The organism is Rhizobium sp. BK181 (genome assembly GCF_014193305.1).
Taxonomy (GTDB): domain Bacteria; phylum Pseudomonadota; class Alphaproteobacteria; order Rhizobiales; family Rhizobiaceae; genus Rhizobium.
The window spans coordinates 57144-172486 of sequence record NZ_JACHZA010000008.1 but is presented as its reverse complement, the minus strand read 5'-3'; the positions used below and the strand labels follow the sequence as shown (position 1 = coordinate 172486).

At 60.2% G+C, this 115343-nt stretch carries 92 protein-coding genes, 7 pseudogenes and 1 riboswitch (2 of these 100 cut by a window edge); of the genes and pseudogenes, 37 read left to right on the top strand and 62 right to left on the bottom strand.

The window, feature by feature from the left end:
- A protein-coding gene (locus FHT77_RS19325; protein WP_183756524.1) for a glycosyltransferase family 4 protein crosses the window boundary here: on the bottom strand, nt 1-432 show its start. It extends 816 nt beyond the left edge of the window; 432 of the gene's 1248 nt are visible here — the first part of the coding sequence; its start codon is at nt 430-432; its stop codon lies off the left edge, out of view.
- A gap of 287 nt (nt 433-719) precedes the next feature.
- On the opposite strand from FHT77_RS19325, the gene FHT77_RS19320 reads away from it, so the two are divergent.
- Genes FHT77_RS19320 through FHT77_RS19295 form a run of 6 tightly spaced genes read left to right on the top strand, consistent with a single transcriptional unit; the run spans nt 720 to nt 6215 of the window.
- Complete coding sequence (locus FHT77_RS19320; RefSeq protein WP_183756523.1) at nt 720-1226, top strand: acyltransferase; 507 nt, start codon at nt 720-722, stop codon at nt 1224-1226.
- Nucleotides 1223-2260 (top strand): Gfo/Idh/MocA family protein, encoded by a 1038-nt coding sequence (locus FHT77_RS19315; RefSeq protein WP_016557437.1) that lies wholly within the window; start codon nt 1223-1225, stop codon nt 2258-2260. Before FHT77_RS19320 ends, FHT77_RS19315 begins: the two co-directional genes overlap by 4 nt.
- Nucleotides 2257-3363, top strand: a complete 1107-nt coding sequence (locus FHT77_RS19310) for a DegT/DnrJ/EryC1/StrS aminotransferase family protein (protein WP_183756522.1) — start codon at nt 2257-2259, stop codon at nt 3361-3363. Before FHT77_RS19315 ends, FHT77_RS19310 begins: the two co-directional genes overlap by 4 nt.
- A complete protein-coding gene (locus tag FHT77_RS19305) occupies nt 3353-4063 on the top strand; it encodes a DapH/DapD/GlmU-related protein (RefSeq protein WP_183756521.1) in 711 nt (236 codons plus the stop codon). Before FHT77_RS19310 ends, FHT77_RS19305 begins: the two co-directional genes overlap by 11 nt.
- A gap of 2 nt (nt 4064-4065) precedes the next feature.
- On the top strand, nt 4066-5040 hold the full coding sequence (locus FHT77_RS19300; RefSeq protein ID WP_183756520.1) for an NAD-dependent epimerase/dehydratase family protein: 975 nt from the start codon (nt 4066-4068) through the stop codon (nt 5038-5040).
- Nucleotides 5037-6215 (top strand): DegT/DnrJ/EryC1/StrS family aminotransferase, encoded by a 1179-nt coding sequence (locus tag FHT77_RS19295; protein WP_183756519.1) that lies wholly within the window; start codon nt 5037-5039, stop codon nt 6213-6215. The genes FHT77_RS19300 and FHT77_RS19295 overlap by 4 nt, the downstream gene beginning before the upstream one ends.
- Before the next feature lie 646 nt (nt 6216-6861).
- Here the strand turns inward: FHT77_RS19295 and FHT77_RS19290 are convergent.
- Both FHT77_RS19290 and FHT77_RS19285 read right to left on the bottom strand, forming a co-directional pair.
- Nucleotides 6862-8367 (bottom strand): O-antigen translocase, encoded by a 1506-nt coding sequence (locus FHT77_RS19290; protein ID WP_183756518.1) that lies wholly within the window; start codon nt 8365-8367, stop codon nt 6862-6864.
- Nucleotides 8368-8424: 57 nt separating this feature from the next.
- The gene (locus tag FHT77_RS19285; RefSeq protein WP_183756517.1) at nt 8425-9741 is read right to left on the bottom strand and encodes a polysaccharide biosynthesis/export family protein; all 1317 of its coding nucleotides are present in this window, start codon (nt 9739-9741) and stop codon (nt 8425-8427) included.
- 351 nt (nt 9742-10092) lie between these two features.
- Between FHT77_RS19285 and FHT77_RS19280 the strand changes: the two genes are divergently transcribed.
- The 3 genes from FHT77_RS19280 (at nt 10093) to FHT77_RS19270 (ending at nt 26277) form a co-directional block, all read left to right on the top strand.
- Complete coding sequence (locus FHT77_RS19280; RefSeq protein ID WP_183756516.1) at nt 10093-11541, top strand: Wzz/FepE/Etk N-terminal domain-containing protein; 1449 nt, start codon at nt 10093-10095, stop codon at nt 11539-11541.
- Nucleotides 11542-11673: 132 nt separating this feature from the next.
- Nucleotides 11674-12420 carry a CpsD/CapB family tyrosine-protein kinase gene (locus tag FHT77_RS19275; protein ID WP_183756515.1) on the top strand — a complete coding sequence of 249 codons (747 nt, stop codon included), beginning with the start codon at nt 11674-11676 and terminating at the stop codon, nt 12418-12420.
- A gap of 849 nt (nt 12421-13269) precedes the next feature.
- Nucleotides 13270-26277: a peroxidase family protein gene (locus FHT77_RS19270; protein WP_183756514.1), complete on the top strand. Its 13008-nt coding sequence runs from the start codon at nt 13270-13272 to the stop codon at nt 26275-26277.
- 181 nt (nt 26278-26458) lie between these two features.
- Here the strand turns inward: FHT77_RS19270 and FHT77_RS19265 are convergent, their stop codons facing one another.
- The 6 genes from FHT77_RS19265 to FHT77_RS19240 all read right to left on the bottom strand — a co-directional run bounded on the left by FHT77_RS19265 (nt 26459) and on the right by FHT77_RS19240 (nt 37939).
- On the bottom strand, nt 26459-27340 hold the full coding sequence (locus tag FHT77_RS19265) for a PaaX family transcriptional regulator C-terminal domain-containing protein (protein WP_259186347.1): 882 nt from the start codon (nt 27338-27340) through the stop codon (nt 26459-26461).
- 133 nt (nt 27341-27473) lie between these two features.
- Nucleotides 27474-28880 (bottom strand): HlyD family type I secretion periplasmic adaptor subunit, encoded by a 1407-nt coding sequence (locus FHT77_RS19260; RefSeq protein WP_183756512.1) that lies wholly within the window; start codon nt 28878-28880, stop codon nt 27474-27476.
- Nucleotides 28877-31021, bottom strand: coding sequence for a peptidase domain-containing ABC transporter (locus FHT77_RS19255; protein ID WP_183756511.1), 2145 nt, complete (start codon nt 31019-31021; stop codon nt 28877-28879). The genes FHT77_RS19260 and FHT77_RS19255 overlap by 4 nt, the downstream gene beginning before the upstream one ends.
- A gap of 31 nt (nt 31022-31052) precedes the next feature.
- Nucleotides 31053-31355: a hypothetical protein gene (locus FHT77_RS19250; protein ID WP_183756510.1), complete on the bottom strand. Its 303-nt coding sequence runs from the start codon at nt 31353-31355 to the stop codon at nt 31053-31055.
- A gap of 26 nt (nt 31356-31381) precedes the next feature.
- A complete protein-coding gene (locus FHT77_RS19245; protein WP_183756509.1) occupies nt 31382-32605 on the bottom strand; it encodes a GTP-binding protein in 1224 nt (407 codons plus the stop codon).
- A gap of 21 nt (nt 32606-32626) precedes the next feature.
- Nucleotides 32627-37939, bottom strand: a complete 5313-nt coding sequence (locus FHT77_RS19240; RefSeq protein WP_183756508.1) for a DUF4082 domain-containing protein — start codon at nt 37937-37939, stop codon at nt 32627-32629.
- Nucleotides 37940-38388: 449 nt separating this feature from the next.
- Here FHT77_RS19240 and FHT77_RS19235 point away from each other — a divergent pair, with 449 nt between their 5' ends.
- Nucleotides 38389-38874, top strand: a complete 486-nt coding sequence (locus FHT77_RS19235) for a hypothetical protein (protein ID WP_210280963.1) — start codon at nt 38389-38391, stop codon at nt 38872-38874.
- A gap of 285 nt (nt 38875-39159) precedes the next feature.
- Nucleotides 39160-40175 (top strand): annotated as a pseudogene (locus FHT77_RS19230) (substrate-binding domain-containing protein).
- A 13-nt stretch (nt 40176-40188) separates the two neighbouring features.
- Here FHT77_RS19230 and FHT77_RS19225 read toward each other — a convergent pair.
- Both FHT77_RS19225 and gspD read right to left on the bottom strand, forming a co-directional pair.
- Nucleotides 40189-40773 carry an A24 family peptidase gene (locus FHT77_RS19225; RefSeq protein WP_259130829.1) on the bottom strand — a complete coding sequence of 195 codons (585 nt, stop codon included), beginning with the start codon at nt 40771-40773 and terminating at the stop codon, nt 40189-40191.
- Entirely contained in the window at nt 40773-42806 is a 2034-nt protein-coding gene (gene gspD, locus FHT77_RS19220; protein WP_183756506.1) for a type II secretion system secretin GspD, read from the bottom strand. Before gspD ends, FHT77_RS19225 begins: the two co-directional genes overlap by 1 nt.
- A gap of 301 nt (nt 42807-43107) precedes the next feature.
- On the opposite strand from gspD, the gene FHT77_RS19215 reads away from it, so the two are divergent.
- Nucleotides 43108-44802 carry a GspE/PulE family protein gene (locus FHT77_RS19215; RefSeq protein ID WP_183756505.1) on the top strand — a complete coding sequence of 565 codons (1695 nt, stop codon included), beginning with the start codon at nt 43108-43110 and terminating at the stop codon, nt 44800-44802.
- Nucleotides 44803-44822: 20 nt separating this feature from the next.
- Here FHT77_RS19215 and FHT77_RS19210 read toward each other — a convergent pair whose 3' ends face one another.
- Genes FHT77_RS19210 through FHT77_RS19170 form a run of 9 tightly spaced genes read right to left on the bottom strand, consistent with a single transcriptional unit; the run spans nt 44823 to nt 50928 of the window.
- Nucleotides 44823-45275, bottom strand: coding sequence for a hypothetical protein (locus tag FHT77_RS19210; protein WP_259186819.1), 453 nt, complete (start codon nt 45273-45275; stop codon nt 44823-44825).
- Nucleotides 45272-45832, bottom strand: coding sequence for a type II secretion system protein GspM (gspM, locus tag FHT77_RS19205; protein WP_183756504.1), 561 nt, complete (start codon nt 45830-45832; stop codon nt 45272-45274). Before gspM ends, FHT77_RS19210 begins: the two co-directional genes overlap by 4 nt.
- Nucleotides 45829-46878, bottom strand: a complete 1050-nt coding sequence (locus FHT77_RS19200; RefSeq protein ID WP_183756503.1) for a PilN domain-containing protein — start codon at nt 46876-46878, stop codon at nt 45829-45831. Before FHT77_RS19200 ends, gspM begins: the two co-directional genes overlap by 4 nt.
- Before the next feature lie 16 nt (nt 46879-46894).
- Entirely contained in the window at nt 46895-47767 is an 873-nt protein-coding gene (locus tag FHT77_RS19195; protein ID WP_183756502.1) for a general secretion pathway protein GspK, read from the bottom strand.
- Entirely contained in the window at nt 47757-48401 is a 645-nt protein-coding gene (locus FHT77_RS19190; protein ID WP_183756501.1) for a hypothetical protein, read from the bottom strand. The genes FHT77_RS19195 and FHT77_RS19190 overlap by 11 nt, the downstream gene beginning before the upstream one ends.
- Complete coding sequence (locus tag FHT77_RS19185) at nt 48398-48808, bottom strand: prepilin-type N-terminal cleavage/methylation domain-containing protein (RefSeq protein WP_183756500.1); 411 nt, start codon at nt 48806-48808, stop codon at nt 48398-48400. The genes FHT77_RS19190 and FHT77_RS19185 overlap by 4 nt, the downstream gene beginning before the upstream one ends.
- Nucleotides 48809-48816: 8 nt before the next feature.
- Nucleotides 48817-49275: a prepilin-type N-terminal cleavage/methylation domain-containing protein gene (locus tag FHT77_RS19180; RefSeq protein WP_183756499.1), complete on the bottom strand. Its 459-nt coding sequence runs from the start codon at nt 49273-49275 to the stop codon at nt 48817-48819.
- Entirely contained in the window at nt 49250-49714 is a 465-nt protein-coding gene (gspG, locus tag FHT77_RS19175; protein ID WP_183756572.1) for a type II secretion system major pseudopilin GspG, read from the bottom strand. The genes FHT77_RS19180 and gspG overlap by 26 nt, the downstream gene beginning before the upstream one ends.
- Nucleotides 49715-49719: 5 nt before the next feature.
- Complete coding sequence (locus FHT77_RS19170; protein ID WP_183756498.1) at nt 49720-50928, bottom strand: type II secretion system F family protein; 1209 nt, start codon at nt 50926-50928, stop codon at nt 49720-49722.
- A gap of 354 nt (nt 50929-51282) precedes the next feature.
- On the opposite strand from FHT77_RS19170, the gene FHT77_RS19165 reads away from it, so the two are divergent.
- Both FHT77_RS19165 and FHT77_RS19160 read left to right on the top strand, forming a co-directional pair.
- A complete protein-coding gene (locus tag FHT77_RS19165) occupies nt 51283-53523 on the top strand; it encodes a multicopper oxidase family protein (RefSeq protein WP_246712759.1) in 2241 nt (746 codons plus the stop codon).
- A 60-nt stretch (nt 53524-53583) separates the two neighbouring features.
- Nucleotides 53584-54603: an SCO family protein gene (locus tag FHT77_RS19160; RefSeq protein ID WP_183756496.1), complete on the top strand. Its 1020-nt coding sequence runs from the start codon at nt 53584-53586 to the stop codon at nt 54601-54603.
- Between the two features lie 22 nt (nt 54604-54625).
- Here the strand turns inward: FHT77_RS19160 and FHT77_RS19155 are convergent, their stop codons facing one another.
- Nucleotides 54626-54769 (bottom strand): hypothetical protein, encoded by a 144-nt coding sequence (locus FHT77_RS19155; protein WP_183756495.1) that lies wholly within the window; start codon nt 54767-54769, stop codon nt 54626-54628.
- 491 nt (nt 54770-55260) lie between these two features.
- Complete coding sequence (locus FHT77_RS19150; protein WP_183756494.1) at nt 55261-55722, bottom strand: hypothetical protein; 462 nt, start codon at nt 55720-55722, stop codon at nt 55261-55263.
- A 403-nt stretch (nt 55723-56125) separates the two neighbouring features.
- Here FHT77_RS19150 and FHT77_RS19145 point away from each other — a divergent pair, with 403 nt between their 5' ends.
- Together FHT77_RS19145 and FHT77_RS19140 are read left to right on the top strand one after the other, a co-directional pair.
- Nucleotides 56126-56392: a DUF982 domain-containing protein gene (locus FHT77_RS19145; RefSeq protein ID WP_183756493.1), complete on the top strand. Its 267-nt coding sequence runs from the start codon at nt 56126-56128 to the stop codon at nt 56390-56392.
- Nucleotides 56393-56553: 161 nt separating this feature from the next.
- Nucleotides 56554-57051 (top strand): hypothetical protein, encoded by a 498-nt coding sequence (locus FHT77_RS19140; RefSeq protein WP_183756492.1) that lies wholly within the window; start codon nt 56554-56556, stop codon nt 57049-57051.
- Between the two features lie 157 nt (nt 57052-57208).
- On the opposite strand, the gene FHT77_RS19135 is transcribed toward FHT77_RS19140, so the two are convergent.
- The 8 genes from FHT77_RS19135 to FHT77_RS19100 form a co-directional block, all read right to left on the bottom strand.
- Entirely contained in the window at nt 57209-57736 is a 528-nt protein-coding gene (locus FHT77_RS19135) for a hypothetical protein (RefSeq protein ID WP_183756491.1), read from the bottom strand.
- Nucleotides 57737-57827: 91 nt separating this feature from the next.
- Nucleotides 57828-59219 (bottom strand): dihydrolipoyl dehydrogenase, encoded by a 1392-nt coding sequence (gene lpdA, locus FHT77_RS19130; RefSeq protein WP_183756490.1) that lies wholly within the window; start codon nt 59217-59219, stop codon nt 57828-57830.
- 4 nt (nt 59220-59223) lie between these two features.
- Nucleotides 59224-60564, bottom strand: a complete 1341-nt coding sequence (locus FHT77_RS19125; RefSeq protein ID WP_183756489.1) for a dihydrolipoamide acetyltransferase family protein — start codon at nt 60562-60564, stop codon at nt 59224-59226.
- Nucleotides 60565-60567: 3 nt separating this feature from the next.
- Nucleotides 60568-61581, bottom strand: coding sequence for an alpha-ketoacid dehydrogenase subunit beta (locus FHT77_RS19120; RefSeq protein ID WP_183756488.1), 1014 nt, complete (start codon nt 61579-61581; stop codon nt 60568-60570).
- A gap of 1 nt (nt 61582) precedes the next feature.
- The gene (locus tag FHT77_RS19115; RefSeq protein ID WP_183756487.1) at nt 61583-62815 is read right to left on the bottom strand and encodes a 3-methyl-2-oxobutanoate dehydrogenase (2-methylpropanoyl-transferring) subunit alpha; all 1233 of its coding nucleotides are present in this window, start codon (nt 62813-62815) and stop codon (nt 61583-61585) included.
- 66 nt (nt 62816-62881) lie between these two features.
- On the bottom strand, nt 62882-64009 hold the full coding sequence (locus FHT77_RS19110) for an acyl-CoA dehydrogenase family protein (RefSeq protein WP_183756486.1): 1128 nt from the start codon (nt 64007-64009) through the stop codon (nt 62882-62884).
- Nucleotides 64010-64030: 21 nt separating this feature from the next.
- Nucleotides 64031-65218, bottom strand: a complete 1188-nt coding sequence (locus tag FHT77_RS19105; protein WP_183756485.1) for an acetyl-CoA C-acyltransferase — start codon at nt 65216-65218, stop codon at nt 64031-64033.
- Nucleotides 65219-65257: 39 nt separating this feature from the next.
- A complete protein-coding gene (locus FHT77_RS19100; protein ID WP_183756484.1) occupies nt 65258-66025 on the bottom strand; it encodes a 3-hydroxyacyl-CoA dehydrogenase in 768 nt (255 codons plus the stop codon).
- 110 nt (nt 66026-66135) lie between these two features.
- On the opposite strand from FHT77_RS19100, the gene FHT77_RS19095 reads away from it, so the two are divergent.
- Nucleotides 66136-66375 (top strand): hypothetical protein, encoded by a 240-nt coding sequence (locus tag FHT77_RS19095; RefSeq protein WP_183756483.1) that lies wholly within the window; start codon nt 66136-66138, stop codon nt 66373-66375.
- Between the two features lie 157 nt (nt 66376-66532).
- The gene (locus tag FHT77_RS19090; protein ID WP_183756482.1) at nt 66533-66718 is read left to right on the top strand and encodes a hypothetical protein; all 186 of its coding nucleotides are present in this window, start codon (nt 66533-66535) and stop codon (nt 66716-66718) included.
- A 510-nt stretch (nt 66719-67228) separates the two neighbouring features.
- Here FHT77_RS19090 and FHT77_RS19085 read toward each other — a convergent pair.
- From FHT77_RS19085 to FHT77_RS19065, 5 genes are all read right to left on the bottom strand, one after another.
- The gene (locus FHT77_RS19085) at nt 67229-67753 is read right to left on the bottom strand and encodes a GNAT family N-acetyltransferase (RefSeq protein ID WP_183756481.1); all 525 of its coding nucleotides are present in this window, start codon (nt 67751-67753) and stop codon (nt 67229-67231) included.
- A 19-nt stretch (nt 67754-67772) separates the two neighbouring features.
- Nucleotides 67773-68654, bottom strand: a complete 882-nt coding sequence (locus FHT77_RS19080; RefSeq protein ID WP_210280962.1) for a carbohydrate ABC transporter permease — start codon at nt 68652-68654, stop codon at nt 67773-67775.
- Nucleotides 68654-69544 carry a carbohydrate ABC transporter permease gene (locus FHT77_RS19075; RefSeq protein WP_183756480.1) on the bottom strand — a complete coding sequence of 297 codons (891 nt, stop codon included), beginning with the start codon at nt 69542-69544 and terminating at the stop codon, nt 68654-68656. The genes FHT77_RS19080 and FHT77_RS19075 overlap by 1 nt, the downstream gene beginning before the upstream one ends.
- Complete coding sequence (locus tag FHT77_RS19070; RefSeq protein WP_183756479.1) at nt 69541-70647, bottom strand: ABC transporter ATP-binding protein; 1107 nt, start codon at nt 70645-70647, stop codon at nt 69541-69543. The genes FHT77_RS19075 and FHT77_RS19070 overlap by 4 nt, the downstream gene beginning before the upstream one ends.
- Nucleotides 70648-70755: 108 nt before the next feature.
- Nucleotides 70756-72012, bottom strand: a complete 1257-nt coding sequence (locus FHT77_RS19065; RefSeq protein WP_183756478.1) for an ABC transporter substrate-binding protein — start codon at nt 72010-72012, stop codon at nt 70756-70758.
- A gap of 158 nt (nt 72013-72170) precedes the next feature.
- On the opposite strand from FHT77_RS19065, the gene FHT77_RS19060 reads away from it, so the two are divergent.
- A complete protein-coding gene (locus tag FHT77_RS19060) occupies nt 72171-72968 on the top strand; it encodes a GntR family transcriptional regulator (protein ID WP_259186255.1) in 798 nt (265 codons plus the stop codon).
- Between the two features lie 147 nt (nt 72969-73115).
- Here the strand turns inward: FHT77_RS19060 and FHT77_RS19055 are convergent, their stop codons facing one another.
- Nucleotides 73116-73745: an HAD-IA family hydrolase gene (locus FHT77_RS19055; RefSeq protein WP_183756569.1), complete on the bottom strand. Its 630-nt coding sequence runs from the start codon at nt 73743-73745 to the stop codon at nt 73116-73118.
- Between the two features lie 139 nt (nt 73746-73884).
- Complete coding sequence (locus FHT77_RS19050) at nt 73885-74445, bottom strand: threonine transporter RhtB (protein WP_183756477.1); 561 nt, start codon at nt 74443-74445, stop codon at nt 73885-73887.
- Nucleotides 74446-74665: 220 nt separating this feature from the next.
- Between FHT77_RS19050 and FHT77_RS19045 the strand changes: the two are divergent.
- A pseudogene (locus FHT77_RS19045) lies at nt 74666-75698 on the top strand (IS110 family transposase).
- Between the two features lie 303 nt (nt 75699-76001).
- On the opposite strand, the pseudogene FHT77_RS19040 reads toward FHT77_RS19045, so the two are convergent.
- Nucleotides 76002-76356 (bottom strand): annotated as a pseudogene (locus tag FHT77_RS19040) (alpha-amylase family glycosyl hydrolase); the annotation flags it as partial.
- Nucleotides 76357-76526: 170 nt separating this feature from the next.
- Nucleotides 76527-77075, bottom strand: coding sequence for a transcriptional regulator (locus tag FHT77_RS19035; RefSeq protein WP_183756568.1), 549 nt, complete (start codon nt 77073-77075; stop codon nt 76527-76529).
- A 251-nt stretch (nt 77076-77326) separates the two neighbouring features.
- Here FHT77_RS19035 and FHT77_RS19030 point away from each other — a divergent pair.
- A pseudogene (locus tag FHT77_RS19030) lies at nt 77327-77656 on the top strand (sugar ABC transporter ATP-binding protein); the annotation flags it as partial.
- Between the two features lie 68 nt (nt 77657-77724).
- Here the strand turns inward: FHT77_RS19030 and FHT77_RS19025 are convergent.
- The 13 genes and pseudogenes from FHT77_RS19025 to dhaL all read right to left on the bottom strand — a co-directional run.
- Nucleotides 77725-78198: an HNH endonuclease gene (locus FHT77_RS19025; protein WP_310503295.1), complete on the bottom strand. Its 474-nt coding sequence runs from the start codon at nt 78196-78198 to the stop codon at nt 77725-77727.
- Nucleotides 78199-78405: 207 nt separating this feature from the next.
- Entirely contained in the window at nt 78406-78717 is a 312-nt protein-coding gene (locus FHT77_RS19020; protein ID WP_183756476.1) for an ArsR/SmtB family transcription factor, read from the bottom strand.
- A gap of 785 nt (nt 78718-79502) precedes the next feature.
- A complete protein-coding gene (locus tag FHT77_RS19015) occupies nt 79503-80414 on the bottom strand; it encodes an ABC transporter permease (protein ID WP_183756475.1) in 912 nt (303 codons plus the stop codon).
- Entirely contained in the window at nt 80411-81514 is a 1104-nt protein-coding gene (locus FHT77_RS19010) for an ABC transporter permease (RefSeq protein ID WP_183756474.1), read from the bottom strand. Before FHT77_RS19010 ends, FHT77_RS19015 begins: the two co-directional genes overlap by 4 nt.
- Nucleotides 81511-83031 carry an ABC transporter ATP-binding protein gene (locus FHT77_RS19005; protein ID WP_183756473.1) on the bottom strand — a complete coding sequence of 507 codons (1521 nt, stop codon included), beginning with the start codon at nt 83029-83031 and terminating at the stop codon, nt 81511-81513. Before FHT77_RS19005 ends, FHT77_RS19010 begins: the two co-directional genes overlap by 4 nt.
- Before the next feature lie 3 nt (nt 83032-83034).
- Nucleotides 83035-84132, bottom strand: coding sequence for a BMP family ABC transporter substrate-binding protein (locus FHT77_RS19000; protein WP_183756472.1), 1098 nt, complete (start codon nt 84130-84132; stop codon nt 83035-83037).
- A gap of 23 nt (nt 84133-84155) precedes the next feature.
- A complete protein-coding gene (locus tag FHT77_RS18995; protein ID WP_183756471.1) occupies nt 84156-85535 on the bottom strand; it encodes an amidohydrolase in 1380 nt (459 codons plus the stop codon).
- Between the two features lies 1 nt (nt 85536).
- Nucleotides 85537-86196, bottom strand: coding sequence for a glutathione S-transferase family protein (locus FHT77_RS18990; RefSeq protein ID WP_183756470.1), 660 nt, complete (start codon nt 86194-86196; stop codon nt 85537-85539).
- Nucleotides 86193-87038 (bottom strand): aromatic ring-hydroxylating oxygenase subunit alpha, encoded by an 846-nt coding sequence (locus FHT77_RS18985; protein WP_183756469.1) that lies wholly within the window; start codon nt 87036-87038, stop codon nt 86193-86195. The genes FHT77_RS18990 and FHT77_RS18985 overlap by 4 nt, the downstream gene beginning before the upstream one ends.
- Nucleotides 87038-87685, bottom strand: a complete 648-nt coding sequence (locus FHT77_RS18980) for a Rieske 2Fe-2S domain-containing protein (RefSeq protein WP_183756468.1) — start codon at nt 87683-87685, stop codon at nt 87038-87040. The genes FHT77_RS18985 and FHT77_RS18980 overlap by 1 nt, the downstream gene beginning before the upstream one ends.
- 160 nt (nt 87686-87845) lie before the next feature.
- Nucleotides 87846-88115, bottom strand: a complete 270-nt coding sequence (locus FHT77_RS18975) for an acylphosphatase (RefSeq protein WP_183756467.1) — start codon at nt 88113-88115, stop codon at nt 87846-87848.
- Between the two features lie 134 nt (nt 88116-88249).
- Entirely contained in the window at nt 88250-88726 is a 477-nt protein-coding gene (locus FHT77_RS18970; protein WP_183756466.1) for a 6,7-dimethyl-8-ribityllumazine synthase, read from the bottom strand.
- Between the two features lie 115 nt (nt 88727-88841).
- A riboswitch (FMN riboswitch) is annotated at nt 88842-88988 on the bottom strand.
- A 141-nt stretch (nt 88989-89129) separates the two neighbouring features.
- Nucleotides 89130-89643 (bottom strand): annotated as a pseudogene (dhaL, locus tag FHT77_RS18965) (dihydroxyacetone kinase subunit DhaL); the annotation flags it as partial.
- A 2-nt stretch (nt 89644-89645) separates the two neighbouring features.
- Between dhaL and FHT77_RS18960 the strand changes: the two are divergent.
- On the top strand, nt 89646-89807 hold the full coding sequence (locus tag FHT77_RS18960; protein WP_183756465.1) for a hypothetical protein: 162 nt from the start codon (nt 89646-89648) through the stop codon (nt 89805-89807).
- Nucleotides 89808-90221: 414 nt separating this feature from the next.
- Here the strand turns inward: FHT77_RS18960 and FHT77_RS18955 are convergent, their stop codons facing one another.
- Both FHT77_RS18955 and FHT77_RS18950 read right to left on the bottom strand, forming a co-directional pair.
- A complete protein-coding gene (locus FHT77_RS18955; RefSeq protein WP_183756464.1) occupies nt 90222-91118 on the bottom strand; it encodes a DUF1236 domain-containing protein in 897 nt (298 codons plus the stop codon).
- A 102-nt stretch (nt 91119-91220) separates the two neighbouring features.
- Nucleotides 91221-91616 carry a DUF1236 domain-containing protein gene (locus FHT77_RS18950; RefSeq protein ID WP_183756463.1) on the bottom strand — a complete coding sequence of 132 codons (396 nt, stop codon included), beginning with the start codon at nt 91614-91616 and terminating at the stop codon, nt 91221-91223.
- A 729-nt stretch (nt 91617-92345) separates the two neighbouring features.
- On the opposite strand from FHT77_RS18950, the gene FHT77_RS18945 reads away from it, so the two are divergent.
- On the top strand, nt 92346-94346 hold the full coding sequence (locus tag FHT77_RS18945; protein ID WP_183756462.1) for an ABC transporter ATP-binding protein/permease: 2001 nt from the start codon (nt 92346-92348) through the stop codon (nt 94344-94346).
- 101 nt (nt 94347-94447) lie between these two features.
- Here the strand turns inward: FHT77_RS18945 and FHT77_RS18940 are convergent.
- Nucleotides 94448-94609: pseudogene (locus FHT77_RS18940) on the bottom strand (DAK2 domain-containing protein); the annotation flags it as partial.
- Here FHT77_RS18940 and FHT77_RS18935 point away from each other — a divergent pair.
- A pseudogene (locus FHT77_RS18935) lies at nt 94602-94993 on the top strand (GntR family transcriptional regulator); the annotation flags it as partial. The pseudogenes FHT77_RS18940 and FHT77_RS18935 overlap by 8 nt on opposite strands.
- Nucleotides 94994-95118: 125 nt before the next feature.
- Here the strand turns inward: FHT77_RS18935 and FHT77_RS18930 are convergent.
- Complete coding sequence (locus FHT77_RS18930; RefSeq protein ID WP_183756461.1) at nt 95119-95328, bottom strand: hypothetical protein; 210 nt, start codon at nt 95326-95328, stop codon at nt 95119-95121.
- A 325-nt stretch (nt 95329-95653) separates the two neighbouring features.
- Here FHT77_RS18930 and FHT77_RS18925 point away from each other — a divergent pair, with 325 nt between their 5' ends.
- A complete protein-coding gene (locus tag FHT77_RS18925) occupies nt 95654-96862 on the top strand; it encodes an amidohydrolase family protein (RefSeq protein ID WP_183756460.1) in 1209 nt (402 codons plus the stop codon).
- Between the two features lie 115 nt (nt 96863-96977).
- Here the strand turns inward: FHT77_RS18925 and FHT77_RS18920 are convergent, their stop codons facing one another.
- Entirely contained in the window at nt 96978-97934 is a 957-nt protein-coding gene (locus FHT77_RS18920; protein ID WP_183756459.1) for a S1C family serine protease, read from the bottom strand.
- A gap of 255 nt (nt 97935-98189) precedes the next feature.
- Between FHT77_RS18920 and FHT77_RS18915 the strand changes: the two genes are divergently transcribed.
- Nucleotides 98190-98966, top strand: a complete 777-nt coding sequence (locus FHT77_RS18915; protein WP_183756458.1) for a DUF1194 domain-containing protein — start codon at nt 98190-98192, stop codon at nt 98964-98966.
- Between the two features lie 22 nt (nt 98967-98988).
- On the opposite strand, the gene FHT77_RS18910 is transcribed toward FHT77_RS18915, so the two are convergent.
- Complete coding sequence (locus FHT77_RS18910) at nt 98989-100410, bottom strand: PLP-dependent aminotransferase family protein (protein WP_183756457.1); 1422 nt, start codon at nt 100408-100410, stop codon at nt 98989-98991.
- Between the two features lie 86 nt (nt 100411-100496).
- On the opposite strand from FHT77_RS18910, the gene FHT77_RS18905 reads away from it, so the two are divergent.
- Nucleotides 100497-101360 carry a DMT family transporter gene (locus FHT77_RS18905; RefSeq protein ID WP_183756456.1) on the top strand — a complete coding sequence of 288 codons (864 nt, stop codon included), beginning with the start codon at nt 100497-100499 and terminating at the stop codon, nt 101358-101360.
- A gap of 36 nt (nt 101361-101396) precedes the next feature.
- Here FHT77_RS18905 and FHT77_RS18900 read toward each other — a convergent pair whose 3' ends face one another.
- Nucleotides 101397-101633, bottom strand: a complete 237-nt coding sequence (locus FHT77_RS18900) for a hypothetical protein (protein WP_183756455.1) — start codon at nt 101631-101633, stop codon at nt 101397-101399.
- Between the two features lie 82 nt (nt 101634-101715).
- Between FHT77_RS18900 and FHT77_RS18895 the strand changes: the two genes are divergently transcribed.
- On the top strand, nt 101716-102264 hold the full coding sequence (locus tag FHT77_RS18895) for an RT0821/Lpp0805 family surface protein (RefSeq protein ID WP_246712760.1): 549 nt from the start codon (nt 101716-101718) through the stop codon (nt 102262-102264).
- Nucleotides 102265-103000: 736 nt separating this feature from the next.
- Here FHT77_RS18895 and FHT77_RS18890 read toward each other — a convergent pair.
- Nucleotides 103001-103294, bottom strand: coding sequence for a helix-turn-helix transcriptional regulator (locus FHT77_RS18890; protein ID WP_183756566.1), 294 nt, complete (start codon nt 103292-103294; stop codon nt 103001-103003).
- A 78-nt stretch (nt 103295-103372) separates the two neighbouring features.
- Between FHT77_RS18890 and FHT77_RS18885 the strand changes: the two genes are divergently transcribed.
- The 7 genes from FHT77_RS18885 (at nt 103373) to FHT77_RS18855 (ending at nt 110160) form a co-directional block, all read left to right on the top strand.
- Nucleotides 103373-106294, top strand: coding sequence for a monovalent cation/H+ antiporter subunit A (locus FHT77_RS18885; RefSeq protein ID WP_183756565.1), 2922 nt, complete (start codon nt 103373-103375; stop codon nt 106292-106294).
- Nucleotides 106294-106632 (top strand): Na+/H+ antiporter subunit C, encoded by a 339-nt coding sequence (locus tag FHT77_RS18880; RefSeq protein WP_183756454.1) that lies wholly within the window; start codon nt 106294-106296, stop codon nt 106630-106632. The genes FHT77_RS18885 and FHT77_RS18880 overlap by 1 nt, the downstream gene beginning before the upstream one ends.
- Nucleotides 106629-108263: a monovalent cation/H+ antiporter subunit D gene (locus tag FHT77_RS18875; RefSeq protein WP_183756453.1), complete on the top strand. Its 1635-nt coding sequence runs from the start codon at nt 106629-106631 to the stop codon at nt 108261-108263. The genes FHT77_RS18880 and FHT77_RS18875 overlap by 4 nt, the downstream gene beginning before the upstream one ends.
- Nucleotides 108263-108736, top strand: a complete 474-nt coding sequence (locus FHT77_RS18870; RefSeq protein ID WP_183756452.1) for a Na+/H+ antiporter subunit E — start codon at nt 108263-108265, stop codon at nt 108734-108736. Before FHT77_RS18875 ends, FHT77_RS18870 begins: the two co-directional genes overlap by 1 nt.
- Complete coding sequence (locus FHT77_RS18865; RefSeq protein ID WP_183756451.1) at nt 108733-109014, top strand: K+/H+ antiporter subunit F; 282 nt, start codon at nt 108733-108735, stop codon at nt 109012-109014. The genes FHT77_RS18870 and FHT77_RS18865 overlap by 4 nt, the downstream gene beginning before the upstream one ends.
- Entirely contained in the window at nt 109011-109376 is a 366-nt protein-coding gene (mnhG, locus tag FHT77_RS18860; protein WP_183756450.1) for a monovalent cation/H(+) antiporter subunit G, read from the top strand. The genes FHT77_RS18865 and mnhG overlap by 4 nt, the downstream gene beginning before the upstream one ends.
- Before the next feature lie 346 nt (nt 109377-109722).
- A complete protein-coding gene (locus FHT77_RS18855; protein WP_183756449.1) occupies nt 109723-110160 on the top strand; it encodes a hypothetical protein in 438 nt (145 codons plus the stop codon).
- Between the two features lie 77 nt (nt 110161-110237).
- Here the strand turns inward: FHT77_RS18855 and FHT77_RS18850 are convergent, their stop codons facing one another.
- Entirely contained in the window at nt 110238-110876 is a 639-nt protein-coding gene (locus FHT77_RS18850; RefSeq protein ID WP_183756448.1) for a hypothetical protein, read from the bottom strand.
- 231 nt (nt 110877-111107) lie between these two features.
- Nucleotides 111108-112646, bottom strand: a complete 1539-nt coding sequence (locus tag FHT77_RS18845; protein ID WP_183756447.1) for a cation:proton antiporter — start codon at nt 112644-112646, stop codon at nt 111108-111110.
- A gap of 107 nt (nt 112647-112753) precedes the next feature.
- Between FHT77_RS18845 and FHT77_RS18840 the strand changes: the two genes are divergently transcribed.
- Nucleotides 112754-113977 carry an NAD(P)/FAD-dependent oxidoreductase gene (locus tag FHT77_RS18840; protein ID WP_183756446.1) on the top strand — a complete coding sequence of 408 codons (1224 nt, stop codon included), beginning with the start codon at nt 112754-112756 and terminating at the stop codon, nt 113975-113977.
- 130 nt (nt 113978-114107) lie between these two features.
- Nucleotides 114108-115343 carry the 5' portion of a DUF3422 family protein gene (locus tag FHT77_RS18835; protein WP_183756445.1) on the top strand. It continues 42 nt past the right edge of the window, so 1236 of the gene's 1278 nt are visible here — the first part of the coding sequence; its start codon is at nt 114108-114110; the stop codon falls past the right edge of the window.

Below are 115343 nucleotides of genomic sequence, written 5' to 3'. Positions count from 1 at the left end.
CACATCAGCGCGATGTCCTCTACGCGCCTCTTCGCCAAGTTCCGCAGTACCCATGATTAGCGGAACAGACGGGGGCACATATGGCATGACCTGCATGCTTAAGACGGTGCACAAAAGCGGGACATTTAGTGCCAGCGACGCGCCAAAATAGCCGTCGAGACAGGTTGACCATTCGTAGGTATGAATAAGGTCTACGCGTTCTCGACGCGCTATCGTAGCTAGTTCAACAATGCGAGTTGGAGCTGGCCGATATCGCAGGCCGTGAGCCGGTAAAAACCGTAGTCCTTTCTCGCGAATGTAATCCACAAGTGGGCCAGGCACGCCGTAGACCAGTACTTCGTGGCCCCGCTCTGCCACACCAGCTGCCAGGTCAATTGCGTTGATCTGACTGCCCCCAATGGAAAGATCATGCGGATACACGATTAGACGCAAGTTTGACTCCACTTCCGCACTTCAGAAAACACGATATTTAAGAATGGAAACATATTATACTCAGATATATTTCATCTATGCAATTACGTCTTGCACTGTAGTAGTTATAGGAATGATCCGCCGGCTAAGTGCTACGACTTTTTGGTAGCATAATTACCGATTTTTGTTCCATTTACTGACAAGCGACAAAGTTGTTCTCTGAAAAAAGAGAGGGCACGGTTCCGGCGCGATCGCAGTCACCTCCTCCCTCCACGTACTGAGTAGGAAGCAAGGGGAAGCGTCACGACATGATTGCACCAAGCGTTACGTTGGGTGACGGCGTCGTTATTCATCATCCAGATCTCGTCAATTTGTACGGCTGCACGATCGGGCGCGGTTCACGCATCGGAACCTTCGTCGAGATCCAGAAGAATGCAACAATCGCGGAGAACTGCAAAATCTCCAGCCACTCTTTCATTTGCGAAGGCGTGACCATCGAGGACGGAGTCTTCGTTGGTCACGGCGTGATGTTCACCAACGATCTGCATCCACGCGCAGTGAACGTGGATGGCTCTCTTCAGTCCGATGCGGATTGGTCGGTCGTGCCGACGGTTGTGAAGCGTTACGCCTCAATCGGTAGCAACGCGACTATCGTTGCCGGCATAACCATTGGTGAAGGCGCGCAGATTGGCGCTGGCGCCGTCGTTACCAAGGATGTGCCTGCCTACGCAATTGTTGCTGGAGTGCCAGCGAGAATCATCGGTCGCGCAAAAGATGCGCCAGTCGAAGTCATTTCATCCGGGAGAGCAAGATGATTGGGGTTGCCGTCGTCGGTTACGGGTATTGGGGACCGAACCTGGTTCGAAATCTTGCAGAGACACCCGGCGCAAAGCTTATCTGGGTGTGCGATCTCAAGAAGGATCGCCTCGCCGGCGTCCAGCTGCGCTACCCAACGGTCCAGATTACAGACGATTTTGACGAGGTGTTGCGCGATCCCCGCGTGGACGCGGTCGCGATCGCGACGCCGGTATCGGCTCACTACATGCTGGCTATGAAAGCCCTGATGGCAGGCAAGCATGTCTTTGTTGAAAAGCCGATGGCTTCGACTTCCGAGGAAGCTCGGCGGATGGTTGAAGAGGCCGCGCGAAGACGGCTTATTCTCGCAGTGGACCACACGTTTATTCATACGGGTGCAGTTCGCAAGATGCGTGAAATCATCGAGAATGGTCTCGGAGACATTTATTACTATGACTCGGTGCGCGTGAACCTCGGCCTTTTCCAGCATGATGTCAGCGTCATCTGGGATCTCGCCGTCCACGACCTGTCTATCATGGATTACGTCCTGCCTGAAAAACCGGTGGCGGTCTCAGCGACGGGCATGGGACATGTTGCGGGCGAGCCTGAGAACATTGCCTACCTGACGCTCTTCTTCGAGAGCAAGCTAATCGCGCATATCCATGTCAACTGGTTGGCGCCGGTCAAAGTGCGTCGCACGCTGATCGGGGGCAGTAGCAAGATGATCGTCTATGACGACCTTGAGCCGAGCGAGAAGATCAAGGTCTACGACAAGGGCATTACTCTCAACGGTAACCCGCAGACTGACGGTGAAAAGGTCTATGACATGCGCGTCGGATATCGGACCGGCGACATGTATGCGCCCCAACTCGATATGACAGAGGCGCTCGGCCGCGAGCTCAAGCAGTTTGTGGACTGCGTTGTCACCAACAGCCAACCAATCGCGGATGGCCACGCAGGACTTCGGGTTGTCCGCATCCTCGAAGCCGCCACACAGTCGCTCGCTCAACGTGGGCGCGTTATCGAGCTCGAACAGGCGAGGCTAATTGCATGATTCCGCTTCTCGATCTACAGGCCCAGTACGCATCGATCAAGGATGAGGTTGAACCCGCCGTGCTGCGCGTTCTCGCATCGGGTCACTACGTTCTCGGCGTGGAAGTCGCTCGTTTCGAAGAGGAATTCGCGACCTATTGCGATGCCAGTCATGCCATCGCTGTGAACACCGGTACAAGCGCATTGCATCTCGCGCTGCTCGCCGCTGACGTTGGTCCAGGAGACGAAGTCATCACCGTCGCCTTCACATTCGTCGCGACGGCGTCCGCAGTCTGCTATACCGGCGCTCGTCCGGTCTTTGTGGACGTCGATCCAGTCACACTCACCATGGACCCGGCCAAGCTGGAAGCCGCTATTACCTCGCGAACGAAAGCTATCATGCCTGTCCATCTTTATGGACAGATGGCCGACATGGACGCAATCAAGGAGATTGCTGACAGATACGGAATTCCGGTCATTGAGGACGCGTGCCAGGCTCACGGTGCCGAATACAAGGGACGGCGCGCCGGAAGCATCGGTGCCTCGGGCTGCTTCAGTTTTTACCCAGGCAAGAACCTTGGGGCCTGTGGCGAAGGGGGCATCGTCGTCACCAACAACGACGCGCATGCCAGGAAAATCAGAATGCTGAGGGACTGGGGCCAGGAACAGCGATATCATCACACCCTCAAGGGCTTCAATTATCGCATGGATGAAATACAGGGAGCGATACTTCGCATTAAGCTCCGGCATCTCGAGGCATGGACAGAAGCACGCCGCGTGCGCGCCGAGCATTACTCCGCTCTTCTGGCTCAATCGCGGTCGGTGCGGACCCCAGTTGCGGCAATCGACCGTCGTCACGTGTACCACGTTTACGCCGTACGCACCGGTAATCGCGAGCAGCTTCAACAAACACTCCGGTCAGAGGGCATCCATTCGGGCCTTCACTATCCAATCCCGGTGCACCTGCAGAAAGCTCATCTGGACCTTGGGTATCAGCCGGGAGATCTTCCTGTATCGGAAGCTGCAGCCCGCGAAGTCCTTTCGCTGCCAATCTATCCGGAGCTGACATTGAAGCAGGTCGAACGAATTGCTGCCGTCGTGGAGCAGGATGCCTATGTCAGTTGATTCCATCACCGGTGCGCGCCTTGTCCTTGCCGTTCACGGCCGTCAGAAAACGGCATTAGATCCCGACTATGTCGTCCAATTGGCCGAGGAACTGAAGCAGTCCTATGGTAGGGCAGGGCTTGTGGAACTCTACGCGCGCTTTGCGACTGGTGACGGTTTTGTCGACAGTTTCATGCGCAGGGCAATCTGGAAGAGCCTTGCGCGCGAATGCGGCAGCGGTTTGCAAGTCGGAAGTGGTGCCGGTTTCAAGCATCCCGAAACCTTCGAAATTGGCGACGGCGTGTTTGTTGGCGCACAGGCCTACATCCAGGGACGCTTTGACGGCACTTGCCGGATTGGCAACAACGTCTGGATCGGGCCCCAAGCCTACTTCGATGCGCGTGATCTCGTCCTTGAAGATCACGTCGGATGGGGACCCGGCGCGAAGGTACTCGGCTCAAGCCATACGGCGATACCGGTCGACATGCCGATCATTCGGACCGATCTCGAGATAAAGCCGGTCCGTGTCGGCGCATGGGCAGACATTGGCACGAATGCGACCATTCTTCCCGGCGTGACCATCGGCAAGGGTGCGATTGTTGGCGCGGGCGCGGTCGTTGTCGATGATGTCGCTCCCTTTTCTGTGGTGGCCGGCGTTCCCGCGAAATTTCTCCGCTGGCGAGCGGAACAGGATTCGAGCGAAACAAATTCGGAGTGTTGAGTATGAAAGACAAGAGAATATTGATCACCGGCGGCGCGGGTCTTATCGGCTCGCACATTGCAGATCTCGTCGCTCGCGAGGAGCCGCGGGAAATCCTGATCCTGGACAATTTCGTTCGCGGCCGGCGTGAAAATCTCGCTGATGCCATCGCGATGGCTCCTGTAACCATAGTCGAGGGTGACATCCGGGACCGGGCGCTTCTCAAAGAGGTCAGCCAGGGCATCGACGTTGTCTTTCACCAGGCAGCTATCCGAATTACACAGTGCGCGGAGGAGCCCCGACTAGCATTCGATGTCCTTGCAGGCGGGACATTTGATGTGCTCGAAGCGGCGGTGCAGGCAGGAGTTTCGAAAGTGGTCGCGGCCTCATCCGCCTCCGTGCTCGGGTTGGCGGACATCTTCCCCACCACCGAGACACATCACCCCTATAATAACAGGACGATCTACGGGGCTGCGAAGGCTTTCAACGAAGGGCTGCTGCGCAGCTTTACGGACATGTATGGCCTGCGTTACGTCGCGCTTCGCTACTTCAACGTCTACGGTCCGCGCATGGACGTCTACGGCGCCTATACCGAAGTCCTGATCCGTTGGATGGAACGCATTGCTGGCGGTTTGCCGCCGATCATCCTTGGCGATGGTACACAGACAATGGATTTCGTGCATGTGCATGACATCGCACGGGCCAACCTCCTTGCCGCAAAGTCCGACGTAAGCGATGAGGTGTTCAACGTGGCGAGTGGCACCGAGACGAGCCTTCGAGAGCTTGCGGCTCTGCTGACCAAGGTCATGGGCTCGTCCCTGGAGCCGCAGTTCGGGCCGGCGCGCAAGGTCAACGCCGTGCCGCGGCGTCTGGCTTCCACCGAGAAGGCGGAGACGATGCTCGGCTTCCGATCTGAGGTGACCATGGAAGAGGGCCTGCGGGATCTCGTTGAATGGTGGCGCCAGGAGAAAACCCTGACTGCAGGAGAAGCTGCATGAGCCAGATCCCGGTTGCCAAGCCTGTCCTGGACGAGCAGGAGGTTGAAGCTGTCCGCCGTGTCATTTTGTCGGGGTGGGTAACGCAAGGCCCAGAAGTGGCAGCGTTCGAGCAGGAGTTCGCAGACTATGTTGGCGCGCAACACGCATGCGCGGTTTCCAATTGTACGACGGCACTCCATCTTGCCCTAAGGGCTGTCGGCGTTGAGGCCGGTGACGAAGTCATCACCGTCAGCCACACATTCATCGCCACCGCAAATGCAATCCGCTACTGTGGCGCTATGCCTGTCTTTGTCGATATCGAAAAGGACGGCTATAATATCGATCCGGATCTTATCGAGGCTGCCATAACGCCTCGTACAAGAGCCATCATCTGCGTCCACCAGCTTGGAATGCCCTGCGACCTACATCGCATCGTTGCCATTGCATCGAGGCATGGAATCCCTGTGATCGAGGACGCCGCTTGCGCAACAGGCAGTGAGATTCTCTGGAAGGGACGCTGGGAAAAGATTGGGAAGCCGCACGGCGACATTGCCTGTTTTTCCTTCCATCCCCGAAAGGTCGTGACCACGGGCGATGGCGGCATGCTGACGACCGCCAACCCGGAGTACGACCGGAAATTTCGTCTCTGGCGTCAGCATGGGATGAGTGTCACGGACGCGGTACGGCATGGGTCCAGACAGGTTATTTTCGAATCCTACCCTGAGTTGGGGTACAACTACCGGATGACCGATATGCAGGCCGCGGTCGGTCGCGAACAACTCAAACGCCTTCCGGGCATCGTCGCACGACGGCGCGAAATTGCGCGCCAGTATACCGAACAACTTCGCTCAACAGCCAATGTCATGCCGCCAGTTGAACCAGCCTGGGCGCGGAGCAACTGGCAGAGCTTCTGCGTCAGTCTGTCTGGATATCTCGATCAGCGGGATATCATGCAGGAACTGCTTGATCGCGGCGTATCGACCAGGCGCGGGATCATGAATATCCATCTGGAAGAAGCCTATGCCGAGCCTGGGCTGTCTCGCGTTGCCGCGAGCCTGAAAGAGAGCACCGCAGCGCAGGAACATTGCATCATACTTCCCCTGTACGCGCAGATGACGGACATCGAGTTGACGTCTGTCGTCGATGCTATCAAGGCGTCGCTTTATTCGTTCCAGATGGTTGAACGGGCGGGTTGATCCGCCGGCCATCCCTTAGAAGAGAACGGGCAGGCATTGGTCGCAGCTGAGAGCACGCGTCCACGAAACCGGTGCGTAGCGGCTTGTGACGTCCCTTGCGCACTCTGCGCGCCAATTCCTGCAGTGTCATGCGCGGCAGGCGACGAGCGCTAAGACCTTCGTCGAAAGCGAACCACGACATCATCGACCAATATTGCAGGCACCTCGCCGCGAGCTTGGAGACGTGGTGGGATCGGCGCTGCGACAAGCTTCTTGTCGTTGACTTCCACCGGGGATTTACGTCACAGCGACGGTAGACAACCCAGAAATTCCCTCAATCCCTGCCAAGGGACATCTGGGGAAGCAGCGTCGTGGCTCGTTCGCCGAGGGGCTGCGTGGATCGGATTTCGTCGAAGGTTCTTCCCTTGGCCTCTCTTGCCAACTGGTCACCCCATTGCTGTCTAAGTAGCGCACCACTTCACCAACGAAAATTGTGTATACCAGCCTTGGGAACCCTGCCGAGGCATGAAACGCACTTGTCCGTCGCCTGAATGCAGCTTCTGCTCCTCCCAACGTGTTAGCCTCACACGTGGCCGGTTTGTGCCGCATGGCACGGTCAACAGGTACCAATCGCCTGTCGCCGACGGAACAAGAGGAGTGTGGTGCATTAGCCGCCGCGAGGAACGAGGAGGGGACGGATCATTCTCGGAAAGACGTGTTCTGGCAGCAGGCTGGCGAGTGTCCTCAGGGAAAAGAAACCCACAACCGTCGTGATGGCCAGTCCTACGGCCGTCGCTTCCCAGAGCGGCAGAAGCTGAAAAGCCCCGAAAACCGTTGTCGCGATAGGAAGATAGGCAAGTATTAGTCTACGATTGGCGAGTGACCAGCGAAACTCGGTATACCGTCGCGCGACGTAATACACCAGACCGGTGTGCCAGACATAAAGGCAGAAGAATGCGAGGCCGGCGCCCGCAGGTCCCAGTACCGGCACGCACAGCCATGCGATGCCGACGTGGACAACGGTGGCAGCAACTTCCGACCAGAAAAATATCCCTTTGGCACCTTTCGCCAGGATGATGAATCCAATCGGCCAAGCGACAATTCGAAGCATCATTCCGAGGCAGATCCAACGGAGAATGTCGACCGCATCCCGAAATTCGGAGGAATAGAACAATGCCATCACCGCCGGGGCAAGGGTCAGTGTTGCGATGAGACCTGGGCCAGCCAACATGATGCTGATTTCAGTTTGCTCGTTGACGAGGCGGTTACACTCAACGTTATCACTGGAGACCGCCGTCAGCCGGGGGTAGAAGTCCGTTCCCATGGCCTGCAAGATGAAGCCTGCGTAGAGGCCGCCCAGAGACCATGCCGCTTGATACAGGCCGGCTGCGTGCAATCCGTCCTCTGACGCCACGATTAACCGGATCGCGTATGCGCTGCCCATCGTCAGGAAACCGCTTGCCATGAAGACGATGCCCAGCTTGAACAACGCCGCTGTTTCCTGGTACGCCCGACGCGCCGTAAGAGAAATGCTCGGGATATCGATCCGGCGGCTGAACCACCAGGAAGCGACAAAACTTGCGCAGGCCGCTGCCGCCAGCGAAATCGCAATGCCTGGCTTTCCGAGAAAATAGACAAATGGCACTCCGATCACCAGGCTGAACAGACCTCCAAGAACGCTCATCCAGGCGAGACCGGGGATATCACGTGTCCCCTGCATGAGTGCCGTGCGGCCACCGGCTGCTACCTGGAAGAAGATGGCGAGCGAGAGGATCATCACGCCGGCGGTGTGTTGTCGGTCCCCAAAGGTCAATTGTGCCACGAGTCCGGAAAATGGCAGCAGCAACACCGCTCCTAGGAGCCCGAGAAGCAGCGAGACGCGTCTTAAAACGGTTACGACCTCTGCTACTCGGAGAGTGTCTTGCTTATTGATAGCGGCGATCTGGCGAACGCCGCTTGCATTGATCCCCATTCCAGCAACGGTCTGGGACATGTCCACGATCGAGTTGTAGAGTGCCATCACGCCGATGCCTTCAGGCCCAAGGAGCAGCGCCATCGCTTTGTTACGAAGGATCGAGAACACCACATTTATAACGGATGATCCGCCAATGAGGACGGTTGATCTGATGATCTGGATGTAACTTCTGTTACCGTCGCCAACAGGGAGGGTCATAAACATTCGTCCAGATTTGATCGAGTTCGCCAGGATTTCGTTGTTACCGCAGATGGATTATTGACCCGGGGTCGGCGCAGTGACCTCACCTTCGTCTGACGAATTTGACGCTAATGGTTGCAACTCCGCGCGCAAGGTCACCTTTAGCACGTCGCCGGGCGCCATCGTTGACGTCTCAGATGCGTCTATCTCAGCGCTCTTTTCACTCTTGGCAGGTCGGACAATCGTGAACTGAAGCCTCGGTGGTTCGCTTGATTGAATGGCGCTGCTTGACGACAAGGCCTCCGTCAACAATTTCTGCGTGGTCTCTTTCTTCAATCGGAGCTGACTTATCGTTGCCTGCTCCGACTGCAAATCGGACGCGATTTGCGTTTGTCTCTTGTCGTAGAGTCCTTCCAGATCCCGCGTCGTCTGGCTTATGCTTTGGCGCGCACGCATGATTGCAACGGTCAGATCGAGGCGATCGTTCTGATAACCTCTCATGACACGCTCGACGTCTGCTTGACGGGTTGCGACAATGGCACCTTTCTCGATGAGGGCGATCGTGCTTTCAAGTTGTTGTTGTATCGACGCAATATTGAGATCCGTGCTTTTGGTCTTTTCCTCGAGAACTTTTATCTCCTCTGACAGGAGGTCGCGCAGGGCACCAAGAGATTTGGACTGTCTGGAAAGTTCGTTGGCTCTGGCGGAAAAAATCGTTTGCTCCTGCGTGTAGATGGCATCCGGATAGGCCGTTGCGTCAGAGTTCTCCTTTGGAGCTTGAAAAGACTTCTCCCCGGCCAATTCGGCCTTGAGGCGGGCGATCTTCACTGTACTTCGGACGATCGAATTATCGATCTCCTTCAGGTCTCCAACCATTTTTGTAACATCGGTGGAGCTCTGTAAGTTGCTGGCAGCGCGACGCTGGCCCCCGCCCATTGCCAAGGCCTGAAGGACGGTGATCCCGCCGTGGAAATCATACTCGCCAGGCTTCTCGACATCGCCAACGACATAGATGGGTGGGTACTTCAAGACTTCGACGGTGGCGGCGGGTTCATCTACCAGTCCGATCTTTTCCTTTAGCCGCTTTGCTATGAAAGATGCCAGGCTCACCTCGTCCAGCTGGTCAACCGAAATCGGACCGAGGAGTGGAACAGAAATGGTCCCTTCCTCCGACACGGTATACTCGCCACCGACGGTTGCCCATTGCTCGTAACTGCCCTTGGTCGGCATCCACTGCACGAGCGTTAGACGGATTTTCGTATTTGGAAAAAGAGGGCTCGCAACAGCTGAGCAGACCCCGGTCAGAAAAGAAGCGGCCACGGCGAACGTGATGGCCCGCGAGATCCCGCTGAGAAACTTGCTGCTGCGTACCCGACGTTGCTGTTCTTGCATCAGCTAGGTTCCGGATTGTCTACAATACTCAAGATACTCGCCGGACATCAAACGGGTCGATGTAAAGCAACATGATCTGGCGTTATATTAGTTTTCCCAGCATTCAATGTGCAAGTGCGCACGTATAACCAATAATGCTTACAGTTTAACCCCGTTCGGGGAGGAACCAAGACGAAAGGTTGTTCGCAAGGTTTGACGCAATCGACTTGGTTTTCATATGGCATCACCCAAATGGACTAGCGGGCACCAGGCAACGTCTCCACTATAGATGAACTATCGTCGCCCCGAAAACTGAATGAAGATGTCGGTCAAACTACGCCGCTCTGGTTCTCAAGTTCGGATGAATTCGCAATGGGTGACATTGATGTTGGTTTCTATCTTTCCATTCTGCGACGGAGGCTGCCCTATATCCTCGTATGCGTGACTGCGACCACGCTGATCGCTCTGTCAATCGCTACCCTCATGCCACGCAGCTACATGTCGGCTGCGAAGATCCTTGTCGAGGCACCGCAGATTCCAGTGGCTCTGGTCCAATCGACCGTTCCCATAAGTTCACTTGGCCAATTGCAGATCATCAAGCAGCAACTGACAACACGTGACAATCTCGTAAAACTGGCGGCCAAACTGAATATCTATGCCGGTGAAAAGGAACAGCCTCCGGTCGATTCTCTTGTTAAGAATCTTCGCTCGAGGATCATTTTTGAGCAAGGCGAGGTCAGCAGCGCCGATGGAGCATCTGTCTTCACGATCGGCTTCGAGGCCGGCAGCGCGACCCTGGCGGCAAATGTCGCAAATGAACTCGCAACGTCCATCCTGACCAGCAATCAGAAGCAAAGAAACGACAGTGCCGGCAACACGCTGCAGTTTTTCGATGAGGAAGTGAAGAGGCTCGACGGTGAACTCAATCACATCGAGGCGGATCTCCTGAAATTCAAGAATGACAACAGGGACACGCTGCCTGAAAGCCTCACATTTCGCCGTACCGAGCAGAGTGGATTGCAGGAGCGGTTGATATCTCTTGATAGGGAGCAATCGGACTTGCGCACCAGGCGCAGTCTTCTGGTCGAAACCTACATGGTGACCGGGAAGTACCCGACCGGGGAACCGCTGACTGCCGAACAACAGATGTTGCTCGATCTTAACAAGGCGCTCTCCGATCAGCTGACGGTATTTGCAGAGACAAGCCCCAACATCATTTCATTGAGAGCTCGTATCGCCGCCTTGCGAGCGAAGGTCGTTCCAGAGAAGCAAGGGAACGGGGATTCAAAGGCTCAATCTGGGTTGGACCTTCAGCTGTCCGACGTCGACAGGCGCATAGACGCCATCGATAAGGAAAAAGTGCAAATTACAGCAAGGATAGCGGCCCTCAATCAATCCATCGTTGCTACGCCGGCAACTGATATCCGATTGAATGCCCTGGAACGCACACTCGCGAACACGCAAACCCTGTACAACACGGCGATCGCCAAGCGGGCGGAGGCATCGCTCGGCAAGCAGATCGAGACACGGTCGGATGGTGGACGCTTCTCGCTTCTAGAGGAAGCCACGGCACCGCTGGAACCGATGCGATCGAAGCGTCGCTTTATCGTATTTGCTGGTTTTGCTGCGGGGCTCGCATTGAGTTTTGCAATCATTGCGCTGCTTGAATTTTTGAACAAGACGATCCGCCGGCCAAGTGAACTCGTCCAGATGCTTGAGGCACAGCCGTTAGCGGTGATCCCATTCATCCCCACACCTTACGAAAATCGAACGCCGCCCTTGAAACGAAAGCTCAACAGCGTCACGCGAATGTTCCGCTGACAGAGAATGAGGCACGGATGACGTGCGTTAATGTCAAATTAAAAACCGAGTAACGTCATGGTTCGACGTAGGGATCGAGGACAGGTAATGGAATCTGTTGGCAGATCGTCGCGTAGTAGAGGAATTTCCGAGATGGACGATCGCAGTCTTGTCATGTCCGAGCCGCTCGGAATTGTAAGGGGGGCATGGGAAGGGCTTTCTCCGCTGGTCGTTGACCATGAGGCAGCCGCCAATAATCGCATCATCACCTTGAATCGATCGTCTTCGGCCCACGCCGCTTTCGACATGATGCGCACGAAGCTGTTGCGTATCCTCAAACAAAACAACTGGACCTCGGTTGCGATAACATCTCCCACGCCGGCCTGTGGCAAGACCTGCATTGGGCTGAATCTTGCCTTCAGCCTCGCCAATCAAAAGGATTGCCGGACGGTCCTGATTGACCTTGACCTCAGGCGCCCGCAGATCGGCAAAACGCTCTCGATCAGAAGTTCAGGCTCTATCGAGAGCTTCTTGAAGGGCGATGCGGGTTTGCGAGAGACATTCTTCCGTTACGGAGACAACCTGGCAATCGGACCAAACCGGCATCCAGTGCAATTTTCGGCCGAGCTCCTTCAAAGCGCCGCGGCCGCAAAGTCCCTCGAAGAGATGCGTCAGGAAATGAAACCAGACGTCATCCTGTATGATTTGCCCCCGATGCTCTCTACCGACGATGTGCTCGCCTTTCTTCCGAACGTGGACGGGGTCATTCTTGTTGCCGCATCCGAACAGAGCACGGTCAGTGAAGTCGATATCTGCGAGCAGAGCCTGCGTGAAAAGACAAACGTGCTCGGTGTTGTGTTAAACAAGAGTGCCTATAGCCAGGAACAATACGGCTACTAGACCGGTGCGGAATCCATAGAGGCGAAGTCGACGACGAAGAAGTTAAACACCTTCGGTCAAAAAAGGCGTGCAGTGTAGGGGGATCCATCCTCGCTGCTGCGAGCGTGTCGAGCCTTGCAGCGACCCTCGGGCCAGTTCGCGGTCTTCGGCACCGTCCGCCAGGCCATAGCGCGACTGCGCGGGAAGCCGTGGCCTTGTTTTCGAGGACGTTGAGACGCGGTCCCGTGTCGTTGCCGCATTGATTCTGCCTCATTGGCCACGACGTCGGCGTTTCGATCACCATTTTGCTAACTGTACCTTCCGACGGCACTCCCATTCGAATGTAGCTCGTCAATGTCATTGGCAGTCCCCGCTCGCCTTGGTTGAGGGAAGGCAATCACTGGCGCGGGGTTGCCAAAGCGTAGGCCCGAAAGCTGCAACAAGAGGGGCCCGAATTGCGGTCACGACAGCCGCCTCCCTCTCCCAAACCCTGTTCGCTAGGCCAGTGTGTGTCGTTGATCTGAACCGGACGGTCTCCGACCTCAGTGCCAAATCGCTTCCCTCTCAATAGGAGTGCGGCTTCTGGCGGATAGTCACTATCGCCGAAAAAGCGGCCTTGGTCTCAGACCAAAGTCTCGACAAAGAGCGACCATAGTGCCGTCGATGGCTGGACGGTTGTCCAGATGATTATGCGACCTAGTCCCCTCGTGCACTGACCCCTGGAACTGCATAATCATCGAAGGGTGGTCCTTGAGGACCGACCAACTGTCTCGGCCATAGCTTCGGCGACGTAAGCAGCCCGCAGCGCACTTCGTTTGTGCGAAGGGCGAAGCTTTGTCCAGGGCGAAGGGCAACTTTGGGGAGGGTGTTATGGTACAATTCATTCGTTCAGATCTGGATTTCATCCTGCAGCAAATCATTATTGCGGAGCGCAATGCTAACGGCGAGAGCCTCACCGACATCCTGCCAAACGCCGAGGTGCCCCTGGGCCTCCGGACCGTCGACGGATCTTTCAACAATCTGGTTCATCCCGAATTCGGCGCCGCAGATCTGGCTTTCCCGCGCCTTACCGACCCATCCTTTCAGGCCGCGGAGAGCGGCACGAGCTATGCGACACCGGGAACGACGGTTGTGGATTCCGAGCCGCGCACGATCAGCAACCTGATCGTCGATCAGACGGACAACAACCCGGCAGCTCAGGCCGCAGCCGCCCAGACGCCCGGATCAAGCGTCGTCATGAGCCCCGGGCTGGACGGTCTGTTCGGTACAGCTGACGACACTCCAGTCAACTTCATCCCGAACGTCACCGCTGATGCAGGCCTGTCGGCGCCGTTCAACGCCTGGATGACCTTCTTCGGCCAGTTCTTCGACCATGGACTCGATCTGGTGACCAAGAGCCAGAGCCAGACCGAAGTTGTCTTCATCCCGTTGAAACCGGATGATCCTCTTTTCAGCACGGCGCCTGGCGCTCTTAATTTCATGGTCCTGCAACGAGCTGCGGGCGGACTGGACGCGACCAACACGACTTCACCCTTCGTCGATCAGAGCCAGACCTACGCCTCGAACCCCTCGCACCAGGTATTCCTGCGCGCCTATGAGCTGAATGCCAATGGCGATCCCGTGGCGACTGGCGAACTTATTACCAACCGCAATCTCGGGGCGGACGGCCTGTTCGGGACCGGCGACGATGTCGAGATCGGTGGCATGGCAACCTGGGCCGTGGTGAAGGCACAGGCTCGCGACATCCTCGGCATCAATCTCACCGATGCTGATGTCGGCAATGTGCCGGTTCTGGCTGTCGATGCCTATGGGAATTTCATCAAGGGGCCGAACGGGATGCCGCTGGTCATGATGACCGACGGTTCCTTCACCGAGGGCAACCTGGCCGCGCCGATCAGCCTCGCCGGCGCGGCCCGCACCGGCCATGCCTTCCTGAACGACATCGCGCACAATGCCGATCCCACCGGCAAGACCCCGGATGCGGACAACATCGTCAACACCGGCCCGCTTGCTGCCGGCCAATACGACAATGAGCTTCTCGACGCGCACTACATCGCCGGCGACGGCCGTGTGAACGAGAACATTGGCCTTACCGCCGTGCACGCTGTGTTCCACTCCGAGCATAACCGGCTGGTCGAGCAGACCAAGGACACGGTGCTGACATCCGGCGATCTTGCGTTTCTCAAGCAATGGCTGATTCCCGATACAGGGCCAGACACCTTCCCGACTACATCGGAAGAGATCGCCGCCCTGCAGTGGAATGGCGAACGCCTATTCCAGGCTGCGAGATTCGGCACGGAGATGCAGTATCAACATCTTGTGTTCGAGGAGTTCGCTCGCACAGTCCAGCCTCAGGTCGATGAATTTCTAGCGCCGAACGGCTACGATACCACGATCAACCCGGCGATTCTTGCCGAGTTCGCACATACGGTCTACCGCTTTGGCCATTCTATGCTGACCGAGACGGTCGATCGCCTGGATCCAAACTTCAATACCGTCGGTGGCGACCCGCAACTCGGCCTGATCGCGGCGTTCCTCAATCCGCTTGCCTATGCCAATAGTGGCCTGACGCCCGAACAGGCGACCGGCGCGATCGTTCGCGGTGTAACCCGCCAGGTTGGCAACGAGATCGACGAATTCGTCACCGAGGCATTGCGCAACAACCTGCTTGGCCTGCCGCTCGACCTGCCGGCGCTGAATATCGCGCGCGGCCGTGACACCGGCATTCCCTCGTTCAACAACGCGCGGGCCGAATTCTTCGCCATGACCGGCGACAGCCAGCTCAAGCCTTATATCAGCTGGGCCGACTTTGCCGATCATCTCAAGCACGCGGAGTCGCTGATCAACTTCATCGCGGCCTATGGCACGCATCCGTTGATCACCAGCGCGACGACATTGGTCGACAAGCGCGCGATTGCGACCGCGATCGTCCTTGGCGGAGCCGGAGCTCCGGGCGACCGCTTAGATTTCCTCAACGCCACCGGCGCCTATGCCGGTGGCTCGCTTGGCGGCCTCAACGACGTCGATTTCTGGATCGGCGGCCTTGCGGAAGAAAAAATGCCGTTTGGCGGCATGCTCGGCTCGACCTTCAACTTCGTCTTCGAGACCCAGCTTGAATCGCTGCAGAACGGGGACCGCTTCTACTATCTGTCGCGCACGGCTGGCATGCATTTCGGCACTGAGCTGGAAAACAACTCCTTTGCCAAGCTGGTGATGCTGAATAGCGACGCGACGCATCTGCCGAACGCGATCTTCACAACACCTGCCTTCACGCTCGAAGTCGACCAAACACGGCAGCACACCGGGCTCGGTGCCGATGGCCGCGCGGATCCGACCGGCGGTCTCGAGATCAATGGCATCGAAGTTGTTCCTCTTGTTATTCGCGACAATCCGGCGACGGGTGGAGTGGACACGAACTATCTCCACTACACGGGCGAGGACCATGTCGTTCTCGGTGGTACGGCTGGCGATGACATCATCATCTCGAGCGAAGGCGACGACACTCTTTATGGCGATGGCGGCAATGACAGGCTCGAGGGGGGCGCGGGTAACGACACAATTCTCGGCGGCGACGGCGACGACATCCTGTCCGACTCGTTTGGCGACAATCGCATTGAAGGCGGCGCCGGCAACGACGTCATTGTCGTCGGCAGCATGTCGGTTCTTGGCAACCTGATCCTCGGCGGTGACGGCCAGGACTTCATCATCACCACGGAAGACATCTCGACGACGTTCGGCGGCACCGGCGACGACTTCATCCTCGGTGCCAAGACCAATCTGCCGCCGACCGGCAATGAAGGCGACGACTGGATCGAAATGGGTACTCAGGACGGAGCGCCCGGCGACAACTTCTCGCCTGTGCTGGCCGACGACGTGATCGGCAACGACATCTTCATCGGTGGCGGCGGCTTCGACGAAATGATCGGCGAAGGCGGCGACGATATCTTCACCGGCAGCGACGCCCAGGACAAGATGGACGGGATGTCGGGCTTCGACTGGGTCACCTATCTGAATGACCGCTTCGGCGTGACCGTTGACCTGACGCTGGCTGCGTTGGCGCAACCACACGGCGCACCGGCGACCAACATCGGCGCTTTCCAGCCCATCGGCGCTTCGCCTGCTTCGATCCTCGACCGTTTCGCGGAGGTGGAAGGCCTGTCAGGTTCGAGGTATGCCGACGTACTGCGCGGCGACGACGTTGACGCCGTCACGATCGTCAACCATGGAGGCGCCACCGGAGGCGCACTGACCAACGTTGCACTCATCGACCAACTCGACGCGCTGCTCGGGGGTGCCGGGCTGTCGACGACGGGATTTGCGACCGGCAACATCATCCTCGGTGGTGACGGCAGCGACATCATCGAGGGCCGCGGCGGCGACGATCTGATCGATGGCGACAAGTGGCTGAACGTGCGTATCGGCGTCTATGCGGCCGATGACATAAATCACACCGGCACGCCGATTGCCTCATTCGACAACATGGTCCAGTTGATGCCGTTCATGCTGGCGGGCACCTACAATCCGGGCCAATTGCATGCGATCCGCGAGATCATGGATGGCAGCTCGACCGGCGGAAACGCCTTCGACACGGCCGTCTTCTCGGGCAACAGGGCCGACTATACCGTCACCATCGACGACAGGGGAACGGCAGACTTCAGCGACGACATCGTAACGGTCGCCGACAGTGTGGTTGCCCGCGATGGCACGGATACGCTGACCCATATCGAGCGGCTGCAATTCGCGGATGAGGCCCAGGTCGTCGTACCCGGCCTCAACGCGGAACCGGTTGGATTGCTTGAGATTCGCGATGCTACAACGCATGCCGCAGACGGCACACCGACAGCCGGCCAGTTGCTTGAGGTGTCGATTGCCGGCGTGACCGATGGAGACAATCCCGATTCTGGGGCAATCACCGAGTCCGTCTCCTACTACTGGCAAGTCGATCGCAATGGCGATGGCGTCTTTGAAGACATCATCCTCCTGCCAGCGGGCGACCTTGCTTTCCTGAGCGCGGATGGCGTCAACTTCCGCGTGACGCCAGACCTTGTTGGCTTGCCTATCCGTGTCAAGGCCTACTACCAGGACGCCCATGGTGTGACGGAAACGGTCTTCTCGGCACCGACTGCAGCGATCGCCGCTGCACCTGTCGTCCCGCCGACCGTCGCAGCTCCGCTCAACGAAGTCACCGCCGGCGGCGCCGGCATTCATATGGCGGTCTCCGACCTGCAGTTCATTCTTGATCAGATCAAGATTGCCGAAGCCCACGCGCACGGTGCGAGCCTCCTGTCACTGATCCCGAACGTTCGCTCGCCGCTTGGGCTGCGTGCTGTCGACGGCTCAAACAACAACCTCGTGCACCTCAACGGTATCGACCAGAGCGAATTCGGGGCGGCCGACAACACGTTCCCGCGGGTGGTACCACCGAACTTCCTGGACGAGCAGGATGAAAGTCCATTCAGCCTGGGACCAGGCGGGCCGCCGCCCGTCACCAACACCAACTACAATTCATCGATCAGTGTCGTCGATTCGGATCCGCGCACGATCAGCAATCTCGTCGTTGACCAGACCGCCAACAACCCGGCGGCCTACGCTGCCGCGTTCGATCCGGGCCTCAACGGCCAACTTGACTTCGGCGCACCGGGTAATGACGACGTCCTGAAAGACGGCGTCTCGATCGTCAAAAGCCCGGGAATCGACGGTCTCTTCGGCACGGCTGATGACAAAGACGTATTCAAGATCGACGCGGTCGCGCCTGACGTAGGCCTCTCGGCACCTTTCAATTCCTGGTTCACGTTCTTTGGTCAGTTCTTCGACCACGGACTTGACCTCGTCACCAAGGGGGGGAACGGCACCATCTACATTCCCCTGCAGCCGGACGATCCGCTTTATGTCCCCGGCGGCAATTCGAACTTCATGGTGGTGACGCGGGCGACGCAAGCAGGCCCAGACGGCATCCTGCTCGACAACCCGGCGACCGCCGTTGACGAATCCGCCGACAATACCCACGCTGGCACCAACACTACGACGCCATTTGTCGACCAGAACCAGACCTATTCCTCGCATCCATCGCACCAGGTATTCCTGCGTGCCTACAGTCTGGACGGTACCGGGGCGCACGCCACCGGCAAGCTGATCACCAACTGGGATCTCGGCGCGGATGGTCACTTCGGCGGCGGTGATGATCGCGAGATCGGCGGCATGGCGACCTGGAAGGTTGTCAAGGCACAGGCGAACGACATCCTTGGCATCAATCTCACCGATGCAGACTTCGACAACGTGCCTCTGCTGGCCACCGACGCCTACGGCAATTTCATTCGCGGGCCGAATGGCTTCCCGCAGGTCGTGATGAAGGGGGCTGACGGCATCGGCGGGACGAGTGACGACGTCCTTGTCGAGGGTAATCCTCTTGCGCCGATCTCGCTTGCCAATGCCGTGCGCACCGGCCACGCCTTCCTCAACGATATCGCGCATAACGCCGTGCCGGTGTTCAATGCCGGTGTTCTCGCGCCCGATGCCGATACGGATACCGGAAATGCCGTTCCCGTCGGACCGGGAGGCAACAACCTTGCTTACGACAACGAACTGCTCGACGCCCATTACATCGCCGGCGACGGACGCGTGAACGAGAACATCGGCCTCACCGCCGTGCACTCGATCTTCCACCACGAACACAACCGGCTGGTCGACCAGACCAAGGAAACGGTCCTCGCGGCCAACAACCTCGACTTCCTCAAGGAATGGCTGGTTGAAGGTACCGGACCAGCTGCCTTCCCGACGACACCTACAGAGATAGCGGCCCTGCAGTGGGACGGCGAACGCCTGTTCCAGGCAGCCAAATTCGGCACCGAGATGCAGTACCAGCATCTGGTGTTCGAGGAGTTCGCGCGCACCATTCAGCCGAATGTCGACCTGTTCTTCGCCCCGACGCAGGTCTATGACGCCGACCTCGACCCGTCGATCGTGGCCGAGTTCGCCCATACCGTCTATCGTTTCGGCCATTCGATGCTGACCGAGACGGTCGACCGCTACGATGAGAATTTCAACGTTGTGGGCGATGGAAACCCGACCGAAGCCGGCAATCAGCAGACCGGCCTGATCGCAGCCTTCCTGAACCCGCTGGCTTTCGCCGCGAGCGGGACCACTCCGGAGGATGCAACCAGCGCTATCGTACGCGGCGTCACCCGCCAGGTCGGCAACGAGATCGACGAGTTCGTGACCGAAGCGCTTCGCAACAATCTGCTTGGTTTGCCCCTCGACTTGCCGGCGATCAACATCGCGCGTGGCCGCGATGTCGGCATTCCCTCGCTGAATGCCGTTCGCCGCGACATCTACCGGCAGACCGGAAACTCCGACCTTAAGCCGTACACGAGCTGGGCCGACCTGGTGCAGCACCTGAAGCACGCGGAATCGGTGATCAATTTCATTGCCGCCTACGGCACGCACGACTCGATCACCACTGCCACGACAACGGCGGCCAAGCGCGCGGCAGCTACACTCCTCGTGCTCGGCGGAGCTGGCGAACCTGCCGACCGGCTCGACTTCCTCAACTCCACCGGTACCTGGGCGAGCCTCGCTAACGGCGTGACCACCACAGGTCTCGACGCCATCGATCTGTGGATCGGCGGCCTTGCCGAGGAGAAGAACCCGTTCGGGGGCATGCTCGGTTCGACCTTCAACTTCATCTTCGAGAACCAGCTCGAAAAGCTGCAGGACGGCGACCGCTTCTATTATCTGGAACGCACCGCGGGCCTGGCCTTCAACGCCGAGCTGGAGGGGAATTCGTTCGCCAAGCTCATCATGGCTAACACAAGCGCGACGCACCTGTCGGCACTTGTCTTTTCGACGCCGACCTGGACACTCGAGGTCGATCCGACCAAACAGTTCACCGGGCTTGGCGCGGACGGTCGCGCTGACCCGACAGAAGGAGGCACGGATCTCAATCCGCTGGTCGTTCGCGACAATCCCGACACTGCCGGGCCTGACAGCAACTACATCAAGTATACCGGCGAAGACCACATCGTGCTTGGCGGCACCAACCCTGGCAGCCTCGCCAATCCGAGTGGCAACGACATACTGATCTCGGGTGCCGGCGACGACACCGTTTATGGCGACGGAGGTAACGACCGCATTGAAGGCGGCTACGGCAACGACCAGCTTCGCGGCGGTGACGGGAACGACATCATCACCGACATCGGCGGCGACGACAACATCCAGGGTGGCGACGGCGACGACGTGATCCAGGGCGGCAACGGCGTCAACCTGATCATCGGCGGCTTCGGCAGCGACTTCATCATCACCGGAGAGGACGCCTCGGAAGCAATTGGCGGCCAGGGCAACGACTTCATCCTGGGCAGCAAGGCCAACGAACAGGATATGGGCAATGAGGGTGATGACTGGATCGAGAAAGGAACGTCGGACGGAGCGCCTGGCGACAATTTCGACCCGCTTGGCAACGACCCGATCATCGGCAACGACGTCTTCATCGGCGACGGTGAAAACGACAAGTTCAATGCCGAAGGCGGCGACGACATCATGGTCGGCAAGACCGGCTTCGGTGACCGCTACATCGGCGGCTCCGGCTACGACTGGGCCGACTTCAAGGACAACGAACGCGGCGTCTACATCGACATCTCGGATCGCTTCTTCGACTCGCCCCAGATGCCGGGTTCGCAAACGCCGCTGATCCGTTTCGATATAGTCGAAGGCATCTCCGGCTCGCATTTTGGCGACGTGCTGCACGGCAACGACGTCGACGCTGCAGCCCTGCCCACAGAAGGCGCAACGGGCAGCGTGCTGACCAACATCGCGCTGATCAACGGTTTGCAGGAGCTGCTCGATACAGCCTACGCGGCCGATCTCGCGCCCGGGGCACACAAGACTTTCTACGACGGCGGCAATATCATCCTTGGCGGTGACGGAAGTGACATCATCGAGGGTCGCGGCGGCGACGACGTCATCGACGGCGACAAGTGGCTGAACGTCCGCATCGCCGTCTACGCGGCAGGCGACACCAACCACACCGGCCCGGAAATTGCCTCCTTCGACAGCATGGCCGATCTGGAATTCCAGGCGAGGATGCTGGATGGCACGTGGAGCCCTGGCCAGTTGAACATCGTGCGTGAGATCAAGACCGGCACGGCCGCCTTTGACACGGCGGTTTTCTCGGGCAGGCAGGCGAACTACACGATCACGACGGTCGGTGGTCTGACGACGGTGACGGACAATGTCGGCACCGACGGCACCGACCGGTTGACGAACATCGAGCGGCTGCAGTTCTCCGATGGCTCGGTCTTGCTCCCGAATGCGGCTCCCGGCGTTACGAATGCTGCGCCTTCCGGCGTGATGTCGATCCTCGACGGTGTAACACCTGTCGAGACGGCTGCTGCCGGTACGGTATTGACGGTGTCGTTTGCTGGAATCACGGATGCCGACAATGTGAGCGCCACCAATCCGACCGGGACAATCACCGGACCAGTCGACTATTTCTGGCAGGTCGAGACGGTTCCCGGATCCGGCGTCTACGAGGACATCCTTACCTTCGGTGCCGGCGAGGTGGAGCGTGCCCATGGCACGAGCTTCACGGTGACTGACGGGGAGGCAGGGCTTAACCTGCGTGTGCGTGCCCTCTACCAGGACGGCCATGGGACGTTGGAGCAGATCTATTCGGCGCTGCCGCCAATACCTGGTGTTGGCGTGACCCTGGTCGGCACGCGTGCTGCTGACACACTCACAGGCACAGCGTTTGCAGACACGATCACCGGCGACCGAGGCGATGATATCATCCTTGGCCTTGGCGGCAGTGATACGATCGACGCAGGCCGCGGGGCCGATACTGTCGACGGAGGCGACGGCGACGATACCATCCTCGGCGATCGCGACAACGACATTCTCAATGGCGGTGCTGGGGACGACACGATCGACGGCGGCCGTGGTGACGACATCATCAATGGCGGTCCGGGCAATGACACGATCCTTGGGGATCGCGGAAATGACCTGATCATCGTTGGCTCCACCGACGGACGTGACATTATCGACGGCGGTCGCGACACCGATACCGTCCAGATCGTGGGCGACGCGACTACCGAGAACTTCAAGGTCTATGCCAGCGCCGATGCAATCGCGGCCGGCATCACGATTGCGGCAGCGACCCAGATCGTGATCACGCGCAATGATGTGGTCGTCGCGGAACTTGCGAATATCGAGGAGATCCAGATCACCGGCGGTGGTGGTGGCGATACGTTCCAGGTCATCGGCAATTTCGCTCCGACCACATTGCTTACCAGCACCATCACAATCGACGGCTCGGCCGGTGACGATACAGTGGACATCAGTTCGCTGACGTCAGCACACCGGATCGTGTTCACCTCGAACGGCGGCCATGACACCATCGTCGGCACTCTGCGTCCGCAGGACGTGATTAAGCTTGCACCAGGTTCGACCCTGGCTGATTACACATCGACGACGGCCAATGGCATGACCACGATGTCGAACGGCACGCACTCGGTCACCTTTGCCAGCGCCGGCACGCCGACCTTTGAGGCCGGCTCCGGTTCCGGCTCCGGCAGCGGCGGCGACACCGGTGGAAACGGTGGCGGCGGCAATGGTGGAGGCGGCGGCAACGACAATCCCGGAGGCAGTGGCGCCTTCCATCTGACGGCCAGCGATCTCACGGCCCTGAAGAACCTGGTGAACGGCCTTCCGGGCGGCGAAGACAATGACGCGGTCGGCATTCGTGACCTCGAAGGCACCGGCAACAATCGCGCGCATGCCGACTATGGATCTGCCGATCAGCCCTTCATCCGTCTCACGGGTGCGCATTTCGGGGATTACAACGACACCATCCACAACCGGGATATCAACCCGCTTTTCAACGGGCTGGATCCGCGTGCGATCAGCAATGCGCTCGGCACCCAGGAACCAAACCTGCCGACCAGTGCCGAACACGCCAACAGCCTGTTCATGGCGTTTGGCCAGTATTTCGACCATGGACTCGACTTCCTGCCGAAGGGTGGCAACGGCACGATCCAGATCGGTGCAGCAGGTGCCGGACATACGCCTGGTACCGACAATCCGGCGGATCTGACCCGCGGAACGGTCTCCGGCTTCGATGCCAACGGCATTCCGGAGAACCTCAACAAGACCTCGCCCTTTGCCGACCAGAACCAGGCTTACGGCTCCGATGAGCTCGTCGGTCAGTTCCTCAGGGAAGGCGACGGTCATGGTGGGTTCAGCGGTCGGCTCTTGGCCGGTGCACCCGATCCATCCAACCCGGACTTCAACCTGCTGCCCAACCTGCGTGAACTGATCATGCATCACTGGGCCAACAACACGGTCTTTACGGCAGCTTCGTTGCCGGGTGGCCATATTGCCTTCCGCGACTACTTCGCCGGTCTGGTGGATGCTACCGGACACATCGATGAGACGATGCTGCCGCAGATGACGAAGAACTTCATGGGCAGCGGTTTTGCACTGCTGCTCGACACAAACCCCTTCATCAGCCTGCTCGATCACTATGTGGCCGGCGATGGACGGGCCAACGAGAACGTTGCCCTGACGGCGATCCATACCATCTGGGCACGCAACCATAACTTCCATGTGGCCGGGTTGCTGGAGGCTGGTTTCGCCGGTACGGCCGAGGAACTCTTCCAGGCCGCCAAGGTGATCAACGAGGCCGAATACCAGCGTGTCGTCTATACCGAGTTTGCCGACAAGCTGCTCGGTGGGATGAAGGGTGACGGCGAGCATGGCTTCAACGAGTACAACCCCGACGTCGATGCCCGCGTGTCGCACGAATTCGCGACGGCGGCCTATCGCTTCGGCCACTCGCTGATCGGCCAGAACCTGACCGTTATGGATGCGCAAGGCCATCCGACCCAGGTTGCACTGTTCGACGCCTTCCTCAATCCGACGAATGACGTCAGCGCGTTCACTGCCCCGTTGCCTCCCGGCTACGTGCCACAACCGGGTTATGAACAGCTCGGAATCAACGGCATCCTTGCCGGTGGCGTCGTGCAGCCGGCAGAAGAAGTCGATGTCAACCTCGTTGATGCTGTGCGCAACGATCTTGTCCGCAGCAGCGCTGACGTGTTCGCCTTCGACGTTGCCCGCGAATGGGATGTGGGCCTCGGCTCGATGAACCAGATCCGCGCGGATCTCCTGGCATCGACCGATCCCTATGTGCACGAGGCTGTCGGCTTCGCCGGCGACCTCAACCCTTATACGTCCTGGGAGGACTTCCAGACCCGCAACGGCCTGTCGGACACTGTCATCAACCAGTTCCGCCAAGCCTATCCGGACCTCGTACTGCAGGCGGGCGACATTGCGAAATTCAAGCAGATCAATCCCAATATTGACGTCGCGATGCAGCCGGATGGCACTGGCGTCGTCAAGGGCATAGACCGTGTCGACTTATTCGTCGGCGGCCTTGCCGAGAAGCACATCAACGGCGGTGTCGTCGGGCAGACATTCTGGGTCATCCTGCACGAACAACTGGACCGCATTCAGGAAGGCGATCGCCTCTACTACCTCGACCGCGTGGAAAACCTCGACTTCTACGACATCGTTGAAGAACAGGGCTTTGCCGCGATCATTGCACGCAACACCGGGCTGACTGGCCTGCCCGAAGACATCTTCGGAACCAACCAGCAGGATAATCAGGGTGGTGGCGATGATGGTCAAACCGGTGGGGGCGATGATGGCCAGACTGGTGGTGGCGATGATGGCCAGACCGGTGGTGGCGATGATGGCCAGACCGGCGGTGGCGACGATGGCCAGACCGGTGGTGGCGATGATGGCCAGACCGGCGGTGGCGACGATGGCCAGACCGGCGGGGGCGATGATGGCCAGACCGGTGGTGGCGATGATGGCCAGACCGGTGGTGGCGACGGTGGCGGCAACGGTGGCGGTGACGATGATGGCCAAAACCAGGGCGGCGGCGATGACGATGGCTCCGGTGACGGCGGCACGGATCCGCTTCCTGTTGCGGCTCGGACATTGATCGGGACTGTTGCTGGGGATGTTCTGATTGGGGCGGCTGGTGCCGATACGATCCTTGCCGGTGGTGGTGGGGATATCGTTGCCGGCGATGCGGGCAATGACATCCTGCGCGGCGAGGACGGCGACGATGTGGTGACGGCCGGCGACGGCAACGACAGTGTCACTGGTGGAGCCGGCGATGACGAGCTGCATGGCGGGGCCGGCGACGACATGCTGTTCGGCAATGCCGGCAAGGACATGATCCATGGCGAAGCGGGCAACGACTTCATCGAGGGCGGGGCCGGCGAGGATCAGGTCTGGGCTGGTGACGGCGACGACACGGTGATCGCCTCGGCCGGTGACGGCGACGACCAGTACTGGGGCGGCTATGGCAACGACACGCTGGACTATGCGGTGGCGACGGCGAACCTGACGGTCGACCTTGGCAACGGCTTCATGCAGCGTGGCCAGGTGTCGGGCGGCAGCACCGGGACGGATGTGGTCTACGGCTTCGAGAACGTCATCACCGGTTCCGGCCACGACACGATCACGGCCACGGCTGCGGTCAACGTCATGGACGGCGGGCTCGGCAACGACACCTTCCGCTTCCTGTCGGCAGGGGCTGCCGACGGCGACGTGATCCACGGCTTCCAGCCCGGCGACAAGATCGACTTTGCGGCGATCGACGCCAACAGCGGGATGGATGGGGTGCAGCACTTCTCGCTGGCCTCTGGTGGTGCGCTGACGGCGGCCGGCCAGGTGGTGGTGACGCACGAGGTGCTGAACGGCGACGAGTTCACGGTGATCCACGGCAATGTCGACAGCAACACCGATGCCGACTTCGTGCTGATGCTGAAGGGCAACTACAACCTGACGGCCAGCGACTTCAACGGCGTCTCTTGAGGGGTCGAGCGCGCCTCCCCGACCGGGCTTCCCGGTCGGGGTTTTATTCAGGCTTATATCTTCCGACATCCGGGTTTGTCGCGCGGTTCCCGAATGATGCGAGCCGCGCGTCCGCATTTCGCTTCACCCGCGCCGCCAGGGGACGACCGTGGCGGCGCAAGTGCTCACAAAACCTCATGGCTTACCGCTCACTGCCTTCCAGCATGTCGAGCCGATGGTCCGTCCCTTCGGTCCACGCCGGCAGCGAACCGGATGCCGTGACGAACCTTTCGGCGACATAAGCGTCGGCCTTGGTGGAAAGGTGTCGGTAAAGCTTCGCGAACAACCGCCTTGCCGCGCCCCCTGGCCAGTTGTCCGGGAGTGCCGAGACCGGCAATCTCGGGTCATGCAGGTGAACGGTGCGGAAGCGATGGACGAGGAGCAGGCGCATTGTCAGCGCTGTGGCTGGCGGCACGTTGAGAGTGGAAAGGCCGTCAAACTGCGCCAGGAACACCTTATAGGCTTCTTCGTGCGCCGACAGATCCCAATACTGGGACGCGAAATCCCTCAGCGCCTTCGGGTCGTCCGGCGAATTCGCCCGGAATACGAGGCCTGCAACTGCTGTTGCCATCACATGCGCGGGGCCGACGGCCAAGCGGTTGTTGATGCGCGCGTGACCGGATCGCTTTAGCATCTGCATTGCATCTTCGACTGCTTCCCCAGTGACGTGGACGAATTGCCATCCGTCGTCCTCGGGTGCGCCGAACAGTACGCGTGCCGCAGCGGCGAATTCGCTTCCTGCCGATTCTGACAAGCGGTAGTAACTACGTCGACCTTCCCTTTCCCCTGACAATTGACCGGCAGCAACGAGGCGGGAGACGGCGGTGCGCACCAGCGTTTCGCTGATGCCGACGCCTGCGCAGGTCTCGATCAAATTTCCGATCCAGGCAATGCCGCCGCGCGGCTCTACGACATCGCCGTAGATCGTCACGATGAAACCCGCGGCCTTCAGCGGGGTTTCCTCGAGAATCCGCTTTATCAACCCACTTGCTTCTGCATGTGCCGAATTCGCCGCTGCCGTCACCGGTTCCTCCTTGGGTGGTGGAACTGCGACTATCATATTGCGACGACCGTTTGCACCCTCGTCGTGGACGAAGGCGCAGACGGCAAGCGCCGATCAGTGTTGATGGTTTTTCATTTTCCCATGCCAGCGCATATCACGGCTCCCGGATTGCGCTGTCGAGCCCGCGCAGGATGGGATAGAGGAAGTAGGAGATGACCGTGCGGCGCCCGACCATGATCTCGGCTGACACCGTCATGCCTGGAAGCAGGCGGACGGGTTCGTCCGACCCTTTCAACCTTGGATCTGCCAGCGGGATGCGGGCCTTGAAGTAGGGAGCCGCAGTTTGGGTCGCAGCCTCCTGCTGTGTTGGCGTGAAGGCGTCGCGGCTCACGGTCCTGACTGTTCCAGATGCGGTTCCGAACTTTTGGAACGGATAGGCATCGAACTTGATGCGAGCTTCCTTGCCGGTCGTGATACGACCGATGTCGCGGGTATTGACCGAGACCTCCGCCTCAATCGGCACATTGAGCGGAACGAGGGTGACGATCGGCTCCGCCTCACGCACCACGGAGCCGACCGAGCGCGCGGCGAGATCAAGCACGACCGCATCGGCGGGCGCCGTCATCGCCACCATGTCCCGCCGCAGCTCCATCTTCTTCACTTCCTCGGAGGCAGTATCGCGCTGACTGCGCAGATCGACGAGTTGCTCCATGGCCGCGCGCCGGAAGTCTTCGATGAAAGCCTGCCTGTCAGCTCTGAGCTTGGCGAGGGTATGCTCGGCCTCGTCTGCCCGGCCCTGGACGGCGGTTAATGTTGTCTCCACATCCAGGCGCGCGTCGCGCGAGCCGAGCAATGTGATCAGTGATCCGCTCTCCTTGTTGTAAAGCCGCTCCCGGGCGTCTTCGATCTGGGACAGCGTGTCGCGTCGGTTCGTCAGAACCTCCTCCTGGCTTCTGCTCGACGCGATCGTCGCTGACTGTGCAGCGATCTGCTGATCATAGTTTTGAAGCTGGGCGGCGCGGTAGGCGCGACGCTGGTCGAACAACTGCATCTGCAGCAGTTCGTCCCGCGTGGATCCCGCGGCCTTGGCGTAATCCGTCCCGTCAAGCTCCGCCTCAAGTCGCCTCACCTGCGCGTCGAGTGCCATGAATTTGGCGCGCTGCTGATCGACGTCAGATTGGCTGAATGTCGCATCGAAGGTCGCCAGCACCTGGCCCTTCTTCACGATCTCTCCGGCCGTGACATTGATCGTCCTGATGATCGAGGTTTCGAGAGGCTGCACGACGATGGTCGGCTGCGTCGTGATCAGTTTGCCGGGCGCAACGACGACCTCGTCGATCGATGACACGGACGCCCAGACAATGGCCACCGTGATCAATGCGGTGATGCCATAGAGGGTCATGCGGGCAACCCTTGGCGGAGCGCGCTCCTCCAACTCAACGGCATCGGACTGGAACTCTGCAATCGCGGCTGGCAGCGAGCGCCTGAGCGCCGGTTGAGTGACCGGGGCGGGTGCTGGAACTGGAAGGTTCTCTCTTGGTTTTTCAGCGCGCGCGTTCATGCTACCTGCCTCATCTGCTGGGACCACAGGTGACGGTATGTCATGCAGCGTGTGACCAGTTGATCATGCCTGCCGATATCGGCGATCTTGCCGCGTTCGACGACGAGGATGGCGTCCGCGTCGACCAGCGTCGACAGCCGGTGCGAAACGATGACAACCGTGCGTCCGGCCGCGATCTGGCTGAGGTTCTGACGGATGATCGTCTCGCTGTCGGGATCGAGCGCGCTGGTCGCCTCGTCAAGGATTAGGAGTTTCGGATCTGTGATCAGCGCCCGAGCGATGGCGAGCCGCTGCTTCTGACCACCGGAGAGGTTCGAGGCGTTCTCCTCCAGCATCGTGTCGAAACCGCGGGGAAGCCTCTCGATAAACTCTTCTGCCCCGGCAATGCGCGCCACTTCCATGATCTCCTCGATGCTTGCGTCCGGCTTGGCAGCGGCGATGTTTTCGCGCACCGTGCCGCGGAAGAGGAAGTTATCCTGCAGCACGACGCCCGTGCTCGTCCTGAGATGCACCAGGTCGATTTCGCGGCTGTCATAGCCGTCCATCCGCACAATACCCTGCTGGTTCTGATAGAGACCCTGGATCAGTCGCGTGATCGTCGTCTTGCCGGAACCGCTCTTGCCAACGACGCCGAAGACGGAGCCGGCAGGAATGTTGAAGGAGACATCGTCGAGTGCCGGCGGGCCATCTGGTCCGTAGCGGAACGTCACCTTGTCGAACTGGATGTTGCCTCGGAGGTGCGGGCGAATGCCGCGCCCGCGGCCAGCCTGTTCCGGGCGCTGGTTCATGATCTCACCCAGCATCCGCACCGAAAGCGCAACTTCCTGGTACTCGTGAACCATCGTCACGATCTGGACAAGCGGGCCAGACACGCGACCGGCCAGCATGTTGAATGCGACCAATGCGCCAATCGTCATCGCGCCGCTGAAGACGTCGAGAGCGCCGAGCCCGATGATCGCAACGCTCATCAGCTTTTCGAGGAGCCCGGTCATCGATTGGGCGACGGTCGAGATCTTGTCGACCCGGAAACGAACGGAAATCGATTGCGCGGAATAATCATCCCAGGCACGGCGCTGGCGGGGTTCAAGCGCCAGCGACTTGACGGTGCGCATCCCGTGCACAGTTTCCACAAGCAGTGCTTGTCGGTCGCCCTCGGCCTTGTAGAGGGCCTGGAGGCGACGTTGGAAGGGTCCGACCAGCAGCGCGACGACCAGGCCGACGAGTGCTGCAAAGCCAATGACGACCAGGGTGAGCTTGACGCTGTAGAGAAGCAGGATCGGAATGAAGACCAGGAGCGACACGCCATCGAGGAGGGTCAGAAACAGGCGACCCGTCAGAAACTCGCGGATCCTTCCCGTCTGTTGCATGTGCTTGACAAGGACCCCAGCTGACGCCTGTTCGAACAAGGCGATTGGAAGATTGAGCAGATGCCCGAACGTGCGTGTCGCGATGCGGATATCGATCCGGTTCGTGGCATAGAGCAGCAGGTAGCGCCGCAGGAAGCTGAAGGCGGCATCGAAGACAAGGGCAATGGCGATGCCAATCGTCAGGACCGTGAGCGTTGCATAGCTTTGATGCACCAGCACCTTGTCGATGACGAGCTGGAAGAAGATTGGCGTCATCAGACCGAGGCCATAAAGGACGATGGCGGCAAGCGCAACGTCGCGGAAGAAACTGCGCTGCTTGATGATTTCGGGAATGAACCAGCGGAAACCGAATGGCTGATCGGCATCGTTAAGGCCGTAGTTCCGCTTCATCATCACGACGGATCCCCGCCAGGATCGGGTGAATTGCTCTTCGCTCAGGTGAATGAAGTCGGGGCGCTCGGCCAGGGGATCGAGGACCCTGATCATCGGCTCCTCTTCGCCCATTGCAGGCCCGGCAATCACGACCCAGTTGCCGTTCTCGAGCTCCGCCAGCACAGGAAAGGCTTCGCCGAGCCCAAGAAGCGAAGTCCAGCTGAGGCTGATATGCCGGGCGCGCAGCCCGGCATCTTTGGCCATGCGCAACAATTGTCGAAGCGCGACGGGTTGGTCATTGACTGCGTAATCGTGTTGCAGGCGCTCGGGTGACAGGTCAACGCCATGGTGGCGTGCCACGAGAGCAAGGCAATGTAGGTTGGTGTGCAAAAACGTACTCATGGCCCACCCGGGTGTCTGCGTTGATGGTTCGTCAGTTGAAGTTCGGCGACGCGTTGCCCGAGGCACCGGAAGGAGGGATGATCTCAGCCTTCTGATTGGGGTCGTTGACGCGCCGCACGGCGCCGGCCTCGACCAGTCCGCCCAATGCCTTCTGCATCAGGTCGACTGCATTCGCGAACGCATCGACGGGCATGATGATCCTCTGCCGGAAGACCGGTTTCGGATTGTTGCTGGCATCCCGTTCGGTGGCCGACAGCGACATCAGGTCGATGCGGACGATCGTGCCGGTTACCGTGATCTCGCCGATACCGTCGGCATAAAGTTCGTTGCTCATTGTCGATCTCCTCGTTTGGAACGTGCTCATTGATGGTGATGGTGCGCCTGCTGCCAGGCAGGGAAGGGGTCGGCAAGCTGTCTGCCGAGTTCCGGGTCAAAGTGGGTCTCTTCCCCGAAAAGGCAGTCGTCGAGCGCTGTGCTGATCCCTTGCTGGTCAAGCCCGGCGCCGATGAACACCAGTTCCTGGCGGCGATCGCCGAAGACCAGATCCCAATGGCGGTCGAGCAATTGGCGGAACTGCGGATAGCGTGGCCAATGCGCCTTTGACACGCTTGCCCACCAGAAGCCCTTGGTATCCATGCGTCGCTGTGTACCGGCAATCGAAAGGAGCCCGATCTCGTTCGGCCGCGTCGCCAGCCAAAAATGTCCCTTGGCGCGAATGAGGCCCGGCCACTGCTGCGCGAGAAAGCGGTCGAGCGCGGCGGGGTCGAAAGGACGGCGTGCGCGATAGACGAAGCTCGAAATCCCGTATTCCTCGGTCTCGGGGACGTGGTCTCCCCATCCGTAGAGCTCCTTATGCCAGTACGGGTGGCGGGCCGATTTGGCCTCGCTGAAGAGGCCGGTATCGAGAATGGTCGACAGGGGAAGCGCACCGAAGTCGGTTTCGATGACACGCGCATCCGGATTGAGGGCCGCGACGATCCGGCGAACGGCCGTCCGGGTTTCGGCGGCAACTTCGGAAACCTTGTTGATCACGACGACATCGGCAAATTCGATCTGCTCTACGAGCAGGTCTACAAGCGTTCGTTTGTCATCGGTGTCGCGAGTTTCGCCGCGATCGCTCAGGAAATCGGCGCTCGAATAATTTGCAAGCAGGTTTGCCGCATCGACCACCGAGACCATGGTATCCAGCCGCGCCACGTCACAGAGCGCAAGGCCGTTCTCGTCACGGAAAGAAAACGTAGCCGCAATTGGCAGCGGTTCGGCAATGCCGGTGCCTTCGATCAACAGATAGTCGAAGCGACCGTCGGCGGCGAGACGGCGGACCTCGGTCAACAGGTCGTCACGAAGGGTGCAACAGATGCATCCGTTGGTGAGTTCCACCAGGGTTTCATTGGTGCGCGACAGGTTGGCGCCGCCATCACGAACGAGCTCGGCATCGATGTTGATCTCGCTCATGTCATTGACGATCACGGCGACCCGGCGTCCTTCCCGGTTACGCAAGACATGGTTGAGGATGGTTGTTTTTCCTGCGCCGAGGAAACCCGCCAAAACCGATACTGGGAGGCGCTTGTCGCCACCTGTCATGTACACTCTCCCCACTCGCCGCTACGCTGCGAGCTGCTGCTTGAATGCGACGTCGACGTAATAATTCGTGCTGTTGAATGTGCTTGTCGGGAACAGCCCGCTGGAGCCGTATGCATAGAGACCGTTGCCGCCACTTAGCGCCGAAGACATGGCCTGCAGATTGCCGTTGGTCGTGCTGTTGCTGAAGTAGTTGCCCGTCGCCGAATAATTGCCGTTGGTGCTGTAGGACACGACATAAGTGGTGTTGGCATCGATCGCCACCTGTTGAGCCAGGTTGACCGACTGCCAACCACTTGAGCTCTCGTTGGTGAAGGTCGCGCTTGCAAGAAGAGTACCGCTTGCCGTCCAGAGGTAGCCTGTGTGAGAGCCGGTATTCTCGGCGCTTTTGTAGAAGCGAATACCGGTAATCCAGCCAGCCGCATCTGACTGGAACTTCATGCCGAGATTGACGGGGCTGTTGTCGTTGACCGAGACGATTGCAGGGGTTGTGCCTGCGGCAAAGACGTTCTCTTCGGGGCCTTGGCCGGAGATCGTGAGGGATGCCTGAGCAGTGGCCGTTGCGCCCTTCGCATCGGTGATCGTGTACGAGAAGCTGGCAGCTCCGGTGTATCCGGTTGCCGGCGTGAAGGTGATCATATTCGACTGGCTGTCGAAGGACACCGTTCCGTGCAGCGCGTTGCCGACACCGGTGACGGAAATCGCGTCGCCATCGGGGTCGCTGTCGTTGGCGAGCAATGCCGAGGCGAGGATCGTCAATTGGGTATTTGCAACACCTGAGATCCCGGAGTCGTTGGCAGCGACGGGGGCAGCGTTTTGAGTCGCTGTTTGATAAAGAACGTCGACCCAATAGTTGGTTGAATTGTAGGTTGCGGTTGGAAACAGGCTGCCTGTGCCATAGGCATAAACGCCATTGCCCGTAGAAGATGCGGTCAGAGTGCCGTTTGAGTGGCTGGTCGTGAAATAGTTTGGCGTGGCCGCATAGAAGCCGTTCGAATGATAGCTTGCCACATAGGTAACGCCTGCGGAGATGCTGACAGGTTGTGAGAAGGTTACCGTTTGCCAGCCGCTTGTTGTCTCGTTCGAGAAGGTTGCGGACGCAAGCAAGACGCCGCTGCTGGTCCATAGCGAACCGACGTGCGTACCGGTGTCTTGCGCGCTCTTGTAGTAGCGCAAGCCAGTAATCTCGCCCCTTTCGGAAGTGGTAAACTTGACGCCGAGCTCCACCGATCCTGGGTCATTGCCCGCAACAATGGTGGGCGCGTCGGTCGATGAAAACAGCCCTGTACCCGTTGGCTGTGCGCCAACCGTCAAGTTGACGGTTGCCGAGGCGGTGCCGCCCCGGCCGTCCGCGATCGTGTAAGAGAAATTTGCCGCGCCGACGTATCCTGTTGTCGGAGTGAACACGATCGTATTTGTCACGCTATCGAACGTGACTGTGCCGTTTGCCCCGTTTGCAACGCCCGTGATCGACAACGGGTCGCCATCCGGGTCGTTGTCGTTCGCCAGGAGGGCTGCTGCCGCAATGGATAGTGCCGTGCTCGAGTAGGTGCTGAAGCCGTTATCGTTGGCTGCAACAGGCACCGAATTCACCGTCGATTGATTGAATACGACATCGACCCAGTAATTGGATGCCTGATAGCTGGATGTTGGGAAGGTCGTGCCGGTGCCGTAGGAAAAGACGCCGTTCCCTCCGCTCGCCGTCGCGGAAACGCCGGTGAGGGCTCCGTTGGTATGCGCAGTGTTGAAGTAGCCGACAGTTGCCACATAGGTCCCGGTCGTGTGATACGATGCGACGTAGGTTACCCCGGCCTGGATCTGGATCGGGCTGGAGAACTTTGCGGTTTGCCAACCGCTGAGAGACTCGTTGGTGAAAGTTACAGTCGTCAGGAGCGTGCCGTCAGTGCTCCAGATCGAACCAGTGTGGGTACCCGTATCGCCGGCCGCCTTATAGAAACGAATTCCGGTGATCGAACCGCTGCTCGATGAAGTGAACTTCATGCCCAACTCGACCGCGGATCGGTCGCTAAAGGCTTGTCCGGTCGGACCTTCATTTGGCTGAAACAGCGAAACGCCGGCCGCAACTTCCTCCACGGAAAGGCTCACGCTTCCCTGGTCGGTGCCACCTCGTCCATCTGAGAGGGTGTAGCTGAAGCTTGCCGGACCAACGTAATTGGCGTTCGGTGTAAAGATCACGTTGCCCGTTTGAGTGTCCAGCGCAACCGTTCCGTTGACTGCATTGCCAACCCCGGAAATGGTAAGTACGTCACCATTGGCGTCGGTATCGTTTGCTATCAGAGAGGCGAATGACAGTGTCAGGCTGCCGTTGCGTGCGATGGTGAACCCGCCGTCGTCGGTTGCCACAGGTGCCGTGTTGGGACCGGCGTCAAACACAACATCGACCCAATAATTCGAACCGCCAGGGCTATTGCCCGGGAAAGTACTGCTGGCGCCGTATGCATAAACACCGCCACCATCGACTGCCTTCAGCACGCCATTTGCGTATGTCGAACCGGGACCAAAATAGTTCTCGGTGACAGAATAGTAGCCGTTGCTATGGTAGGAGGCGACGAATGTCGTCCCTGCGGGGATATGAATTGGCGAGGAGAAGGTAACTGTCTGCCAGCCCGAAATGGACTCGCCTGTCGATACGCCTGTGGCGAGCAACGTGCCATTGGCATCCCACAGACTGACCGTATGCTCACCAATGTTATAGAAACCCTTGTAGAAGCGAATTCCTTCAACGAAGCCACCGATGGTTGACTGAAAACGGATCCCGAGTTCGACACCGTCGCGGTCGATCGCAGTCTCGAGCGCTGGCTTTGATGCCAGTGTCCAAAGGCCGGTAGTATCCGGCAGTGTAATTGTAACCTGCTTTCCGGATGATGGCGTCTCCACGTTGACGCTGTCGTCGACGGCACGCGACATGACCGTATAGGTGCCGCTCGCCTGGACGACCCAATTGTAGCTCCAGTTCTCGCGTCCGGATGCCTTGAACCAATGTTGTCCGCCGTCAGTGGATACCTCGATACCGGCGATAATCCCCCCGCCGAAGTCCTGGGCCGTTCCAGCGATCGTGACGTGCTGGCCTTCGACGAAACTCGCACCAATGATTGGCGACGTAATCGTTGATGTTGGCTTGACGTTGTCAGTGGACTGCGTCGCGAGAATAAGGCTGGCATCCAGCGTCGTTGGCTGGATTCCCATATCCGCGAACATGTTGACCATAGCCTGCTGGACGTTCGGGTCTGTCGGCGTTTCCGGTCCTTCATGCTGATCGTTCAATCCCCACGACCAGAATACGGTGCCTGCGCCGAATACCAGCGCTCCGCTTGCGGCTCGATACATCGTCAGGCTATGATTTACGACGGCATCGCCGATGGTAGTGCCATAGTCCCGAAGATAGGTGTTCACTGCCACTGTGGACAGGGACAGGTTGATCAGCCCGTCTGGTCGGAACCCATTTTCGACGTCAGAATCCCATTCGTAGCCGAGCAGGTTCTGAACGAGATTGTACGTTTCTCCGGGCTGTAGGTTGGCAACGTCGGTGTTTCGCCAGAAGCGCAGGTTCGAATAGTCATAGGGGATGGAAATTGTATCAAGCCGGTAGCTGTCGACGGTGAACATGGTTCCGGTCAGCGAATTCTCCGGCTCCTGTCCGGGGTCCGCGTAGCGTGGATCGCGCCACGTGCCGGTACCGACACTGCTCGGATCCGTGCTGGTCCCCCAAGTCTCCTTGTAGCAAACCATGGTCCGGTAGGCTTGGCCGTTGCCATCAATGCTGCTTTCCCACCGCACCTTCCAATAACATTCGTTGCCGCTCCAGAATGCAAGGTTGACGCCGCTATCCCGTGCCGCCTCGACGTTGGCACGTTGTTCGGCAGACCAGTATTCGTCATGCCCGACGGAGAGATAAGCTTGGTGGTTGAGGAGCAGATTGCCATTGCGGGCAGCATCGACGCCCGTCACATACGACACGTCGTATCCGTTCTGCTCCAACCACTGGATCGCCGAATGTTCGACGCCAAAGATGAAGTCATGCGTGCCGCCAACGGGGCTGGTGTTGGTGATGATGGGGCGGTTGTAGCTGATCGCCGATGCGCGGCCGATTGCCGTCAGGCCGCAACTGCAATTGGGAGGCAGGTAGCCGATCATATCAGCCGGGTCGACAGGCACCTGTCCGTAGTAAAGGCTCGCCCCACCCCAGGCATTATAGGCCTGCCAGGTCGTATCCGAGGTCTGGAAGACGATGTCGCTTGTTGAGGCATCGTCGCGCACCACAAACGGGATAATGCTGGCGTCTTCGACGCCATCCTCGCGGACCAGTCTGGCGAAATAAACGCCCGATACTGCGTCCCCTGGGATCTCCCAGCTTGCCGAAACCGACCAGTTGCCGCAATCGATCAGGCCGAGCGACATATCGACGATCGGATGCGGCTGGATCTGAGCCGTCGTCAGGGACTTGTCGATCGAGGCAACCTTGCGCGCGCCGTCGCCGCCGTAATAGCCGAGACGATAAATGTCGATGCGGTAGTGGGTCGAGTCCGTTGCGATCTTGAAGTCAACGGTCTGGCCGATATTGGTACTAATCTCGGTCGCAAAGCCCTGGATGGTACCGCCGCCGTCGCCGTCGATGCCCCATTCGCTGATCGGGTTGCCCTGCTTCATGTTTTCGAGGGCAATCTTGTTCAGCGTCGGAGTAGCCGCTACCGTCTGAGTGACGGCCACCACCGTTGTTGTTGATGCGGTCGCAGCGAGGGTCATCGGCGCTGGCGCGGCGGACGCATCTTGCTCAGTGGTTCCCACGTCAGCCGTTGCCACGCCAGTGGTTCCGACGATTGCAGCCGAAAACGTCATGGCCGGAATACTCGACGTATCGGTCGTGCTTGAGACCGGCAGCGTGACGTCAGAGGCAACCGACAGAGAGGACTCTAGCGAGATCGCGGCAAGTGGTGTGGAAGGATCGGGGGGCAATACGGTACGGGGCTGAGCTGTCGTCTCTGGATCGGTAGCGGAGGAGCTTGCCGTCGATGTTGCATCGGTGGTCAACGTCCGGCTGGCTCCACCGGTGGCGTCGCTTGTGGAGGTAGCACTTGAAGCCGGCGACATTTGCGTCGCGGCTGGATCATTCGTCAAAGGAGACAGAGTGGTTTGCGATCCCGTGAGCGAGTTCACGGAGCCGACAGCGCTGGGATCAGTAATCTGCGGAGCACCGGCTGACGAACCAACAGCTGCGTTCGCGAGAAGAGCACCGCCCGTTGCCACTGCGCTGTAAACCGTCGACGTGCCGCCGAACGCGCTCAGATAGTCACGGTTCTTGATGTTGATCCTCAGCATGAAATCCACCCCCAGTCGCAAATGCAGCAGGTGTCAATCGTGTCATGTTTGCCGCGAAAGTGTACGACAGCAATGAGCGGTACTCGACGTTGCAGACCCTACGCCGATAGGATGATATGGCACTCGCCGACCTGAGCTAGCGAGGAATTGGTCGAGAAAACCGACATGCCTCGATGCTTGCATGTTGCCTCCGCGAAATGATCCGGAAGCACGCTTCAGGCTCGTCTATAGTTCATTTTTCCAGGTTGCTCAGGCGCTGCTACAGATCGAGACTAAGTAACTAAACGCTCATCGCCGCAGCGAGCGAAGGCGATGAAGCGAGCTGCACAATTGGGGGGATCCAGGTGCCGTATCACTTCGATTGGAGGCCGGGAATCGGTGATCCCACGATTGGCGGATGGATTACCGTCGCACTCTACTTTGTTGCATGCGTGAGCTGCCGCAGGACGATGGCAACCGTCCTTTCACCTGGCTCGAGCAAGCAGTTTGACGGCTTCATCTGGCGTGGAATTGCCATCATGCTTTTCTTACTGGGCATAAACAAGCAACTCGACATCCAGTCCGCTTTCACGGAGATTGGCCGAATGATCGCTGCATCAGAAGGGTGGTATGGCGAGCGTCGAGCGGTACAATTCTACTTTATCGTCGGCATTGCCGCCCTTTGGGCGGTTGCGTTGCCAATAGCTGGTTTTTGCCCAAGAAAACTATCGCACCAAACTTGGCTGGCCCTCGCGGGATCGATGCTTGTGGTGGGCTACGTCGTCATTCGAGCAGGATCTTTTTATCATTTCGACCAGTTCATCGGCAGCCACCTATGGGGCCTCAAGTGTAACTGGGTCCTTGAGATGACGGGTATTGTCATCGTGCTGCTCGCGAGCGAATGGCGGCGAGCAGAACTCCATCGTCAGATGCGGCGACAGACGATTCTCCAATAGACGATGCGATGATCAGCGCATTTCGCGGACTTAGCGGGCGCGGCCCAGCATTGATCCGTCTCTGTCAAAAGAGAACGAACGCCGCAAATTCAATCCAAGGGTCTGCGTAAGGCAGAGACCGAGAAATGTCGGGTCCCTAGCACGCTCATGCGCTCGTTCCACAGGATGTTCCCAATATACAAACGCGGGCAAGTGTAGGCGAACCCAACAGCGACTTCGACCAAGACCGTCATAAAAGTTTCATCCGGCACTGCCGGCGGGAGGCTTGCACGCTTTTGCAGCAATATGCAAAATCTTGCAAATGGAGATCGAGCCGTGTCCGCAAAAGTGTTTGTGAGCAGCCAGGAAGTGGCTGAAAAGGCGGGGTCTCACGATCTGCGGTGTCGCGGACATTTACGCCGGGCGCCAGCGTGTCCCAAGAGACGCGCCGGCGCGTGCTCGAAGCAGCCGAGGCGCTTGGGTACCACATCAATGAACTTGCTCGCGGTCTCATGCGAAATGAGAGCGGCATCGTCTGCCTGATCGTCTCCGACGTTGCAACGCCCTACCGTTCTGCCCTTTTTGGAACAGCTTACACTGCTGGTTCAGAACGCTGGCAAGGTCGCGATGCTTGTCAATACGGACCGTGCCGATGGCAGTGTTGATCGTACTCTCAGGCAAGCGATCCGTTATCGCGCGGATGCGTCAATCATTCTCTCCGGCATGCCTGATAAGTCCATTGCCGAGCTTTACCTGCGCAACGGGCAGCGTCTCGTCCTTATCAATCGCGACGATGCGCAGCCCGGCCCGCTGCGGATCAACCTCGATGACTACGAGGACGCCGGACGCGTGGTGACGGCGCTCGTCCGGGCCGGATGTCGAAAGCTCGAATTCGCCAAGTCCAACGCGGGAACACCGAGCCTCATAGCCAGAGAGCGGGGCTTCATCGCTGCGGCAAGGGCCCTTGGAATGGAGGTTTCAGTCGAGCGTCATGGGTGGACGGGCTGCGAAGCGGGCAGGGTCCTGGCTCAGCGAATATTGACGCGCGCAGAGCGCCCGGATGCGGTCTTCTGCGCAACCGACCTCCTGGCTTGCGGTTTCATGGACGCAACGCGTCAATACCGGGCGAGTTATGCATCGCGGGCTTCGACGATATCGAGCAGGCCTCGTGGTCTTCCTACGACCTGACAACCGTTGGCCGTTTTCTACGATCGCTTCAAACGCAGTCGAATGGTTTTCGAGGGCCACAGTCGGAGAATGGGGTGCAGTCGATCAAGCTTCATGCCGAACTGATCTGGCGGGGATCAATCAGGGGGGCATAGCGCCCACGGCCTCTCAGAATAACGGGAGGTTGCTCCACTGTGCCAGGTACCACCCGGCCCAGATGGCAGGTGCCAGAAACGACGCGTAGGGGATGCGAGCCGTTGCGGGCCAATGGCCCTGGTGCCTGCTTTTGGCGAGAACAAAAAGAAGTGCGGCAAGGGTACCGAGAAAGACGACAAGGGCGAATTGCTGCCATCCGACCCATACGCCGGCAGCCGCACCGAGCTTTACGTCGCCAAGCCCAAGTCCCTCGATACCACGCAGCCTCAAGTAAACCTCACGTACCAGAAGCAGTGATCCGCCGGTGAGCGCTGCATCTGCAATGATACCAAGCAATGACCTCTCCACATCGTCACCCAGCGGATCGAGACCGAGCAGGAATGCGCCGACCCCGATCGCTGCCAGCGCGAGATTCAGAAGGTTAGGAACCCTGAAATTGAGCCAGTCCTCGATTGTAACCAAGGTCACCAGGGCGGCAAGCACCGCGCCGAGGGTTGCGCGCGGCAATGGCAGGGTCGTCAATCCGACCACAAGGGCAGCCAGTGCCGCGATCGCCACTGCTGCCAGACGTGTATCGATGGTTTTTGGCCACTGCACTATTTGACCTTGCGCCCGCCCATTCCCCACATTTTCGACTGCAGCTCCTCGGCGACGCTTTGCGCATCGCGACCGTCACGAATGACCATGGGCCTGATCAGGATCAGAAGCTCTGTCCGGGTATTGGCGCGGTTCTTGCTGCCGAACAGATTGCCGACGACCTTCATCCGATTGAGGCCCGGGATGCCGTCCTTTGCGCGCTGTGCCTGTTCGCTGATCAAGCCGCCGAGCAGCACGGTCTGGCCGTCGACGACGGACACGGAACTCGAAATGCTCCGGTTGGAAATCGTCGGCGTCAGGCTGTCCGGCGACGAAGACGAGGAGATCTCCTGTTCGATGCGCATTGCTACGACACCGTTCTCGGCGATGCGTGGGCGGACATTCATGATGATGCCGGTATCGCGATATTGCACCTCGTTGCTGACAGGCGCATCAGCCGCGTCTACAGGGGTAACGGTGCGCGTGATGATCGGGATCTGGTCGCCGACCTGGAAGCGCGCAACTTCGTTTTCCAGCACGACGAGAGACGGGGACGACAGGATCTGAACGTCTGTGACCTTGTCGAGGGCGCTGATGATGATGTCAGGGCTGCTTTCGGAGCCAAGAACGAAATTGAAGCCGGGCACTTCGCGCGCGATATTGTCGGCGAGCACGTTGAAGAGGCCAACCGAACCGTTGTCCGATCCCGCTCCGAGGTGATGGCTCTTGACGAAATACTGGACGCCGAAACGCATGTCGTCGGTCAGGCGCACTTCGGCCATCGTGACGCTGATTGCCACCTGTAACTGCGGCACGTCAATCCGGGTCAGCGCACCGAGCACCCGCTGGCGCATTTCGAGATCGCCGTAGATCACAATGGAATTGTTCGAAGGGTCGGCACGAATGCGCACCGCGTCGGCACCGAGTTCGTTTGATGTCGGTTGACCGAAGCGCGCAGGATCGATCTCGGCCGTGTCGGTTCCGCCGCCGCCGGTTTGGCCGGCACTTGCCTCGGCTGGCTGGGCAGCAGCATCGGCGGTGTCAGCAGACGCTGGAGTTGCCCCTGGTTTTTCTTCGCTTTCCGTGTCGTCGCCAGTCGAGAACAGCTTTTGCAGCAGCTCGGCAATCTTCGTCGCGTCCCGGTATTTCACGCGGTAGACATGCACGCTCTGCCCGAAATCGGGGTTTTCCCGGTCGAGCCGACGAACCCATGTCTGCGCGCGCTCCGTCAGCGTGCGGCTTTGCGACACCGCCAGAATTGCGCGAAGACGCGGCATCGGCATGAACTGGATTGCACCGTTCTCGCTGCCCTTGGCCGCGAATATGCGTTCGAGTTCAGGTATAACAGCCTCGGGCCGGGCATTCTGCAGTGGTAGAATGCCAACCGCCTGATCCTTCATCCAGTCGACATCGAACGCGCCTGCCGTTTCGATCGCGGCCTGGCGGTCAGCACCACTGCCGGCGATGACCAGCAGATTGCGTGTCGTTTCCACACGAATTGCGCCAGGCCTTGCGCCGAAGCCATCGATCAGACGGGCAAGCGTCTGTGCGCCGATATAGCGGACGGGAAGGATGGTGATGCCGAAGCCAGGGCCGCTTCCCCTGACCGTTGTCTGCCCAGCTACGGCCGAACCGGCTTCAACGATCTGGTAGGCGTTGCCACGCTTCACGAGGTCGGCGCCATTCATGTTCAGGAGCGTTTCCAGGATCGACAGCAGTTCGCCCTTTGCGACCGGGCGGGCCGTCGAAAGCGTCACCGAGCCCGAGACCTTCGGATCGATCGTATAGGTCTGGCCAAGCGTGTCGCCGAGGATTGCCTGAACCACTTCACGCAGCTCTGCGCCCTGGAAGTTCAGGTTGACCTCGCCTGCGGCCGGGGTCTGCCCCGTATGGATAGGGTCTACGACCCCATCGCCCGGCGTCACAAATGTAACTGCCTGGAGGGGGCCCGAGCTCGTTGCGTTGTGAGACGCCACCGATCCGTCAGGGCGCGGCGAACGAGCGGACAGGTCTGCATTCGTCACGGAACCGAGGATAGACTTGGGGCTATCCATGGAACCATGATCGGGCAGCACGCATCCGGTGGCCAACACACACCATCCGAACAGCAGGCCTGCACGACCAATTGCACTGCTAGGTCCCATCTCCCCTCAACTGATTCTCTAGCTTCCAGTATCCGAACCTAGCATTTTTCAGGGGGCGCGTTATCGCTAATGGCGACTATGCACATCTTACAGTAGGCAAACCGTAACGGCCTGATATCTTACCCAAAGGTCGGCATGGACTTGTCGTTCAACTTGGCGGACGCTGTTGCAAATCGCAGGAAGGACGCAGCGCAGACGAGGCGATATCTGGATGGCCACTGCAACGACGTTGACGGACTTTGTCCGATATCTGACGACGAACGATAATCTGGTCGGGCCATCCGAGAGGGTGTCGCTTGAGCGGATGCTGAAGGCTCCCCCTTCGAGCTACAGTCAAATCTGGGAGACCGGCGTACTGTCGGGAGATCAGCTCGCCGAGGCAATTGGCGAATTTCACGGGCTCGGTCGCGCCGCCGTCGACCAGATAGAGTTCCGGCCCGAGCTTACCGCCGATCTGTCGCCGCGATTCCTGCGCGCGGCATGGGCGCTTCCGGCACTGGAGAAGGGCCAGCAGATTCTGGTGATCGCCGACCCGACACGCGAGGAGGCGATCGAGGCGGCGGCGGCCGCGCTCGGACAACGCGTGGAAATGAGAGTGGCGACGTTCGAAGAGATGGCGATGCTTTTCGAACGGTTGCTTTCTAAGGATCGGGCAAACGTCCTTTCGCCTGCCGACCAAACGGCAGCGCGCTCGCAGAGTGCGGCCGAAGAGGATCTTGATCGCCTTCATGATCTCGCGAGCGGCGCGCCCATCGTCAGGGCCGTCGACCAATTGCTGGAAACCGCGTTGAACTTGTCGGCAACCGATATCCACATCGAGCCCCAGCCGGATGGCGTGCGGGTGCGAATGCGGGTGGATGGCATGCTGAGGACCATGCAGCCGCTCTCGAACGATATCGCTCGTGGTGTCGTTTCACGCATCAAGATTCTCGCCGGACTCAACATCGCCGAGCACCGGCTGCCGCAGGACGGGCGCGCTCGTATCACCATCAACACGACGCGCGCCGATTTTCGTGTAGCGACGATGCCAACCTTGCATGGCGAGGCGCTTGTTGCCCGAATTCTCGTCAAGGGTGCCGAGGCACTTGATCTTTCCCGACTTGGCATGGCCGCCCGCGATTTTTCTATTCTGCGCACCCAGATCGCCGAGCCGCATGGGCTGATCGTCGTTGCCGGCCCGACGGGGTGCGGCAAGACGACGACGCTGACGGCGGCGCTCTCCAGCCTCAACAGTCCCGAACGCAAGATCATGACCATCGAGGATCCGATCGAGTATCAGATCGCCGGCGTAAGCCAGACGCAGGTGAAGCCATCGATCAATCTGACCTTCGCGAATGCGATGCGCTCCTTCCTGCGCCAGGACCCCGACATCATGATGGTCGGCGAGATGCGTGACAGCGAAACCGCGTCGATCGGCATCCAGGCAGCGCTCACGGGGCATCTAGTGCTTACGACGCTGCACACCAACAGCGCAGCCGATGCGATCATCCGGCTGATGGATCTCGGCGTCGAAACCTTCCTCCTTGCGTCCGCCTTGCGGTGTGTCATCGCACAGCGACTTGTCCGCAGGCTCTGCGAACGCTGCAGGGCGCCTGTGAACGATGGTGCCGGCGCTGAGCATGCCGCCCTTGCGCGTCGCGGCTTCGTCCCGCGCCCTGGGGACAGCTATTTCCGTGCAGTCGGTTGTGCCTATTGTGGGGAAAGCGGTTATCGAGGACGCGTCGGGATATTCGAGGTCCTGCCCGTCGATGCCGAGCTCAGCGGGCTCATGCGCGATGACGTCGATCCCCAGAAAATCCAGACAGCGGCGGTGCGTGCCGGCATGACCACGATGCTCGACGATGGCTTTGCGAAATACCGAAAGGGCATCACGTCGATCGAGGAGGTTCTGCGCGTTACGATCTGAGCGTTAAGATCTGACGGGCGCTATTGGGTCGGGGCAAACATCCGATAGTCCTGGCGCTGGCCGTTCTGTTCGAGCTTGATCGTACGGTTGTCGACGATGGAGACGACCCAGTTCTGAAGCCTGTCGCCGTCCTTCAGGCGATGGATCTGGCCGCTCGCGGGGTCCTGCAGGAGTGCCTGGCGGTTGCCGCTGATCGAAATGATCCCCACGAGCTTTATCTCAGGTGCAGATGGCGACGTTTCGGAGACACTGGCAATGACTGGCGCAACGTCTACGACCGGCTCATCAGCGACCGGGGGCTGCCTTGAGGGTGAAAACAGCGGGTGAAGCCGGGTCGCTTCGAGCTTATCAAGGGTCACGCCACTCAGCCACGGCGTCGCTGGAGCGCTGGGCTCCGATTGGGACAGAGCCGCGCCCGCCATCGCCACCAGGGCGACGCCCGTCACAATTCCAGATCTTTTCAAGCCGGTCACAGCTTGCTCCTTCGCCAGTAGCCCTCGACCGAGGCTGAAACGCGCAGTACAGGCGGCTCCCTGCTGCTGACGCTTGTTTCCGCGCTCTCGATCGTGATCGATTTGAAGAGCAGGGCTGTCGGGTTGCTTTCCGTCGCAAAGAGAATTTGCTGCAGCGGCTCCGTGGTCGTCTCAAACAGAACGCGCATTTCGACGGCGCCGTCGTCGGGTGCATCCTCTCCGGGGTCGACGAATTCAAACTGAGCGATCTTTGCTCCGGTCTCGCCGATCACATCGGTCATCAGGCGTTGCAATTCGGCGGCTGCGACAGCCGGCGTGTCGCCTGGCAGGTAGATCGCGGCACCATCGCCGTCTTTGTCATCCGTGTTGCCTTCGAGCGCCGCGAGCCTGGTTTTGAGTGCCTCCAGGGACAGCCGCTGCTCGGCATTTTCCTGCGACAGCCCACGTGCTTCCATCACGCTCCATGCCGCTATCGCCCCAGGAACGAAAAACAGGCCAGCGAGCACAGCAATCGTTGCCATTCTGACGTTTCTCGCGGCGCCCTGCTTCCGGTTCATTGTGTTTTGGCTCCTGCAAGATGGGCCAGGATTTCGAACCGCTCTTTGCCGTTGTCGCCATCGCGGACGACCGGCGCGGAGAAATTTGCGGCTTCGAGCATCTCTGAGTCTTCGATGATACTGATCAGCCGCGCGGCATTGGCGGAAAATCCTGCAATACGCACATTTCGATCTGCAACATCAAGCGTGGTGAGATAGGTCGTATCGGGGATGATCTTCGAGAGTTCATCGATCAGGACAACCATGGAGGCGGCATCCCATTTGCGCGCCAGTTTCGCGCTGGAACTGTCGGCCTGTTCCGCCTTCTGACGCGCCTTGTCAATCGTGCCGCGAAGGCTGGCGAGGGAGGCTTCTATCTGCTTTTTCTCCTGCGTTGCCTGTTGGAGCTGAAAGCCGCCAACTGACAGCATGGCTGCCCCAATTGCCGCGAGGACGCAAAGGGACGCGAGAGCGATGCGCGTACGTCTCGCCGTAAGTGCCGCTTTCGCGCCCGGTAACAGATTGATCCTACTCGACTTCGCGAGTGGATCGGTCGCAAGTCCGACGACGACGGGCTTGATGCCGACAGCCTCGAGGGGATCGATCGCCGACCGCATCGCAGCGAGCGAGACCGCGACGACGCGAACATCTAGCTGATCGGCGGTGTCGGTCGCTTCGCCGTCCTCAAGATCGTAGTCGAACGTCATCTTGTCCGCGGGCCATGGAAGAAGCTGTTCGAGCTGATGGCGGATGATCGCATCGACATGGTGTCTGCTTGCCGCCGGGAGTTTGAGCGATCGCACGACCGAACGATCCGCGCCAAGCCGCATTTCGACTGGCTGTGTTCCGACGACGCTGCTAAGCCAGCCGAGCTCATCACGGGGTCCCTCGGCCTTGTGGATCGGCCCCGCCCTGGAGACGCGGTAGCAAACGAGCCTCGCCGGCTCCTCGACAACGAGAAATGTTCCACGGTTCCTGCGGGGGATGTTCGCTGCGGCCTGCCAGGAAACCATCTCGCCGAGCAAGGCTGAAAAGCTTCGTTTGATCGATGTGGTTATCCCGGTCATTCGATACATCTCGCCATCAACGTCCCCCCGATCCGGTAAATGTCCAGGCATAGACGACATAGCCTTTGGGGGTGTCGGTTGCGTCGGCGACGACCATCTCGGCGGTTCCGACCCGGCCGCTTTTGCTGTGGGCAACGAGGTTCACGCGAAAGACGGTCGGCCTCTCCACCGTGAGGAAGCCTTCATATCTCTTTACCAGGGCACGCCGCTCGTCGCTGTCTTCGTCGTTACGCAACGCTGCAATGGTCGTGGCGTCCGCCTCGCTCATACCCGGGATCGCAAGCAGCGCCTTCCGGGAGGCCGCTCCCGGATCAAGCATGCCAGTCCGGTTGTGCACCGTGAGAAACGACTCGAGTTTCATGTAGTCATTCTCGCTCAGTCCCTTGAGAAAGCGCAACTCGCCAACCGACTGGAATTTTGCGTTCATGGGCAGGCCGCGCGCTCCGTTTCCCCTGTAGTCGGAGCGCTCGGCGCCTTCGGGTGTCCGCTCGTCGTCTCCGTCGCGCCAGTCAACCACCCGTGCCGCAAACGCGTCGGGGGAAAGCGACTGGCCATCGACTGCCTTGAATAGCCCTTTCAGCAGTTCGGGCGGAGAGGCATTGAGATCGAGCCGTCCTGCTTCTGCGGCAACCTGCAGGGTGACACTTCCGGTCGAAAGCGTGATGATGCGGCCGTCGACGAATGCAGCGTCTCTGTCTGAGGTAAAAAGAAGGTAGGCGGACGCCGTGGCGCCGCTGTCGAGCAGGTTCTCGGTCACGAGATCGTCCACGCCCAGACGCGTGAGAACCAGGGTCGGCTGCGCCGACAGCACCAACGTCGATACGATTCCTGCCAGCAAGCCGCATACGACAAGGGTTGCCAGCGTGACATATCCGCCATCACGTCGCATCTGGACCTCCCTCGCAGCTCGCGCCTTCCGGGCATAGCCGTGGCGGATCGACATGGGGGGAAACCACCAGCGTCAAAGGTGCGCGCCGCGAATCCGACTTGCTCCATATCTGCAGGCGAATGACATCGGGAAGCGTCGGGCGATCGGACCAGGAATTGCTCCACACGAAGCCTTTCCGGGTGTTTTCAGCAAACGAGAAGCGATAGTCCCATGCTCCCTGCAGCAGTGCTGTCGGCGGAGCGGCGCTCACCTTTTCAAAACTGGTTGCCGAGGGAAATCGCGCGAGGGCAGACCGGACGAGAGCGCCAGATCTGACTGAAATCCAGACCAGTTGATCGGATGCGGAGCCGGTCGCGAGACCGACTGCAGTTTCACTGCCATAAAACAGGAGGGGCGCGCCTGCCTGCTCGCTGGTCTTGATGGCAGCAACCTCTGACAGGTCGCGCCTGAGGGCAGTGAGCCCTGTGGCAAGACGCTCGATGTTTCCGGCGTCGCGACTGGCCGCTGCAGAAGACCGGGTCACGAGATAGGCCGACAACAGCAGCGCCTGAAAGACGAGCGCGCTGAGCAGGAGGACAACCAGGGCCTCCAGCATGGCAAAACCACCCTCTGAACTCTTGCGCTCCTTCCTCATTCAGCCACTCCGACCAACAGTCGATCGACCGCCAACCGTCGCGAAGACGATACGTCGACGGAAAGCCTCGCCTCGAGCAGTGTCTGTCCCTCCGGCCCCCGCCCATCGGCCTCGGGAGATCGTGTGATGACGGCACGCCACCTGCGTCCGTGGCTCACGCCAGCAAACGTGCCGGGACGAACGATCTTTCCCTGCAGTTCCTCGGCGAGGACTTCCTCGGCGACCAGCCGTGCTTCGAGCCAGGCATGCGATTGAACGACGGAGGCGCGCGCCGAGACCAGGCTTCTCGGGACCACGTATAGAACAGCTGCGAGGATGGCGACGGCCACCAGAACCTCAAGCAGCGTAAATCCTTGATCGCGCCGGTCGTGTGCATTCGGGGCACTCTTAGTGGGGGCCGCACACATGCCGGGCCTCATTCGAGTGCTGACAGCGCAATGCCTGACGTCAGCGAGTTCACCGAGATGCGGAAGGTCGCGCTCGGTCCCGAGATATCGAAGGTCCCGCCGGAGGAGCGGCCATTGGCCTGAAAGGATACCATGCGACCGTGCGCGGCGCGCTCCACCCGGATCGCAGATCCTTCCCGCAGCATGACCCGTCTTGCGGAGGAACCGGACAGGACCGTGCCGCGACGCGTGTCGATGGTCGATACGACGGTGCGGCCTTCCGCCATCGCGATGTTCCGGTCCTGTCGCAGGAGTGCCGCGATCTCCGCTGCCTGAACCTTCAGGCTCATCGCCTGCCCGGCGTTGATCATGTAGGGCAGTGCCATCGCCGCCACGAAGGCAATGATTGCGAGTGCTGCCAGAAGTTCCAGCAGCGCAAAACCGCCATCACTCGAAGAATGACTACTGGATCGCGATGTCTGCGGCATTGTCGGCCCCCCCTTCAACGCCATCGGCACCAAAGGAAATGATCTGGGGTCGCCCCTTGTCACCAATGCGGTATTGATATTCGTGGCCCCAAGGATCCAGCGGAACCGAGGCCTGCTGGATATAAGGGCCCTTCCAGCGCTTGATCGCCGAGCCGCTGACCAGCGCGGTTAGGCCCTCTCGTTCTGTGGGGTAGCGCGAGGTGTCGAGGTAGAAGAGATCGAAAGCCGAGGTCAGGGCTTCGATTTGCAGCCGTGCGGCACGCACACGAGCCTCCGAGAGGTAACCAAGAACGCGCGGAGCAGCAATGCCAGCAACCAGGCTGAGGATCACGAGCACGACCAGCAATTCCAGCAGGGTGAAGCCTCCGTCGCCCCTTACCGTGCGGCGCCGGGGAGATTTGCGGGTGGTCGGTAGTGGGTGTTGCAGCGGCTTTTTCATGGCGGTCACATCAGTAGATCGTTCAGGCTGAGCAAAGCCGTGATGACCGAAACGATGATCCAGGCGATCAGGGCACTGACAGTCAGCAGAACCAGCGGGCCGATGATCGCTGTGGCACGGGCAATCGAGCGGTCGAGCCGGGTCTCGTAGTAGGTTGCAACACGCAGCGCGGCCTTGCCGGTGTCTCCGGTGGTTTCTCCGACCCGAAGCATCTGCAGGCCGTAGGGCGGAAGGAAGGAAACGCGGGAAAGGGCATCGGTGAGCTGACTGCCGTCTCTGACCCTTGCCAGAACTTCGGCCACGACCTCTGCGGAGTGCTCGTCACGCATCAAGCCGCGTATAAGGCGAAGGGATGTCGGCAGATCGACGCCACTCTTGTTCAGCATGGCAAATGTCGAACAGAAGACGACGGCGCGCTCCTGCATCAGCAGCGTATCGAAGCCTGGGAGATAACCGAGCAGGGAGAGGAGGATCGACTTTGCCGTCTTGCTGCGGGTGATGACGAGGGCAAGGCAGAGCGCACCGACACCGATGGCCGATATCAGCGTGCTGTTGGCCGCGACCGCGCGCGACAGGGTAAAGACGATCGAGGTCGATGCCTTCGCGTCCGCGCCCATGCCGACCAGCGCGTTGTCGAATTCGGGAATGACGACGGTCAGAACGAAAAACAGGACGCCCACGGCTGCAAGGACCAGAAATGCAGGATAGGCGAGTGCCGAGGTCAGGCGGCGTCTGAGTTCCCGACCCCGCCGCCGCTCCTGGGCAATCACCTGCAGCGTGACGTCAAGGTTGCCGGCAACCTCGGCGACCTCGACCATCTTGATATAGGTCGGTGGAAATGCCGCCGGATAGGCCTCGATCGCTTCGGCGAAGCTGTGTCCCTTTGAAACCACGTCCAGAAGCGAACGCGTCATGTTGCCGAGCGCATGCCGCTTTGTCGATTGATGGATGATCTGTAACGCCCGGTCCAGGGCAACACTTGCAGAAAGGAGGGCAGCGAGATCTTCCGTGAAAGCTGTTACATCGTCGTAGGACGGAGTCGACTGGAACGACAGGCCCAGTCCTGCGCCTGTTTTCTTCACTTCCTCTATATCAATTGGAAACAGGGACCGACGCTCAAGCTCCGCGGCCATCAGCGCGCTGGAGTTTGCCTGCAGAATACCCTCGAGCATGTGCCCCGAGAGATCGATCGCCCGGTACCTGAAGTTTGGCATTTTCGTACATCGCCCCTGATGCGTCGAAAATTCATACAGTATCGATCGAGTTCATATCTGGAAATAAGTACAGGGTAATTATACGAAATTCGGGAAAACATTCAACCGTCCCACTATTTAGAAAATATAAATTCGACGGTTTGTTTCTGAAAAAATCTGAATATTTTAAAAATACTACGATCCTGTTTGTTTTCACAAGTTTTAGGGTGTATTGTAGGGCCACCGTCACGCATTGATGGAACTCGTTACATTTGATTGGGGGCTGGTCGAATGTATATCTCTAAAAACGCGTCAAGAATCCGTCAACGAGAAGCACAACTTGCTCGAGATAATCGGGCAGAGATAGTTTGGGCATTGAACCAGGGGCAGGTCACCCGTCGAGAATTACTCAAATGGGGGATCTTTACGGCAAGCGGATATCTCGCCTGCAAGAACGGGCTAAGCCCGTTTGCAACGAGCGCCTATGCGTCGGTTCCGACAGGAACACCGCGAACACCGCTGTTCGGCATCCAGAAATTTTCTCAGCCGATGCATCGGCTGAACCATCTGAAACCGTTGCCGATCACACGGACGGCTGAGGGCCATGCGGCCTTTCCGGCCGGCCTTGGCGAACGGCCGGCCAAGCGGCTTTCCTATCACACGGATTTTTCCGCTGACCCCGCGAATGGGGCGTTTATCAATCCGCTGACGCATCACGGGCCGATCGAGGGGCGTCCGCCCGGCGAAGTGTTCGCGCACCAGCGATGGGACGAGTTCTTCCCCAAGGTCGGCTACATCATGCGGCTTGGCCAGATTTCGCAAACGGGCGGCCACAGCTATTTCCACGACCATTTCCCGGTACAGGAGCCGAACAGCTGCTGGACCTATGCGTCGGGTCGCGCTGGCGAATGCGGCTTGCCGCCATTCCTGATCAAGGGGCGCTATGGCGAGCCGATCATCACGCGCATCTACAATGACCTGCCGACCGACCGGAAGGCAAACAACGGCTTCGGGCGCAATGAAACCCAGTTGCATTTCCATAACGCTCATAACGGTGCGGAAAGCGACGGAGCCGCGAATGTGCATCACTTCCCCGGTACGTTCTACGACTACCGCTGGAGTACGGCGCTGGCGCGGCGCGACAAGATCAATACCCAGGCCGGCGACCCGCGTGCTTCCGGTCCCGACGACAATATCGGCCTCGTAAATGTGGCTGGTGATTTCCGCGAACTGCAGGGAACGATGTGGGCGCACGACCACCGCTTCTTCTTCACGGCGGAAAACGTCTACAAGGGCAACCTTGGCGCCATCAATTACTACAGCGGCCCGGACCGGGGCAATGAAGAGCTGAATGACGGCGTCAATCTGCGCCTGCCAAGCGGCAAGCTTCTCGGATGGGGTAACACCGACTTCGACGTCAATCTGATCTTCTCGGACTGCGCCTGCGACGCCGGCGGTCAGCTCTACTTCGACATCTTCGACACCGACGGCATGCTGGGCGACGTCCCGCTCGTCAACTTCGGGTTCGCACCCTTCTTCGAGGTGCTGCCACGCAAGTACAGATTCCGCGTCCTGAACGCGTGCATGTCACGCTTCCTGAAGCTCGGACTGGCCGATGCCAGGGGTAATCCGGTTCCCATCAAGTTCATTGCCAACGACGGCAACCTCGTTGTCACACCGTTGACGATTCCGGCTCTGCCAGTGCAGGGGATCGCCGAACGCTACGACTTCGTTGTTGATTTCTCTGGCTTCAAGATCGGCGATCGCATCAAGGTCGTCAATCATCTGCGCCATGAAGATGGGCGACGCCCCAAGGAAGAGCTTAGTCTCGCAAAGGCGTTACAGGGTACGCCGGACGATCCGGTCGTCGGGCCGATGCTGGAGTTCCGCATCGTCGGGGCTGTTGAAAGCGTCGATGTCCCGGGCGTCATTCTTCGCGCCACCGATCCCGACAAGAGCCAGGTTCCAGCAACGCTCACGGAACAAATTCCGATCGTGACGCCGGTGCGCACGCGCATGGTCGAATTCGGCAGGGCGGGAACCGGGGACTCGCGTGGGCCGAATGGCTGCACGCCGGATTGCGGTGAGACCGTGACCTTCCCATGGACCATTCGCATCAACGGCGAGACGGCGCATTCGATGAACGCCAACCGGATTTCCCTGCTCATTCCCAAGGCCGGGGAAGTGGAGCACTGGACCTACAAGAACGGCGGCGGCGGCTGGGATCATCCCATTCACCTGCATTTCGAGGAAGGCATCACCATGCTGCGGAATGGCCAGGCTCCGCCACCGACCGAGAACCTGCAGCGGAAGGACGTCTGGCGGCTTGGAGAAAGCGGCAGCGTGACGTTCCAGATCCAGTTCGGCGAGTTTGGTGGGTCCTACGTGAACCATTGCCACAACACGGTGCACGAAGACTTCGCGATGCTGGCGCGCATTCAGTTGCTGACTGGCGTTGCGGGGACGCCGCAGGCAGCGGTGACGCCAACGCCCAATCCGACCGAGTATGGCGTCTTCTTCACCACGCCGGAAATATTGCCTGAAGGTGCGCCAAAGGGGTGGACGAATACCCAGCCGCAGATGCAGGCCCAGCTGAACACCAATCCCCAACCATGACGGCTGCGCTGATTGCGCAGCCTTTCTCTGTTCGGGGTGTGGGTTTCCGGAGGTGTATTTATGAGACGTAGGCCCGTGGCCGTCCTGGCTATCGCTGCCATTCTGTCAGTTCTATGTGGCGGGGCTGCTTCCGCCGCTTCGCGTTGGGGAAAAGACTACTTTCCCAACGTCGAAGTCATCACCCAAACCGGCGACAGGGTGCATTTCTACGATGACCTGATTAAGGGCAAGATTGTCCTGATCAGTTTCATTTTCACCAGTTGTACCGATCTGTGCCCGCTGACGACGGCACGCATTACCCAGGTCGTTGACCGGATCCAGGACCAAATCGGCAAGAAGATCTTTGTGGTATCGATCACTGTCGATCCCGAAAACGACACACCTGAAAAGTTGAAGGCGTTCGCCGATGCCTTCTATAAGGGACCGGGCTGGACGTTCATCACCGGCAAGCCTGAGGACATACGCGCCATCAACGCAAAGCTTGGGAACAAAAGCAACGTTGCAACTGATCACCGCAACGAAATCGTGCTTGGCAACGACACCACCGGAGAGTGGGCAAGGAATTCGCCTTTCGCCGACATCGAGAGCGTGGAACTAGCGATCCGCGATATGGATCCGGCATGGCGCGAGGGGCATTACGCTCCCGCGCTATCGTTGGCTCCAGCCACAAATCAACAACAAGCCGGCCTGACGCTGGATCGCGAGCCGGGACAGGTTCTGTTCAAGAAGATCTGCGCACCGTGCCACACGGTAGGGGTCGGCGACCGTATCGGCCCGGATCTTCTCGATGTTACGGTCAGCCGCGATCCGGCATGGCTGAAGCGGATGATCATGAATCCTGTCCGGCTGAGGGCGGAGAAGGATCCAACGCTGGCCGAGCTCGACGCGAAGTTTAACGGTGTGCGCATGCCGAACCTTGGTATGTCGGAGGCGGATACCGCCGATCTCATATCATACCTGGCGACGAAATCGGCCGAAATAGCGGAGCTGCGCGCCCAACCCGAAGCGACGCATGTTCACCAACCTGACGATGCATCAGAACATCACGATCATGCTGGAATGATGCCTTCCAATCCTTAAAGGTGGCACGCGCCTTTTCCGTTTACCCGGCATGCGCGTTGAATGGGAAGCTCAACGCGTTCGGAAGATCCAAGGACGACTGCAGGTCACGCTCGTTGATGGACTTGCGGCGACCGACAGATCCATCCTGCATCAGATGCCGCGCGGCGATCATGCGGGCGGTCAAGGCCCGTTCAATCGGCTGGCTATTGGATCACGCATTCTAAGAAGCATGGCTTGCCGGTCCGAACTTGGTATCGCTCGACCATTGACAGCGCCTCCAGAAAGAACAAATAAGGAACAGTCTAAGGGAACGGAGACCAATGCCGGAGATCCATCCATTCAAGCGACTCCGTGCCTGGACGTTGCTCGCTGCTCGCGATCAGGGCCAGCTCATATCAATTACATGCGACTACTGTCGGGTGACGCATCGGTATTTCGCAACAGATCTCATCGAGCTTTGCGGCAACGTTACCCTCGACAAAGTCCTGCGACGGTTCAGATGTGAGAGATGCGGCAAGAAGAACTACCTGAACATGACCTTGCATGTTCCTCACGGAAGCGAGTTCGGGGACCTGCCAATTCGGCGGCTGCGTGAGGTCCGCACCACGAGGCTTCCGGTCTGGTGCGACGATCTCCTGCGTTAGCGCGACCGTGATGTCTTGACTGACCGATCTTTTATCGGGTTGTCCCAAAAACGAACGCAACCGCAGCGACGACGGCCATCGCAGTGATTGGTCTCTCGCGGATCGTGTTCTCGATGTCCTCGAGAACCCTGCGGGTTCTCACCCTGACGACGTCGACGGATCCCGCCGCTGCCCCGGATAGGGAATCCTTCACCGTTACGGCGTCGTGGCGCAACGTGCGGAATTTGTTTTGCACGATCTCCCGCTTGTCATGAGCCTCGGACCGGTCGACTCCCACGTCGTAAGGATCCGGTGCCGTGCTGACACGCGCGGCGCTTTCAACGTCGGTCCGGCCGGCCGGGATCGCCGTATGAGTGACGGAGACCGGATCAGACGCCGGGAAAGTGGATTCCAAACCAGCCTCGAGTTCTCCCTTGCGCGCGCGGCGGCGTTGCTGAGCCTGCTCATTGCGCATCGATTGTACTGCCGGGGATTTACCTGGATCGTCAGCCATGTCGTTGTCTCCTTGCATTGCGTGGAAACTTAAGCTCCCAGATGAAAAGAAGTTCCGGCGGAAAGACAATTCGTTAGAAAATCAGGCTGTTGAGGGTTACAGTCTGGAGGGTAGAAGGCCGCCTGGTCGGAGTGTTGTCCGTCGGTCAGCAGGGCCCCAGGGCCGACCTGGATCCGTGCGTCACCCGCCACGCAGGGAAAGGCGGCCTGAGACACGCGGCAGCGAGCGCCTGAGAGCCGCTTGGCGAACGACATGGCGTGGCGAGGCTTTGACATATATCGGAGCCGGTGGTGTTGCCAGCGTCGCTGCGACCTTTTGCTGAGGCCTTGTTCGTCCCGGCAGCGTCAGGGAACCATCCGAGCGAATATTGAGTTAACAGCATTCACGATACCGGGAGCGCAGCATGTTTGTCTCATCGCCCGTAGCAATTCGCCGGGTCGCCATCTCCTTTCACGACACCGATAACCGACAGATCGCCACAACGGTCTCCGAAATGACGGAATTGCTGCTCTCGAGCCGATGGCCGAAGAAGCCCAACGACACGCTTTGGCGAGACGCGCTGATGACATGCCTCCGCTCTCAGCAGGATGAAAAGAAGGCGAAACGTGCCCGCAAGGCTTTCGTCAAGGCAGCGCGCGGGGCAAGGATCACCGTCATCCCGAAACACTGAAGACCGGGGCGACCTTTAGCGCGGACGCTCGACGCGGTACCCGGTTGATTCTGCAGTCATGGCGATGACTTGAGCGCTCCTGCGATTGCTTTTGCCAGACGCTTCTTGCACCTGCAGACGGAATTCCTATCTGTGATGCGACCGCATTGCGGAGATGTGACATGGATAGTCAAACAAGCCACCTGACGATCGAAATCGTTCCTCCCCGACGTACGCGTCGCCGTTGTCCGGATTTTGTCCTGTGCTTGTGTTGCAATCGCCCGCATGCGCCATCCGAGATGGACGAAGACGGTTGCGGTATCTGTGATGAGTGTCTTGGCGTCAGCGACATGTCCTCGGCCCTCTCAGCATTCGAAGACACGTTCGAACAATTTCCCGATGGCTACATGGAGGGCGTTTTTGAGGGACGCCGCTGGAGTGCGACCGTACGCCGATCCTTGGACGGACGACGCACGTGGATGCTGGCCGAGGAGCTTGGCGGGAACGAGATCGTCAGCTTCAACTGGTATCGACTTTCCGAAGGACGTGGCGTTTTGAAACCCTGCGAGATGTCGGCGTCGAAGGTGATCGATTTTGTTCTCGGGTTTCGGATCGATCCGAACTGCGTTGAAGGCCAAAGCGCGCTTGCGCGGGTCGCTTGGCCGTCCGCCACTGGTTGAGACGGTGGCAGAAACCGGCCTGCCAATCCTGAACATCGAAAAACGCCGTTGCACACGAAAACAAGGGTGGCGGGGAAGCGATCCATCGATTGGCGAAATAATCCTGCCTGAGCGGCAATCCGGTCGGCTGGATCGTCTGTTGGCGCGGCACGCGGACCTATTTCCATTCAAAAAATCTGTCTGACGATAAAGGCCGACGTTGCGCGAGCACCTGAGCCCGCTCGGTTTCCTGCTGGTAGGCCACGGCATCCTCATCGCTGTTCAGCCCGACGAAATGCATCTTCGTCGATTCCGTCCTTGGTGCGCCCTTCTGGCGATAGACGAGATGCACCGCGCAGGTCGGATACTGCCAGCCACCGGTCAGAAATTCGGCCAACTGCCCGGCATTCTCCTGTTGCACCTGCCCGGAAAAGGCCAGGAACTGGCCGAGGCCGAAGAACCCGCTGAACAGCCCGTAAGCGTTTTGGGGTTGCATCTGCACGGCGCGACCGGTCGTGAAATCGCGCCGATAGCACAGGCCCTCCGTCTGCCCCTTCGCCTTTTTTTCCGTGTAGGTGACGAGGTTCCTCTGGGCGAGAAGTTCCATCGTCAACGCGAAGGTCTGATAGCGCCCCGCATCCTCGTGCAACCGGTCGATCCTGTCCTTCAGGTCAACGACGTAGTCCCGGTAAAATGCGGCTGTCATTCTCAACGCTCCGATTGTGATCAACGCGCTAGCTATCAGATAATCCGGCATCGCCAAACAGGGATGGAGATGAGGCAGGACGCCGCCGTCCTCAGATGTGCAGGGCGTGCCCCAGCGCCTTCAATGCCGCTTCCTGAAATGCTTCGCTGCGCGTCGGATGCGCATGGATCGTGCCTGCGATATCCTCCAGCCGTGCTCCCATCTCGATTGCGAGCGCAAAGCTTGCCGAGAGTTCGGAAACGCCGGCACCGACAGCCTGAACGCCAAGGACAAGACCGGTATCGGCTCGCGCGACCACACGCACGAAGCCGTCTTCTGCCAGCATCGTCATTGCGCGGCCATTTGCGCTGAACGGAAATTGTCCGACGCGGATGGCAAATCCCTGTGCGCGTGCCTCATCCGGTGACAGGCCGGCGGTGACGATTTCCGGATCCGTGAAGCAGATGGCTGGAATGCAACGTTTGTCCCACGCACGCTTTCGCCCGGCGACGATTTCGGCGACCATTTCGCCCTGCGCCATTGCGCGGTGCGCAAGCATCGGTTCTCCGGTGACATCACCAATTGCATAGACGCCACGCATCGAGGTGCGACAACGATCATCGATGCGCAGATAAGTGCCGCTCCGATCGAGGTCGAGTTCATCGATACCCGATCCCGCTGTCCTCGGTCGACGACCTGCTGTGACGAGCACACGATCAACCGGGAGGCGTTCGCTCCCGCCGTCCGACGTTTCGATCGACAGCGCATCGCCATCGAGACCCGTGGCCTTCGCACTCGTCAACAGCCGGATACCGAGCTCACCAAGCCGCCGTGCAATCGGCCGCACCAGGTCTGCATCATACTGCGGCAGGATCTGCGGCGTGGCTTCGACGACGGTAACCGCCGATCCCAGCTTGGCAAAGGCCGTGCCTAGTTCGAGGCCGATATAACCGCCTCCCACGACCACCAGGTTCTTCGGCAGCTCGCGAAGGGAAAGGGCCTCCGTCGAGGAAATGATCCTGCCACCGAAAGGCAGAGCTGCGAGCTCGACAGGCTCGGATCCCGTGGCAATGACCACCGTCTCGGCACGGATCACCTGGAGGCCGATCTCTGTCTCGACCTCGACCGTCTTGCCATCGCGGAAGGCGGCCCGACCATGAACGATCTTGACCCGTGCCTTTTGCAACAACGCGGTCACGCCGGCGTTCAGGCGGCCGACAATGCCGTCCTTCCAGCTCATGGTCCTTGCGAGATCGATCGACGCCGCTTCGACGCGAATGCCCATCGCGTTCCTGCCTTCAAGCATGTGTGCCGTCGCCGAAAACTCCTCGGCGGCGTGGATCAGGGCCTTCGAAGGGATACAGCCGACGTTGAGGCAAGTACCCCCGGGCTTGTCTGCCTCGACGATGACAGTATCGACGCCGAGCTGTCCGGCGCGAATGGCGCAGACATAACCTCCGGGGCCAGCACCGATGACAAGGAGTTTGCAGGTGATCTCTTTCATGGACCTAGCCTTCGATGAAGATGAGTGCCGGGGTTTCGAGCAGGAGCCGAACGCGCTGGACAAAGGTGGCTGCATCCCAGCCGTCGATGATCCGGTGATCAAAACTGGAGGAGAGATTCATCATCTTGCGCGGCACGAACTGGGTGCCATCCCAATGCGGACGGATGGCGATCTTGTTGACACCGACGATCGCCACCTCTGGATGATTGATCACGGGCGTTGACACGATACCGCCGAGCGCACCGAGGGAGCTGATCGTAATGGTCGAGCCGAAGAGTTCGTCGCGGGTGGCCGTGCCCGTGCGTGCGGCCTCGGCGAGCCTGCCCATTTCAATCGCGCAGTCAAAGATGCTGCGAGCCTCTGCGTGCTTTACGACCGGGACAACTAGTCCGGCTGGGGTCTGGGCGGCGATGCCGATGTGGACGGCGCCATGCCGGGTCAGGATGCCCTTGTCGTCATCGAAGGTTGCGTTGACGCTCGGTTGCTCGGCGACGGCCTTAACAATCGCCCGCATCAGGAACGGCAGGACGGTTAGCTTAGGGTGCTCCGGCTTGCGGTCGCGGTTCATGGTGTTGCGCAATTCCTCGAGCGCCGTCATGTCGACTTCCTCGACATAGGTGATGTGGGGAATGCGCGACGTCGACAGCGTCATCTTTTCGGCGATGCGGCGTCTGAGCCCGGTGAGCTTGACCTCCTCGGTCAACGTCTTCCTTGCCATCGCAGGCGCCTGCGGCGCGGTCTCGCCACGGGCAAGAAACTGCTCGACATCCTCGTGCAGGATCCGGCCTGCGGGGCCGGTCCCCTTGACCAGGCGAAGGTCCACGCCGCTATCGCGCGCGACGCGTCTGACGGAAGGCGATGCGATCGGTTTCTCGATATCCGAATTGTTCAGCCGGGCCCCGTCTCTCAAGGTCTTGTCGACTTCAGTTTTGTCGGACTGGGCCTGGTCTTTCTGCACCTGCTCGGGCCGCCCCCCGTCAACGCGTGCCTGATCAGCGCGTGCGGGAGAAGCACGCTTCGCCTCGACGCCACCATCCATTGGCTGCCCCGGGCTGACGGGAGCAACATCGGGAGCCTGCGCCTCGACCGGCCTTGCTGTCCCGTCGTCGGTCTCGATGCGGACGAGGGGGGCCTTGACGGCGATCTTGTCGCCGACCTCGGCGCCGAGCCAGACGATCGTTCCCGTGACAGGTGACGGGATTTCCACCGTCGCCTTGTCGGTCATGACTGCCGCGATCACCATGTCCTCGCGGACCGGGTCGCCCGCCTTCACATGCCATTCGACAAGCTCTGCCTCGGCGACACCTTCACCGACGTCAGGCATCTTGATGATGAACTCGCCCATTCCTCAGGCCTCCATGACTTCGGCAAGGGCTCGCCCGACGCGACCGGGGCCCGGGAAGTAGTCCCATTCCTGTGCATGCGGGTAGGGCGTGTCCCAGCCCGCCACGCGCACGACGGGGGCTTCCAGGTGATAGAAACAATGCTCCTGCACGAGAGAGGCGATTTCACCGCCGAATCCTGATGTCAGCGTGGCCTCATGCACGACCACGCAGCGCCCCGTCTTGTTGACCGATCGCACGATCGTCTCGAGGTCGAGCGGCAGCAGGCTGCGCAGGTCGATGACTTCAGCATTGATGCCTGTATCCTCGGCAGCGGCGAGCGCGACATGCACCATTGTGCCGTAAGCGATGACCGTCACAGCCGACCCCTCGCGGCGCACAGCCGCCTTGCCGATCGGAATTGCGTAGTGGCCCTCTGGCACTTCGCCGAGCTCATGCTTCGACCAGGGCGTCACGGGACGCTCATGATGGCCATCGAAGGGGCCGTTGTAGAGCCGCTTCGGTTCGAGGAACATGACAGGATCCGGATCCTCGATCGAGGCAATGAGAAGCCCTTTTGCATCATAGGGGTTTGACGGCACGACCACCTTCAGCCCGCAGACGTGGGTGAACAGCGCTTCCGGGCTCTGGCTGTGCGTCTGCCCACCGAAGATGCCGCCACCCGTTGGCATGCGAAGCACGATCGGACAGGTGAAATCACCATTCGAGCGATACCGGATGCGGGCTGCTTCCTGGGTAATCTGGTCGTAGGCCGGGTACATGTAATCGGCGAACTGGATCTCTACGCAGGGTTTCAGTCCATAGGCTGCCATGCCGATCGCCGTACCGACGATACCGGACTCGCTGATTGGCGCATCGAAGCAGCGTGTCTTGCCGTATTTTGCCTGAAGGCCTTGCGTGCATCGGAAGACGCCGCCGAAATAACCAACGTCCTCGCCAAACACGACGACATCATCATCGCGCGACATCGAAACATCCATGGCGCTGCGCACCGCTTCAATCATCGTCATCCTGGCCATGTCAGTAACCCGCCTTCTGCCGCTGCCGACGAATGTGTGGCGGCATCTCCGCATAGACGCCCTCGAAGATATCACGCACGGACGGCCTGCCTCCGGCATGGAGGGTACCATGCTGCTCGGCCTGCTTCTGCGCCTCGATGACCTCGTCCATGATTTCGGCTTCCATCTGGACATGGCGCTCTTCCGACCAGGCGCCCGTGACAATCAGGTGCTTTTTCAGACGCAGCACGGGGTCGCCGAGTGGCCAGGCCTCGGATTCCGTTTTTGGCCGATAGGCGCTTGGATCGTCGGAAGTCGAGTGAGCGCCTACACGATAGGTTACGTATTCGATCAAGGTCGGCCCGAGATTGCGCCTGGCGCGTTCCGCGGCCCAGCAGGCGACGGCATAGACGGCGAGATAATCGTTGCCGTCGACCCGCAATGCCGGAATGCCGAAGCCGAGCCCACGCGCCGCAAACGTCCCGGACCCTCCGCGCGCAATCCCCTGAAACGTCGAGATGGCCCACTGGTTGTTGACGATGTTGAGGATAACGGGCGCCTTGTAGGTCGAGGCGAAGACGAGGGCGGAATGAAAATCGGATTCGGCTGTCGAGCCGTCGCCGATCCATGCGGCGGCGATCCTGGTGTCATTCTTGATCGCCGATGCCATGGCCCAGCCGACGGCCTGGACATATTGCGTGGCAAGGTTGCCCGAGATGGTGAAGAAGCCATGCTCCTTCGACGAATACATGATCGGTAATTGGCGGCCCCGCAGCGGGTCGCTCTCGTTCGAGAAGATCTGGTTCATCATCTCGACCATGGGGTAGTCGTCAGCGATCAGGAGGCCGGCCTGGCGATAGGTCGGAAAATTCATGTCGCCCTTGCGCAGCGCCTTGCGGAAGGCACAACTGACGGCCTCCTCACCAAGATGCTGCATGTAGAAGGACGTCTTTCCCTGTCGCTGCGCCATCAGCATCCTGGCATCGAAGGCGCGCAGCTTCATCATGTTGAGAAGGCCGGTCAGCAAATCCTCATTTGACAACAGGCCGGCCCAGGGGCCGACGGCCTCTCCATCACGGTTCAGGACACGAATGATGGAATAGGCAAGGTCGCGAATATCCTCTGAGGCAACGTCAACGGCGGGGCGCGGCACTGCGCCAGCCTTTGCAATCTTCACATTGGAAAAATCCGGTTGTCCGCCCGGCCGGACGGCAGGTTCGGGCACATGCAAGCTCAGTTGAGCGGTATCCGTCATCGTCAATTTCCCTCCCGTTTGCGATGGCTGCTCCTCCCTTTACGCGGGGCATCGCACGATCATGTCTTACAGGTTGCGCGCGATCACCATTCGCTGCACGTCGCTGGTTCCTTCGTAAATCTGGCAGATGCGGACATCCCGATAGATCCGCTCCACCGGATAATCGGCCATGTAGCCATAGCCGCCATGGACCTGGATCGCGGCCGAGCAGACCCGCTCTGCCATTTCGGATGCAAAAAGCTTGGCCATCGACGCCTCCGACAGGCAGGGCAGACCGCTGTCGCGCAGCGCCGCTGCGTGGAAGACGAGCTGGCGGGCAGCTTCGATCTCGGTCGCCATGTCGGCAAGACGAAAGGCGACCGCCTGGTGTTCGATGATCGGTTTGCCGAACGACGTTCGCTCGCGCGCATAATCCCTGGCTGCCTCGAAGGCTGCGCAGGCCATGCCAACGGCCTGGGCACCAATGCCGATGCGCCCACCCTCGAGGTTCGCCAACGCGATTCTGTATCCCTCACCCTCGTCACCCAGCCTCAGGTCGGCGGGGATGCGCATGTCATTGAAGGCAATCTGGCAGGTGTCCGTCGAATGCAGCCCCAGTTTTTCCTCGACCCGGACAACCTCATATCCTTGTGTGTCGGTCGGGACGATGAAGGCGGTGATGCCCTTCTTTCCGGCGGAAGCGTCGGTGACGGCAAAGACGATGATCATCTGGCCATTCTTGCCGGAGGTGATGAACTGCTTGGCGCCATCGAGGATGTAATCATTGCCATCACGACGCGCCCTTGTGCGGAGATTGGACGCGTCTGAGCCGGCCTGCGGTTCCGTCAGCGCAAAACCCCCGATCCATTCGCCACTCGCAAGCTTCGGAAGAAAGCGCTGTTTCTGCTCCTCGGTGCCGAATTTCAGGATCGGTACACAGGCAACGGAGCTGTGCACGCTCATGATGGTGGAGCAGGGCCCGTCGCCTGCGGCGATTTCCTCAAGCGCCGCCGCATAGGCAAGGGTGCCGGTTTCCGATCCGCCGTAATTCTCTGGTACCAGCATGCCGAGGAGGCCAAGTCCGCCCATCTCTGCAAGCTCTTCGCGAGGAAACCTGTGCTCGCGATCGCGGTCGGCTGCACCCGGAGCAAGCCGCTCGCGGGCAAAGTCTCTGGCGAGATCACGGATTTGCTGCTGCAATTCGTTCAGGATCATCGTGCCTTTCCTCCCGCCTTTCTAGGCGCGCTCGATCGCAACCGCGGTCGCCTCGCCACCCCCGATGCACAGAGCGGCCATCCCGCGCTTTCGATCATAGCGCTCAAGCGCGGCAAGCAGGGTGACGAGGATACGCGCACCGGACGCTCCGATCGGATGACCAAGCGCGCAGGCTCCGCCGTGTACATTCACCTTTTCGTCAGGCAGGTTCAGGTCACGCATGGCGGCCATGGCGACAACGGCGAATGCTTCATTGATCTCGAACAGGTCGACTGTATCGAGCGGCCAGCCGGTTCGGTCCGACAGCTTCTGCAACGCTCCGATTGGAGCGGTTGCAAAAAGCGCTGGTGTCTGGGAGTGAGTAGCGTGGCCGCTGATCGTCGCACGCGGCTGCAGGTTTCGGCGCTCGGCCTCGGAGCGGCGCATCAACACGAGAGCGGCCGCACCATCGGAAATCGAGCTCGAATTTGCCGCCGTTACCGTTCCGCCATCGCGGAAGGCAGGCTTCAGCAAGGGTATCTTGTCGATCTTCGCCTTGCCCGGCTGTTCATCCTGGTCGACCGACGTTTCACCCTTCCCCGAGGAGACGGTCACCGGTGCGATTTCCGCGGCAAAGCTGCCGTCGTTGATGGCCCGCTGCGCGCGGGTCAGGGACATCACGGCATACCGATCCTGCGCCTCGCGCGTGAACTGGTAGGCTTCTGCGCAGTCCTCTGCGAAGGTTCCCATGAGACGTCCCTTGTCGTAGGCATCCTCCAGCCCGTCGAGGAACATATGGTCGGTCACGCGGCCATGGCCGAGCCTGTAGCCGCCGCGGGCACGATCGAGAAGATAGGGCGCGTTGGTCATGCTCTCCATGCCGCCCGCGACGCCGATGGCAGCACTTCCGGCCGCCAGGAGATCATGGGTGAGCATGACGGCCTTCATGCCGGATCCGCACATCTTGTTGATGGTGCTTGCGCCGGTGGAAAATGGCAGACCAGCCGCAATTGCGGCTTGTCTCGCCGGTGCCTGGCCCTGGCCGGCCGGCAAAACGCAGCCGAAGATGACTTCGTCGACCGCCTCCGGCGCGAGGCTGGCGCGTTGGAGGGCGGCCCCGATTGCGCCAGCTCCGAGCTTTGGTGCCGTTGCCTCCTTCAGCGCTCCCTGGAAACCGCCTATCGGCGTTCGGGCTGCTGCGACAATCACAATCGGATCCTCTAGAGCCATCCTTCTTCCTCCCTTTTGTCAATGGGTCAGTGCGCGGGGTCAGCGCGCGCTCATGCGCAAGGCGCCGTCGAGGCGAATGACCTCGCCGTTGAGCATCCTGTTCTCGAGGATATGGCGCACGAGCGCCGCAAATTCAGCTGGCCGGCCAAGACGCTGGGGGAAGGGCACACTCTTGCCGAGCGCTTCTTGCACCTCTTGGGGCATGCCGGCCATCATCGGGGTCTCAAAGATCCCCGGCGCGATGGAGACAACACGAATGCCGTGTCGGGCAAGTTCACGCGCAACGGGCAGCGTCATGGAGGCGATGCCGCCCTTGGAGGCAGCGTATGCGGCCTGACCAACCTGACCATCGAAAGCCGCAATCGAGGCGGTATTGACGATGACGCCGCGCTCCCCTTCCTCGTCCGGCTGCTGAAGCTGAAGCGCCACAGCCGCAAGGCGGGTCATGTTGAAGGTGCCGACGAGGTTGATCGAGACGGTACGCACAAAGCTCTCGAGATCATGCGGTCCGTCACGGCCGATGATCTTCTCGGCCGGTGCGACGCCGGCGCAATTGACAAGCCCGTGCAGGCTGCCAAACACGTCGGTCGCGGTGGCAATGACAGCTGAAGCATCATCGGCGCGCGTGACATCGGCTTTGACGAAGCGTGCATCCGACCCGAACTCCGAGGCGATGGCCTCGCCGGCTGCCTGGTTGAGGTCGGCGATGACAACGCGCGCTCCGGTTTCGATCAGCAACCGGGCAGTGGCTGCGCCAAGACCGGAGCTGCCGCCGCTGACGATGAATGTTCCTCCACGGATCTGCATGACTGTCCTCCCATGCGTCGCTGGTCTTTTTTCGATCGCCCAACCCGCTCCCCTGGGCGGCATCGACTGCAGCTATGCCCGCAGGCTGTCGCCATTTTCGCGATTGCTGCTTGCAACAGCAGACTGCCAAAAAAAGCTCCGGCATGCCAAGAAAAGTGACGCAACTTTCCTGCGTTTTTCATGGCTGCGGAGCTGGAAAGCGAAGGTTTTTCCGGGCTTCGGCGAAAGTACGTTGCGGCGTGCCGGAAAAGGCATCAAAACCGCCGACAATGGGGCATTTGCCGCCGTGCCGGATGATTGTCTATCGCCGTGAAGCACAGGACCTGGCCGGCGGCATTACGCGGCTTTGATGAAATGTGCAGCCATTTTTCAAGAGTTCCGACAGCTTTCACACTGATGTGTTTGAGCAGCGCCATATGGTTGGAGTTCTGGCGATCCTCCCAAAGTTTAGCGTTGCAGCAAAACCGGGAGGACGGTAGGCTTTGCACTTGCTGGGGAGCTGCGGTCGTGATCGAAACGAACACTGTCCAACTTGTGTTTGCGCTGAGCGTTGCTCGGGAACTTGCCTCCTTCGAGGGGCCGGACTTCGATCTGGTGGTCTTCCATATCCAACAGGCTCTTCAGGCCGCAAGGGACGAGGCGCTTCGGAAGGGAATCGTTGTCGAGATCGAGGGCGACGAGACGATCCAGTAGGCGCGGCCGTTGCCCACGGAGAAGGCATGGTCCGGGCGCACAATCGTCTCTCAGGCATGAGAGATGACTTCCATTAACGTTCACATTGGTCGTCTGCATCATCGGACGCGATAAGCAGAACATCTGGCGACATTTTTATTCGCTGTGTCGTAGACTTCAACGTTGAACTGATTGCGTTAAAGCCGTCAGGATTGGGCGTAAGTTCTGGGACGAGCTGAACGATTGAGAGAGGCTGTCACGGCCTGGTTGACCCGAATTTGGCGTGCGAAACAATGCATTAGGGACAAGACCTGCACTGGACGAAACAACTTGCGGCGCCATGTATCTATTGGGTTTCAGGAATGGCCGGTGGGGTCACCTGGTGTATCAGCCCGATGGGATGCCAAATGGAGGCAACGGGCAGCTCATCGTATCCTGATAGATCCGGGGACCTCGCCGCCATGCTGAGGTGGCCCGACGGGATGGGAACGTTCCAGTTCCACTACCCTGTCTGATCCGACATCGTCGACGCTAGGTCGCATCAGGTGGCACCGGTTCATGTGACGCCGATATGTCGTCCGGCTCCGCCTCACTGAGCATTCCCCGGTAGATCCCGGGAACAGACCCTTCGATCGGGATTGCACCGACGCTCTGGCGATAGAAGTCCATCGGGCCTGCGCCACCGATGATGCCATAGGCATATCCCTGTGCGGACATGTCGAGCAACGTTGTCAGGAGCAGCGCCCGGCCGACCCCTTGACCGCGCGCTTTGGTATCCACACCGGTTGGTCCGAAGAAGCCCTTCGCAGTCGCCTCGTGGCAGGCAAAGCCGATCAACGTGCCATCCTTTATCGCGATGAAGCATGTGGGCGGCTGCCGCATTGCCGCGGCTGTCGCCTCGCTGGACCAGCCGGCTCCAAAGCGCGGCGTGATCCAGTCTGTGAGTGTCTTCAACTCCGGCGGAAGCAGGCGGCGGATGGTAATGCCGTGGCGCTCCATCATGGCGCCCACCGACGCATCCGGCTTGAGATCGTAGAGTTTGACGAGCATGTCCATGATGGGGTCCTTCTGATGACTAACCCTTGACGGCACCGGAGGTCAGTCCGGCCACGATCCGTCGCTGGAAAACCAGCACGACGGCGATCAGCGGCAGGGTCACCGTCACCGACGCGGCCATGATCTGGCCGAAGGGATATTCATAGCGGTTTGTGCCTGCGATCAGCCCGATGGCGACGGGCACGGTGCGGTTTTCATCCGTCAGGGTAAAGGTGAGGGCAAACAGAAATTCGTTCCAGGCAAGGATGAAGGCAAGGATTCCGGTGCTCGCAAGGGACGGCCCCATCAGGGGAAGGAGGATCTTCACGAGGATGCGCAGATGCGAGCACCCATCGACGATCGCGGCCTCCTCCAGCTCCCGCGGAAACTCCCGTATGAAGGTCGTCAATATCCAGGTTGTGAAGGGGACCGTCGACAGGAGATAGGTGAGAACGAGAGCGCTTGGACGGTTGAAGAGGCCGAGCCAGTTGATGAGCTCGAACATGCCCGACAGCACCACGACCTGCGGAAAGATCGAAATCATCAGGATCACCATCAGCACCGCCCGGCGCTGCGGGAAATCGATCCGGCCAAGTGCGTAGGCGGCGCTGATGCCGATGAAAAGAGACAGGCAGGTGGTGGATACGGCCACATAGGCGGAGTTCAGAAGCGATCCCATGAACACGGGATTGTCGATCAATTGCCGGTAATAGGTGAAATCAAGCGCGGGCAGCAGAACCGATCGATAGAGGGCTGCCCCCTGCTTCGTCGATGAAACGAAAGCCCAGTAATAGGGAAACAGCGTATAGACGAGCACCAGGCCCAGTGCGCAGACTTGCAGGGTCCGAAACGCGCGGCGCCGCAGCCGGTAATGGGCACTGGACCTGCGCAGCGGGCGGGAAAGGGTCAGGTCGGCCATCATCAATGCCCCGCTGCTTTATCGAGGCGCAATGCGCCGATCAAAATGATGGCAACGAGGGCGACCAGCAGGAAGACCCATGTCGAGGCCGCGGAACCGATGCCGAGTTCCTGGAAGCTGATCAGGCGGTCGCGAGCGTAGATCGAGACGGTCATGACCTTTTCGTTGCTGCCGGCGAGCACATAGGATAGGTCGAACATGCGCAGCGCATCAAGCGAGCGAAACAGGACTGCGACGCCGATTGCGGGCCGCAGCATGGGAAGAGTGATCGACCAGAACCGTTTCCATGCCGGGATCCCGTCCACGGCCGCCGCCTCGAAGATTTCGTGAGACAGCATCTGCAGGCCAGCAAGGATGAGAAGGACCATGAACGGCGTCGTCATCCACACGTCGATGAAGATAACGACACCCATGATCAGCGAGCCGCTCGCGGTCCAGGCAACCCCGTGATCGATGAGGCCGAGTTCGATCAGCACCTTGTTGATCACCCCGAACTGGTCGTTGAGCATCCATTCCCAGATCTTTGTCGCGACCACCACCGGAATGGCCCACGGCACCAGGATCGCCGCGCGGGCAAGGCCGCGGCCGGGAATTGCATCGTTGATCAGGAGCGCGATTGCGAGCCCAAGGACGGTCTCGATCGATACGGATATGACGGTGAATACCAAGGTGTTCCTGACGGCAAGCCACCAGCTCGGATCGTTGAAGACCTCGAGGAAATTGGCAAGGCCCACCATGGTGTAAACGCCCGGGTCGTCGAGATAGGCGTCGGTGAACGCAAAGAAGAAGGTGCGCCCGAGCGGCCACACGGCCACGACGAGCATCGCTGCGATGACCGGCAGCAGGAAGAACCAGGCGGCGCGATGGTCGCGGCGGGCAAGGCGGGCACTCATCGGATCGCCCTCCTTGCATCCGTCTCGTCAGACGGAACCGCGATCCGCTCCCCGTCGGCGGCAAAGAAGAAGATGGAGTGATCCTCGAAGGAAAGCGCAACGTCCTTGCCGATTAACGACTGTTCGGGGGAGGCTGCAAGCCGGATCACCCAGATCGGGCCGCCAGCGATCCTGCAATAGGCGAAATGCTCGTGGCCGAGATCCTCGACGCGCTCGAGCACGCAGTCGAAGCGGCCGGTACCGGCCGGGACAATGCGCAAGGCCTCCGGCCTGACACCGATTTCCGCCGGTGCCGCAAGGTTGGCAACCCCTGGGAGCCACAGGCCGCCCGGGCCGAGCACGCCCTCGCCGCGATCGTCCGCTCCTGCCTTCACGGGAAGGAAGTTCATCCGCGGGCTGCCGATAAAGCCTGCGACGAAGCGATTGTCCGGGCGATGGTAGAGCTCAGAGGGCGTACCGATCTGCTCTACGCGGCCGTGGTTGAGAACGACGATCCGATCGGCGAGGGTCATGGCCTCCGACTGGTCGTGGGTGACATAGATCATCGTGGTGCGAAGGTCCTCGTGGAGCCTTGCGATTTCCATCCGCATTTCCATCCTGAGATCGGCATCCAGATTGGACAGCGGTTCATCGAACAGGAAGATGTCCGGTTGCCTGACCAGCGCCCGCCCAATGGCGACGCGCTGTCGCTGGCCTCCGGACAGTTCACGCGGTCGCCGCTGCAACAGGTGGTCGACCTTCAGCATGCGGGCGACGGTTTCTACCTTGCGCGCGATCGCATCGCGCTTGATTCCCATTGTTTCCAGCGCAAATCCGATATTGCGGGCAACCGTCATGTGCGGATAGAGCGCATAGGACTGGAAGACAAAGGCAACGCCTCGCTTGGCGGCGGGGACGTCGGTGACGTCGTCGCCGCCGATTCTGACTGTTCCTGACGATGCGGAGATCAGGCCGGCGACGATGCGAAGCAGCGTTGACTTGCCGCATCCCGAGGGACCGACAAAGACGACGAATTCTCCGTCCTTAATCGCAAGGTTCACATCCTGAATGACCTTATGTGTTCCGAAACTCTTCGAAACGGATTCCATCGAAACCGATGCCATTGTTCACCTTGGCTTGCACAGGGGCAGGGCCGGCTTGCTGCCGGCGAAAAAGGACGCGGGGGTCAGCGCCACGGTCGCCCTGCGACGCCCCCCCGCGTCTTTTGCCGATTAGCGGCTTTCCTTGAGCTTCTCGAGGCGTTTGCCGAGTGAAGCGAAACCGTCCTTGGGATCGGTGGAACCCGACAGCATGTCGTGCACGGAGCGATAGAAGGCCTGGGAGACTCGGTTGTAGCTGGTGCCCGTATAGCCTGATGGCCGCACCGCACTGTCTGCGAAGGCCTGCTGGTTGTCCTTCAGGAACGGGATCTTTTCCAGAACCTCGGGATCGCTGTAAAGCGACTGGATGGATGGATTGAGGGTTGCGTCGACGGCACGCATCTTCTGCATGTCGGTGCCGGTGATGAAGTTCACAAAGTCTGCAGCGACCTCAGGCTTTGCACTGTACTTGGAAACGCCATAGTACATCGGACCAAGGCAACCGCTGGATTTCTGCCCCTCCTTGCCGACAGGCAGTGGCATGACCCCGACCTTGTCGATGATCGCGCTGCCCTCCTTGTGGGAGGTTCCCCAGACATATGGCCAGTTGCGATGGAATACTGCGTCGCCGGCTTCGAAGACCGCCCGTGACGCCTCCTCATCGTAGTTCAGGACGCCTTCCGGACTGATCGAACCAATCCATCCCTTTGCCTTCTTGATCGCCTCGGCGGCGTCGGCATTGTTGATCGTCACCTTTCCGTCATCCGAGATGATGGTGCCGCCGCCATTGGAGGCAATCACCTCGATCGCATCGCAGGTCAGGCCCTCATAGCTTTTTGCCTGCCAGGCATAGCCCCACATCTTGTCGTGGCCGTCAGCACGCTCCTTGTCCTGGATTTCCTTCGCCGTGCTGGCAAGTTCGTCCCAGGTCTTCGGCGGCTGCTTGCCATATTTTTCAAGGAGGTCCTTGCGATAGAACATCAGGCCCACATCCATGTAGGCGGGCATCGCGACAAGGTTGCCGTCAAGCTTTGCCGCATTCAGCGTCGAGGCGAAATGCTTGTCCTGGTCGGCCTGGGGGATCATCGTCTTCAGATCGAGAAGGTTGGCCTTGAACATGCCAAGCCAGATCACGTCGAGAAATAGGACGTCGACATCCTTCGATTTTGCGGCCAGCAACTGCTGGTAAAGCGGGATCGCATCATCGAGCAGCGCCGGCATCTTGTTGATCTTCGCCTCGTTTCCGGTCTTCGCCTTCCAGGCGTCGGCAACCTTGGTGCAAAGCTCGAATTCCGTCGGTGAACAGAAGGCCGAAATGGTTTCCGCATGTGCGGTGCTGGCCCAGAGGCCGGCAACGGCTGCAGCCGCAGCGAGGCATTTCTTCAACATGAGCTGTTCCTTGTCTTTATCACACTTGAACTGTGTGGAACTCTGTGGTTCCTGATCCTAATAGGACTGGTTATGACCAGTCATGTCAACTGGACTCTTGCACTTACTGCGAGCAAAGATGTGACACCGCCTAGCAAGCACCGATCCGGGAGCGGAGCGTGACGACAGGACAGAGAGCGACAAGCAAGGCCGGTGAGGCGACCATCGACAGGACTGCTCCCCGTCCGCTCCATCAACAGGTTTATGAGGCGCTGCTGTCGTCGATCCGCGAGGGGAAGGTGCCATTGCGCGGCAAGTTGCCTTCCGAGCGCGAGCTGGTTTCGCTCTACGATGTCAGCCGTATCACCATACGACATGCCGTGCGCGAACTGATCCGCCAAGGTGTCGTGCAAAGCCAGGCTGGCAAGGGTCTCTACGTTGTCGACAACGGTGCAGGTTTCGAGCTCGAAGTCCTCAAAAGCTTCACCAGCACCGCCCTTGCAAGTGGTCGCACGCCCGGGCAACGGCTGCTCGACATCGCCGTCGTCAAGGCATCGCTGGATGTCACCCGGCCGTTGATGCTGCCGCCTGGATCGGAGGTCATCGTCCTGTCGCGCTTGCGTCTGCTCGATAAAATTCCGGTCGTCCTGCAGACGGACTGGATCGCGGCGTCGAGGGCCCCCGGCCTGACCGGTCTTGACTGGACGATTGCAAATCGGTCGCTCTATTCTGAATTGCGAGAGCTCTACAAGATTCAGCCGCGCCGGGGCCAGACAACGCTCAGCGCGCGGCTCGCGAGTGCGGTGGAAGCAGAACTCCTTCAACTTCCACAGCCGGGGGCGGTGCTGACAGTCGACCAGATCGCCTTTGATGAGCGTGACCGGCCGATAAACATGACATCCCTGATCCACCACCCCGAACGTTACCCGCTGACATTGCTGCAGTCGGCCACCGGCGACTTCAAGCACTACGGTTGATGTTGTCGCATGGCGGAGGGCCGCGGCCTGTACCGCCGTTTCATAAGAGTGAGAGACGCGATGAACGGCACAAAACCGCGCGGCTCTGAATTGTCATCCCGGCGACCTCGATCGCTCCTCGGCCCTCGCTCCTTGGCCCCGGGACGGCTACCCGATGATCTGTCGCCTAGGGACAATTGACATCAGACCGTCCCCAGCGATTTCGGGAGAAATGGTCGTGTAGTTTTCGATTGATGGGCGATTGCCGAGATCTTGCTTGTGACCGGCGGCTGTTATCACCAGGACGCTTGCTCCCGCCGCTTCGCCCGCCTGCACGCCGGCCTCGACATCCTCGAAGACGAGACAGTCGGCTGAACGAACGCCGAGGACCTCGGCGCCAAGGATGTAGCACTGGGGATTCGGCTTGCCGATGGTAACGTCGTCTCCGGTGACCATGAAGCGGGGAACGGGCAGCCCTGCTGCGCCAAGCCGGCGTAGGGCCAGAGGCTTGGTCGAGGAGGTTACGATTGCCCAGCGCTCGGGCGGCAGCGCGGCGAGGAACTCCGCAGCGCCGGGAATGGCGACAACACCGTCGACGTCGTCGATTTCGGCCTTCGTGATCTTGTCGGATTCTGCGACAGGATCGATACCGGGAAGGCCGAGCTGACGGATCGTGTCGATACCCCGTTTTCCGTGCATGGTCGGCAGGAAGCGGACGGGATCAAGTCCGTGGCGCTCTGCCCAGGCTCCCCAGACCCGTTCCGCTGACGCGGTCGAGCTCAGGATGGTGCCGTCCATGTCGAAGAGGAACGCGGCATACTGGTTTGGATCGGGAAAGGCGGACGGCACGGTGATCTCCTGGCTTTACGGATACGGCCTCATATGTGGCCTGTGTCGCAGAAGGCCGCAAGGATCGGACTGACGATCATCGTGGAGATCACGTGAGACCGCTGAGCGTCAGCATGACGCAGAAAACGAGAAGAACCGCGGAGCCGCAGCGCCGGGCAAACAGCGGCATTTCCTGCCTCCGGCCGATGATCGCCCGTCCGAAGGCAAGCCACAGAGCGGAGGTCGCCGCCGTGGTTGCCAACAAAACCAGCATAGTCGGGACGGCATCTGCCCCCACTGACGGCACCATGGCCAGCCCGATGATGATGGCCTTCGGATTGAGGAGCGTCGTGACGAAGAGTTCGCGCGGGCCAACGGTTGCTGCCTTCCCACCTTGAGAAGGTGCCCACAGTTTCAATGCCAGGGCGAGAACCCAGGTCGCCGCAAGAAACTTCACGGCCTGGGCGATTTCGGGATGTGAATGAAAGATTGGACTGGCAAAGCCGGAGACCAGCAGGACCATGATTTGATAGGCGACAACCACCGCACCCACAAGCGTGAGGCATCGTCCTGGTGTGAGGGCGGAGGTGGCCAGGGCAAGCACGGCATTTGTCGGGCCGGGTAGAACGAGAAGGCCAAAGACGCCAAGCCCGAATGTTAAAAGATCCATGTCACAAACCTTCCTATCTGGCATCCTTCTGGCATCGACCGCGTCAACAGTCTTGATCGGAATCAACTGTGACGACGCTGATGAGAATATTGGCTTATAACTAGATGCCGTAATGGGCCGGCGTCTCATGAGTAGCCAGTTGGGTGGCTGTCCCTCAGAATGATGATGTTTGGAAACGAGGTCCGAGCGATCGGCCTCAAGCATCATGAGAGGAACAGCCATGGAATATTATGCAGGAATTGACGTCTCGCTGAAAGAGAGCAGCGTGTGCGTGGTCGACGCGACGGGCAAGTTGGTTCGCGAGGTCAAGGTAGGCAGCGAGCCTGAATGCCTGGTCGGGTATTTTGATCAACTGGACTTTCCGGTAGAGCGCATCGGCCTTGAAGCGGGGCCGTTGTCCCAATGGCTACACGCGGCTCTCGTTGCTGCGGGTCATGAGGTGGTTTTGCTGGAAACGCGGCATGTGAAGGCGGCGCTTTCGGCGATGACGGTGAAGACCGACCGCAAGGATGCACGGGGGGATCGCGCAACTGCTCCGCATGGGGTGGTATCGTCCGGTCCACGCCAAATCGTCGCCGGCCCAGGACACTCGGGCTCTCTTGGTTGGCCGCAAGCTTCTGCAATCCAAGCTGCTCGACGTCGAGCTCAGCATCCGGGGTATCCTGCGTGGCTATGGATTAAAGGTCGGCGAAGTCAGCCGAGGGCGTTTCGAGGCGCGCATCCGCGAACTGATTGCAGGGCATGCGATATTGTCGATGGTGATTGACGCGATGCTGACGGCGCGAGCAGCGCTGTGGAGCGAATTTACGAAGCTGCACCGCGAGATGCTCAGGATCGCCCGCGCCGACAGAGTTTGCCAACGGCTGATGAGTGCCCCGGGTGTCGGTGCCTTGGTTGCGCTGACCTACCGCTCCGCGGTCGATGATCCAGCCCGGTTCGAAAAGTCCAGCACAGTGGGTGCCTACTTCGGGCTGACGCCGAAGAAATATCAATCCGGCGAAACTGATCGCGATGGCGGTGTCAGCAAGGTCGGCGACGCGATGGTGCGAACCGCATTGTTCGAGTCCGCGCACATCATGCTGACGCGGGCGACGCGCTTTTCCAGTCTAAAGCGCTGGGCGCTCGATGTGGCCAGGCGCCGCGGGATGAAGCGCGCGAAGGTTGCCCTTGCACGCAAACTGGGCGTTGTTCTTCACCGCATGTGGATGGATGCGACGGACTTTCGCTGGAGCGCAAACCCTATGGCCGCATGAAGAGAGCTACGTGATTGACGCGGGCAAGTGCAAGGCTTGCGTCTGATGAGGTCCCGTCGCTGGGACGCAGGCTTGGCAAGGTCGTGTGTAGTGCTGTGACCGCTTCGGCGAAGCACGCTTTCTAGATTGACCTGTCGGCTTGTTGATCTGATGGCATAGTGTGGCGGTCTTCGTGCTGACCACGGACAGAAGCATGGCCTCAGCGACGAGATAATCATTCAGAGGGACTTGACGAACAAAGGCCCATTACAGAAGTTATAGTGTATCTATCTTATATCTCCATAAACCGGAGATGTGCGCCTTGTCCGAGCATGCGTCCCTGAACCACGGATGCTGGTCAGAGGTGTGATTGACGACAAGATCGATCAGGACGCGTATGCCGCGCTGTTTTGCGCCATGGGTGAATTCGACGAAATCGCCAAGCGTGCCGTATCGACGATCGACGTTGTAGTAGTCGGAAACGTCGTAACCGTCGTCGCGTCCGGGGGACGTCTGGAAGGGCTCAGCCATTATGGCGGTGACGCCGAGTCCGGCGAGATAGTCGAGACGTCGCTCAAGGCCCTGAAAATCACCTACGCCGTCGCCGTTCACCATCCATGAATCTTCCGACGGAAAGACAATAGAAGACGGCGTTCTTGTACCAGAGGTCATTGATCAAGATCATGCTCCCTTGAAAGACGCACCCCGGATGCAAGCGTGCGAGCCCACGAAAGGTTCCCTGGCCAGGAGTGAAGGCCCGATCCGGTACGCAGAGACCGAGCCCCCGGGCATCGTGACGTGACGCCGTTGCGCAACGGAAGGAAAGGGCCGCAGAGCGTGACGCCCCCTCTATGTGAGGCTCTTGCCCGTGCGCCTTGCCGCTTCATTGCGAACCAGGTGCCAGCATTGAAGGTCAAGCATTGCGTCGGGCAGGGCGCGGTGGGTTGGCGCATTGCCGGACCTGATGGTGGCAATGACGCCCTCGACAAGGTTTGCGAGCGCGGCTTCGTCCGCTGCAGGTGCCATGAGATCGCGCGCAGCGGCGAGAAATGCGTCCCTGGATTTGCCGATCCTCAGAGCGTGGCGTGGCAGGCCGCCGGCGCGCAGGAGGACGCTCAGCCATTTTCCGTCCCATGAGGGAGCGCTGGCATAGAGGTCGTGCCCTGAAAGCTCTTTCATCATGCCCTGCGCCACCTCATCCGCGGCGATGCCGTCGCTATCGATGAGTTCTCGCGAAATGCCGTGGATCGCTTGCGCCTCGGTGGACCAATCGGTCCAGTCGGGTGCGGGGCGTATCAGGAAGGAACGGGAGCGACCGTCCTGAAACACCCAGGCAACCTCGATCGGGAAGCTCTGCTTGGCGAGTGACGATGCTTCGAAATCCAGGAATACGATCAAGGGGATATCACCGGTGCTGCTGCCTCCCACCATGTCATTGGCCAGGCTCGGGGGCGCGCGTCGAGCCAGTGACGAATTGGCCAGTGACGACTTGGCCAGTGACGACTTGGGCCAGTGACGAGGCGGCGCCTTGCAGCATCGGTATCATATCCGGCCGCCGTTGGCAGCCATTACATCGGATAGCTCGAGGTTCGGGACGAGCCGCTCGTCGCAGTGCAGACCGGCCTGCTGGCCAGACAAGCCCAAGGCGCTCTGGAAGTCAGCGCCAGCGCGTCGCGATCGGCCGCGCCATCATTCGCAATCCGCAGGTCTTCTTTTCGAGGAGCCGCTATCGAATCTCGATGCACCACTGCGCTGCACCTCGAACGAACTGCACGCGAAACTCGGCGCGACGATGATCTACGTCGCCCAAGATCAGGTCGAGGCATTGACCATGGCAGACAAGATCGTTGTCCTGAATGGCGGGAAATCGAACGGGTTGGCAGCCCATGACGCTCTACAACAACCTTGCAACGCCTTTCGTCGCCGGGTTCAACGGGGCACAGAAGATGAACTTCTTCAATGGAGAGCCTGCTGCGAAAGAGATGGTGAAGCCCCGGCGCAGCAGGGCAGGCACCTGAAAGCAGAGGACTTGCCGGAGCCAGTCGGACTAACGCCAAGGATGGACTTGCCGGCGAGCGCAGCAAGGATGATCGGGAGCTGTCCCTTTCGGGAAATGGGAGACACCGAACAGGCGCAGCACCGGGCCGAAATTCATGTCGGCTTCGAGCGATCGCGCATCCCGGTCGAGCCAGCGGGCAAGACGCATTGCCCAGCGCTCGATTGCCCGTCTTGCCAGCCGTCCGGCGAGGTTCGGGTGATGTGCTGCATGGCAGCCGTTGCAGAGCACGACCAGGCTCGACAGTTCATAGGAGCCGCCCATCGATCGCTGCAGGAGGTGATGAAAGTCAGCATCACGCGATCGCAGCTTCGTCAAGCACGAAACGCACTTGTATCCATCCCGCGCAAGCACAAGGCGGCGCGTGTCTTCCCAATGTCCCACGAGGCGAAGCTCGTCGTCGGTTGTCGTGCTGCCAGTCTGAAGGATAGTCGCTGAGAAATGGAACCAGATTGGTGCCCTCACACCGGCCGCGCTGCCCGGTCTGAAGCCCCGGGCGCGGCTTGCAAGGCATGGGCTATCGCACCAGTTTTCGAAGCCGCGGCATTCCCCTGGAAGCCATGACAGGCGCGGTGAAGGGGCGCGGCACTGATGGCATGACAGTCGTCCGCAGGGAGGCAACCCGATGGTCGCCGCAACGATAAGCGCCGATCGGCCGATGGTTGGCGAACGTCAGCTGGCGGCCTTCAAGGCCTGCGTCGAACGTCCAGTGATCTCGTTGAGCGTCGAGAGAATCTTTCGAACGCCGTAGTGGTCGGTCGAATAATAGATCGTCTGGGCGTCGCGACGGGTTTTCACGACATTCCCCTCACGAAGACGGGCGAGATGCTGGGAGAGAGCCGATTGCGAAAGGCCGACGCGTTTCGCCAAGTCGCCGACGTTCAATTCATTGTCCAGGAGAAGGCTGGCAATCAGCAGTCTTTTTTCATTTGCCAGGAGCGAAAGAAGTCTAGCCTCTTCCTCGAATTCTGTATCCATGCGCATTTCAGGAGTTCACCTACATTCACAAAATCGATCGCTTACTTAAACGTAAGATGACAAAATAGCCATAACCATGATTGAATTTGATTGGGCTACTTTAGGTTAATAGACCTTCGACCGGGTCCGAACCGGAACCCGGGACTGTAGCGATCAACTCTATAAGGCCGGCGGATCGGGCGCGAGTTTTGTAAAGTTCGGCCTGAGCATTGGCGGAAATTCAGAAGGAGCTTTTCCGGCCGACTACTCAATCTGCCGGAATGCGTGAAGAGCGTTGTGGTCGTCCAATGTTACGAATACGCCGTGCGTGAACACATCACGGACCGGCGTCGTCTTGCCGATTTGCCTTTGTCCTATAAGGTTGACAACGCGGGTGTTCTCCAGCGCCGGCTGTCTGAGCCTATCGTTCGGCTGGGAAGGATGCCGTTGTCGCTGCGTCGAGCGCGTGACGGCCGAATGGATTGATAGCCACGAGTACCATCAATATGGCAGCCGCTGACCAAATTCTGACTAAAACGATATTGGCTTTCATTCGATAACCGTGGGCGCGTACGCTGAACTGGTCGCGCAAGGTTCTAGTACTATTCATTGGTCAAAAAAAGATTACCGCGATCCGCTGACCTGACGACCGATGCTGCCATCCGCAGCCTCTGTCGCCTGGCGGTTTCTGTCGGTCGAGATGACGCCGTGCGACCAATATTTATGCCCCTGTGGTAGATCTGATTGGCTGTGACCGGCTTGCTCTCATTCCGGGTTGGTAGGCGAATCCACGATCGCCCCTGGACCGGTGTTCAGCGTTCGAAGGGCTCGCCGAGCGCTGCTACCCCATTCAGCTTTAGAAGACGCCGGTCTGACGAAATGATGCCGAGGACAAGGATAGTGACGAGGTAAGGCAGACTTGCCAGCAACTGCGATGGAATGTTCACGCCTGTTGCCTGTGCGGCAAGTCCCATCAGGGAGACCGCTCCAAACAGGCAGGCGCCAAGGAAGATCCGGCCGGTAAGCCAGGTTCCGAAAACAACAAGTGCGATCGCAATCCATCCGCGACCTGCGATCATTCCGTCGGCCCAGAGCGGAGTGTAGACGACTGCGGCATAGGCGCCGGCAAAGCCTGCCATGGTCCCGCCGAAGGCGACGGCCGCAACGCGAACGGCAATGACGGGATAGCCGATGGCGTGCGCTGCCTTCGGGTTCTCACCGACGGCACGCACGACCAGGCCGGTCTTGCTGTAGGAAAACATCGCCCAGATCGCGAGTGTTGCTACGAGTGAAAGCCAGACGACGATGTCCTGTATGAAGAGCCCGCCAACGACAGGGATCTGGGAGAGAAAGGGAATGGCGATCTTGGAGATCCCAGGAACGGTAAGCGCTTCATAGGGCTTACCGAACAGCGCCGAAAGCCCTTGGCCGAGGATACCAATGGCGAGCCCGGCCGCGACCTGGTTTGCCCGGAATCCAAGTGCGACAAAGGCAAAGACCAGCGACAGCAGCGCACCGCCGACGCCAGCGGCGACGAAGCCGAGAAAATGTCCGCCCCCATGGTAGACGATCACGAAGGCGAGCACCGCGCCGAAGGCCATCAGACCCTCGATACCCAGGTTGAGCACGCCGGCGCGTTCGACGACGAGTTCACCGAGAGCGGCGAGAAGAAACGGCGTCGCGGCCGCGAGCGTGCCGGCAAGGATGAACTGGAGGGCGTTCATGATTGGCTCCGGTGAACGGCGCGAGGCCAGTCGATGCGGTACCGCACGAAGGCGATGGCTATGAGGTAGGCGAGCAGGAGACTGCCCTGGAAGACGCGGACAGCAGCGATCGGCAGATTGGCCGAGACCATCGCATTGTCCCCGCCGATGTAAAGAGCTGCCATGATCAGCGAGGAAACGATGATGCCGAGCGGATGCAGACCTCCGAGATAGGCGACGATGATGGCGGCATAACCGTAGCCGGTCGAGATCGAGCGCTGCAACTGTCCGAGCGGCCCCGCGACCTCGGCAGCGCCGGCAAGGCCCGCGGCAAAACCGCCGATCAGCAGCGAGAGCCAGATCGCCCCGCTTTCACTGAAGCCGGCATAGCCGGCAGCGCGAGGGGCAAGCCCCCCCACCTGGAGCTTGAAGCCGGTAAAGCTGCGCTGCATGAAGATCCAGGCAAGGGCGGACAGCACAAGCGTGATCACAAGCGAGACATTGACGCGGGTGCCGGGAATGAGAAGCGGCACCATGGCATCGTACTGGAACATCACCGACTGCGGGAAGTTGAAACCGTTCGGGTCCTTCCATGGGCCTAGCAGCAGGTAGTAGAGGAGTTGAGCTGCCACGAGGCTCAGCATCAGCGATACGAGGATTTCGTTGGCGTTGAACCGGACACGCCAGACGGCGGTCAGTGACGCCCAGAGCGCGCCGCCGACGGCGCCGAGCAGTAGCATCGCCGGCCAGATCCATTGGCCGGTAGCGTTTGGATACCAGATCGGAATTGCCGAAGCGAAGATCGCGCCGAGAATGAACTGGCCCTCGGCGCCGATGTTGAAGACCTTCGCGCGAAAGCCGATCGCAAGACCCTGGGCAATGAGAAGAAGCGGCCCCATCTTCAGGAGTACTTCGGAAAACGACGACCAGGACAGGAACGGTTCGAGCAGCATCGCATAGACGACGGCTGTCGGGTCACGGCCCATCAGGACATAAAGTGCGAGATTGAGAAGCGTGGCCACCACGAGCGCGATTGCCGGGGCAAGCAGGGTTGCAGTGAGAGAGGCGCGCTCCCTGCGCACGAGGCTCGGGAGGAAATGGAGGGTGGAGGATGCGCTCATGCGAAAGCCTTCTCGGAGGATTGTGCCCCCATCATGTAGCGACCGATCTCTTCCGGCCGGGTATCGCGGGTGACGAGTGGCCGGCTCAGCGTGCCGTGATAGAGCACCTGGATGGAATCGCAGAGCTCGAAAAGCTCCTCGAGTTCCTCCGAAATGACGAGGATGGCCATCCCTTCGTTGCGCAGGGTAATAAGCCGGCGGCGTATGGCAGAGGCTGCTCCGACATCGACGCCCCATGTCGGTTGGGCGACGAACAGCAGCTTCGGCGACAGCATCATTTCGCGTCCGACGATGAATTTTTGCAAGTTGCCGCCGGACAGAGAACCAGCCTCCGCCTCCGGACCGGAGGCGCGAACGTCATGCTGGCGCATGCAGTCCTCGGTAAAGGCAATGGCTTTGGCTCTGTCGACGAGGCCATGCTGCAGAAGATCGAGGGGATGCGCAGTCAGGAGGCTGTTAAGGGTGAGGGGCATTTCCGGTACGGCGCCGCGCCCGAGCCGGTCCTCCGGCACGAAGGCGAAGCCGAGCTTCCGGCGTGCGGCCGCATCGAGCCTGCCGACGTCCCTGCCCATCATGAGGATATGGTTCGCCTGGTCGCGAGGCAGCATTGTTTCGCCCGATATCAGCCTGGCGAGCTCGGCCTGTCCGTTTCCCGAGACCCCAGCTATGCCGAGAATTTCGCCAGCGCTCACCGCCAGGCTGATACTGGAAAGGGAAACAGCAAACGGGTCGTCGGGACGGTGGCTGAGGTTATTGATCTGGAGCCGCTTTTCGCCACCGGCGTGGGGAACCGCCGGCATCGGCTCCGGCATGTCGTGACCGATCATCATGCGGGCGAGGTCATGGGCATCGTGCTCGCGCGGATCCACGTTGCCGGTCACCTTGCCGCCGCGCAGGATCGTCGCGTGATCGCAGATTGCCCGGATCTCCTCCAGCTTGTGCGAAATGAACAGGATCGAAACGCCGCCATCCCGCAACCGGCGCAAGGTATCGAACAGCGTCTCGACGAGCTGGGGCGGCAGCACGGAGGTGGGCTCGTCGAGGATCAGGAGCTTCGGGTTGGTCATCAGGCAGCGAATGATCTCGACCCGCTGGCGCTCCCCGACGGAAAGCGCGTGCACGTGGGCGAGAGGGTCGACTTCGAGGCCGAAATCGCGGCCGAGTTTGCGGACGCGCTCGGTCAACTCGCCCTTGCGTCCGGGTACCACCAGATGGATGTTTTCAATGACCGTCAGTGTCTCGAACAGCGAAAAATGCTGGAAGACCATGCCAATGCCGCGACGGCGCGCCTCGGCGGGAGAGGCGAGGTCGAGGACCTCGCCTTCCCAGGCGACGGTTCCGTCGTCCGGCTGCTCGACGCCGTAGATGAGCTTCATCAGCGTCGACTTGCCCGCCCCGTTCTCGCCGAGGATCGCATGGATGGATCGCGCAGCCACGTCCAGATCAATGCCCTGGTTGGCTTTGGTCTGGCCGTAGCTCTTGGAGATGCCGCGGAGTGACAGAAGGGGTGCAGGCATGGCTTACTTCGGCAGAGGCGTGGTGACGCCCTTGACGTGCCAATCCATGGCAATGATTTCCGCGTCCGAAAGCGTCGCGGCTGCAGCCGCGGCCTGGCTGCCATCCGCCTTGGTGACCGGACCGGCAAAGGGCGAGCCGCTCCCGTCGGCGAACTTGGCCTCGACTTCCTTCATTTTCGCCGCCACGTCGGCCGGGATATCCGGGCTTGCATCGGCAATGTGAACCACCTTTTCCTTCATGCCGAGGAAGGCGTTGGCACCCTTGAAGGTCCCCGCCAGGTGGGCGTCGACGGACGCCTTGAAGAACGGCGACCAGTCGGTGGCGGCACAGCCGAGGTAAAACTTCGGCGCATATTTCTTCATCGAGGAATTGAGGTTCAGCGAATAGACACCTGCCGCTTCGCAGGCCGAAACCACCGACGGCGTGTCCTGGGCATTGGAGAAGATCACGTCGCAGTCCTGGGCGACGAGCGCCTTGGCTGCTTCCTGCTCCTTGGCCGGGTCGAACCAGGAGTTCACCCAGACGACCGTAACCTCTGCCTTCGGGTTGACTGCCTGTGCGCCGAGGGTGAAGGCGTTGACGGAGGCAATCAGTTCCGGAATGGCGAAGGCGGAGACGGAGCCGAGCTTGCCCGTCTTCGAGAGTGCGGCGGCCGCCATGCCGAGCACGTAGGTGCCTTCGAAGTTCTTGGCAGCGAAGGGCGAGAAGTTCGGCGCGACCTGGAAGCCGGAAGCATGAAGCACGCTGACCTTCGGATTACGACGCGCGATCTGCAGCGCACCATTCTGGTAGCCGAAGGAGCCGGCGATGAGGAAGTTGTTCCCGTCGGCCACCGACTTCGTCATGATGCGGTCGGCATCCGGACCTTCCGCGATGTTTTCGAGCACGGTGACCTTGACCTTGTCGCCATGGGCGGCTTTGACCGGTTCGAGCCCGTCCTGGAGCGCGCGGCCCCAGCCGACATCGCCGATCGGCGAGGGAACGACGAGGGTGATGCCGAGCGGGCCGTCGGCTGCGAGGGTTGCTCGTGCGCCGAAGGTGCCGGCAAGGCTTGCGGCGGCAACGCCCTGCATCAGAGTTCTGCGGGTGATGTTGGTCATTTTGGTTCCCCTTTTTGCATGTTTTAGAAATTGACGGTCGCGAGCGCGGCCTCGGCTTCGGCAAACAGCCGCTTTTCGTCAAGGCCGATGAACTCGCCGTTCTCCCACACGATCTGGCCGTTGATCATCGTCATGTCGGTCGCCATGCCGATGCCGACCTTGGCAATCAGGCTCAGCGGATCATGACGTGTGCCGACGTAGTCCATGCGTCGCGTATCGATGGCAAACAGGTCGGCCGCCATCCCGGGCGCCAGCCTGCCGATGTCCGCTCGACCAAGCAGCGCCGCGCCACCGGTCGTGGCATAGCCGAGGAAGTCGACCGGAACCGGGACGGGGTGTTTTCGCCCTGAAGCCGCCAGGCATTGCAGCATGTAGGCCGAGTGCACGCAATGCATCAGGTTCGAATTGTCGTTCGAAGCAGCGCCATCGCAGCCGATCCCGATACGCAGGCCTAAGGCCTGCATGGCCGGTATGTCTGTCACCTCTGCCCCGACCAGATAGACCGGTTCCGGGCAATGGGAAACGCCGGTGCCATCTGCCGCCATCTTCGCCAGTTCGTCATGGCTGAGTTCCCAGCAATGGGCATAGAAGGCATCGGGGCCGGCAAATCCGAGTTCCGCGCAATAATCGACGGTCCGCATTCCGTGGCGCGCCGCAATGACCGGGCTCTCTCCTTCTCCGACGTGGGTGTGCATCCGCACTCCGCGATCGCGTGCCAGCGCTACCGACTCCACAAAGGTCTCGCGATAGCTGTTGACGGGCTGACAGGGGGCAACCACCACTTGTCGCATGCTGAACGGACTGTCGTCGTGATAGGTGTCGATCAGGCGGGCGCAATCGGCGATGAATTCGTCCGTCGTTTCCAGCATGGCGTCCGGGATGGTCGACCCTTCCGATTTCGGCAAGGTGTTGCCGCCACGCCCGGCGTGAAAGCGCATGCCAAGCAGCTCGGCAGCCTCGAACTGCCGGTCGATCAGCCGTTTGCCGGCATGTCTCGGGAAACAGTACTGGTGATCAAACGCCGTCGTGCAGCCATGCTTGATCAGTTCGGCCATGGCGGTGACAGAGGAGTGATAGAAGCAATCCTCGTTGAGCCGCGAGAAGACCGGATAGATCAGATCAAGCCATTCGATGACAGACAGTTTCGTCCAGTCGAGGTCGGCCCGGTTGCGTACGAAAGTCTGGAAGAAATGATGGTGCGTGTTGACGAGCCCGGGATAGACGAACCAGCCGCTGGCGTCCCTGGTTATCGTATTCGCCGGAAGCTCAAGCTCAGCCAGATTGTCACCGATCGCCCGCATGACGGGACCATCCGTCAGGACATCGACATTGCGACGGGCGGTCGGCCCCTTGCCGTCGTCGACGACGACAGCGGCGCAGTTTTTCAGGAGATAGCCGGCCATGTCATTCCTCACCCGCCTCGATCGATGGGTCGGGCTTCAACTCATGCAGCCGATGAATGCCCGGCATCTCGATGAAACCGTCGAGCGCGCGAATGGCGCGCGACCAGAGACGGATAGCTGGGTAGGGATCAAGCAGGACGCCGCCATCGGGGGCGAGCGCGACATAGGGGAAGCAGGCTATGTCGGCGATCGTCGGCCGGTCGCATGCGAGGAACGACTTGCCCCGCAGTCCCTGTTCGACCAGGCCCGCCTCAAGTTCGCGCAACGCCGCGATCCCGTGCGCCTGGAGAGCGGCGATGTCACCTGGCCTGTGCAGCATCTCATGCAAGCGAGCCCCACCGAGATTGGCGGTCAATCGATGTGAGAAGGAAAGCCACTGCTGCACGCGGGCTGCCTGTTCGGCCGTGCCGTCACCCAGCCACTCGGGCGCGGTTTTCATCGAGAGATAGACGAGCATCGCCGAGGATTCGGTCAAGACAAGATCGCCATCCTCCAGGATCGGGATCGAACCGGCCGGGTTCAGCCCCAGGAGCTCTGCTTTCCGATGCTCGCCGCCCGGATGGAAATCCACGGGCCTGATCTTAAGAGGAATGCCCGTCAGGGCAGCCATCAGGCGCACTTTGTAGCAGCTCGGGGAAAGGATGTAATCGTAGAGTTTCATTGCGCCACCAGCTGTGCACCATAGGTGTAATTGTGACGTTTGAGCCAGCGCCGGTAAGCCACGGACGTCATGTCAGCGCGGGTGGGGATCTCCATCCCGGGATCGAGCGGCAACAGGTGGGGGATCTGGTTTTCGAGGATCGACCGGTCCTGCAGAAAGATAGTCTGCTGGAAATGGATGAGGTCCGTCATCGAGGTCTCGTCGTCAAAGAGCGCCATCCACGGCCAGACATCGCAAAGATCCTCGGCCAGCGGCTGGACGAAGAGGGTAATGACATCCCATTCGGTTGGCCGGGGTGGGCAGGTCTTGTAGAGCACCGAGCAGGTCGGTGACGGGACGCGATACATGTATTCCGTGGTGATACCGCCGCTTGCGGACTTCGCCGCCTGCGGCTGGTAGAACTTGACCTGGGTTGCCCAGACCTCGTCCTCGACGTCTCGGATTTCCACCTTGTAGTTCTGGACTTCCGTGTGTGGCTCGGCGCCGAGAATGTCGGTGTGAACGAAAGGAAAATGCGCGATGTCGAGAAAGTTCTCGACCGCGCGCAGGGGCGAACAGCGGACGCGAACGACACCGACTTCGACAAACCGGCGGCCGGGCTGATCAGCCTCGGGAATGGAAAAGAGGTCCTTGGTAGGTTCTCCAAGCGATGACCAGACATGTCCGAAACGCACGAGGACGGGAAGGATCCGACCTGCGGAGGTTATTACAACAGCGTCTCCGTTCGCGTCGGCCGAGACCGCGATCTTTTCCCCCATCAGGGCCGTCTTGTAGACGCCCATGGCGAGGTGGCTGAACAGGCCAACGGGATACCACTCGTTGAGCATCGCATTCCCTGCCATTATGCGATCCCTCCCTGCAGGCTTTCAGCGCGTCTGCGCAGGCTTTCGGCTGCCCTGGACGCCATGATGCGTTCGGCGGGCGTCGCGCCGTCATCGACGAGAACATGAACGAGCGTGCGGTGCGGTTGCAATTCGACGAGCAGCAGGCGGACTGCCTGCGAATTCTCCACGGTTTCCAGCACGCCGCGCGCGTCCAGGGTCGCGCCGGCGGCGCGCTCGATGGCGCCAATGTCTGCTTCCACCGTCAGCGACCGCAGCGGAACAAGGCCGGCGAGTGCGGGCGGTTGATGGGCGGGGTCTCCGACAGCCACCCAGAGCAGGCCGTCTGCCTCCTCGACCTTTTGGGTTGCGACGCGGATTGTCTCCGGCGGCGAGAGGCCGGGATGGGCTGGAATGCGAAGACAATTTCCTGCCTGTGAGTAGCTCCAGCCGTGATAAATGCAGGACAAGGCCTCGCCGCGGACAAAGCCATGCGACAGGCGCATGCCACGATGGGGACACCGGTCAGCCGAGGCCGCGACGCGACCCGACTGTGACCTCCAGAGAGCGATCGAGCCGGCTGTTGTGCGTGCGGGGATGACCGTTGCTGGCGGTAGATCCCCTGATAGCGCAACTGGCGCCCAGAAGCCCGTCATTTCGGCTGGCATGGTTTGAACTTTCTTTATATTATCAATGTCTTGTCGTACTTCAAGTGTGGCTGGTCATTTCACGACTTGCAACGGGCGGAAAGCACGTTTGCATAATCTTTTCGCATTGGCAACGCTGATCAAATAACGTGCACTGGAAAATCGAGGCGGCGTTCCCGGGCTAGTTTGGATCCTTGCCAACCGGCGTTCGAACGATGGTTTCCACCCAGACATCGATGGGGCCGAGCGAGCATCCCATTTCCATCATGTCGATCAACTCTTCGGGGCCGGCAACATCGAGTTCGATCCGATCGGCACTGCTGTGGGATATGGATTGCGACAGGCCGAGTTTTTCAGCGTGACGCCTGATCCAGGGGACGAAGGAGGGGGCCTCGAGGTCTCCGAGGATTGTTATTCGTTCCTTCGGTTGAGCCTGTGTTTGTTCTGCCATGAACGTCTCGCGCTGTGTTTGATCACAGCATAGCGTCTAATCGAGCCAGTGAAAGCGCGATATCGTGTCTGTGGACAATGCTGTTTCGTGGAAACGACGGCCGTAACTGGCCGTCGACTGGCCCGGACGGCGGTTTAGATGACGGTGGCCCCCAGACGCGTCCTCGCGTCGAGGATGGCGGCGCAGGCGGCGGCAGCTTCCTTTCCTTTCGTCACGAAATGCTGCTCGAAAAAGCCGACATGGACTTCTGTTTCCTGGAAGTGATGCGGGGTCAGCACCACCGAGATGACGGGAGTGCCGGTATCGAGCTGAACGCGCATCATGCTGTCAAGGACGGTTGCGGCAACGAAATCGTGTCGATAGATCCCGCCGTCAACGACGAAGGCGCAGGCAACGACGGCGTCGTATCGGCCGGTGGCGATCAGTGACTGGGCATGGAGCGGAATTTCGAGGGCGCCCGGCACATCGATGACCTCGATGTCGGAGCTGGACCGTCCGATGGCCGTCCATTCGTCGGCGAAGGATTGAACCGCCTTGTCGACAATATTGGCATGCCAGCGGGCACGGACGACTGCGATGCGTTTTTGCTTTGAAACCACGGTCTGAAGCATTGAAATGCCTTTCAAGGGTATGCCGGTGGCCCGGCTGTGACGACAAAGCCCCGGAGGGCCTGATCCCTTGAGCGAACAGACAGGACGCACTTCTTTCGCTGCGAAAGACGCGCTGCCATGTTCTCTTCCATCCGGACTGTACCGTCGGCTCCGGCATCGCACCGGATCTGCTGACCTTCCGGCAACACCGGAAGCGCTCGCGGGCTCCAGGCCTGGGCCTGATACCGCCGGTGGGGAATTGCACCCCGCCCTGAGAACGGCAACGACCTTAGTCCGGCTGCCACTGGCGATGCAAGTCCCCGTCCGCCGGACATTGTCGCAAAACTGCCCGTTGACGGGCGAGGCAGCCGGTTTCTGGCGAAATCGGCCGCCGGCCTGTCCCGGAGATCAGGTCCTCGAAGGTGCGCTTGATTGCCTCGATCAGGACGACGGCGGAGGCGGCACCTGGATCCATGTGGCCGATGACCCGGTCTCCAAGCCGCGAGGAGCGCCCCTTGGCGGCAACCATGTCTTTTGTCGCTTCCGCGCCCCTCGTTGCGGCCTCGAGCGCAGCGCTCAGACATTGGACAAGGGGGCTGCCTTGAAGGCGAGCGGATCTCGCTGCCGCTGTTGCCGGCAGCCAGGCATCGATCATCGTCTTGTCGCCCGGTTCAGCCTTGCCCCGGTCCTGGATCCCCTGTCCCATTGCCTCGATGGCATCGACCATGTCGTCGTCGGACAGGACCACGCTGGCGCCCCGCGCGCATGAAGGCTGTCGCATAGAGGGGGCCGGTCGATGCGCCGACGGCCGACAGAAACGACTTCGCCGCGGTGTTGAAGACAGTGGTCGCATCGGTCGTGGCGGGATCGAGGGCCGCGACGGTCGCAGCCGCGGCCGAAAAGCCGGGCTCCATCGCAATACCGTGGTCGGCGCGCCCGAATGGTTGTCAGCGAAGCGCGGGACGCGGCTGACGCGCTTGCCGTGCTTGCCCGCGCCCCCTTTATCGAAGCTATCCTCACCGACATCCACTTCAAGCAGGGGCTGGACGGATCGGCACTGGCACGTTGGCAAAGTCGCTGCGACCTCGGGTCAAAGTCATGATCATGTCTGCCGATCAGCCTTGCTCTCCCGAAGCTTCCTTCCGGCTGTCGATATTTCGCCAAGCCCTACGAAAGCAGACAGGTCGTCGCGAGCATAGGGAACGAAGTCAGGGGATATGTCGCGTGAATGGCAATCCGAATGGGGACGGACCTGCTTCGGGTTCGAACAGGGCTATTGTCTCTTTCGGGCCGCTTACTCGCAACGTCAGCGGCGTCGTTTATCAAAGCCGGATATATCTAGCCGGTCTCATTCGCCTGGGGCGTGCTCGCTGGAATCCAGACGCGTGTCGTTATCGTGTTGCCTGATGTCAGGACAAGGCCGCAAAGGATGGCCGCCATGGCCCAGCAGAATGACGATGATGGGAAAGGCCCAGCGGCCCCGGCGGCGCTCCAAGCCGCCGCCGGGAGCTGCCTGCTATGCCGTGAGGATATAGACGATCGCGAGAGTATCGGGATCTACAATGATGATCCGGCCATCCGCAAGGAGGAAGAAGCGGTAGCCTTCATACTCCGGTACGATCTTCACAACCCGCGGCGGCAGCGGTTCAAGATGGACCTTCTTTGGAATCCTGGTGCCGACCGAAACCGTGAAGTCGGGCTCTCTTACCGGCTGGACATGAACCTCCTTCACGACCTGGCGAATTTCCGTCTGCTGCTCGACAGTCACGTTGACGTTCGTCTTGTTGTTCGTAGTCTGGTTGCTCGTCGTGCTGTTGTTGTTGGTGGTGTTGGTCGTCGTCGAGTTCTGGTCGCTTGACTGCTTGGTGGCATCACCGCTCTGGGTAGTGTTGCTCTTGTCGGTTCCGTCAGACGACTTGGACTGCGTGCTGCTCTTCGAGCCTGAGGTCCCCGAGCCGCTGGTGTCGGACTCGGTCTTCTGCTGCGTCGTCGTGCTGCCTGTGGCGTCCTGCGATCCAGTCTTCGACTTGGTCTCAGTCGATGTCTTGCCCGACGCGGTTCCGCTGGTCGAGCCGTCGCTCGACGGCTGCTTGGCGCTCTTCTGGGTTTCCGACCCTGAGCCTGTTTTCTGTTCGGACGACATACTCTTCTTTGAGCAGGCGCCCGAGGCGTCAGGCGAAGAACAATCGGTGCCCGAGGTGCTTGAATCGGACTGCGACTGGTCGGACTTTGTACCCGACTCCGAACCCGACTGGGAACCGGGCTGCGTGTCGGTCTTCGTGCCTGTCTGCGCGCCCGTACCTGATTGGCTCTGGGTCTGCGTATCCTGCTGGGCCTTGGCCGGCAGGGTGGCAAACGGCGAGACGCTGAGCGACAACGTTGCGATGATTATGGCGAGATTGTTGTTCTTCACGATTTGATCTCCTAAAGATCGGGGAACGCTATGCACTGCGCATCCTCATGCGCGTCACGCGTACCCTCAGTGCTGGAAAATGGCGGCTGCAGCCGCCCGTGGTCACTGGATGACCTGGATGACCTTCCGGGAGGAAGGTTCGACGATCACACGCTCGTCGTTGACGATCGCATATGCGTACTTCGGTTGATCAGGAACCGGAGTAACGACAACGGTCTTCGGCAAGGGCTGTCCGACGACAATCTTTTCCTTGACGACGATGCGTTCTGTCGGGGCAGGAGCCTGCTGGACATAGGTCACCACCTTCTGAGGCGGTGGATCGAGAAGGGTACCTGCGACGCCACCGACGACGCCACCGACGGCCGCACCCACGGGACCACCGACGACGGCTCCCGTCGCGGCACCACCGGCTGCACCGGTAACCGTCGACGACTGCGCAAAGGCGCACGTCGATGCCAGGAGAACCCCGGCCACGATTCCTACTGCTTTGTTATTCATAGAGTTTCCTCCTTTTGTTGTGGCGGGTTTTTGCCACTGCGGGGTCACAACCTACAAATCATGGCACTGTTCCAAACTTGGGACTTCAGTCGGAGGGGGCTTAGACTTAAGTCCCGTACATGCTGGCTCGCGAGTGCTCTCGACACGTTCGGTTCTGCTGCTGAAAGATGCCCCTCCGGGTTGAACCAGTCGGCTCCTGATGCGAACCTGTCTGCGCTTTGACCGGGATGCCCTAGAGCCAATCAAAATCATCGGACCAAAGTCCGAGATCAGAACTTTATGATCGGTCGGATGTTTCCGTCTTACAGCGATGTGAAGGGATTGGGCCATGACCTGCGGCAAAGACTACTCTCCGCATGAAGACGCGGGATCACTGACTCGGTGCGGGATCGAACGAAGACGTCCACGGAAGCCAGCGAGTTCAGCCCGCACCGCAGGGAAATTAATTCCGGCGACGATGCATTGGCTTTTTAATTTCGCCTTGTCTGCCGACAGGTCGCTTCCTTGTCGATCGGTGATGCGGCGACCGGGCGAGTGCCAGCCGTTGGAGTAGCCGAGCATCAGAGATTTGGTCGTGATTTTCTTCGCCAGTTTCTGCGCGCCTTAAAGACTTGATCGGAGGACCAGCCGGATGGAAACAGCAGGATATGAAATCGGACGTCAGCGTTCGATCGGACCTGAACGACGGCCTGTCCACCTCTTCGTTGCCATGCCTTTGGTGCGCCGCCCATGACAGACATTGAATTCCATCGAGGTCCTGCCAACGGCGCTGGGCAAGATGAGGCTCATACGTCTCAGCAGGCGACGCCCGCTGTCGAACCCCCGCCGCCGCCAATTGCCACCGAGCCCGATCCGGAGTTGACGCCGGAAGAGATAGAGCAGGTGCGCAAGAAGTATCTGCTGAAGCGTTTCTGGATAAGCGCCCGTGGTTACTGGGGTCCTCATGGAGGCAGGCTCGCCTGGGTATGCACGATCGGGTTACTGGGACTGATCGTGATAAACGTCGGCTTCCAGTACGGGATCAATGTATGGAACCGTCGAATTTTCGACGCCATAGAGCAGCGTAATGCTACGACCGTATATTTTCTAAGCGGCGTGTTCCTGCCACTCGTGTTTGGAAGCGTGGTGGTTGTCGCGGCGCAAGTTTCTCTTCGCATGATGATCCAGCGGCGCTGGCGTTCGTGGCTCACGAATGCGGTGCTTGCCCGTTGGCTCGCAAACGGGCGTTACTACCAGTTGAACCTCATCGGCGGAGACCACAAGAATCCCGAAGCGCGTATTGCGGAGGATCTGCGGATCGCCACGGAGTCGCCGGTCGACTTCATCGCCGGCGTCATGTCGGCATTCCTGGCGGCTTCGACCTTCATTGTCGTGCTCTGGACGATCGGCGGAGCGCTGCATGTGACAGTCGCAGGCTCGACGGTCACGATTCCCGGCTTTCTCGTCATTACCGCTGTCATCTACGCTGCGATCACATCAAGCTCGATGGTGGTGATCGGCCGCAACTTCGTCCACGTGTCCGAGGTCAAGAATCAGGCGGAAGCCGAATTCCGCTATACGCTGACGCACGTGCGGGAAAACGGAGAGAGCATTGCACTGCTCGGTGGTGAGGAAGAGGAGCGTAGCGACCTCGACAAGACGTTTACCAACGTGCTGAGGCAATGGGCATTGCTTGCAGGCCAGCACCGGCGCACGACGATTGTGTCACAGGGATCGATGCTGTTTGCGCCCGTTGTGCCTGTCCTGCTTTGCGCTCCAAAGTTTCTCGAGGGCAGCATGACACTTGGGCAGGTGATGCAGGCGGCTTCCGCTTTCGCCATTGTTCAAAGCGCGTTTGGATGGCTGGTCGACAACTATCCCCGCCTTGCCGATTGGAACGCCTGCGCACGGCGCATTGCGTCGCTGATGGTGTCGCTCGACGGGCTCGAGCGCGCGGAGCAGAGCGATGCCCTCGGACGCATCAAGCATGGTGACGTCGAGGGCGAGGCGATCCTCAGCCTGAACGACCTGTCCGTCTCGCTCAATGACGGCACCGCGGTGGTCAAGGAAACACAGGTCGAAGTCGTTCCCGGCGAGCGGGTCCTTGTCGCCGGCGAGTCCGGTTCGGGCAAGAGCACGCTGGTGCGGGCCATTGCGGGTCTTTGGCCATGGGGTGGAGGGAGCGTCAATTTCCGGCCTGGTCGGCGACTGTTCATGTTGCCGCAGCGGCCCTATATCCCGTCCGGGACGCTCCGGCGTGCTGTCGCCTATCCTGGTGCAGCCGACAGCTGGTCCCTCGAAATGATCAAGGAGGCCCTCGACAAGGTTGGACTCGACTATCTGAATGACAAGATCGAGGAGGAGGCGCCATGGGACCAGACGTTGTCGGGTGGCGAAAAGCAACGCCTCGCCTTTGCCCGTCTGCTGCTCCACAAGCCCGATCTTGTCGTGCTCGATGAAGCGACATCAGCACTCGATGAGAAGAGCCAGGACAGGATGATGGAGACGATGATCCAGGAATTGCCGAAGGTCACGATCGTTAGCGTCGCGCATCGCGCCGAACTGGAAGCCTTCCATAGCCGGAAGATCACACTGGAGCGCCGCGAGGGCGGGGCACGACTTGTCAGCGACGAGGATCTCGTCCCGCACAAGAGAAAGCGCAGCCTTCTGTTGCGCCTCATGAAGAACCAGCAGGCCCTGTCGAAAAGCAGCACAAACCTCGGCGCGGCTTCCTCGCCGGACGTCGACTGAACGAGCGCCTCCGCTGCAGCAAGCGGCTCGGGAGGTTCCATGACCGCCGCGCTGTTGTCGCGCCGCTGTCCATTTAACGGATGCCGTTGAACCGGACCCGGTCAGGCAGGCTCATCGGCAGCCGCGAGAACCATGGCCGCGCAGGCGGCGATCATGGCAAGCGATATTGCCCCGGCATCAGGATGACCGATGCTCTTTTCGGCGAGTGGCCGTGCACGACCAAGCCTTGGTGTGAGGCTTGCCGTCGCTTCTGCGGTGCTTCGCAATCTCGAGGAGCTCGCGGGCAGGCTTGCATGCCTGTTGGCAAGCGATGCCGACATCAGCCAGATGCGCCGTCTGCACGATGAGATGGTTGCGCGCTGCCGGGTGGGGATCGCCTGCAATATTACAAGCTTAACCAGGAGATCCATAGCGGGATCGTCAGGCTGGCCGCGAACTCGACACTGAGCGGAGTTCACCAGATGCTGCAGACGCGGCTCAAGCGGATCCGTTTCATCCGTCACGAAGGCGACGAGAAATGGGCTGCGGCGGTTGCCGAGCACGAGGAAATGATTTTTGCGCTCGAGGCAAGGGACGAGAGCCGGCTCTCGGAAGTTCTCGGCCGGCATCTTGGCAATGCCTGGGAGCGGGTTCGAAGCGCGATCTAGGTCACCACGGACGAGCCGGCGCGTTTCGGTGCAACCGGCGCCGGCCATGGCCTGTCGAATGAGCAGTGCCGGATCGGCCGAGCTCTCACGAGCATGTTTCAACTCACATCTGGATGATGGGTAGGTTAGCCTATTCCGAAGGGCGCCTTTGAGACAGGCGTCCGAATTTCGCGCACGCGATGGCGTTGTGTTCGTCCTCTCGCGGCAAGAAGCCTGTCCATCTCCTGTTGGCGGTTGCCAAAGCTTTCGATCAATCGCCGGGCTTCTCCCCTGTTCAGGCAATACTGCTTCTGCAGTGCGGCGAGCGTATACATTCCATGCACGTCTTCAGTCATGTCGGCTCCTTTCCCATTGGAAACAGGGCCGGCTCCGCACTGGTTCCGTCACGCTATAAGACCTGTTGTAACCATTTGGTGAGCGCCTTGCACTGACAAGTGCGCCTTTCCGGCCCGATTGTCCCGGGCGGGAAACAACGTGTGCCAACCTGCGACAGAAATTGCATACTAAAATCGTATGCAGTTTTGCGCGCAAGTTGTAGACATATTTTCGCGCGGCCGCTACAAGAAGGTACCGTTCTCCTGATCAGTGCGATCGCTTGGCGGCCGCTGGGGACTTGTTCCCTTCGGCTGTTGCGATGCTGGGCGCTTCAAAGACAAAGATATGACTGACACGATCGACATGCTTTTTAAGAATGCCAGACTTTCTGACGGCGGCACCTACGATATTGCGGTCGCAGATGGGCGGATCAGATCGATTGCAGACAAGGGCAGCGACGCCGAAGCGGGATGCGTCATCGATATCGCTGCAGAGCTTCTTGTCCCCGGCTTCGTCGAGGGCCACATCCATCTCGACACCAGCTTCTACGGCGATGCCTGGATTGCGCACAAGCCTTGTTCCAACGGCTTCGACGTCCATGAGCGCGTGGCCTTCCAGGCGCAGAACATGGCAATCGCCGCACCCATGGACGAACGGGCACGAAAGCAGCTCGATCTCTGCATAGCAAATGGCGCGCTGCTGATGCGCAGTCACGTGATGGTTGACGCATCGGTGGGGCTGAAATCCCTGGAGACCATCCTGAAGGTTCGGGAGGAATACCTTGACCTGATCGACATTCAACTCGTCGCCTTTCCTCAGGGCGGCATTCTGAAAAGTCCGGGAACGGCGGAGCTGCTGGACGAGGCCATCGTTCTAGGCGCCGATCTCGTCGGCGGCCTCGATCCATTGAGTTTCGACCGGGACATCAAGGGGCATCTCGATGTCGTCTTCGGGATTGCGGAGAGGCGCGGCGTTGACGTCGACATTCACCTCCACGACCCGGGAACGCTTGGTTCCTTCACAATCGAAGAAATCTGCGCGCGCACGACTGCGCTCGGCATGCAGGGACGGGTTGCCATCAGTCACGCCTACGGACTTGGTGACCTTTCCCCCGAGGCTGCCGGCAAGAGTGCGGGCCTGCTTGCGAGGAGCGGTGTATCGATCATGACCAATGCGCCCGGCAGCCATAACTTTCCGCCGGTTGCGCTCCTGAGGAGCGAAGGGGTCGTGGTTTTCAGCGGCAGCGACAACATTCGCGATTCCTGGTGGCCTTACGGCGATGGCGACATGTTGAGGCGCGCAGAGATCATTGGCTACCGTTCGGGTTTCTACACGGATGCAGAGCTCGATGCTGCGTTCGATGTCGTCACCTCAGGCGGTGCCAAGGCCCTCAATGTCGAAGGCTACGGCATCGAGGTCGGGGCGAGGGCGGATTTCGTGACACTTGCGGCGAGCCACGTCCCCGAAGCTGTCGTTTCTGTTCCGAAAGGTCGCCGCGTGTTCAAGGCCGGCAGGCTCGTCGCCGAGAACGGTGCGATCATCAATCGCCGCTGATTGAACGGACGCTCCAGTCGAGAGCGCCGTTCAACATCAGGAAGCTGTCGCCTCCGGCTGCCAGGACGCCTGAGTGTCGAGGGCGGCATGAGAGGATCATCGAAGCGCCGCGGAACTATGTCGGGCGATGGGCTGGACGAAGCGTGAGGCGCTCGATCCTGCCCGCCAGCGAGAAGATCAGAACCTCGATATCCGTGTCGATCCTGTCGCCGTCCAGGAGCCTGACGACGTCATCGACACCCGATGTCGGCTGGCCGTCGATCGCCAGCAGGTAGTCTCCTTCGTGCAGCCCTGCGCGGGCTGCAGGGCTGTCCGTTTCGACCCGGCGCAGGCGCACGGCTGTCGTCTGCGCAAGGCCGGCCTGAAGCGCAATGCGGCGATGCAGTTCGACGGTGTCGGCTGCAATGCCGATATAGGCGCGTCTCACATGTCCGAAGCGGAGCAGTTCCGACACAACATGCTTGGCGGTGTTGGAAGCGACGGAAAATGCGATGCTCTGTGCGCCCTGGATCACCGCTGTATTGACGCCGATAACCTCGCCTGCCGACGATACGAGCGGCCCGCCGGAGTTGCCGGGGTTAAGCGCTGCATCCGTCTGGATGATATCGTCCATCAGGCGACCGCTTGCCCCTCGCATCGAACGCCCGAGCGCTGAAACGATGCCAGCCGTCACGGTCCATTCGAAGCCGAGCGGATTGCCGATCGCGATTGCGATATGGCCGCGCTTCAACGATTTGGAATCGCCCAGTCTGGCAAAAGCCCCAGACCAGTCGTTGGCACGAATGAGCGCCAGATCACTGTCGGGGTCGCGGCCAAGGACCTTCCCTTCGATCGCGAACCCCTCCGGTGTCTTGATGCGGACGGTCCGGCTGTCTTCGACGACATGGTTGTTGGTGACGACAAGACCATCAGGTGAAATTGCAAAGCCGGATCCGTGTCCGGCGCGGCCACTCACACGTTCGATGCGGCTGACGGCGGGGCCAACCAGATCGACCGCGTTCGATACCGATTGCGAATAGGCATCCAGCAGCCCCGCGTCAGACGGCTGGATGTCGCGATCAATGAATCCCATGAAAGACTCCTCGGACGCAGGAAGCGTCGAAGTGAGGAACGGCAGCGGCTGCGGAAAGCGAGGGGCTGTCGGTTCGACAGGTTGAACAACGATGATCAGATGAGGTGGCTCAGATCCCAAATCAAGTGGGCAGGGCCGTCGGCCCGAAACTTGGTCGCTGACCGGTGAGCTTCACCGAAAGTTGACTTTCGAGCGGCAGGGCGACGGCGACAATGTGCTACATTTCTCGCAGCGGGACGATCGAACGGAGGCCTGATGCTTGCAACACTTGCAGTGCTCATGAGTTTGTCAGGTCCGACGCCGGCCGCCGCACTGCCGGCAGGAGGCGAGGTCGACGTCAAGCTCGTGCTCGCGGTCGACACGTCCCGGTCCATGGACCAGGAAGAGGTTCGCATCCAGCGTGAGGGCTACGTCGAGGCGCTGAAACACCGCGAGTTCATCGAGGCAGTGACCGGCGGGCTCAACGGCCGCATCGCGATCAGCTATTTCGAATGGGCGGGCTATGTGGTTCCGGATTCGGTCATCGACTGGCAACTGATTGCCACGGAACAGGACGCCATCGACTTTGCTGCAAGGCTAGAAGAGCGGCCGATCACGACGCAGCGCCGGACATCGATCTCGACAGCCATAGCGCAGGGCGCGGCCATGATCGTTTCGAGCCCTTATAACGGTCGGAGGCAGGTGGTCGACGTCTCGGGTGATGGCACAAACAATTCCGGCAATCGCGTTGAGCCAACCCGCGACAAGGCCGTCGAGGCCGGAATCGTCATCAACGGGCTTGCACTGATGCTGCGTCCCTCCGGCGCGCCAGGCGGCCTCGACAAATATTACGCGGACTGTGTGATCGGCGGGCCAGGTTCCTTCGTCCTGCCGGTCTACAAGATCGAGGACTTCGCGACCGCAGTGCGACGAAAACTTGTCCTCGAGGTGAGTGGCTTTGTTCCTCTTCCCTTCTCACACAGGATTGCCGACCAGGCGAAGACGGATTGCATGATCGGCGAGCGGCAATGGCAAGACATGTTCGATCGCTGAACGCCCAGATGACTGGATTGCTTCACGGACAATGGTTCAACGCCTCGCGCAGAACCTCGTAGACCCTGTCGTCAAGAGACTGGGAGACATTGAAGCGCATGTATTGCGTCGCAGACTGGGAGAGGCTGAAGGCGTTTCCCGGCGCCAGAACCACACTTCTGTCCAGCGCGGCGCGAGCGACCTTTGCAGCGTCGACATTCCCCGGAAGTCGACACCAGAGAAACATTCCTGCCTGGGGTTCGACAAAGGGAAGGATGCCGAGCGGCTTCAGCCGTCTGCTGACGTCGAGCGTCGACTTCGAGAGGCGTGTGCGCAGGGCTTCGACGTGCTTGCGGTAGCTGCCGTCGCTCAGCACCTTGTAGACGAGCTCGGCAGAAAGCCGTCCGCCGCCGAACGAGGTTGCGATCTTGAGGTCGATGACGCTCTCGATCCACTCCTTCCTTGCCGCGATGAATCCGCACCGAGCCGAGGCCGAAAGGGTCTTTGAGAAACTGCCGATATGGACCACCCGGTCAAGGCCGTCGAATGCGGCGAGCCGGGGCGCAACGGTGTGCTCGAAATCCGCGAAGATATCGTCCTCGATAATGGTCAGGTCGAACTGGTCGGCAAGCTTCAGGACCCTGTGGGCGACAACAGGTGAAAGCGTGGCGCCGGTCGGATTATGAATCGCCGAGTTGGTGATGTAGAGGCGGGGGCGATGCTCAGCCAAGACCTGCGCGAAAAGATCGATGTCAGGCCCCGACGACGTATAGGGGACGCTGACCATGGTTGCACGATGGGCCCGCAACAGCGCCTGGAAGTTGAAATAGCATGGGTCGTCGACGAGCACGGTATCGCCGGGCTCGAGAAAGAACCGGCACAGAAGATCGATCGCCTGGGTTCCGGACTCCGTCAGCATGATCTGGTCGGGCGATGCTTCCATTCCGCGGTCCGCCATGCGCCTTGCAATGAGCTGTCGCAGCGGCTCCAGGCCAAGAGGGGAGCCATAGTCGGAAAGAGCCGTGTCGTCGCTGCGCGACAGCGCGCGCAAACCCTTGCGGATCGCTTGATTGGGAAGCCAGGACGAGGGCAGCCAGCCGCAGCCTGGTTTCGGGTCGCTCTCTCTTGCCTCCAGTGATTGTCGCGATACCCAGAACGGGTCGACGGCGCGATCGAGTTTGGGACCGGCAGCCGACAGCGAGAATGGCGCGGCCTGTGGGGCAACAAAGAACCCGGACCCGGGCCTGGAGACAATGACGCCTTCCCCGACCAGGCGCTCATAGGCGTCGACAACTGTCGATGTGGAAACGCCAGATATTGCCGCCATCGCCCTGACCGAGGGCAGTCTTGCCCCGGCTGTCAGGCTTCGCCCGGCTATCCTATGGCGGATGGTTGCCATGACGGTCTCGACGCGGGTGAGGGTGTGTTGGCCGGCTTCTTCCATCTGTATGGCTGCCTCTAGCATAACAGTTTTGTCAAACTGTATCAGACTGTCGCTGGTATTGTCAGCGGTTTGGCGCGATCAAGGCGGCCCTGAGACGAGGTATTTCCATGGAACGTTCAACATCCGGATGGCTCAGCGGCTTTATCGGTGTCGTGATCTTCAGCGGATCGCTGCCTGCCACGCGGCTGGCGGTGGCGCAATTCGATCCGATATTCCTGACCGCAACACGGGCAGCGATCGCCGGCGTCCTCGCACTTTTGCTGCTGATCTGCTTTTCCGAGAAACGTCCTGAAAGGCGTGACATCCCATCACTGCTGATTGTGGCGGCAGGGGTTGTCGTCGGCTTCCCGCTTCTGACCGCGCTTGCATTGCAGCACATCACATCAGCGCATTCCATCGTGTTCGTCGGCCTGCTGCCACTTGCGACGGCCGCCTTTGGCGTCATCCGTGGCGGCGAGCGCCCCAAACCTCAATTCTGGCTGTTTGCGGTCACGGGAAGCGCGCTTGTCTGTACCTTCGCCATTCTGCAAGGACTGACCGCAGCACCGGTCGGCGACGGACTGATGCTTGCTGCGATCGCGCTTTGCGGCCTTGGCTACGCCGAAGGTGCAACACTGTCCCGGCGACTGGGAGGATGGCAGGTGATTTCCTGGGCGCTCGTCCTGTCATTGCCCGTCATGGCCGCTCTTTCGCTGTTGTCGATGCCGTCGAGCTTTTCCGGAATCCAGGCGCCAGCGATGGCTGGTCTGGCCTATGTGTCGCTGTTCAGCATGCTGATCGGCTTCATTTTCTGGTACCGAGGCCTTGCTCTTGGCGGTATCGCCGGCGTCGGCCAGTTGCAATTGCTGCAGCCGTTTTTCGGCCTGATCCTGGCGGCTACATTGCTCAATGAAACCGTCACCTGGGCGATGTTTGCGGTGACGGCGGCCGTGGTCGCCTGCGTCGGCGCCGCCCGCAGGTTCGCGCGTTGACCGCTGGCCATTGCCAGCACTCAGGAAAAGACAGGCCTAGGCCGCGTCCCGTTCTACTGCGGCCGGGTCGTGTCCGACGAGAATCATTGCCTGCGAACAGGTCATGCCCCTTGATGCCATGAGCAGCAGGCTGAGTTCCACGGCCCGCGGAACGGGTACTTCGCCGCTCGCCCAGCGACGGCACGTGATGTAGTCAATCTGGAAAAGCTGCTGGACGGTCCCCGCTGTCAATCCGACTACAGCAAGCGCCGCCTTGTATTCAGAGGGTTTCATTGTTGCGTCCCATGCGCGATTCGAGCGCGCTTTATTTCGTTGCTGACGAGATTAGGTTCTTTTAATTTTAACGAACCCTCATATGCGACATATGGTGTCCTTCCTGCGACAATGCGGCTGCGTCGCCCTCCATAAAACGAAAGTTTCCAGCGCGGTGATGCGCAGGAAGAACGGAGACGCCCACATCAATTTAGCACAGGCTTGCTTAATAGGGTTGAAAGGTCTTGCTGCGACGATCAGATTGATTAAAACTGGATGCAGCATGATGACTTCGATACGAATGCGTTGGCTGCAATTGGGCCTGATTGTCCTGTCGTTTGCGGGCTGCACGAGCGTGGAACCGCTCGACACATCTTTGACAACACAATCCACGCCGCAAATCAGGCAGGCCGACACCTCGATCATTGCCGAGAGAGTCGGGGAGTCGGCCGTCGGCGTCGAACCGCTTGCCTGGGCCAATCCGTCGACCGGGAGCACTGGCGTGATAGAGGAAATCACCGTTGCACCAGGGTTGGATGGAGAATGCAGAAATTTCGTGACAACGCAGCGCTCCCTGCAGGGCGAATCACGAATCAAGGGTGTCGCATGCCATTCTGCCAATGCGGGTTGGAAGGTCAGCCCGGCAAATTGAAAGCCAGTGCTCGCGTCGGCCTCATGGGTGGATGACGGCCAGAAGCGGCAGGTTTCCAACCGATCCCGGGGACACGGGATCTTTTGGCAATGACGATCCAATCAAAGCCAATTTGGGTAGAGACCCGATCATATAGTTTAATCAATCGCGGTCGGACGACATCGAGAAAATCTACCAAGGCCGCAATACCCTGACCTGAAAAGGGCTCCAAGCATGGCAACGCCACGAAGAGCTTGCAAAGATCACAAAAGGTCTGGCCGAGTTTTACGAATGGTATGAAAGCGGAGATGCCCTCGAAACCCACAAGGACAGCGAATCAAAAGCCAATAGGGTTTACGCAACCGCCATTGCTGGCATCCTCGAATTGGCCCACAAGAACAGTAGCTCTCCACATCATGTCTTGTCTTTGGCCGGGCATCAGTATCTGGGTGGGTTGGGAAAGAACGACAATCGCCTCCGTGTGACCAGCGATGTACTCAGTCTAACTTCGGGCGTTGCGGCAAAAATCGAGGGTGTCGAGAACTGGCCGTGATTCCGGATCGGTGTGAGGTTTTGGGAGCCGATTCCGCCGGATTGTTAAGTCCATTCCGCTTGCGTTTGAGGCGCAGGCGGAGTTCTCCAACAAAAACAACAACGCCGTTTGCGCCTCGGTCTGAGGCGCTATAGCCCCGCTTCCTTTCCGAGGAGGCTGACGGGCCTGCCCGCAGCCTCGCGGAGACCGTTGCCAGCACAAGCCTTACCTGGCGCAAACTGCGACGGTATCATCGTCAAGGCTGACGAAGGAAACGCCGCCGCTTTCGAAGGCAAGGCGCAGTTGCGCCTCCGTTGCCCGATGGACGTCATGTCGGTTGCCTTCGTAGTCACGCACGGTGCTCCTTGATACGCCAGATCGGTCAGCGAGTTCGCTCTGGGTCCAGTCGAGGAGCCCGCGCGCCGCGCGACAGAGTGCCGGCGTCAAAATCTTGGCATTGATAGCTTGACCCATTGTGCAAACCTGCCCATATTGGTTATTATCTAACATATATAGCAGTTTCACTTGCTTTGCTAGACGCTGTAGCGGGTTGTCCGCGGTCGACCGGGCGGAAAAGAAAAGGATCATGGTGTTGGGATAACAGGCGGACCATATCTACTCGTTATCCTGCTCGTCCTGCCCTTCGCAGGAAGTCTCCTGTCCGTATGTCTGCTGAACACCACATCCCGCCGCCTTCCGGCCGGCCTTGCGGGGCTGGCGACACTTGCCGCACTTCTTCTGACCGCCAGCCTCTATCCGGCCGTGTCGGATGGCGGGGTTGTCAGGTACAGCGCTGCCTGGTTGCCCCAGCTTGGTCTCGACTTCTCGCTGCGCATGGATGGTTTCGCATGGATATTTTCCATGCTCGTGACCGCAATCGGGCTGCTCGTCGTCGTCTACGCACGCTACTACATGTCTGAGGCAGACCCGGTTCCGCGATTCTTCTCGTTCCTGCTCGCTTTCATGGGCGCAATGCTCGGCATCATCATCTCGGGAAACGTCATCCTGCTGTCGGTATTCTGGGAAATGACGAGCATCTTCTCGTTCCTCTTGATTAGCTACTGGCACAACAGTGCGGCCGCCCGCGACGGTGCCCGCATGGCGCTCACGGTGACGGGTATCGGTGGCTTCTGCCTGCTGATCGGCCTGCTTCTTCTTGGGCATATCGTTGGAAGCTACGACCTCGACAAAATCCTGGATTCGGGTGACCTCATCCGCGCCCATGCGCTCTACGTGCCAGCGCTCATCTTCGTTCTGCTCGGGGCGCTGACCAAGAGCGCGCAATTCCCCTTCCACTTCTGGCTACCGAACGCCATGGCGGCGCCAACGCCGGTATCCGCGTTCCTGCACTCGGCCACCATGGTTAAGGCAGGGGTCTTTTTACTTGCGCGCTTCTGGCCGGCATTGTCGGGGACCTTTGAGTGGTTCTGGATCGTCGGTGCCGCCGGCATGATAACACTTCTGCTCGGGGCTTACTTCGCGATGTTCCAGCAGGACATGAAAGGACTGCTCGCCTATTCGACCATTAGCCATCTCGGGCTGATCACCACCTTGCTCAGCCTTTCGAGCCCGCTGGCCACGGTCGCTGCGATCTTCCACATGCTGAACCACGCGACTTTCAAGGCCTCTCTCTTCATGGCAGCCGGCATCATCGACCACGAGACCGGCACGCGTGACATGCGAAGGCTGAGCGGTCTGTTTCGTTTCATGCCCTATACCGCGACCCTTGCCATCGTTGCGAGCGCGGCCATGGCCGGCGTTCCGCTGCTCAACGGATTTCTCTCCAAGGAAATGTTCTTTGCCGAGGCGGTCGAGACGCATGCGGACTCGATCCTCGATCGCATCCTGCCCTATGTCGCCACCGTCGCATCCGCATTCAGCGTCGCCTATTCGCTCCGCTTCATTCACAGCGTCTTCTTTGGTCCTCCTCCGGTCGACCTGCCGGTCAAGCATCCCCACGAGCCGCCGCGCTTCATGCGCTTTCCGATCGAACTGCTGGTCGTCCTTTGCCTGATTGTCGGCATCATTCCGGCGCTGTCGATCGGACCGTTTCTCAGGGCTGCGGTGATCGGCGTGCTTGGCAGCGATACTCCGGATTACAGCTTGGCCATCTGGCATGGCGTCAACCTGCCACTGATCATGAGCCTGATTGCGCTTGTCGGCGGGACGGCGATCTTTCTGACGCTGAAGGACTATTTCGCGCGCTGCGAGGACGGCCCCCCCTTGCTGCGACGCCTCAAGGGCCAGCGCATTTTCGAGCGTGCCCTGGTCGAGGTCTCATGGCACTGGGCCCGCATTGCCGAGCAGCGTCTCGGGACGCGCAAGCTGCAGCCCCAGCTCCGTTGGGTCGTGATCATGGGCTTTGCCGCCGGTCTCGTGCCTCTTTATCTCAGGGGTTTCGAAAGCCGCCCCTTTCAGAATTCCGGCGTTGACCCGGTGTTTGCCATCCTCTGGACAATTGGCATCTGCCTGGCGATCGGTACGGCCTATCTTGCCAAATACCATCGGCTGGCGGCGTTGATCATGCTCGGCGGTGTCGGTCTGATCGTCTGCACGACGTTCGTGTGGCTTTCGGCGCCCGATCTTGCGATTACCCAGCTTCTTGTCGAGATCGTCACCACCGTCCTCATTCTCCTTGGTCTGCGGTGGTTGCCGAAGCGCACGGAGGGAATTGGCGAGGCGATGACGCTGCGCGCCCGCTTCCGCCGCTTTCGGGATTTCGCTCTCGCCGTTGTCTGCGGGATCGCAATGTCGTTCATGGCCTATGCTGTCATGACCATGCCAGTCCCCGACGCGATCGCAAACTACTTCCTTGAAAACGCCTATTCCGAAGGAGGAGGTCGCAACGTCGTCAATGTCATTCTCGTCGATTTTCGCGGTTTCGACACGCTCGGCGAAATTGCCGTCCTCGGCGTCGTGGCGCTCACGGTCTATGCCTTGCTGCGCCGCTTCCGCCCCGCTGCCGACAGTATGGACATGCCGGAGCAGCAGCAAATCCAGAACCGGTTCGACGAGGAGCGGCCGGAGCGGTCGGCCGGGGATACTGTCCGGGACTACCTCTTGATCCCCTCCGTCATCATGCAGTGGATGTTTCCTGTCATCATTACCCTTTCCGTCTACATCTTCATGCGTGGTCATGATCTTCCAGGTGGCGGCTTCTCGGCCGGCCTGACCCTCTCGATCGCCTTCCTGCTGCAGTATCTTGCGGGCGGAACGCGCTGGGCTGAGGACCGTATTCGCATCCTGCCATTGCGCTGGATGGGCGCAGGGCTTTTGACGGCTGTTCTGACCGGTGCGGGCGCCTGGGTTCTCGGCTATCCGTTCCTGACCTCGCATTCGCGGTATATCGACCTGCCGCTGATCGGCAAGATCCCCGCCGCCTCGGCGCTTTTGTTCGACCTCGGCGTCTTCGGCCTGGTCGTTGGCTCGACGGTGCTCATTCTCGTCGCACTCGCCCACCAGTCCATCCGCATCAACCGCCTGCGCGCCATCGACGCTGCCAAATCGGAGGCGAGGTAATGGAACTTGTCCTGTCCATTGCGATCGGCGTGATGACCAGCTGCGGGATCTGGCTCATTCTGCGCCCTCGCACCTACCAGGTGATCGTCGGACTGTCGCTGCTGTCCTATGCCGTGAACCTGTTCATCTTCGGAGTGGGCGGTGTGAAGGCCAATGTCCCGCCCATCCTCGGGGATGACGTTGCGGCAGCCGCCCTTGCCGACCCGGTACCGCAGGCGCTCGTCCTCACGGCCATTGTCATTGGCTTTGCAACGACCGCGCTGTTTCTCGTCGTGCTGCTTGCCTCGCGGGGTCTGAGCGGAAATGATCATGTCGACGGGAGGAACGAGCCGCGATGACCGGCTTGATGCATCACCTCATCGTCGCGCCGATCCTGCTTCCGCTGGTCGCAAGTGCAATCCTGCTTCTGGTCGATGAGCGTCGCCGCACGACCAAGGCGATGATCAGCCTCGGCTCAACGCTCTTTCTGATCCTCGTTGCCCTTGTCTTGTTCCGGACCGAAATCGGGCAAGGCGACTTCGAAGGGGTCTACCTCGTCGGCAATTGGGCGGCCCCCTTTGGCATCGTGCTGGTGCTGGATGCACTGTCTGCGCTGATGCTGCTCCTGACCGCGCTTCTGGCGGTTTCGGCGCTGGTCTTTTCACTTGCCCGCTGGCATGCGGTGGGCGCCCACTTCCACAGCATGTTCCAACTCCTGCTGATGGGGGTCAACGGTGCCTTCCTCACAGGTGACCTCTTCAATCTGTTTGTATTTTTCGAGGTCATGCTGGCTGCATCCTATGGTCTCCTGCTGCATGGCTCGGGGCCGCTCAGGGTCAAGGCGGGGATGCACTACATCGCCGTCAACCTGGTTGCGGCGCTGCTCTTTCTGATCGGTGTCAGCCTCATCTACGGCACGGCGGGGACATTAAACATGGCAGATCTTGCTGCCCGCATTCCCGAGATCGAACCGGATCGCCGCATGCTGATGGAAGCCGGTGCCGGAATTCTCGGGATCGTGTTCCTGATCAAGGCCGGCATGTGGCCGCTCTGCTTCTGGCTGCCCACCGCCTATAGTGCCGCCTCCGCACCGGTTGCCGGAATTTTCGCCATTATGAGCAAGCTCGGCATCTATGTCATCCTGCGCCTGACGATGTTGCTGTTCAGTGTAGGGCCGTCGGCCAGCTTCGGAACTGTCGTGCTGCTTTATGGCGGGATGGCGACCCTCATCTTCGGGACCATTGGCGTGCTTGCCTCGCAGGCACTCGGGCGCCTGGCGGGATTTTTCGTGCTGGTGTCGTCGGGAACGCTTCTGATGGTCATCGGGATCAACGACGGTGCGATTTCCTCAGGCGCGCTGCTTTACCTCGTTAGCTCGACGCTGTCGATCAGCGCCTTTTTCATGCTGATAGAGCTTGTCGAACGCGGCCAGGACGCTGGCGCCAACGTGCTTGCGGTGACCATGGAAGCCTATGGGGATGCCGAGGACGACGAAGCCGCGGAAAGCGAAGGTGTCACGATGCCCGGCACCATGACGATCCTCGGGATCTGCTTTGCCGCATGTGCCGTGCTGCTTTCCGGCCTGCCTCCGCTGTCGGGATTTGTCGCTAAATTCGCGATGCTTTCGACGATGATGGGAGCAGGGGCGATCGGCGTGCCGCCGACAGCGGCGGTCTGGGCCCTGGCCGTTCTTGTGATCCTCTCCGGTGTCGCAGCGCTGATTTCCATGACGCGGGCCGGAATTCGCACCTTCTGGAGTTCGCTTGAGGGAACGGTTCCGCGCGTGCTGGTCATCGAGGTCGTGCCCGTCTTGTTCCTGCTTGCACTCACGCTTGCGCTCACGGTCCAGGCCGGTCCCGCGATGCAGTACATGGATGCCACCATCCGCAGCCTGAGCAGGCCGGGCCTCTATATCGATGCGGTAAGAGATGCGGTGAGACTTCCTGCCTACCGGGATGCAGCCACCGACGGCGATGAGGAGGGCAGATAGTGCTTCCGTATCCGATTCTCACCCTTTTTCTGGTGCTGATGTGGTTGCTGCTCAACGGGTTCAGCCTCGGTCAGCTCGTGCTTGGCATCCTCGTTGCCGTCTTTGCCTCCTGGGCCATGGCATCGTTGCGCACCGAGCGACCGGCCCTGGCGAAATGGTATCTTCTTCCGAAACTGTTCTTCCGGGTTGTTGTCGATATCGCGGAGTCCAATCTTTCGGTCTCATGGATCATCCTGCGACGCGGCCGGCGGCACGATCCCGGCTTTCTCAGCATCGAACTGGAAGTTCGCAACCCCTTTGCCCTGGCGTTGCTTGCGATCATCCTGACAAGCACGCCAGGGTCTGCATGGCTTGAATACGACTCCAATGACAACACGGTTCTCCTGCATGTCCTCGACATCCAGAACGAAGCGGTGTGGCGCAACACGATCAAGAACCGGTACGAGAAAATGCTTATGGAGATATTCGCATGAGTGCCATCATTGTGTTTACCGCGGTTTCGATTGCGCAGCTGATGCTGGTTGCGGCGATGGCGATTGCCTCGATCAGAATGTTCATCGGACCCCGTGCCCAGGACCGCATCATCGCCCTCGATACGTTCTACATCAATGCAATGCTTCTCTTGGTTACCTTCGGTGTCGGCACCGGCCGCGTGGTCTACTTCGAGGCAGCACTTGTCATCGGCATGCTTGGCTTCGTTGCCACCGTTGCCCTCGCCAAGTTCCTGATGCGCGGGGAGGTGATTGAATGATCTATGAAGCGACAGATCTTCCCCTTCCGGTCGCCATAGCGGTTGCGGTCTTCCTGCTGCTTGGTGCGACCCTTGCGCTGATCGGAGCAATCGGATTTCTGCGACTGCCGACCTTCTATGAGCGCATCCATGCGCCGACACTCGGCACGAGCTGGGGGATAGGCGGTATCATGCTCGGCTCGATGATCTTCTTTTCGGTCGGCTCCGAACGATTGGTCATTCACGAAATCCTCATCGGAATCTTTGTCACCGTGACGACGCCGGTGACCTTCATGCTGCTCGCGCGCGCCGCTCTCCACCGTGACCGGACGGAGAGGAATCCGGAGGTTCCCGGCAAGCAGACAGGCGAAGCCGAGGTTTGAAACTCTCTGGTCGGCCGCCCTACAGCCACTCGTCAGGCTATTTCGCCTCTATGGCGGGCAGAGATCTCGCGATAAAATCGACGTGGGCGGCATGGCAGTTCCAACACAGGCACGGACATCCCGATCGCCCGATGTGCATCTTCCGAAGGGAGAGCATCGACCCTTGCCGCGTGCCGCATCCAGCTGATCGCAGCGGCGGCCGGGCTGCGGACGATCAACTCTTCAGCTGCACCAACAAATCCTTGCGGGGCGATCTTGATTGGACCTCGTTGTCCCCTAGCTCCATAAAAAGGGGCGAAGAGTGCCTCGACGGGGCCGCGCAACTTTCAGCCGGATGGAGCCCACCATGAAACATCAAACATTGGAACAACTGCAGGCAATTGCGGGGATCGACCAGGCGTTTCCGCAACGGTTAATGTCTCGCAACGAACGTCTCACGCGCTGGGTTGAGCTCCTTGAGGCAAGCCCGCATCGGCGGCTGGCAACGCTCTATCAGACCGAGCATCAGCCCACGTCAATCCTGTCGCGCCTGCGTAGCGACAATTCGCCGATCTCGGTCGCGTTCGAGGATCCGATCCTGCGTACTTCTGGCCTTGAAGGGGATACCTATGGCGAGGCCAAGACCTTCTTCGGTCTGACCGACGGCGAATTGCATAACGTTCTGTGCTATTGCCATTTCGGCGCAACGGTCAGCGCTGCAACGGCGGCCCACTATGTCCGCGGAATCCTCGGCACGGAAAAGCCGACCCTGTTTGCGCGGCTACGGGCCCTGTTCATGTCCTGAGGGTGTCGACAGGGCACAGGAAAGAATCTGCCCGGCTTGCCGTCCGTCTGAACGACGGCCGGCCCGACGTGACGGGGTCAATCACCCTGGTCGCCGGACAAACCTGTCTGCTCCTGCAGGGTGCTGAGGCATTGATCGTTATGGGCAAAGCGGAAAATGCTGTAAACCGCCAGGCCAAGTTCATCGCTGCCTGATATGGTGACGCTCGCCGACTGTGCATTCTTGTACTTTGCGCTGAGATTATCCCATTGCTCAAAGACCTGCCGTTCCTGCGCCACCACGGCGTCCCGGAACATTCCGTCCTTGCCGTATTTGGACCTGGCAGCGTGATCAACCTTTTCGTCGGCCGGACCAAACTCGGACGCGAGCAGTGACGCGGCCTCCTTGTAGACCTGTCGCGTAGTGGTGCCGCGCTGGTCGTCATTGATATAGCGCGACACGGCAACGACATTGCATATCCCCATGCCTTGAACATAGGCGAGCACGTACTGGTCATAGAGGTCGCTCCCACCCGGCAGGCTGGAGCATGTATACTGACCCGTCGTATCGGCGCCGTCTCCGTAGATCGGCTTGCAGCCCAATGCCGATGGCAGCGAATCCTGCGCAACACCAAACGGCCTGAACGCCGGTGGCGCCGATTCAGTTGGCGAAATGGAGGCGGTAACGGTCGAGGCAGCAGCGAGGACCACGGACGTCAGAATATCGATCAAGGCCATCGAATCACTCCCGAGCAAGATCGGGCCATAGCACGCCAGCGCCCGACGCGAAGCAGACCCACGCTCAAAGCATGGGCGGGCATCACAATTTCCACAGCCTTTGGCTCCGCGCAGCGATTGTGAACCACTAAGGCCGCAGCAGCCAGATGGTTCCATCACAACATTGTGGGTGTATCGTTTTCCAAGCGGCTGCAGACGGCTGTGGAGGCTGGAGGACGCTCGGATGCGCCCTTAGCTTTCGGAGATCCGCCGCTCTTCGTCGGAGCCGGTGGCGAGCTGCTTCCAGTCCAGGTCCTCCTGCAGCTCGAGATATTGCCCTGGCCCAATTCGATCCGTGTCGCGCAGTTCCTCCAGCCGCTCGCGTTGCGCAAGCACTGCAAGCCGCGACAGGAATTGCCGTCGATCGACCTCGGACTTGCCCGGGTTGGCATCCCGCTCGCAATGTTCACGATATGCCTGGCGCAGTGCTTCTACCTCCGCGCCACTCTCGGTCGAAAGCCGGACGAGCGCAGCCTCGGCCAATGACTTTCGCGCCAAGAAAAGCTCCTCGCGTGCCTCTTCCTGTCGTCCGAGCTTCATAAGCCTGATCATCGGAGCCAGGGTCGCGCCCTGGATGATGAGCGTCGCCAGCACGACCGAAAAGGCTGTCAGCACGACGAGGTTTCGTTCGGGAAAATCGGCTGGCAGCGCAAAGGCCGTGGCAAGGGTCACGAGACCGCGCATGCCAGACCATCCGACAAGCAGGGTTTCGCCGGATGCGAAGGGTGCAAGACTGTGTCCGCGTCGATGACGAAATCCTACGATGGCGTGAAAGAGGAAGGCGACCGAAAGCCGCGCGCCAATCACCCCGGCGACGACGATCGCCGCAAACCGGAGTGCCCGGGCGAGTTCGGCAGCCGACATCGCCTCCACGATGCGACGCGCCTGCAAACCCATCAGCAGGAATGCGACGACGTTCAAAAGGAAGACAACGGTTGTCCAGACGGCGAAGGAATGAACGCGCATGCGTGGTGAATCATTGACCGTGGTGAGGACTGCAATGGTCATCGCCGACGATACAGTCGCCAGCACGGCTGACAGATGCAGCCTTTCGGCGATCAGCCAGGTTGCGAAGGCGTACACGAACTGAAGCAGCGTGCCGCCGACAGTATTGTCTGTGACAGGTCTTAACCCGGAGACGAGATAACCGAACAAAATGCCGAAGGCTATTCCGCCTGGAGCCGCAAGGCCAAGTCGCACCACGGTGCTCAAATCGATGCCACCGCGAGCCTGGACGGTCAGGGCCGCGCTGAACAGCAGAAGGGCGGTGGCGTCATTGAAGAGGCTCTCGCCCTTGAGCAGGGCGTCCACCCGCCGCGAGACCGGCAGATTGGACAGGACGGCAGTCGCGGCGGCGGCATCAGGCGGAGCAACGATTGCCCCAAGCGTGACGGCCACGGCAAGCGGCAGCCCGACAGTCCATGCGCTGATCGAGACCACGACACCTGTGGTGACCAGTACGGCGACCACGGCATAGACGAACAGCGGCAACGCCATCCGCCTGGCTGCGCCAAGCGGAAAATCATAAGCTGCGTCGACGAGGACAGGCGCGATGAACAGGGCAAGCGCCGTCGGCGGGTCGATCGGAATGACCGGGGCGCCTGGCAGCATCGCGACAGCGACGCCGGCGGCAGCGAGAATGCCGGGATAAGGCAGCTGCATTCGCCGCGTTACCTGCAAAAGCAAGATCGCGACCGCAAGCAGGGCGACGAGGGTTTCAAAGAACGTCATCGTTGAATAGTAGCAGGCTTTCGCGCGCGTTGAAGCGGGCGTAAATTCCCTGTAATGCTCGAAGCTCCGACTGCCGACATAATAGTGCAGCGGCGCGGAGCGCGAAGATGGATTACGACGTTGCGATTGTGGGTGCTGGCGCTGCGGGCATTGCGGCGGCGCGCCGGTTGGCGAAGGCCGGGCGTTCGGTGATGCTCATCGAAGCGAGCGACCGCGTCGGCGGCCGCGCCTGGACCATCGAACTGGCTCAGATGCCGCTCGACATGGGATGCGGCTGGCTGCACTCGGCCGAGCGTAATCCCTTGGTCAAACTCGCGCAGGCCAAAGGCTTCGAGATCGAAGCAGGCCCCACGGCCTGGCAAAGACAATGGCATGATCTCGGCTTTTCTGCCGAGGAGCAACAGGCCGCCGCGACCGCATGGTCGACCCTGCAGCAGCGCATGGAGACCGCTCCGCCGGCAAGTGACCGGGCCTCGGACCTTTTGCCGCCAGAGGGCGAATGGAACAATTATTGCCAGTCGGTGAGCGGCTACATGAATGGAGCTGCCCTCGACCGACTGTCGGTCGTCGATTTCCTTGCCTACGACAAGGCGTCGACCGATTCCAACTGGCGGGTGCGTAAGGGATACGGCAGCCTGATTGCATCAAGCCTTCCGGAGGTGGCACTCAGGCTGTCCTTGCCGGTTCGTCGCATCGCCTTGACCGGTCAGGGCGTCCGCCTGGACACCGATCATGGCGCTGTCAGTGCGCGCACGGCTGTTGTCACCGCCTCGACGAACATCCTGTCCAGGGGTGCAATCGCCTTCGACGCGGATGTAGACGACCACCTCCATGCCGCAGGCAAACTCCCCCTCGGCCTTGCCGACAAGCTGTTCTTCGAACTGCACGGCGACCACGGGCTTGAACCCGAGTCCCATCTCCTCGGCAATCCACATGCAAGCGAAACCGGCAGTTACTATATCCGGCCGCTTGGTCGACCGGTGATCGAGGGCTTCTTCGGTGGCACGGGCGCTGTCGCCATCGAGCGTGCCGGGCTGCTCGAGGCCTTTGCGTTTGCGATCGAGGAGTTGTCGGCGCAGCTCGGCGCCCATATCCGTCGCCATGTGCGGCCGCTTGCAGCAACATCATGGTGCCGGACCGACTGGGTGGGGGGCTCCTACAGCCATGCATTGCCGGGTGAGGCGAGCGCCCGCCTGACCCTGGCGAGGCCTGTGGCCGAGAGGTTATTCTTCGCTGGCGAGGCGACCCACCCCTTTGACTTTTCCACCGCACATGGAGCCTGGCAGAGCGGCGAGAGGGCAGCCGATGAGGTGATCGAGCGGCTTGCCTGAGCCTCGGGTGCCGTCCCGGTGTGGCAAACGGTCGCTGCGTCCAATGCCGCTGGACAGGGGCCGGGCGAGCTGATTGCATGCCGGCGGCTCGGGGCCAAGGGGACGGATCATGGACACGGGGAATGGATGCATGACGCAAGGAAGCTTTGGCTTTCCGCCTGCGGACATTCGGGCACGCTCGCTCGGGGAACTTCACGCGCGGCCCTATGCGCTCGTGCCGGCGTCGCGCGTCATATTCCAGCTCGCTTTCCTGACGGAAAGCGCCGGTGACAACGATCACGAGACGCTTGCAGATCTTTCCCGGTCAAGCGGGGTTGCGCCACCCGCCCGCGAAACGAGCCATCATGCCATCACCTGGGGGCCGGGGACGCTCCGCTGGGAGCGGCATACGGAATTTTCGACCTATTTCTGGGACTGTCCAGCACCGGACAGGTTTGGCCAGACGATCGCCGTGCATCCCTTCGGCGCAAGCTTTTCGCCACCGGGGCCATTCATCTCCGGTATCAGGCTGGAAATCCGGCCCGATACGCCTGGGACGGAGCAGGAAAAATCGGTCTTCGACCCGACCAGCCTGTGCCGGAGCGAACTGAAGAATGGCCAGGCCGCGATCCTCACCGATTTTCGTCAGGACGGAGACGGTCTGACGAAAATTCTGGTCATCGATCGCGGCATGTCCGACGGCGCCCGGGGCGCGCTTGTCCAGCGCCTTCTCGATATCGAGACCTACCGTACCCTTGCGATGATGGGCCTGCCACTGGCGCAATCGCTCTCGCCCGAAATTCGCCAGATCGAATCCGGCCTGACGGCGATTACCCAGCGCATGAAGCTGCATGCGCGCGACGAAGCGGACCAGATGTTGTCCGAGATTACACGCCTGGCCGCCGAGCTGGAGGCGAATGCGGCACTCAGCCTCTACCGGTTCGGAGCCAGCCGCGCCTATTACGACATTGTTCAGGAGCGTATCCGGGCATTGGCGGAGACGGCGATGCCCGGCAGCGAGACGCTCGGCGCCTTCCTCGAGCGTCGGCTTGCGCCGGCAATGCGGACCTGCCAATCGGTGGAGGAACGGCAGGCGAACCTGTCGCGCAAGCTGGCGCGCGCGACAGCCCTGCTGCGGAGCTGGATCGATGTCGAGCTGGAACGCATCAACACGACGGTGCTCAATTCGATGGACCGTCGTGCGCAACTGCAGCTGCGGCTGCAGCAGACCGTTGAAGGCCTGTCCGTTGCCGCGATCTCCTACTATGTCGTCGGGCTGCTCGGCTATCTGGCGAAGGGCGCGCACAATATCGGCCTCGACGTCTCCCCGGAAACGCTGACCGGCCTGTCCGTTCCCCTCGTCGTCGCCGGCATGTGGCTTGTTGTG

Excerpts from the sequence above, each read along its gene's own strand:
- FHT77_RS19115 (WP_183756487.1), bottom strand. The coding sequence starts at position 62,815 with ATGACGGATACCGCTCAACTGAGCTTGCATGTGCCCGAACCTGCCGTC.
- FHT77_RS19000 (WP_183756472.1), bottom strand. The coding sequence starts at position 84,132 with ATGACCAACATCACCCGCAGAACTCTGATGCAGGGCGTTGCCGCCGCA.
- FHT77_RS19310 (WP_183756522.1), top strand. The coding sequence starts at position 2,257 with ATGATTCCGCTTCTCGATCTACAGGCCCAGTACGCATCGATCAAGGAT.
- FHT77_RS19065 (WP_183756478.1), bottom strand. The coding sequence starts at position 72,012 with ATGTTGAAGAAATGCCTCGCTGCGGCTGCAGCCGTTGCCGGCCTCTGG.
- FHT77_RS18930 (WP_183756461.1), bottom strand. The coding sequence starts at position 95,328 with ATGACTGAAGACGTGCATGGAATGTATACGCTCGCCGCACTGCAGAAG.
- FHT77_RS18945 (WP_183756462.1), top strand. The coding sequence starts at position 92,346 with ATGACAGACATTGAATTCCATCGAGGTCCTGCCAACGGCGCTGGGCAA.
- FHT77_RS19070 (WP_183756479.1), bottom strand. The coding sequence starts at position 70,647 with ATGGCATCGGTTTCGATGGAATCCGTTTCGAAGAGTTTCGGAACACAT.
- FHT77_RS18970 (WP_183756466.1), bottom strand. The coding sequence starts at position 88,726 with ATGCTTCAGACCGTGGTTTCAAAGCAAAAACGCATCGCAGTCGTCCGT.
- FHT77_RS18985 (WP_183756469.1), bottom strand. The coding sequence starts at position 87,038 with ATGGCAGGGAATGCGATGCTCAACGAGTGGTATCCCGTTGGCCTGTTC.
- FHT77_RS19145 (WP_183756493.1), top strand. The coding sequence starts at position 56,126 with ATGTTTGTCTCATCGCCCGTAGCAATTCGCCGGGTCGCCATCTCCTTT.
- FHT77_RS19260 (WP_183756512.1), bottom strand. The coding sequence starts at position 28,880 with ATGAACGCGCGCGCTGAAAAACCAAGAGAGAACCTTCCAGTTCCAGCA.
- gspM (WP_183756504.1), bottom strand. The coding sequence starts at position 45,832 with ATGAACCGGAAGCAGGGCGCCGCGAGAAACGTCAGAATGGCAACGATT.
- FHT77_RS19100 (WP_183756484.1), bottom strand. The coding sequence starts at position 66,025 with ATGCAGATCCGTGGAGGAACATTCATCGTCAGCGGCGGCAGCTCCGGT.
- FHT77_RS19085 (WP_183756481.1), bottom strand. The coding sequence starts at position 67,753 with ATGGACATGCTCGTCAAACTCTACGATCTCAAGCCGGATGCGTCGGTG.
- FHT77_RS19300 (WP_183756520.1), top strand. The coding sequence starts at position 4,066 with ATGAAAGACAAGAGAATATTGATCACCGGCGGCGCGGGTCTTATCGGC.
- FHT77_RS19315 (WP_016557437.1), top strand. The coding sequence starts at position 1,223 with ATGATTGGGGTTGCCGTCGTCGGTTACGGGTATTGGGGACCGAACCTG.
- FHT77_RS18980 (WP_183756468.1), bottom strand. The coding sequence starts at position 87,685 with ATGCCAGCCGAAATGACGGGCTTCTGGGCGCCAGTTGCGCTATCAGGG.
- FHT77_RS19285 (WP_183756517.1), bottom strand. The coding sequence starts at position 9,741 with ATGCAAGAACAGCAACGTCGGGTACGCAGCAGCAAGTTTCTCAGCGGG.
- FHT77_RS19160 (WP_183756496.1), top strand. The coding sequence starts at position 53,584 with ATGAGACGTAGGCCCGTGGCCGTCCTGGCTATCGCTGCCATTCTGTCA.
- FHT77_RS19105 (WP_183756485.1), bottom strand. The coding sequence starts at position 65,218 with ATGGCTCTAGAGGATCCGATTGTGATTGTCGCAGCAGCCCGAACGCCG.
- FHT77_RS18995 (WP_183756471.1), bottom strand. The coding sequence starts at position 85,535 with ATGGCCGGCTATCTCCTGAAAAACTGCGCCGCTGTCGTCGTCGACGAC.
- FHT77_RS18960 (WP_183756465.1), top strand. The coding sequence starts at position 89,646 with ATGGTTGTCAGCGAAGCGCGGGACGCGGCTGACGCGCTTGCCGTGCTT.
- FHT77_RS18855 (WP_183756449.1), top strand. The coding sequence starts at position 109,723 with ATGAAACATCAAACATTGGAACAACTGCAGGCAATTGCGGGGATCGAC.
- FHT77_RS19180 (WP_183756499.1), bottom strand. The coding sequence starts at position 49,275 with ATGCCGCAGACATCGCGATCCAGTAGTCATTCTTCGAGTGATGGCGGT.
- FHT77_RS19250 (WP_183756510.1), bottom strand. The coding sequence starts at position 31,355 with ATGAGCAACGAACTTTATGCCGACGGTATCGGCGAGATCACGGTAACC.
- FHT77_RS18925 (WP_183756460.1), top strand. The coding sequence starts at position 95,654 with ATGACTGACACGATCGACATGCTTTTTAAGAATGCCAGACTTTCTGAC.
- FHT77_RS19305 (WP_183756521.1), top strand. The coding sequence starts at position 3,353 with ATGTCAGTTGATTCCATCACCGGTGCGCGCCTTGTCCTTGCCGTTCAC.
- mnhG (WP_183756450.1), top strand. The coding sequence starts at position 109,011 with ATGATCTATGAAGCGACAGATCTTCCCCTTCCGGTCGCCATAGCGGTT.
- gspG (WP_183756572.1), bottom strand. The coding sequence starts at position 49,714 with ATGAAAAAGCCGCTGCAACACCCACTACCGACCACCCGCAAATCTCCC.
- FHT77_RS19215 (WP_183756505.1), top strand. The coding sequence starts at position 43,108 with ATGGCCACTGCAACGACGTTGACGGACTTTGTCCGATATCTGACGACG.
- FHT77_RS19055 (WP_183756569.1), bottom strand. The coding sequence starts at position 73,745 with ATGGACGGCACCATCCTGAGCTCGACCGCGTCAGCGGAACGGGTCTGG.
- lpdA (WP_183756490.1), bottom strand. The coding sequence starts at position 59,219 with ATGAAAGAGATCACCTGCAAACTCCTTGTCATCGGTGCTGGCCCCGGA.
- FHT77_RS19075 (WP_183756480.1), bottom strand. The coding sequence starts at position 69,544 with ATGAGTGCCCGCCTTGCCCGCCGCGACCATCGCGCCGCCTGGTTCTTC.
- FHT77_RS19185 (WP_183756500.1), bottom strand. The coding sequence starts at position 48,808 with ATGTGTGCGGCCCCCACTAAGAGTGCCCCGAATGCACACGACCGGCGC.
- FHT77_RS19050 (WP_183756477.1), bottom strand. The coding sequence starts at position 74,445 with ATGGATCTTTTAACATTCGGGCTTGGCGTCTTTGGCCTTCTCGTTCTA.
- FHT77_RS19235 (WP_210280963.1), top strand. The coding sequence starts at position 38,389 with ATGGCAACCGTCCTTTCACCTGGCTCGAGCAAGCAGTTTGACGGCTTC.
- FHT77_RS19240 (WP_183756508.1), bottom strand. The coding sequence starts at position 37,939 with ATGCTGAGGATCAACATCAAGAACCGTGACTATCTGAGCGCGTTCGGC.
- FHT77_RS19270 (WP_183756514.1), top strand. The coding sequence starts at position 13,270 with ATGGTACAATTCATTCGTTCAGATCTGGATTTCATCCTGCAGCAAATC.
- FHT77_RS18915 (WP_183756458.1), top strand. The coding sequence starts at position 98,190 with ATGCTTGCAACACTTGCAGTGCTCATGAGTTTGTCAGGTCCGACGCCG.
- FHT77_RS19140 (WP_183756492.1), top strand. The coding sequence starts at position 56,554 with ATGGATAGTCAAACAAGCCACCTGACGATCGAAATCGTTCCTCCCCGA.
- FHT77_RS19245 (WP_183756509.1), bottom strand. The coding sequence starts at position 32,605 with ATGACAGGTGGCGACAAGCGCCTCCCAGTATCGGTTTTGGCGGGTTTC.
- FHT77_RS19110 (WP_183756486.1), bottom strand. The coding sequence starts at position 64,009 with ATGATCCTGAACGAATTGCAGCAGCAAATCCGTGATCTCGCCAGAGAC.
- FHT77_RS18895 (WP_246712760.1), top strand. The coding sequence starts at position 101,716 with ATGCGACATATGGTGTCCTTCCTGCGACAATGCGGCTGCGTCGCCCTC.
- FHT77_RS19320 (WP_183756523.1), top strand. The coding sequence starts at position 720 with ATGATTGCACCAAGCGTTACGTTGGGTGACGGCGTCGTTATTCATCAT.
- FHT77_RS18950 (WP_183756463.1), bottom strand. The coding sequence starts at position 91,616 with ATGAATAACAAAGCAGTAGGAATCGTGGCCGGGGTTCTCCTGGCATCG.
- FHT77_RS19150 (WP_183756494.1), bottom strand. The coding sequence starts at position 55,722 with ATGGCTGACGATCCAGGTAAATCCCCGGCAGTACAATCGATGCGCAAT.
- FHT77_RS19255 (WP_183756511.1), bottom strand. The coding sequence starts at position 31,021 with ATGAGTACGTTTTTGCACACCAACCTACATTGCCTTGCTCTCGTGGCA.
- FHT77_RS19015 (WP_183756475.1), bottom strand. The coding sequence starts at position 80,414 with ATGAACGCCCTCCAGTTCATCCTTGCCGGCACGCTCGCGGCCGCGACG.
- FHT77_RS19275 (WP_183756515.1), top strand. The coding sequence starts at position 11,674 with ATGGACGATCGCAGTCTTGTCATGTCCGAGCCGCTCGGAATTGTAAGG.
- FHT77_RS18990 (WP_183756470.1), bottom strand. The coding sequence starts at position 86,196 with ATGAAACTCTACGATTACATCCTTTCCCCGAGCTGCTACAAAGTGCGC.
- FHT77_RS19195 (WP_183756502.1), bottom strand. The coding sequence starts at position 47,767 with ATGCGACGTGATGGCGGATATGTCACGCTGGCAACCCTTGTCGTATGC.
- FHT77_RS19080 (WP_210280962.1), bottom strand. The coding sequence starts at position 68,654 with ATGATGGCCGACCTGACCCTTTCCCGCCCGCTGCGCAGGTCCAGTGCC.
- FHT77_RS18850 (WP_183756448.1), bottom strand. The coding sequence starts at position 110,876 with ATGGCCTTGATCGATATTCTGACGTCCGTGGTCCTCGCTGCTGCCTCG.
- FHT77_RS18900 (WP_183756455.1), bottom strand. The coding sequence starts at position 101,633 with ATGAAACCCTCTGAATACAAGGCGGCGCTTGCTGTAGTCGGATTGACA.
- FHT77_RS19120 (WP_183756488.1), bottom strand. The coding sequence starts at position 61,581 with ATGGCCAGGATGACGATGATTGAAGCGGTGCGCAGCGCCATGGATGTT.
- FHT77_RS19295 (WP_183756519.1), top strand. The coding sequence starts at position 5,037 with ATGAGCCAGATCCCGGTTGCCAAGCCTGTCCTGGACGAGCAGGAGGTT.
- FHT77_RS19005 (WP_183756473.1), bottom strand. The coding sequence starts at position 83,031 with ATGCCTGCACCCCTTCTGTCACTCCGCGGCATCTCCAAGAGCTACGGC.
- FHT77_RS18975 (WP_183756467.1), bottom strand. The coding sequence starts at position 88,115 with ATGGCAGAACAAACACAGGCTCAACCGAAGGAACGAATAACAATCCTC.
- FHT77_RS19020 (WP_183756476.1), bottom strand. The coding sequence starts at position 78,717 with ATGCGCATGGATACAGAATTCGAGGAAGAGGCTAGACTTCTTTCGCTC.
- gspD (WP_183756506.1), bottom strand. The coding sequence starts at position 42,806 with ATGGATAGCCCCAAGTCTATCCTCGGTTCCGTGACGAATGCAGACCTG.
- FHT77_RS19190 (WP_183756501.1), bottom strand. The coding sequence starts at position 48,401 with ATGAGGAAGGAGCGCAAGAGTTCAGAGGGTGGTTTTGCCATGCTGGAG.
- FHT77_RS19170 (WP_183756498.1), bottom strand. The coding sequence starts at position 50,928 with ATGCCAAACTTCAGGTACCGGGCGATCGATCTCTCGGGGCACATGCTC.
- FHT77_RS19290 (WP_183756518.1), bottom strand. The coding sequence starts at position 8,367 with ATGACCCTCCCTGTTGGCGACGGTAACAGAAGTTACATCCAGATCATC.
- FHT77_RS18840 (WP_183756446.1), top strand. The coding sequence starts at position 112,754 with ATGGATTACGACGTTGCGATTGTGGGTGCTGGCGCTGCGGGCATTGCG.
- FHT77_RS19010 (WP_183756474.1), bottom strand. The coding sequence starts at position 81,514 with ATGAGCGCATCCTCCACCCTCCATTTCCTCCCGAGCCTCGTGCGCAGG.
- FHT77_RS19200 (WP_183756503.1), bottom strand. The coding sequence starts at position 46,878 with ATGACCGGGATAACCACATCGATCAAACGAAGCTTTTCAGCCTTGCTC.
- FHT77_RS18875 (WP_183756453.1), top strand. The coding sequence starts at position 106,629 with ATGACCGGCTTGATGCATCACCTCATCGTCGCGCCGATCCTGCTTCCG.
- FHT77_RS18865 (WP_183756451.1), top strand. The coding sequence starts at position 108,733 with ATGAGTGCCATCATTGTGTTTACCGCGGTTTCGATTGCGCAGCTGATG.
- FHT77_RS18880 (WP_183756454.1), top strand. The coding sequence starts at position 106,294 with ATGGAACTTGTCCTGTCCATTGCGATCGGCGTGATGACCAGCTGCGGG.
- FHT77_RS18905 (WP_183756456.1), top strand. The coding sequence starts at position 100,497 with ATGGAACGTTCAACATCCGGATGGCTCAGCGGCTTTATCGGTGTCGTG.
- FHT77_RS18845 (WP_183756447.1), bottom strand. The coding sequence starts at position 112,646 with ATGACGTTCTTTGAAACCCTCGTCGCCCTGCTTGCGGTCGCGATCTTG.
- FHT77_RS19280 (WP_183756516.1), top strand. The coding sequence starts at position 10,093 with ATGGGTGACATTGATGTTGGTTTCTATCTTTCCATTCTGCGACGGAGG.
- FHT77_RS19135 (WP_183756491.1), bottom strand. The coding sequence starts at position 57,736 with ATGACAGCCGCATTTTACCGGGACTACGTCGTTGACCTGAAGGACAGG.
- FHT77_RS18910 (WP_183756457.1), bottom strand. The coding sequence starts at position 100,410 with ATGCTAGAGGCAGCCATACAGATGGAAGAAGCCGGCCAACACACCCTC.
- FHT77_RS19125 (WP_183756489.1), bottom strand. The coding sequence starts at position 60,564 with ATGGGCGAGTTCATCATCAAGATGCCTGACGTCGGTGAAGGTGTCGCC.
- FHT77_RS18920 (WP_183756459.1), bottom strand. The coding sequence starts at position 97,934 with ATGGGATTCATTGATCGCGACATCCAGCCGTCTGACGCGGGGCTGCTG.